Origin of the sequence: Blautia faecicola (assembly GCF_004123145.1) — a bacterium.
Lineage (GTDB): Bacteria > Bacillota > Clostridia > Lachnospirales > Lachnospiraceae > Oliverpabstia > Oliverpabstia faecicola.
The window spans coordinates 2,904,215-3,019,557 of sequence record NZ_SDKC01000001.1 but is presented as its reverse complement, the minus strand read 5'-3'; the positions used below and the strand labels follow the sequence as shown (position 1 = coordinate 3,019,557).

Below are 115,343 nucleotides of genomic sequence, written 5' to 3'. Positions count from 1 at the left end.
TGAGAAAAGATACTCCGAAAGGGAACGAGACGATGAAAAAACAGGGGCAGCAGAAAAAAGAATACAAGGAACGCGGTTCTGCAAGCATCAGCCGGAGAGTATCGAGCGGTGCGATGCTGGTGGCACTGGCGATGATCTTCAGCTATGTGGAAAGCCTGATCCCGATCAACCTCGGGGTACCGGGGATCAAATTAGGTGTTGCCAATCTGGTGACGGTTACCGGGCTGTATATCCTGGCACCGATGGAAGTATTTGTGGTAGTGATCCTCCGGGTGCTTCTGGTGGGATTTATGTTTGGAAACGGCATGTCGATCCTGTACAGTCTGGCGGGCGGCATCTTAAGTTTTCTGGTGATGCTGCTGTTGAAGCGAATCAAAGGATTTTCCATGATCGGCGTGAGCATTGCCGGAGGCGTGTCCCATAACATCGGACAGATCGCCGTGGCGATGTGTGTGCTGGAAAATACGAAGCTGGTGTATTACCTGCCGGTGCTGATGATCGCGGGAACGATCACAGGTATCCTGATTGGTGTGGTGAGCCAGAAAATCCTCCCGGCAGTCAGCCAGGGCGCGGGAGCGGAAAGAAAGAACGGATAACCAGGCGGAATGTATCTGACAGGTACTTCTCTCGGAAAGGGATGGGAGAGGGGCAGCTGTCAGGTACATTCCTGAGAAAAAGGCAGAAGTGTCTATTTTTTTTGATTATAGGTTAGCTGCAACTAATGATAAATATTCTCAACTAAATGAAAATACAGATGGCTAACTTGATAATAAGCTACTATAACGTTTTATGGTAAAAAGGAGGAGTTTATGAACAACAAAAGAGTCAAGACCAAAGCAATGGCGATGGCGGTAGCCGCAGCAATGGCAGTCGATCTCTGCCCGGTAACAGCATTTGCAGTAACAGGCAGCAAGGTGGCAGAAGACGGAACGTATATGGCGACAGGACATGTTACTCAGACAGAGGATGATGATCCGGAAGACTGGAGAGAATATGATGTTACCGTAAGCCTTACCGTAAAAGACGGAAAATTCGAGGACATCAAGGTAACACCTGGTGATACTTATGATTCCAATGTCAATAAAACATATCTGAGCAAAGCTTATGATAAAGCAAACGGAAAAGGAATCAAGGTAAAATTGGTAGGTCAGGATGCAACTGAAGATACCATCGCAGGCTGGGATACCGTAAGTGGAGCTACCCGTACTTCCGCAGCGATCAAACAGGCAGCTCTGGCAGCTATCCAGTCCGCACCGGAAAAAACAGCAGCAGTAGAGATTGACACTACCGCACTGGAAGCAGCAATTGCCGCAGCAGAAGGAAAAACGGAAGCAGATTATACCGCAGACTCCTGGTCAGCAATGCAGGAAAAACTGACAGCAGCAAAAGCAGCTCTGACCGCAAAAATTTCTCAGGAAGAAGTAACAAAAGCAGCTACGGAACTGAACGCAGCTGTAGAAGCACTTGTAAAAGCAGAGACAAAAGAAGAATATAAATATGTTTACGCAGCACTGAGCTATCAGGAATACTGGAGCGCAGAGGGCGTACAGGCAGCAGGAAGCGGCGCATCTTCCGATACAAAAGATACCCATGGCGAGTATGACAAAGGTGCTTTTGATGCCGTTACCCGTGCGACCACAAACCACGGACTGCACAGAGGAAACTTCCAGCAGGATGTAACGATCTATGATACCGAAGGCAATGCCTATGAGATGTCCTACTGGGATGGAAAAGATAAGATCGTGCTGACAGACGGAACCTCTATCGGATTCAGCAGAGGAACGATCACACTGCCAAGCGGCGAAACCAAGACGATGGCAACCTACGAGATCAAGGGTATCAAATATGTACCGGTACAGGTTGCAGCAGAAGATTACGATGCGTTCAAAGCAAAATATACCGTAGTAGAAAACGGAGAAACCCTTGCAGGCGGATACAGTGAAGGTGTATTGAGCAGCTATTCAGGACTGGTAGCAGAAGTAGATGCGAATACCAATGGTCTGAAAAAAGCGACAAAGAATGCTGACGGAACTTTCAGTTTTGGAAAACGTCAGACAGGAACCGGATCCGGTATCCAGGGTGTGGCACTGCAGAGCACAAACCTTACACCGGTGGTACAGGAGACCAGCAGCTATGGTGACTTCATCCGTATGGATGTCAAAGAAAATTACGGAGAAGTAGGAGCCAAGATGCAGACGGTCGTTTGGACTTACTACGGAGATGGAGATACCCCGCTGGCAACTTATGGAACCAAATTTGCAGCTGATAACTGGATGCACAAATCCATGGGAATTCAGCTTGCTCTGACAGATTCCATGCGTTGTAACCTGCCGGCAGGAAAAGACGGAACCGGAAAATGGACAGTGACAATCTATGCTTTAGGTTATGCGGATACTACTATGACGATCAACGTAACCGCAGATGATATCCATGCAGCAACACCGGTCAGCGATACGAGCAAACTGGAAGCAGCAGTTGCAAAAGCGGAAGCACTGAACAAAGAAGAGTATACCGAAGACAGCTGGAGCTCTCTGGAGACAGAACTGAAAGAAGCAAAAGCTGATCTCACAGCAGCAGCGAAGGGAACGACCAGCCAGGAGAGTGTGGATGAATCTACCAGCCATCTGAACGCAGCAATAGAAGCACTGGTGAAAGTTCAGAAAGAGACGTATGTTCTGATGAATATTCCATACGATCAGTTCTACAAAGCAGATGTAAATAATGATGTAAAAGTAGATGCATTTACCTCTGCAACCAAGAACAAAGTAAGAACCGGTTCTCTTGCAGGCGGATCTTACCATGTGGATGCAAGTGGTGATGAGATCACCGGTGTAACCTTCCCGGTAAAAGTTCCGGCAGGTACAGATCTGAGCAAAAATACACAGATCACCGATGATTCAAAAGTAAGCATCACAGTTACCAACAGAGGACAGGAAAGCACAACGGATTATACAGGAAAAGACGCCCTGTTTGAGAGCGCAAGCTATTCCTACTATACACTGAGTGAGAAACCATCTTACTACAAAGAGCTGACCGTAAATGAAGATGGAACCTTCTCCTTCGGAGCAACCCAGGGAACGGCTACTGCCATCACAGAAGGTGTGGCAGCGGAACTGCTGACAAAGTCCAGATATGGCGATTATCAGCTGAATCTGGATGGTCTGACTGATACCATTCCGTCAGGAACAGCAATCTATGGTGTCATCGTAAGCACAAAAGAAGGCAGCGATTATGGTATGCGTCATCTGGAAAATATCTGGAGAGTTTCCGAACTGGCATGGGCTACCGGATTTACCTCAGCAGTACATAACTGCCCGACATCATCTGAACATTACAAAGCAATGATGGGACAGCATATCAACAAAGTGACTTATTACACAGCTAAAGGTATCTATGAGATCCCGGTAGGTGGCGATGAAGGTCTGTATGTACCTGTAAAATTCGATACCAGTGCAGTTGCTGTAGCAGATGCGGAACTGAAAGACGGAGAAACAAGTGTGGCAACCACAATTTCCGGTCTGACTCTCCCGGAAGGATTTGACGCAGAATACACGGTAGATGGTGCTACTGCAATCGTAAAAGGTGAAAAACTGATCCTGAAAGATGTGAAAAAAGGAGCATACACACTGACCATTACCGATAAGAGCGGAAAATACGCACCGATCAGCGTTGGATTTGAAGTATATGCAGAAACAATTCCTGCATCCTACAACGAAAATGCGGAAAAACCTGGTCTGACAAAAGCAGCAGGTTCTACAGATGCAGAATTTGCAGATTACATCAAAAATATTACTTCCGTATCTGTAAATGGAAAATCTTATGCAGCAAGCGGACGTGGTGCAGTGAAACTGTTTAATGATGACGGAACACTGATCACAGATGCAGCACCATTTGCAGAGGGTGACAGCTTCGAGATCGTAGTAAGCGCAACCGGATACAAAGATCTGAGCTTTACTTATAAGAAAGCATCCAGCGACGATCCGACACAGGAAGTAAATACCGCTTCTCTGGAAAAAGCAATCCAGACCGCAGAAGCACTGAAAGAAGCAGACTACACAGCAGACAGCTGGAAAGTTCTGCAGACAGCACTGAAGAATGCGAAGAGCGCACTGGAAGCAAAGAAAGACCAGACAAGCGTAGATAATGCAGCAGCTTCCCTGAACAAAGCCATCGAAGCTCTGGTGAAAGCGGACGGAACCACACCGACTCCAACTCCGACTACCACACCTGCATCATCCAAGAACAACACAACAACTTCCGGAACCGGTAATAAGACAACTTCTTCAGGAAGCACAAGCACCAGCAAAACAGCCAAGACCGGGGACCCGACCAACATCTTTGAGATGCTTGGACTGGCTGTTGCCTCTCTGGGAACTGGCGGATTTGCGCTGAAGAGAAGAAAAAGAAATAAAGAGTAATAGATAACGGGACGTAAGAACCGGAGGAATAGACGGGTATTGCACATGAGTTTATGTGCAGTCCCCGTTTTTTCTTGCATTGCATATCAATAATTGGTCCGGTGGACTAATTTTGATTTGGCGAGGGGACGAAACGGATTCCGGAAGCATGGGGAGGCAACCGCTGGTAACGCACAGCTGAGCTAAGTCCTAAGAAGAACTATCATGCCAGTTCGCGGAGAGCCGCTCACTGTCAAGTTCTTCTAAGGACTGGATCTCATCTGTGCTAAAAGCACCAGCAAAAGGCTGCCTCCCCATGCCTCCGGAATCCGTTTCTGGGTGGTTGGTAGAAACACTAAAATTGAGGAAGTAAAGACGTTTTTATGAAGATTAAATCTTGCAAAGATGGAAGGAGTCTGTTACAATGATAAAAATTTATAGTATCCGTGAGTATTTGGGGACGGATAAAAATATCTAATTCACATATCGGAAACACATATCTAATACTCAGAGTCCTGAGAAAATATCCGATGTATATACAAAAATGAATATAGGACAGAATATGGACATTTTCTTTAGGGATTTTGTAATAAAGTTATGTCGTCAATGAAATGCGTTCTCTTTGATGGAAGAGAGAAGTATGGTACTATAGAAAGAAAGTCTCCGTATTTTGTCCTGTAAGAAGGAAAGGGAGACGCAATGAACGAAGAGACAAAAACAATGACACAGGAAACGCAAAACAGAGAAGAGTTTATCATGCTTCCAACCGTAGATTTCTGCTTTAAAGAATTGATGCAAAATGCAAGGGTAAGGCAGGGAATGATCGCAGCATTATTGGGTGTAGAACCGGAAGAGATCGAAGAAACCATTTTGCTGCCGACAATCTTACATACAGAATATCCGGACGATAAATACAGATTTGCTTGAGATCCATGTGTTGGAACTGAAAAAGCTGCCGGAGAAAGAACAGAATGAGTCCGGAATTATCCGTTGGATGCGTTTCCTGGGAGCGAAAAGCAGGAAGGAGTTTGAGAAGATGGCAAAAGAAGACTCTTATATAGACGAAGCGTATGAGATGTTAAAACATATGAGCGCGGATGAGAAAAAACGCTTAGAATACGAGGCAAGGGAAAAAGCTATCCGGGATTATCATTCGCAGATGCAGGCTTCGAGGGAAGAAGGTAGAAAAGAAGGAAGGGAAGAAGGGAAAAAAGAAGGAGTTGCAAGCATTATAACAAATATGTTACGAAAGGGAAAAAGTCCGGAAGAAATTGCAGATATGACAGGTGAGGATCTGGAAGAAATACAGGAGATTCAGAAACAGTTGTTATAGGGGAATCATTGTTTCATGTTATATAAAAAAATTGAAAAAAGCTGCAACATTTTTGCAGGCTGAACTGTATAGAAAGTGAAACCGAAAAACAAAGAGAGACAGGAGCGGGAAACGATGATGGGTTATCAGACCGGAACGTTGACGGGTATCGAAACGTGGATGGTGGAAAGAGGGATTAGGGACAGGATCGCTGCGTGGTATCTGTTCGTGGAAAAGGAGAAACAAAAGATCGGGCAGATATTTGCCGTGATCCGAAAGGAGACAGAACAGAAAAAGGCGGTCAAAATTGCCGGGAAGCAGAAGGCAGAGGTGCTTGCGGAACGGATTCTGGATGTGTATGGAGATGCTGTGCTGCGGCTTGCGTATACCTACGTACATAATATGAGTGATGCGGAGGACATCCTGCAGGAAACACTGATCCGTTATCTGGAGAATCGTCCGGTGTTTGAAAATGAAAAGCACGAAAAGGCATGGCTATTCCGGGTGGCGGCGAATCTGAGTAAAAATAAGATTGCCTACAATAAGATCCGTCAGGCAGACCAGCTGGAGGATCAGCTGATCGCGCAGGAACGGGAAGATCTGACTTTTGTGTGGGATGCGGTAAAGAGACTTCCGGAAAGCTACCGGGAAGCGATTCATCTGTATTATTATGAAGGATTTCCAACAGCGCAGATTGCAGAGATTCTGGGAAAAAAGGAGAGCAGTGTGCGGTCTGATCTTCGAAGAGGAAGAGAAAAACTGCGGAAAGTTCTGAGAGAGGAGTATGATTTTGAGTAAGTTATATGATGAAATCATGGAAAACATCCACCTGACACCAGAAACGAGAGAACAGATCCTGCGCCATGTCTCGGAAAGAGAACGAAAGGCAAAGGTGCAAACCATGAAAAAATGGACAAAATATCTGTCGGTTGCAGCGTGTTGCGCACTGGTCGTGGGAGCTGCTTATGGAATTCATACGTTACATCCGGACAAAACAGTCAGTGAGGAAGAAGATATGACTACTACGGATGTGGCAGATGGTGGAGTGCAGATGCCAAATCCGATGCAGGAGTATGGTTCTGCGGAGGAACTTTCCGATGCGGTGGGATTTACCGTCAAAGAGATCGGAGAACTTCCATTTACCGTGAAGGAAACCCAGTATTTTATCTATGATGATACGCTGGCTGAGATCCGCTATACCGGGGATGATCAGGAAGTGTATTTCAGAAAATCACAGGGGGATGATGAAGATAACAGCGGCGTATACAACACATACAGCCAGGAGACTACGATCAACGTGGGAGAGGCAGAAGTCACCTGCAAGGGAGACAGCGATGCGTATGAACTGGCGATCTGGCAGCAGGGAGGATATTCGTATTCGATCAGTCTGCAAATCGGAATCAGCCTGGAAGAGTTGCAGGCGATGATAGAAACGGTGGAAGATTAGGCAGACAGGGGGACGGAAGCATGAAGAAAAGACTATATCGGTGGAGATTCTTTCTGGCAGTTGTTGTGGTGATCCTGGCAGGAGCCGGCATCTGGATCTTTCAAAAGAAATCCAGAACATTTGTACCGGCAACAGAGGTTTCACTGAAAGGTCCTTATGGAACACTCACATTGCAGCTGCCGGAGGAATGGAACTATGAGATTCAGACGGAAGAACAGGATACTGTGTATGGAATCAGTTTTTATCGAGGGGAAGATAAAGAAAATGAAGTTCTGGTGAAGTACGAAAAGGATTATCCAGGTGAAACATGTGGGACAGGGTTGGAAGAAAAGAAGATCCGGCTGGCAGGAGAAAAAGCCCTGGAAGAATCGAGAGACGGTTTTGCATCTGGCATATGGGAGGAGATTGTATTTCTGGGTGAAAAGAGCGATATCCATATCATCAATCCATGTGGCGAGAGTGCATGGTGGAAAGAAAATGAAAAACAGGTTATGCAGATCCTGGACACACTGCAATATGATCCGGAGACAACCGCAGATGAATGCCAGGTGGAGGTTCAGCAGCAGATAGAAGAAGGTTTTTTGCCGGAAGGTTCTGTTACCGGGATCACCATATCTACCCGCCCGGGAGAAACGAGGTATGAGCTGTCCGATGTAGAGAAAATCAAAACAGTCACAAACTATCTGAACCATCTGAAAATGGAAAAGAACAGTTCCGTGGATCCGGAAGATTATGATGGAATGATATCGGATATCCAGGTGAACTATGCTGGCGGAAAAGAATGTATGGTTCAGCATATGGCAAATCAGTTTGTCCGGAAAGACGGCGGTCCGTGGTATCAACTGGAGAAAGAAGAAGGACTCCGCTGGGATTCGATTCTGGAAGAAGTAAGCGGATAATGCGAGAGCCGGTTTTGAGACAGGCATTTTGGTTCGTGATTGTGAAGGGATTGAAATTGTCATAAATGAAAGAAAAAAGCGGATGTATCTGCCGGTCTGACAGATACATCCGCTTTTGGTATCTATAGTTATGATTATTTCAGATTTGCTCTCTTTCTCAGTCTGGAATCCAGAATCTTCTTACGGATACGCAGGCTGGTAGGAGTGATCTCCAGGAGCTCATCGTTATCGATGAATTCCAATGCCTGTTCCAGGCTCAGGACTTTCGGCGGGGTCAGTTTCAGGGCGTCATCTGCGGAAGAAGAACGGGTGTTGGTTAGATGTTTGGTCTTGCAGACATTCAGCTCGATATCTTCGGCTTTACCGTTCTGTCCGATAACCATACCGGCGTAAACTCTTTCGCCAGGTCCGATAAACAGTGTACCACGCTCCTGTGCAGCGAACAGACCGTAAGTTACGGACTCGCCGGCTTCAAAAGCGATCAGGGAACCCTGTTTTCTGTACTGGATATCTCCTTTGTACGGAGCGTAGTCGTCAAAACTTGTGTTCAGGATACCGGTACCTTTGGTGGAAGTCATGAACTCTCCACGGAAACCGATCAGACCACGGGCAGGAATCTCGAATTCCAGACGGGTGGAACCGTCGCTTCCGGTGCTCATACCCTGCAGGGAACCTTTACGTTCGCTCATTTTCTGGATGACTGTACCGGAGAACTCTTCCGGAACATCGATGTAAGCCAGTTCCATAGGCTCTAACAGTTTTCCACGTTCGTCTTCTTTATAAAGAACTTCCGCTTTACTTACTGCAAATTCATAACCCTCACGACGCATGTTCTCGATCAGGACAGACAGATGCAGCTCTCCACGACCGGATACTTTGAAGCAGTCCGGAGAATCGGTATCTTCCACACGCAGGCTGACATCGGTGTTCAGTTCGCGCATCAGACGTTCTCTCAGATGACGGGAAGTTACGAATTTACCTTCCTGACCTGCCAGCGGGCTGTCATTTACCATAAAATGCATGGCGATGGTCGGCTCGGAAATCTTCTGGAACGGGATTGGTTCCGGATTTTCCACGTCACACAGGGTATCTCCGATGTGGATCTCCGGGATACCGGAAATAGCAACGATAGAACCGATGCCTGCTTCCTGTACTTCTACTTTGTTCAGGCCTTCAAACTCATACAGTTTGCTGATCTTTACTTTTTTCTTCTTGGAAGGATCATGATGGTTCATCAGCATCACTTCCTGGTTGACAGCGATCTTACCGTTGTCTACTTTACCGACACCGATACGGCCTACATATTCGTTGTAGTCGATGGTGCTGATCAGAACCTGGGTACCTGCTTCCGGGTCACCTTCCGGAGCCGGGATGTATTTTAAGATCGTCTCAAACAGAGGTTCCATATTTTCCGGTGTATCGTTCAGATCCAGAACAGCGTGGCCTGCTTTTGCGGAAGCATACAGGAACGGACAGTCTAACTGTTCGTCGGAAGCATCCAGATCCATCAGAAGTTCCAGAACTTCATCGATGACTTCATCCGGACGGGCTTCCGGACGGTCGATCTTATTGATACATACGATCACGTGCAGATCCAGTTCCAGTGCTTTTTTCAGAACGAATTTGGTCTGCGGCATAGCACCTTCGAACGCATCTACGACCAGGATAACACCGTCTACCATCTTCAGGACACGTTCTACTTCGCCGCCGAAGTCCGCATGACCTGGAGTGTCGATGATGTTGATCTTGGTATCTTTGTAATAAACAGCTGTATTTTTGGAAAGAATCGTGATACCACGTTCCCGCTCGATATCGTTGGAGTCCATAACACGTTCCTGGACTTCCTGATTCGCACGGAATACGCCGCTCTGACGAAGTAACTGGTCTACCAGAGTGGTTTTACCATGGTCTACATGGGCGATGATCGCCACATTACGAATATCTTCTCTTTTGATTTTCATAAACAATTTCCTTTCTATGCATATAAAGAGCCCGTAAAACGGGCATTTCCAACGATACAAGTCTATCACATTTTTTTCAGATTACAAGGGATAAAAAAATTTTTTTCAAAATGTGGTTCTAAATATGGAAGAAACGGAATAGATATAAAATATACAAAATACAAAAAAGAGGAAGGGGAACTACAATCATGACAGATAAGATTATTGAAAACAATCAGGTGGAAATCATGGGAAAAATCGCATCCCAGTTTACATTCAGCCATCAGGTATTCGGCGAGGGCTTTTATATGGTAGATGTGCTGGTCAAACGACTCAGCGATTCCGAAGACCGGATCCCGGTCATGATCTCGGAGCGTCTGGTGGATGTGAACGAAGATTATGAAGGGGAGTATATCCATGTGATGGGGCAGTTTCGCTCCTACAACCGCCATGAGGAAAAGAAAAACCGGCTGGTGCTCTCGGTGTTTGCCAGAGAGGTGGAATTTGTGGAAGATGACGATGAAAATATGAAGAGCAACGCCATTTTCCTGGATGGATACATATGTAAACCGCCGGTCTACCGGAAAACACCGCTTGGCAGAGAAATCGCGGATCTTCTGATCGCTGTCAACCGGCCGTATGGAAAATCGGACTATATCCCGTGCATCTGCTGGGGCAGAAATGCCAGATATGCATCCGCTTTTCAGGTGGGCGGCCATGTCCTGATCTGGGGCAGGATCCAGAGCCGGGAATACGTGAAAAAAATCAGCGAGGAAGAGACACAGAAGCGGACCGCATACGAGATTTCTGTGAGCAAACTGGAATATGCGGATTGACAATAAAAATGAATAATGATATGATTGAAAAAATAAAATGTTTTTACAAATTTAGGTAGAGGTTGCATTTTTTATCAGTAATTTGTCGGATGTTTCAGGAGCAGAAGAAGGCAAAGGAAAGGAAAAAGTGCCGAAAGGGCGAAGAAACCTGAAACTTGGTTCTTGGGCGTGTCTGTGAAGAACGGCATGACTGTCATCGAAAGATGGAGTGCTATCCAAAGAAAACATGTGATGATTTCATAGCGAATTCTTAAAAGGTGGACCTCCGGATGGTGGTGCACCTTTAGTATTTATGCAAAAGAAAGGAGTAAAAATAGATATGGCTATTTTTGAAGGAGCAGGTGTTGCGATTGTCACACCTATGAAAGAAAACCTGGAAGTAAACTATGACAAGCTGGAAGAATTACTGGAGGAGCAGATTGCAGGCGGCACAGACGCTATCGTTATCTGCGGAACAACAGGAGAATCTGCAACACTGACCGAAGAAGAGCATATGAGAACGATCAAATTTGCCATTGATAAGGTAAATCATCGTATCCCGGTTGTTGCAGGAACCGGATCCAATTCTACCGCAACCGCAACACAGATGTCCAAAGAGGCAGCAGAGGCAGGCGCAGACGGTATCCTTCTGGTAACTCCTTACTATAATAAAGCAACACAGAACGGACTGATCAAACACTATACAACGATCACAGACGAAGCAAAAGTACCGGCGATCCTGTACAACGTACCGAGCCGTACCGGATGTTCTCTGGCAGCATCCACCGTTGCTTATCTGGCAAAAAATGCAGAATATGTAACCGCTATCAAAGAGGCATCCGGAGATATCAGCCATGTGGCAGACATCATGCATGCCTGCGACGGAGCGATCGATCTGTATTCCGGAAATGATGATCAGATCGTACCGATCCTGTCATTGGGTGGAAAAGGTGTTATCTCCGTACTGTCCAACGTGGCACCGAAGGAGACACATGACATCGTTGCTCTGTTCATGGAAGGCAAAGTAAAAGAAAGCTGCGAACTGCAGTTAAAGGCTCTGCCGTTAGTCCATGCGCTGTTCAGCGAGGTAAATCCGATCCCGGTAAAAGCAGCCCTGAACCTGATGGGCAAAGAAGTAGGACCGCTTCGTCTGCCACTGACCGAGATGGAAGCAGCACACCAGGCAGTTCTGGCAGAAGAAATGAGAAAATTCGGTATCAAACTGGCATAAAGACAGCAGGAAGAAACAGGAGAGAACGCAAATGGTAAAAGTAATCATGCATGGCTGCAACGGCCATATGGGTCAGGTGATCACCCAGTTAGTGGAGAAAGATCCTGAAATTGAAATCGTAGCAGGGATTGATTTAAATGACTGCAGAGACAACGGATATCCGGTATTTACCGATATCTGGACCTGCGATGTGGAGGCAGATGCCGTGATCGACTTCTGTACGGCAAAAGCGACCGACACACTGTTAGAGTACTGTGAAAAGCGACAGATCCCGGTTGTACTGTGTACCACCGGTCTGACCGATGAGCAGATCAAAAAAGTGGAAGAGACCAGCAAACATGTGGCAGTCCTGAAATCCGCAAACATGTCTCTTGGTATCAATCTGCTGATGAAACTGGTAAAAGAAGCAGCTCAGACCCTGGCAGCAGCCGGATTTGACATGGAGATCGTGGAAAAACACCATCGCCTGAAAGTGGACGCTCCGAGCGGAACCGCCCTGGCACTGGCAGACAGCCTGAACGAAGGACTGGACAACGCTTATCATTATACCTTTGACAGAAGCCAGAGAAGAGAACAGAGAGATGACAAAGAAATCGGTATCTCTGCTGTCCGTGGCGGAACGATCGTCGGAGAACATGATGTGATCTTCGCCGGTGACGATGAAGTGATCACATTCCAGCACACCGCTTACTCCAAAACCCTGTTTGCAAAAGGTGCGATCCAGGCAGCCAAGTTCCTGAAAGGAAAAGGACCGGGCTGGTATCAGATGAGCGATGTCATCGGATAAGTTTAAAAAATTGTTTTAAATATTAAAAACAGAATACAGAGAACATGAATACGGTCGTTTTTTCAAAAAGCGGCCGTATATTTTTGCATTTTCCGACACATTCTACAACTGTACAGGTGGATATTTTATATGCCTGAAAAATGAAGGAAAGGGATGCTGTGGAAAGCTACAGACACAGCAGAAAAGGAGATGCAGAATATGAAACATGTATGGAAGAGATATCTGATCGTAACCGCAATGACCGTTGTGCTCGGACTGGCAACAGGATGTGGCAATGTTGCGGACGATACGAACAACAACCGGAACAACACACAGGATGAAAATACGACGGATGGCAATGAAAATAAAAACAACACCGACGGTTTCCAGGTACCCGCGGGCGACAACAACGGAACCGCTCCGGATACCAACACGGATATGAACAACAACGGAACCGACGGCAACAGCAATATGAACGGCGCCACTTCCGGGGAAGGTACGGTAGATGAGAATGGAAATATCATCGAAGACCTCGGCGAGGATGTCGGTGAGGGAATCAAAGATGTGGGAGACGGTATCGGAGAAGGTGTGGAGGATCTGACCGGCGGCGGAAGCAGGGATGCAAATCAGCAGAATGCACGGTAAATTTCCGGTAATAGAAGAATCGAATCCTATGGGTGGCTGCTGTTCGCACGGTATACTCTGGCGATAAGGAGAACGTGACGAACAGTGCCTCTCTTTTTCTGAGACTGTGTTTACAATATCTTACAAGGTGTGTTGCCGGACACGGAGTGCGCAGTAATTTTGAAAATGTATGGCGGGGTAATTATTAAGAGAATAGTTGCCGTATATTTGGAAAAATGATATGATGTAGAAAATTTACCACGTTACAACGTGACAGCATACAGAAAGAACAGAAGAAGAGAGGGAAATACTATGAGATTTCGTCCATGTATCGATATTCACAACGGAAAAGTAAAACAGATCGTAGGTGGCAGCCTGCGGGATCAGGGAGATCAGGCTCAGGAAAACTTTGTGGCTGAGCAGGATGCTCCCTTTTTTGCGCGCCTCTATCAGTCCCGTGGGATCCGCGGCGGTCATATTATCCTATTAAATCCTGCAACTTCGCCTTATTATGAAGCGACGAGACAGCAGGCAATAGAAGCGCTGAAAGCCTATCCGGGCGGGATGCAGATCGGCGGCGGGATCCGGGAAGACAATGCGGAGAGTTTTCTGGATGCCGGTGCCAGTCATGTGATCGTCACCTCGTATGTGTTTAAGGACGGGCAGATCAACTGGGAGAATCTGGAGAAACTGGAGCGTGCCGTAGGAAAGGAACACCTGGTTCTGGACCTGAGCTGCCGGAAAAAAGACGGACAGTATTATATCGTGACAGACCGCTGGCAGAATTTTACCCAGGTGCCCGTATCGGAACAGACGATTGCGGAATTTTCTTCCCACTGTGATGAGTTTCTGGTGCATGCAGTAGATGTGGAAGGAAAAGCTTCCGGGATCGAGGTGGAGCTGGTGAAGCTTCTGGCGAAGAAACATCCGCTTCCGGTCACCTATGCCGGCGGCGTGGGAAGTTTTCAGGATCTGGAGACGCTGCGCGTGGCAGGGGAAAACCGGGTGGATGTGACGGTCGGCAGTGCGCTCGATCTCTTCGGCGGCAGTATGAAGTGGGAGGATGTCCTGGATATTTGTCAGAAGAGTGAAAATTATTCCGAAAAATAACAGATTCTGAACACTTAAAAAACTGTCTCTGAATTTGACAGAAAAAGATGCGTAAAAATTATGAATTTTCACGAAATAGTTGCAAAATTCAAGCATTATTGGTATAATAAAGACACTTACAAGGGAGCCGGAAGGAATCGCTGACCGTGGTATTTATCGATTCTGACTCCATAACTGTAAAGGTAGAGACAGTTACTTGTAAAATAAAGTGCGAAGGGGTTGGACAGCATGAAATTTATTATCATTGGAAGAAATATTGACGTTACAGAGGGACTGAAATCAGCCGTACAGGAAAAGCTTGGTAAGCTGGAACGGTATTTTACTCCGGAGACAGAGATTCATGTAACCTTGAGTGTGGAAAAAGACAGACAGAAGATTGAAGTTACCATCCCGGTAAAAGGAAACATTATTCGTTCCGAGCAGGTGAGCAGCGATATGTATGTATCCATCGACCTGGTAGAGGAAGTCATCGAGCGTCAGCTTCGCAAATATAAAACCAAGATCGTCAATCAGCAGCAGGCAGGAGGAAACTTCCAGAAAGAGTTTGTGGAGGATGAATTCCTGGAGGACGAAGAGGTTAAGATTATCCGTACCAAGAAGTTTGGTATTAAACCGATGTATCCGGAAGATGCATGTGTGCAGATGGAATTGCTGGGACATAATTTTTATGTGTTCAGGAATGCGGAGACGGATGAGGTGAATGTGGTTTATAAGAGAAAGGGAAATACTTATGGCTTGATTGAGCCGGAGTGTTAATTGCTTTGAAAATGTAAATGGAGAGGGTCACTGGTTGGTGGCTCTCTCTTTTTTTGGGGTGGTTTAAGACGGACGCCCGTGGGAGTTGGCTCGTGGGGCGAGGACAGCGGGCAGGGCAACTTTGAACTAATCCCTAACTGCGACTAAGACGCTCGCGAGAGCGCTCGCGCCTAAGTCTCCGTAAGGGCTGGATTTCAAAGCCTGCCCTAAGCGCCCGCAAAATGCCCCCGCCCCAGGATCCAACTCCCACGGGCTGACAATGGAAAAAACTGACTTAGAAAGGAAAGGTTTTGGTGGATTTTTTGGGATTTGCCAGTGGGGCAGATGCAGGTGAGTGATACGGGGCAAGAATGCACAATTTACTTGTGCATTCTTCGGTAAAGTGTTAGAATATAATATGGTGCACTAGACTGGAAATGGTATCGGTTGGGTGTGCCGGGAAATTGAGATTGACAGTGTATTTAGTAACAAAAAATAAATTGGATTTTATAGGAGTGGATTGATGAAATTATCTGAAAAGATCTTTGGAACGCACAGTTCCAGGGAGTTGAAAAGAATTATGCCGCTGGTGGATCAGATTGAAGCGCTGCGGCCGACGATGCAGGCGATGACGGACGAGGAGCTGAAGGATCAGACCAGAAAGTTCAAGGAGAGACTGGCAGAGGGAGAGACGCTGGATGATCTGCTTCCGGAGGCATTTGCTACAGTGCGTGAGGCGGCTAAGCGTGTGCTGAATATGGAGCATTACCGGGTACAGCTGATCGGTGGTATTATTCTGCATCAGGGACGTATCGCTGAGATGAGAACCGGTGAAGGTAAGACGCTGGTTTCTACCTGTCCGGCCTATCTGAATGCGCTGGAAGGAAAAGGCGTGCATATCGTAACCGTCAATGATTACCTGGCAAAACGAGATGCTGAGTGGATGGGTAAAGTCCATGAGTTCCTGGGTCTGAAGGTCGGTGTGATCTTAAACTCCATGAAGAATGACGAGAGACGGGAACAGTATGCATGTGATATCACATATGTAACCAACAACGAGGATGGTTTCGACTATCTGCGTGACAACATGGTTATTTATAAAGAACAGCTGGTGCAGAGAGAGCTGCATTATGCGATCATCGATGAGGTCGACTCCGTATTGATCGATGAGGCGCGTACTCCTCTGATCATTTCCGGACAGAGCGGAAAGTCCACCAAACTGTATGAAGTCTGCGATATTCTGGCAAGACAGCTGGAACGTGGAGAAGCCAGCGGTGAGATGACCAAGATGACAGCGATCATGGGCGAGGAAATTGTCGAGACCGGTGATTTTATCGTCAATGAAAAAGATAAAGTAGTAAACCTGACAGAAGAAGGTGTGAAGAAGGTAGAGAAGTTCTTCCACATCGAAAATCTGGCAGATCCGGAGAATCTGGAGATCCAGCACAATGTGATCCTTGCACTGCGTGCGCATAACCTGATGTTCCGTGACCAGGATTATGTTGTAAAAGATGATCAGGTACTGATCGTTGATGAATTTACCGGACGTATCATGCCGGGAAGAAGATATTCCGATGGTCTGCATCAGGCGATCGAGGCAAAAGAGCATGTAAAGGTACGCCGTGAGAGTAAGACTCTGGCAACTATTACTTTCCAGAACTTCTTTAACAAATATGCGAAAAAAGCAGGTATGACCGGTACGGCTCTGACCGAGGAACAGGAGTTCCGTGAGATCTACGGTATGGACGTTATCGAGATCCCGACAAACCGTCCGGTACAGCGTATCGACCTGGATGACGCGGTATATATGACAAAGAAAGAAAAATTTCGCGCTGTTGTGGAAGAGATCAAGAAAGCACATGCGAAGAACCAGCCGGTACTGGTAGGTACGATCACGATCGAGACTTCCGAACTCTTAAGCAACATGCTTCGGAGAGAGGGTATCGCTCACCAGGTACTGAATGCGAAGTTCCATGAGCTGGAGGCAGAGATCGTTGCACAGGCCGGTGTGGCAGGTGCAGTTACCATTGCGACCAACATGGCAGGTCGTGGTACCGATATCAAGCTGGACGATGAAGCGAGAGCAGCCGGTGGATTGAAGATCATCGGTACCGAGCGTCATGAGTCCCGTCGTATCGATAACCAGCTGCGTGGTCGTGCCGGACGTCAGGGAGATCCGGGTGAGTCCCGTTTCTATATTTCTCTGGAAGATGATCTGATGCGTCTGTTCGGTTCCGAGAAGCTGATGTCTGTATTCAGCAGCCTCGGTGTTGCAGAGAACGAGCAGATCGAGCATAAGATGCTTTCCAGCGCGATCGAGAAGGCACAGAGAAAGATCGAGAGCAACAACTACGGTATCCGTAAGAACCTGCTCGAATATGACCAGGTAAACAACGAACAGAGAGAGATCATTTACAAAGAGAGACGCCGCGTACTTGACGGAGACAACATGCGTGATGCGATCTGCAAGATGATCACCGATACCGTGGAAAATACCGTGGATATGTGTATCAGCGATGAGGTGGATTCTGATGAGTGGGATCTGGTGGAACTGAATACGATCCTGCAGCCGATCATTCCGGTGAAGACGATCACCAAGGAAGATGTCAAGGGTGTTCGTAAGAACCAGTTAAAACAGAACCTGAAAGAAGAAGCGATCAAACTGTACGAAGTAAAAGAAGCAGAGTTCCCGGAACCGGAACAGATCCGTGAACTGGAACGTGTGGTACTGCTGAAAGTTATCGACAGAAAATGGATGGATCATATCGATGATATGGAACAGCTGCGTCAGGGTATCGGTCTGCAGGCTTACGGACAGAGAGATCCGAAAGTTGAATACAAGATGAGTGCTTTCGAGATGTTTGACGAGATGATCGCAGGCATCCAGCAGGATACCGTTCGTCTGCTGTATCACGTAAGAATCGAGCAGAAAGTAGAACGTGAGCAGGTAGCGGAAGTAACCGGAACCAACAAAGACGAATCCGTCAAAGGACCGGTACGTCGTGCGGAACAGAAAGTATATCCGAACGATCCATGCCCGTGCGGAAGCGGCAAGAAATACAAACAGTGCTGCGGAAGAAAACTGGTATAAAGAAAAAGAAAAACGGCTGTTGATGCGATAGCGTAGTCAACAGCCGGAAATGTATAAAATATTGTATAAGGAAAGAGGGTAAAACCTTTGGTAGAATTAGATCAGTTTAAAGCAACATTGAATTCCTATGCGAAACCATTGGAAGAAATGAGAGATTCCCTTGATCTTGAGAACAAGGAAAAGCGAATCGAAGAATTGGAAAGAAAGATGGAAGAACCGGATTTCTGGGACAATCCGGAGCGCTCCCAGGAGATGATGAAAGAACTCAAAAGTCTCAAGGACGATAAAGAGATCTATGAAAATCTGGAGAGCCAGAGAGACGATATGGAAACTCTGATCGAGATGGGATACGAAGAAAATGATGCTTCGGTCATCTCTGAGATTCAAGAGATCATGGATCAGTTCGAGGCTGATTTCGAGACGATTCGTATGAAAACCCTGTTATCCGGGGAATACGACAGCAAGGATGCCATCATCAAGTTAAATGCCGGAGCCGGCGGAACCGAGTCCTGCGACTGGGCGGGTATGCTCTACCGGATGTACACCAGATGGGCAGAAAAGAAAGGATTTGCCCTGGAAGTTCTGGATTATCTGGATGGCGATGAAGCTGGTATCAAATCAGTAACCTTTGAGGTACACGGGGAAAATGCCTACGGCTACCTGAAATCAGAAAAAGGGGTACACCGTCTGGTGCGTATTTCACCGTTCAATGCGGCAGGAAAGAGACAGACTTCTTTCGTATCCTGCGATGTTATGCCGGATATTGATGAAGATCTGGATGTGGAGATCAAAGAGGACGATCTGCGTATCGATACCTATCGATCCAGTGGTGCCGGTGGTCAGCACATCAACAAGACTTCTTCTGCCATCCGTATCACACATATTCCGACCGGAATCGTGGTACAGTGCCAGAATGAACGTTCTCAGTTCCAGAACAAAGACAAGGCGATGCAGATGTTGAAAGCAAAGCTGTATCTGTTAAAACAGCAGGAAAATATGGAAAAACTTTCCGGTATCCGTGGCGAAGTGACAGACATCGGCTGGGGTAACCAGATCCGTTCCTATGTATTGCAGCCATATACAATGGTAAAAGACCACAGAACCGGAACCGAGAGCGGTAACGTGGACAGCGTTCTCGACGGCAATCTGGATCCGTTTATCAACGGTTATCTCAAGTGGATCGCCCTTGGCGGAAAACAGCCGGAGAACGCAGACGAAGAAATGTAAAAAGGAGGCAGGCATATGGGCATTATCAGAGCAATCAAACAGACCGTCGGCGGTACACTCGCCGATCAGTGGCTGGAAGTGATCGAACCGGAAAATATGGGAGGTCAGACCGTACTGACCGCAGGTGTCCACACAGGAAAAGGAGCAAACCGAAAAGGTGGGAAAGATACCATCTCCAACGGATCGGTGATTCATGTATATGAGGGACAGTTCATGATGTTGTTAGACGGCGGACGGATTGTGGATTACAGTGCAGAACCGGGGTATTTTACTGTGGATAATTCCTCTATGCCGTCGATGTTCAGCGGAAGTCTGGACGATGTGGTAAAGAATTCTTTTGACCGGTTCCGTTTTGGCGGGGCAACACCGACTTCACAGAAAGTGTTATACCTGAATCTTCAGGAGATCAAGGGAATCCGTTTCGGCACCAGAAATCCGATCAGCTATTTCGATAATTTTTACAATGCAGAACTGTTTTTAAGAGCGCATGGAACGTATTCCATCCGGATCACAGATCCGATCAAGTTCTATGTGGAAGCCATTCCGAAAAACAAAGACCAGGTAGAGATTACAGATATCAACGAGCAGTATCTGTATGAATTCCTGGATGCGCTGCAGTCCTCCATCAATCAGATGTCAGCAGACGGCATGCGGATTTCCTATGTACCGTCCAAGAGCCGGGAACTGTCAAAATATATGGCAGATACCCTGGATGAGGACTGGAGACAGACCAGAGGTATGGAGATCCAGGCGGTAGCAATCGCGAGCCTGTCCTACGATGAAAAATCACAGGAACTGCTGAATCTGAGAAATCAGGGAGCGATGCTGCAGGATCCATCCATTCGGGAAGGATATATGCAGGGCGCTTTTGCGAGAGGAATGGAAGCGGCAGGAAGCAATGCAAACGGCAGTACCATGGGATTCATGGGAATGCAGATGGGAGCACAGATGGGCGGCAATATGGCAGCTTCCATGTCGGCAGCGAACCAGCAGCAGATGATCCGGAATCAGCAGATGCAGCAGGAGGCAGCTGCGGCAGCACATCATGCAGCAAACGAGCCGGATATCTGGATATGCAGTTGTGGACAGCAAAATACCGGAAAATTCTGCAGTGAGTGTGGACGTCCCCGTCAGATGGGACCGTGGACATGCAGCTGCGGACAGAAGAATACCGGAAAGTTCTGCAGTGAGTGCGGAAAACCAAGACCATAAGGCAAAAAGACGAAGCAGATATATCCATATAGGAAGATGAGGAGGAAATCATGGCGGTAGTCAGTTTCAAATGCCCCAATTGCGGCGGCGAACTGGTATTTGATCCGAATACCCAGAGCTACTCCTGTCCTTATTGTAATTCTGAGTTCTCTCAGGAACAGATTGATACGATGCAGAAAGAAAACCAGCCGTCTCAGGAAACTTCTGAGGCGGCTGATTCTGCAAAAGGGCAGGAACAGGAAGAGGCGGCAGTGTATGTCTGCCCAAGCTGTGGCGCCGAGATCGTGACAGATCCGACGACGGCAGCTACAGAATGTTATTATTGTCACACCCCGGTAGTATTATCGGGGAGAGTTTCCGGGGAATACCTTCCGCAGCAGATCATTCCGTTTGCAATCGACCGGAAAAAAGCGGAAGAGATTTTCTTGGAGAATATGAAAAAGAAGAAATTTGTTCCGCACGGATTCTTCAGTGCGAAACAGATTGAGAAGATGAACGGTGTGTATTTTCCATACTGGATGGTGGACTGGCGGGGAGATGCCTCGATGGAGGCAGAGGCTACGAAAGTCCGCACCTGGAGAACGGGTGATACGGAATACAGGGAAACACAGTTTTACCGGGTGTACCGGGAAGGAAATGTGGAATTTGATGATATGCCGAAGATCGCACTGCAAAAAGCGAACCGGAAGCTGGTAGAGGGTGTGCAGCCGTATGACCAGAAGGCGGTAAAACCATTTTCCATGGGATATCTCTCCGGTTTCCAGGCAGAACGGCGGGATCTAGAAAAAGAAGCGTTTGGAGCGGAGATCGCGCGGGATACCGAGCAGTATGCAAAAAGAGTGCTTGAAAATGATATGCGCGGTTACACGACGGTACGGCCGGTTCATCAGCAGGTGGGTAACCGACAGGAGCGATGGCGTTATGCGCTGGTTCCTGTGTGGACGGTGACTTATAAAGGAAGAAACGGAAAGATTTATTATTATACCATCAACGGACAAAACGGCAAGGTGTGCGGAGAACTTCCGGTTGATTATAAGAAACTGAGCCTGGTATCATCACTGATCACCGGTGTGGTATTTCTTTTGGGACTGGCAGGAGGATTTTTGTTATGAGGATGAGAAAAAAGACGGGATACCTTCTGTTGACACTTCTGCTTCTGCTGGTTCCGGTATCTGCATGGGCGGATGGCACCGCGGTAGACGATCAGGCAGGACTTTTTTCACAGGAGGAAGAACAGGAACTTACCGACCGGATCGAAGAACTTACGGCGGACTGGAACATGGATTTTGTGGTAGTGACGACGGAAGATGCGGAAGGTAAGACCTCTGAGGAATATGCGGATGATTATTATGATTATAACGGATATGCGGATGACGGCGCGCTGTATCTGATCGATCTGGACAACGGTTCGGTGTGGATCTCAACGGCGGGAAAGATGATTCGGTATCTTACCGATGCGAGAATTGATGCAGTGATCGATGCGGGATATGATAATCTGAAAGCAAAGAATTATGCGGACGGTATTCTTGAGATGCTGAATGAGACAGAGAGTTATCTGGAAGACGGAATTCCTTCGGATCAGTATAACTATGACACGGAGACGGGAAAAATATCAAGATACCGCAGTATTACGGTCTATGAAGCCATCGGAGCGGCTGTGATCGCACTGCTTTGCGGCGGCGGATTTGCAGCAGCTGTGCTGGGATCTTACCGGTTAAAAAAGAAAACGTATCGGTATCCGTATGAGAGCCAGGCAAAGGTACATTTTACGAGAAGGGATGACCAGTTCCTTCATCGAAGCATCACACAGCGGAGAATCCCGAGAGATCCGCCGTCGGGCGGTGGTGGTGGCGGTGGAAGCCGGAGTTCCACACATACTTCCAGCAGCGGTACCTCACATGGCGGCGGCGGTCGGAGCCTGTAATATTTTATGCGAGCCTGACTTGAAAAACATGTTTTGCCGCATTTGCGAAAAAATTCTTGCACCGGATGGCAATGTATGGTAATATCTTTTGGACGACTACAAATGTGTTTCTGATGCGAACATGCAGAGCCACAGGAAAGAAAGAGAAGACATGGAGAAAAAGACAAAATATTATGTGGTAAGAGAGAAGGCTGTCTCGGAAGTGCTCTTAAAAGTAGTGGAAGCGAAACGGATCCTGGATTCGGAGCAGGTAACTACCGTGCAGGAAGCGACCGAGCAGGTGGGCATCAGCCGCAGTTCATTTTACAAATACAAAGACGATATTTTTCCTTTTCACGATCAGGCAAAAGGAAGAACGGTTACCTTTATTTTACAGATGGATGATAAACCGGGGATTCTTTCGGATATTCTGCGCACCATCGCTGAATTTCGCGGAAATATCCTGACCATTCATCAGAGTATTCCGATTAACGGAATCGCAACGCTGACGCTGAGTGTGGAGATCCTGCCGGAAGCGGGAGACGCGGAAGACATGATCGGCCAGATGGAACAGCAGACAGGCGTACATTATTTGAAAATATTAGGCAGGGAGTAGAAAACAGATGATACAGATTGCAGTATTAGGCTACGGCACAGTGGGATCCGGTGTGGTGGAAGTGATCAACCGGAACCAGGAAAGCATCAATAAAAAAGCAGGGGAAGAGATCAACATCAAGTATGTATTGGACCTGAGAGATTTCCCGGGAGATCCGGTACAGGAAAAGATCGTACATGATTACGAAGTGATCGCCAACGATCCGGAGATCAAGATCGTGGTAGAAGTAATGGGAGGAACCAATCCGGCATATACATTCGTTAAAAGAGCGCTGGAGAGCGGTAAATCCGTATGTACCTCCAACAAAGAACTGGTTGCAAAACACGGTGTGGAACTGATCCAGATCGCAAAGGAGAAAAACTGCAACTTCTTATTTGAAGCAAGCTGCGGTGGCGGTATTCCGATCATCCGTCCGCTGAATTCTTCTCTGACAGCAGATGAGATCGACGAGATCAGTGGTATCTTAAACGGAACAACCAACTATATTTTAAGCAAGATGACAAGTGACGGTTCCGAGTTTGAGGATGTGCTGAAGAATGCGCAGGAACTCGGCTATGCGGAGCGAAACCCGGCAGCAGATGTCGAGGGCTGGGATGCCTGCAGAAAGATCGCGATTCTTTCTTCTCTGGCATTCGGTCATCATGTGGATTTTGAGGAAATCTATACCGAGGGAATCACAAAGATCACTTCTGCGGATATCCGGTATGCGAAAGCATTTGGCGCGACCATCAAACTGCTGGCAACCAGCAAGCGGATCGGCGACAAATACTATGCGATGGTATGCCCGGTGATGATCAACGGTGACAGCCCGCTGTTCAGTGTCAACGATGTATTTAATGCGATCGTGATCCACGGCAATATGCTGGGGGATGCGATGTTCTACGGAAGCGGTGCAGGAAAACTGCCGACAGCCAGTGCGGTTGTAGCTGACGTGGTAGATGCAGCCAAACACCTGAACCGTTTTATTATGACGGGATGGAGCAGCGAGAAACTGGAAATGATCGATATCAGCCAGGTAGAGAGCAGATTCTTCGTCCGTATGAAAGGCAGCTACACCGAGAGTCTTGCAAAAGTGGAAGAAGTGTTCGGAACCATCGATGCGAAGGTTGTCGCAGAGGTTGGCAAAGAGTTTGGATTTATTACCTCTAAGATGAAAGAGGAAGAATACAGAGCGAAAGCGGCACAGTTCGATAACATTATCGGCATGATCCGGGTTCGGTTCTAAAGAAAAAAACAGAGAAATGGCATGTCTGTGTCGTTCTGAAAAAGGACGGCGGACATGTCATTTTTTTTAGGAAAATTCGTGTGGAAAAAACATGTGACCGTGCAGGAAAGAATGGGAAAAAACTTTGAAAATAATCGCCATGGAAGCGGTTGACGCATGGAAAAAAAGGGTTTATCATTTAGTGCATATCCATGTGAGGGCGCCCGGAACGGGGGTATCACGAATGGAAATACAGCAGAGGCAGGAAGCGGATTACGCCACAGCAGGCTGATCCGCTTCTGTTTGCGTAGAAACACAGGAGGAGAAACATGTTAATCGTGAAAAAGTTCGGCGGCACTTCGGTGGCGGACAAAGAACGCATTTTCAATGTGGCAAAGCGATGCATCCGTGATTATCAGAACGGGAACGATGTGGTAGTGGTTTTATCTGCCATGGGAAAATACACGGACGAGCTGATTGCCAAAGCAAAAGAAATCAATCCGAATCCATCCAAGAGAGAGATGGACATGCTGTTTACCATCGGGGAACAGATGTCGGTGTCTCTGATGGCCATGGCGATGGATGCACTGGGTGTACGTGCCATTTCCCTGAATGCATTCCAGGTAACCATGCACACGACAAGCAATTACAGCAATGCAAGACTTAAAAAGATCGATACCGAGCGGATCCGCCGGGAGCTTGATGACCGTAAGATCGTGATCGTCACAGGTTTCCAGGGGATCAACAAGTACAACGATTACACAACCCTTGGAAGGGGTGGTTCCGACACGACGGCAGTAGCTCTGGCAGCAGCGCTTCATGCGGATGCCTGCGAGATCTATACGGACGTAGATGGTGTCTACACCGCTGACCCGAGACTGGTGCCGACAGCGAGAAAGTTAAATGCGATCACCTATGATGAGATGCTGGATCTGGCGACTCTCGGAGCAGGTGTGTTACATAACCGATCGGTGGAGATGGCGAAAAAATACGGCGTACCGCTGGTGGTACGTTCCAGTCTGAATGAATCTGAAGGTACTGTTGTCAAGGAGGTTGTAAAGAAAATGGAAAGAATGTTGATCAGCGGCGTTGCCCTGGACAGAGATGCAGACCGTATCTCCGTGATCGGAATCAAGGATGCACCGGGTAGTGCGTTTAAATTATTTAATACACTGGCAAAGAAGAATATTAATGTGGATATTATCATCCAGTCTGTCGGACGTGAGGGAACGAAGGATATTTCCTTTACGGTTGCACATGATAATCTGAAAGAGGCGATTGAACTGCTCAAAGAGTATCAGGAAGTGCTTGGTTTTGAGAGAGTGGATTATAACTGTGAAGTTGCGAAACTTTCGATTGTAGGCGCCGGCATGATGTCCAATCCGGGTGTGGCTGCAAAGATGTTTGAGTGTCTGTATAATGAGAACGTGAATATCAATATGATTGCGACTTCTGAGATCCGGATCACGGTGCTGGTGAACAGTGAGGATGCGGTTCGGGCGATGAATGCGGTGCATGGTGCGTTTGGGTTGGCTGAGGCGTAAAATAATTAGTTTGATATAGGTTTGTTGCTAAAGAGGACGTGGCGAGCCCCGGAGGGATCCAGGGTGAGACAACGAGGGCAGGGCAACTTTGAACTAGCCACTAACTACGACTATATTCACTTGGGTCAGCTGACCCAAGCGAAAGTCTCCGTAAGTGTCGGATTTCAAAGCTTGCCCTAAGCGCCCACAAAGTGTTGTCTCACCCTGGATCCCTCCGGGGCTCGCCACTGGTTTTGGCAGGAACTAATGTGGTGAAAGTTGCTGTTTTTGGTAGTATATTTTGGGAAAATCAGAAGAGAGAATAGAATGTAAAAAACATGCGATTTTTTTACTTAGAGGTAATGGATACCCAGCAAGAAGGCGGGCAAGGTTCCCCTGGAGGAGACACTTTGTTGCATTGCATCCGGAAGGAGCTGCCAGTGGCAGGTCCTGTAGGTGTGCGGTTAGAGTGAGCTTTAAGATCCTCTGCTTACGGAGACTTAGGCTCGAGCGCTCTCGCGAGAGTCTTAGTCGCAGTTAGCAGATAGCTTAAAGTCACTCTGCACACGTCTCCCCAGGGGAACCTTGCCCGCCTTCTTGCGTCCGGGGAACGATTATACCTCCCCGGTGATCTTCCGGTAGAAGTTTGCCATTGTCACCTGCAGATAAGGGATCACCCACAAAAGTCCGATCCCGCATGCAATCGCGCCCAGCAGATAGATTCCGATGAAGCTGAGCTGCAGATAAAAGAGTTTTCCCTTTTTGCCTCTCATGATCCGCACACTTTCTTTGAGTGCCTGCATGGCTTCGATGTCGATGTAGTCGGTCAGGAAGAACATGGTCTGGCTGAACATCAGGGAGAGGATCAGGTAGATCACGAGTCCCACGCACAGGACGGCGGTGCCGGCAAGGAGGAGAGTTACGGACTTCTGGCGGTAGCCGTAGATGCAAAGTCCGCTGCCAGGGAGGATGCACAGGTAGGTCAGAAGAAGGATCACACCCTGCGCCAGGATCACGCGGTCCGGATGATGCTTGAAACCGTAGAAGAGGTCCTGAAAGCGGATGTCATAGCCTCTGGCGGTGTCAAGAGCGATCTTTAACAGACCGATATTCAATACCGAGAGGATCAGTGAGAGAATAAAGGTCGACAGATAATAAACCACGGTGTGACTGATACCAAGCGTTTCCACGGTGGCGGAAGTAGCAGTCAGCGGGTTCAGGATGGATGAGGTTCCGAGTACCAGATCCATCAGATTCGAAGCGACCAGTGTGATCAGGATGTAGAGCACATTGGTTCCGATAAACGTTCCGTATTTTCCCGAAAGCTGGTTTCGGGCCATTTTTTTCAGTTCTTTTGATGAAATATTCATAAGTCAAAAACCTCCATAAACAATCACATACCGCCCTGGTACATCTCATAAAGCTGCTGATACTGCTGAAGGAGTTCCGGGAAATTCTGGTAGACGGTGACTGCGGCGTAAATAAAAATAGCAATGCCAAGGCAAAGACCGATGCTGGAAAGAATACATCCCAGTCTTGCCTGCGAATCCATCTTATCCCCTTTGCGGGAGAGCAGAGCGAATAAAATGCCGAGCGCTCCTACCGGGAAAGAAAGTCCGCTGACCAGAAAGAACAGAGAAAGCGTTCCGGCGGTCATGGAAGCGGTACTGAATCCATTCCCACGCTTCGGCGGCGGAGTTATCCGCTGTTCCGCCTCCTGCCAGGAGCCGGGATTTGGCTGTTGATCGTTGTACATGATGATAACCTCCTATTTAAAAATCGGTAACATTTATGAAAAACAGATTTGTTTTAATTTTTCAGTTGTCTTTCAGTATACCACAGAAGTAACGCGGTCGAAAGCAGGAAAATCAGAATTTGACGGAATCTGGCAGTGATCACAGGGGGACAGGAAAAATCGGCATTGACAAGGAAACCCGCCTTTTGGTAAGGTAGTACAGGACACAATGAAAGAAAAACATAACTGTGAAGTAGTGGACAGTTACAAAAGGAGACTATACATGGATATTATTCAGGCATTAACACAGGAATTACAGGTGGAAAAGTGGCAGGTAGAAGCCGCTGTCAAACTGATAGATGAAGGAAATACGATTCCGTTTATTTCCCGATATAGAAAAGAAGCAACCGGTTCCCTGAACGATGAGGTACTACGTAACTTGCATGAGAGACTGCTGTATCTGAGAAACCTCGAAGATAAGAAAAAACAGGTACTCTCAAGCATTGAAGAACAGGGCAAACTGACCGAAGAACTGAAAAAATCGATTCTGGAAGCACAGACGCTGGTAGTCGTAGAAGATCTGTACCGCCCGTATCGTCCGAAGAGAAGAACCAGAGCAACGATCGCCAAAGAAAAAGGTCTGGAACCGCTGGCGAATCTGATCCTGCTTCAGATGACAGACAAGTCTATTGAAGAAGAGGCGGAAAGCTATGTATCCGAGGAAAAAGAAGTAAAAAATGTAAAAGAAGCGATTGCAGGTGCATCGGATATTCTGGCAGAATCTGTGGCGGATGAGGCAGACTACCGCATCCGTATCCGTAAGATGACCGTAAAATCAGGCTCCATCGTATCCAGCGCAAAGAAAGAAAGCGAAAGCTCTGTATATGAGATGTACTATGATTTCGAAGAGCCGATTTCCAAACTGGCAGGCCACCGCGTACTGGCACTGAACCGTGGAGAAAAAGAGAAGATCCTGACCGTTAAGATCAACGCACCGGAAGAAGAGATTCTGTCCTGGTTAAAACGCCAGGTGATCCGTAACGACAATCCGAACACCACTCCGATCCTGGAAACCGTTGTGGAAGACAGCTACAAACGTCTGATCGCACCGGCGATCGAGCGTGAGATCCGAAGCGACCTGACCGAGAGAGCCGAAGACAGTTCCATCAAAGTATTCGGAAAGAACCTGGAACAGCTGCTGATGCAGCCGCCAATCGTGGGAAAAGTTGTTCTCGGATGGGATCCTGCATTCCGCACCGGCTGTAAGCTGGCAGTTGTTGACGAGACCGGTAAAGTGCTCGATACAACGGTTGTATATCCGACCGCACCGACCACAGAAGCCAAGATCAAAGCAGCCAAAGAAACAGTTAAGAAAATGATTGAAAAGTATCATATCGATCTGATCTCTGTAGGAAATGGTACTGCATGCCGGGAATCTGAGCAGGTGATCGTGGATATGTTAAAAGAAGTACCGACAAAGGTACAGTATGTGATCACCAACGAGGCAGGAGCATCTGTATATTCTGCAAGTAAACTGGCGACCGAAGAGTTCCCGAACTTCGATGTGGGACAAAGAAGTGCCACTTCCATCGCCAGACGTCTGCAGGATCCGCTGGCAGAACTGGTAAAGATCGACCCGAAAGCCATCGGTGTCGGACAGTATCAGCACGATATGAACCAGAAGAAACTGGGCGAAGCACTGAACGGTGTGGTAGAAGACTGTGTCAATAAAGTCGGTGTGGATCTGAATACCGCTTCCGCGTCTCTGCTTGAGTATATTTCCGGTATCAGCAAAGCGATTGCAAAAAATATCGTAGCTTACCGTGAGGAAAACGGCCGTTTCACCGACCGAAGAGAACTGTTAAAAGTAGCCAAACTGGGACCGAAAGCCTTTGAACAGTGTGCAGGCTTCATGCGTATCCAGGGTGGAAAGAATCCGCTGGATGCGACCAGTGTACATCCGGAGAGCTACGAAGCTGTGGAAAAACTCTTTGCAAAACAGGGATTTACGAAAGAACAGTATTTCGGTGACGGACCGACTGCCATCTATATCAAAGATTACAAGAAACTGGCAGAGGAACTGGGAATCGGTGAGATCACGCTCCGTGATATCATCAAAGAACTCGGTCGTCCGGGACGTGACCCGCGTGAAGATATGCCAAAACCGATCCTTCGCTCCGATGTTCTGGATATGAAAGATCTGAAAGAAGGTATGATCTTAAAAGGAACTGTAAGAAACGTGATCGATTTTGGTGCATTCGTAGATATCGGCGTACACCAGGATGGTCTGGTACACATTTCCCAGATCAGTGACAAATATATCAAACATCCGCTGGAAGTTGTCAGCGTAGGAGATGTTGTGGATGTAAAAGTCATCAGCGTGGATCTGAACAAAAAGCGGATCGGCCTGTCTATGCGTGGAATTCGGTAGACGAAGGTGATAAAATCGCAAAAGCGAGTATAAGATAAGAAAAATAAAAGATGCTAACTGTGGAAGAGAATCCACAGCTGGCATCTTTTTTGTTTGGATTTGAATGAATATGATTATATAATACATACATAGAAAAGAACTGAGAAAAGCAGGAGGAAAAAATAAGTAATTGAATATATTGTCAAATGTGATTAAATGTGTTTAAATATACTCAAAGGAGTAAATTATTATGAATACATCAAATATCACAAATTATAAGCCAAAAGATTTTGCTGAACTGTTAGGTGTGTCTGTTAAGACATTGCAACGCTGGGACAGAGAAGGAACTTTAAAGGCAAATCGAACTCCAACTGATAGGCGTTATTATACTTATGACCAGTACCTTCAATTCAAAGGCATAAATATTGAAAATGATAAACGTCAGGTAGTTATTTATGCCAGAGTGTCTACAAGAAATCAAAAAGATAATTTACAGAATCAAGTTGCATTTTTGCGACAGTTTTGTAATGCTAAAGGTATTATTATCGATCAGTGTATTGAGGATTATGGAAGTGGTCTTAATTACAATCGTAAAAAGTGGAATGAATTATTAAATGAAGTAATGGAACAGAAAATAAAAACCATAATAGTAACTCATAAAGACAGATTTATCAGATTTGGTTACGATTGGTTTGAAAAATTCTGTATGAAGTTTAATACAAGCATTGTGGTAGTGAACAACGAAGAACTATCACCACAGGAAGAACTCGTACAGGATATTGTTTCTATACTTCATGTGTTCTCTTGCAGGTTGTATGGACTTCGTAAGTATAAAAAACAAATAGAAAGGGATGAGGAAATTGCTAAAGAGCTTCAAGACGGAAATAAATCCGACGGTCGAGCAAAAAATCAAGATTAACAAGACTATTGGCACTTGTAGGTATGTCTACAACTTCTATCTCGATCACAACAAAACTTTGCACGATAACGGTGAAAAGTTTATGACTGGCAAGAGTTTCAACGTATGGCTTAATAATGAGTATATTCCTAATAATCCTGATAAAATATGGATTAAAGAAGCATATTCAAAAGCTGTAAAAAAGTCTATTGAAGATGGATGTACTGCATTTACAAGATTTTTTAAACATCAAAGTGCTTTTCCTAATTTCAAAAAGAAAGGTAAATCTGATGTAAAAATGTATTTCGTAAAGAACAATACTAAAGACTGTAGATGTGAGAGACATAGGTTGAACATACCCACTTTAGGTTGGGTACGCATTAAAGAAAAAGGTTATATACCAACAACTAAAGACGGATGGAAAATCAAAAGCGGTACAGTATCCATCAAAGCAGGCAGATACTATGTGTCAGCTCTTGTAGAAATTCCCGACGCTAAGATTGCCAATAATAGCAATGGTGGTATAGGAATTGACTTGGGCTTAAAAGACTTGGCGATTGTTTCCAATGGTAAAACTTATAAAAATATCAATAAGTCAGCAAGAATTAAAAAATTGGAAAAGAAACTGCGTAGAGAACAAAGATGTCTCTCACGAAAATATGAGAACTTAAAGAAAGGAGAGTCCACTCAAAAGAATATACAAAAGCAAAAGCTCAAAGTACAAAGACTTCATCATAAAATAGATAATATTCGTACTGATTATATCAATAAATCAATAGCCGAGATAGTGAAAACCAAACCATCTTATATAACTATTGAAAATTTGAATGTATCAGGAATGATGAAGAACAGACATCTTTCAAAAGCTGTTGCGTCACAGAAGTTTTATGAATTTAGAACCAAGCTTAAAGCAAAATGTGATGAAAACGGTATTGAATTAAGAGTCGTAGACAGATGGTATCCATCATCCAAAATATGTCATTGCTGTGGTGCTATCAAGAAAGATTTGAAGCTTTCAGATAGAATATACCGTTGTAATTGTGGCTATGTCGAGGATAGGGATTTCAATGCTGCTCTTAATCTAAGAGATGCTTTAACTTACGAAGTTGCATAATAAACGCAAACGTAAGTATGTACTGCGGGCTATCGCAGGAATTTACGACTGTGGAGTGTACACGAACTTGTGAGTAGCGTATTGTTTACAATCGCCAAAGCATACACATCGAAGCAGTAAGAAGTATCCGCAAGGACTTTAATTTCTCGATGTGTTTGAGTATATTTGAACACATTTTGAGTGGCAGGGAAGAACATGATTTATACAGTAACGTTTAATCCGTCATTGGACTACATCGTTTCCGTCAATAACTTTCAGCTGGGTATGACCAACCGAACAGCCACAGAGATGATGCTTCCGGGAGGAAAGGGAATCAACGTTTCTATCGTATTGAAGAATCTGGGACTGGAAAATACCGCACTGGGATTTGCGGCAGGATTTACCGGAGATGAGATTCAAAGACAGGTGGAAGAGATCGGAGTGACCGCGAGATTCATTCCGGTGGACGAAGGGATTTCCCGGATCAACTTGAAGTTGCAGAACATTGAAGGAACAGAGATCAACGGACAGGGACCGGCGATCAGCAGGGAAAAGACACAGCAGTTATTTGAGATGCTGGATCAGTTACAGGAAGGCGATGTTCTGGTACTGGCAGGAAGCATTCCGGCATCGATGCCGGATGACATTTACAGAAATATCCTGAAACGTCTGGATGGAAAAGGAATACTGATCGCAGTGGATGCCACGGGGAATCTGCTGGTGAACGTACTGGAATATCATCCATTCTTGGTAAAACCGAACAATCACGAACTGGGAGAAATCTTCGGTGTGGAATTAAAGGACAGAGAATCTGTGATTCCTTATGCGAAGAAGATGCAGGAGATGGGAGCCACCAACGTTCTGGTATCTATGGCAGGAGAAGGAGCGGTTCTGGCTGCAGCTGATGGAAAGGTCTACCTGGCACCGGCACCGAAAGGAAAACTGGTCAATGGTGTGGGAGCCGGAGATTCTATGGTGGCCGGATTCCTGACCGGATGGCTGAAACGTCAGGATTACCGTGAGGCTTTCCATATGGGAATTGCAACCGGCAGCGCCAGTGCATTTTCCGAATATCTGGCCGGTCGTGAACAGGTGGAAGATGTGTACAGACAGGTAAATTCAGAAGTACGGTAACAAAAAGAAAGAAAGTAAGAGAGAGAAACGTATGAGGATTACGGATATACCGGATGTAAGAAGTATATCACCGGACAGTGCTCCGAAGAGGAGGAGCGAAGCACCGGATCAGGCCGTGGAACTGATGGAAAGAAGCGGCAAGATTGATGATGTGGAGGCATACCGGATACAGGCAAATTCTGAGAGGGGAGCGCAGGATGCAGGTATATAGTGGAAAGAGTGTATTTGGCGGCATCGCCATCGGAAAGATCAGTGTATATAAGAAAAATGAGCAGCAGGTAAAGAGGGTGCGGACAGAAGATACCAAAGGAGAACTGGCTCGTTATGAGGCAGCCAAGGCAGCTGCCATAGAACAGCTTCAGGAACTGTATCAGAAAGCGTTAAAAGAAGTGGGCGAGGCAAATGCAGCGATCTTCGAGATCCACCAGATGATGCTGGATGACGGGGATTATAATGAATCCGTGGAAAATATCATCGAGACGCAGAAAGTAAATGCAGAGTACGCCGTGGCCGTGACCGGCGATAATTTTGCCCAGATGTTCCGGGCGATGGATGACGATTATATGAGAGAGCGCGCGGCGGATGTCAAAGATATCTCGGAGCGTGTGCTTTCCGTATTACATGGCGGTCAGAAGAGAAAAGTTGTGACGGATGAACCGGTGATCATCGTGGCAGATGATCTGGCTCCGTCAGAAACCGTGCAGCTGGAAAAAGATATGGTACTTTCTTTTGTCACGGTTCACGGTTCGGTCAATTCCCATACTGCGATCCTCGCAAGAACCATGGCGATCCCGGCACTGATCGGAACGGAGGAACTGCCGCTTGACGATACGGTAGACGGAAAACTGGCGGTGGTAGACGGACTGAACGGAAAGATCTACGTGGAGCCGGATGCACAGACACTCGAAGAGATGCAGAAACGTCAGCAGGCAGAGCAGGAGAAGAAAGAGCTGTTACAGCTTTTGAAGGGCAAAGAAAATGTTACGCTGGACGGAAAGAAGATCATGCTGTATGCTAATATAGGAAATATTAAAGATCTTGCAACTGTAATACAGAATGATGCCGGCGGAATCGGACTGTTCCGGAGTGAATTTATTTACCTGGAAAAGGACAATTATCCGACGGAGGAAGAGCAGTTCAGCATCTATAAGACAGCGGTGGAAACGATGGCGGGAAAACGGGTGATCATCCGTACGCTGGATATCGGCGCAGACAAGCAGTGTGAGTATTTCGGAATGGATAAAGAGGAAAATCCGGCGCTTGGTTATCGTGCGATCCGGATCTGCCTGACACGCCCGGAAATCTTCAAGACACAGCTTCGCGCGCTGTTTCGTGCGAGTGCCTACGGTAATCTGGCGATCATGTACCCGATGATCACGAGTCTGTGGGAAGTGAAAAAGATCAAGGAGATCGTGGAAGAAGTGAAGACGGAACTGACCGCGGAACAGCTGGAATTCGGCAATCCGCAGCAGGGTATCATGATCGAGACTCCGGCGGCTGTCATGATGAGCGGAGAACTGGCAAAAGAGGTGGATTTCTTCAGTATCGGAACGAACGATCTGACACAGTATACGCTGGCGATCGACCGGCAGAATCCGAAGCTGGATAAGTTTTACGATGCCCATCATCCGGCAGTGCTTTCCATGATCCGTATGACGGTGGAAAATGCACACAAAGCAGGTATCTGGGCAGGTATCTGCGGTGAACTGGGAGCGGACACCAGCCTGACAAAAGAATTTCTGGCAATGGGCGTGGACGAGCTGTCGGTATCACCGGGAAGTATTCTTCCGATCCGTAAGATCATTCTGGAGACAGATACAGAAAATAGGTAACTGTGAGGGTACTGAACAGTTACGAAAGTATCAGGAGAGAGTATGCTGACGGAAAAACGATATGAAGTTATTTTGAATCTTTTAAATGAAAAGAACAGTGTGACGGTAACAGAGATAAAGGAATTGCTGGGGATCTCGGAGTCTACGATACGAAGGGATCTGGCAGCTCTTGATAAAGCAGGGAAACTGATCAAGGTTTTCGGCGGTGCAGTGGTGGCTGACGGTGGATTTACCACAGCGGAGCCGTCGGTGGCGCAGAAAGCGGAGATCAACAAGGATGAAAAGACAGCCATCGCCCGGTATGCGGCGTCTTTGATCGAGAGGGATGATTTTGTGTATCTCGATGCGGGGACGACGACGGGGCAGATGATTGATTTCATTAAGGAGAAGAGTGCTACTTTTGTGACGAATGCGGTTTCTCACGCGCAGCGGCTGGCAGCGCAGGGCTATCGGGTGTATCTGATCGGCGGGGAGCTGAAAGGGACGACGGAGGCTGTTGTGGGGAATCAGGCGATTCTGAGTCTGCAAAAGCTGCATTTTTCGAAGGCGTTTCTGGGGACAAATGGTGTGGGGCTCAAGGCCGGGTTCAGCACGCCGGATTACAGTGAAGCGCTGGTCAAGCAGACGGCAGTGGAACAGGCCAGACAGGTTTTTATGCTGGCGGACTACTCGAAGTTCGGGAATGTGAGTTCGGTGACGTTTGCTTCGCTGGAACGTGGGGTGATTCTCACGGACCGGAGGCCGCCGGAGAGTTTTGGGGCGGTCAGGAATATTAAGGTTGTGGGGGAGTAAATGGGTGAGTGGAACGGACGAACCCTGGCTCCTCACATAGAAAAACAGACACCCGCTGGTAACGCACAGCTGAGCTAGTCATCAACTACGACTAAGTTCACGAGGGTCGGCGGACCTTCGCGAAAGTCTACGTAGGTGCCGGATCTCATCTGTGCTAAAGGCACCAGCAAAAGGGTGTCTGATTTTCTGTATGCCTATCCTGTTTTCTGTGTATTGGAAAAATGAGAGTAAGTAGAAAAGTATTGAAAAGTGGGGCCTGCAATCTATGCAGAGATGGTTTATAATCGTTGGCAGAAAAAGAAAATTCTTCGGGGCGGGGTGTGATTCCCCAGCTCAATATTCCTTGATTTTAAAAGGTTTGTTAAAGTATAGAAAAGGTGTTTACACCAAATTTACACCAAATTGCATAAGAAAATCATAAAACTCTCATAATCAGTTGATTATGGGAGTTTTTTTGTAGTGCGCCTTGCGGCGCACGTTTCGTTTGCGCGCCATGGGCGCGCTCTCGCAGGTGAAAGTCCTGAACATGCCCAGGTAGTGGGAAATGTATAGCTGAATGAGTCAGGATATTATTAATAATCGTTTTTTGGAAGAGTCGGTATTTGCTATTGCCGATGGATACTGCGTGATCAATCTCACAAAGAATATCGTACGTGGTTCCATGTATCAGGTAGTTAATGGAAAAAATATAATCTGAATGAACAATTAGGTTTGCCGGAAAATTCAAGCTTACAGAGTCTGGTAGATGCATGGGCATTGACCATACCTGAGGAAGGTCTTAAAGATTTTCTGCACGAGTTTGACAGAGAACGATTATTAAATCGGTTTGAAAATGGTGAACGGCATATATCGTTCCGATACTGGACCAGGACTGCTACTTTTGAGCCCATGCTTGCAGAAGATCACATGGCTCTGTACCGTGAAGAGGAAACTGGAGATGTCATTGCAGTTAATTATGTTCTTGACCGTACAGAACATTACCGCTTAGAGGAAAAAGAGCGGGCACTGGAAAAATCAAACAGAGAGTATGCGAAGCTTCTGGAAGAAGAGAAAAAGCATACAGCTATGATCGAGAAATTGACAAAAAAACTGCAAAGTCAGCTGGAGTTGTTTACCGTATCCATCCCCGGCGGCGTCAAAATCAGTAATGATGACCCGGAATACTCTTTCAAATATGTTTCAGAACAATTTGCAAATATGCTCGGTTACGCAACACCAAAGGAACTGTTGGATGCTTCTGGCGGTAATATTATCGGCCTTGCTCATCCAGATGACGTGGAGGTCGGACTTGCAGATGCATTAAATCAATATACTCATTTCGATCATTATGCTACTATTTACCGGATACGCTGTAAGGATGGTATATACAAATACATCGAAGATCGCGGACAGAAAGTGATAAAGGAAGACGGAACCATTGAACATTGGAATCTTATGCTGGATAAAAATGACTTCATGCACAAATCAATTGCCTTGGAAAGTGAAAAGAAAGCAAATAAAAGCAAGTCTGATTTTCTCTCCAGGATGTCTCACGATATGAGAACCCCGCTGAATGGAATTATCGGATTGCTGAAGATTGCTGAGCAACATTTTGATGACAGGGAATTGGTCCTGGAAAATTTCAGAAAAATACAGGTAGCTGCAGACTATCTATTGTCTCTTATTAACGATATCCTTCAGATGAGCAAAATTGAAGAGGGAAATGTACCTCTGACGCAGGAAATCATCAATTTTGAGGAATTAAGCCAGGATGTTCTGACTATCATAGAACAGCGGGCAAAAGACAGAGGAATCCAGATGCAGTTCTGTTCAAAAAAAGAAGGGCTTCGATATCCCTTTATTTATGGAAGTCCGTTGCATTTAAGACAGATATTTCTTAATATTTATGGAAATTGTATTAAGTATAACCGAATTGGCGGCAAGATAAGAACGGTGTCAGATTATACAGAAGCTGTTGACGGAATTACGACATATGAGTGGACCATAACTGATACCGGCATTGGTATGAGCAGGGAATACCAGGAGCATATATTTGAGCCGTTTTCGCAGGAAAGAGAGGATGCAAGAAGTACACAGCAGGGAATTGGACTGGGAATGGCGATTGTAAAAGGTCTGATTGAAAAGATGGGTGGAACTATTGAAGTTAAAAGCGAAGAAGGCATTGGCTCAACCTTTATCATCAGGATTCCGTTTAAACTTGCTCCCGCACCAGATACAGCAAAGAAAACAGCGGCACAGATGGATATCAGCGGATTAAACTTATTGCTGGTGGAGGATAATGAACTGAATGCAGAAATTGCAGAAACGCTGTTGTCTGATGAAGGTGCAAATCTGACAGTTGCAAGAGATGGATTGCAGGCGGTCAGAATGTTCCAGGAGAAACCGGAAGGTTATTTTGACGCAATTCTGATGGATATCATGATGCCTGTAATGGATGGGATTACTGCGACAAAAACAATCCGGTCACTGAAACATCCAGATGCTGAGACGATCCCGATTATTGCCATGACAGCAAATGCATTCAGAGAAGATAAAGAAAAGTGTCTGGCAGCAGGAATGAATGCTCACTTGGCAAAGCCTATAAAAATTGAAAACATAAAGAGAATTTTGTGTGAATATTGTGTGTAGTGGTTGCAACTTTTCAAATCTGTATACCCATTTTTCAGCAGAGGGGTATAATAATTTTACAGAAAGTATTGCACCTCAGAGTCTTCGTTAAGCTTTATGAAAACAGGTTAAAAAATCGGTAAACGGTTGTTTTTATGGGATTAAGGGCGAAAAAAGTATCATCATTCAGTAAGAAACAATGAGAATTGTGGAAGAAAATCCAGCACTGCGGATACTATCACCTTGCACTTGCAAGTACTAACATTTATAATGAAAAATATGAAATTTATAAGACAGAAAGTAATGCAAAAGGAAGGCGGTATAGTAAAGAATGAATGAAATTATAGAAAGTTTATACAACAGAAAATCAGTGAGAGTATATGAAGAAAAAGCAATCCCAAACGAGATGAAGAATGTGATTTTAGAGGCAGCTATGCAGGCTCCGACAGCAGGATGTCAGCAGTTGTATACAATTTTGGATATTACAGATCAAAATTTAAAAGAAGCACTTGCAGAAAGCTGCGACCACCAGCCATTTATTGCAAAGGCACCGATGGTTCTGGTGTTCTGTGCAGATTGTAAGAAGTGGTATGATGCTTATCTGGAAGCAGGGTGCAAACCAAGAAAACCGGATGTAGGAGATTTGATGCTTGCGGTAACAGATACAGCCATTGCGGCACAGAATGCAGTGGTAGCAGCAGAAAGCTTTGGCATTGGTTCCTGTTATATTGGTGACATTATGGAGAATTGCGAAGAGCAGAGAAAACTCTTACAATTGCCAGAATATGTATTTCCGGCAGTTATGATAGTATTTGGCTGGCCTACAAAGCAACAAATGAAGCGTAAAAAACCAGAACGGTGTGAACAGAAACATATTGTGCATGAGAATACATATCGTAATATGGAGGGGGATGAATTGCGAGAGATGTTTGCATATAAGTGTAAAAACAGCACCTACGAAGAGTGGTGCAGTGCATTTTGTAATCGAAAGTATAATTCAGACTTTTCGAAGGAAATGAGCAAATCAGTAACAGAATATTTGGAGCAGTTTAGATAAGGTGCCGTTTAGGATGCCATTTAGGGACGGGGTTTGCTGGCTTTTTTTGACCTCGCAGGATAAAAATTGGGAAGGTGAAAAGTTTCACTTTCCCAATTTTTTTAATATGTGCGCCTTGCGGCGCACGTTTCGTTTGCGCGCCATGGGCGCGCTCTCGCAGGTGAAAGTCGTGTGTTCTGCAAGCTGTTATCAGCTTGCTAGTGAAAGTCTGGTCAAGGTAATCGCCAGTGAGCCTTGTAGCGAGCCTCCAATGCTTTTGGGTGACTGATTGTGTTGAAGCGAGGTATGCCTGTGAGAAACAGGTGTAAAATAACAGTCCGTACACGATATCTTCTTGCAAACTCTGCAAAAGCACGAATACGGGGCTCATCGAGCATACATCCGGTGAAAGGAAATTCAGAACATTCCCAACAGCCGTTCAGCCCTTTTTCTTTACAACAGTTATAGTTTTTGCACCAGCCGTGGCTTTCACAGCCTCCGTCTTGGCAACCTACACAGCCTTTATTTTCGGAACAAACGCAACACGCAAGACCCCAAAATGCAATAGCTTTCATTATTGTGCCGCCTCCCATTCTGCTGTGAATTGTCTGATTGTTTGCTGACGGTTGGCACGATCATCACTTACTGCTCTCGTTGCGATCTCAAAGAGCTTGTCGCTGAGCTGCCACTTTTCCCGTGTGCGGTTATACTCTCCAAAGAGCGCAAAAGCGGTAGCACCAAGAGTATAGACGTTCGTAATTTCATCAATATCGGCTCCGAGCTGATGTTCTTCCGGGGATTGGAAGCGAGAGCTGCCCCACATATGTCCCATATCGTAGACACACGGTTGTTTGCGGAAAAGGTCAATATCGCAGATTGTAGTCTTTCCGTTCACAAAATCATACATAATGCTGCCGTCATAAAAATCTATGGCTACATAATTGCGCGAGACAACACATTCCAAGAAGCTCAATATGTCGCTGAACACAGCGAGCCTGTCATTGATGGGAAGCTGAATAAAGCGACGATATGCCGCGGGGTACATTCTGCCCATACAATCGCCAGCAACCCACTTGAATACCATAGCGAACCCGGCGCCAATTTCCTTGGCTTCAATAAGCTCAATCAGATTCTCGTGCTTCAGATCGCTGTAAATCGGGAGAGTAGCCTTCAATCTGGAGATAGCATCTGTAGGATCGCCGCCGTACTGCTCGGTAGGAGCACCGGCGAACTTTACAAAATAACGCTGACCGTTTTTTTCAGTACCAAAGCAGATGTTTCCGGAATCCTGGTCATCGTAAACCTTGAACACTGTTCCATACTCTTTCATAAAGCTGAAATCAAAAGTACTTTTCAGCTTGAAAGGAATCCCGTCGATGTACTGCAGATAATACCCTTTGAAATACCATGTCGGCACAGGATTACGCATATTATCGTACCAAGACAGAACCTCCTTGGCTTGGTTCAGCATGGTGTTCACTTCATCCTGTCCGAACGGAATCGCCCAATATACAGATGAGAGAGTATTGCTTGAAATGTAAAGAGCAAGCAATCTCCAAAACTCCATAGGTACGTTATTATCAAAGTATCCGTTTACCATACCGGAAGCAAAGAGAGGAGCTTTCTGAGCGCACCAAACAATGCGGTTAAATTCTTCCCATGGATCACCGTAATCGTTACGGTTAAAGTCGATAACGTGGAGCTGACCGCCTCTGTCGATCATCATATTGCCGATGTGGTAATCGCCGTGCTGATATACCTGCGGTCTGTTTTTCAGCAAATGACGGTTCTCGTTTATGTAGTCGATAAATGCCTGTCCGTTCTCATACTTGATGGGGCACTCAACGTACTTTTTGATCTTATAATCCATTTTGCGGTTAAAACGGATTTCCCAATCCTCCTGCGTTGCAGGAGCAGGAATGGAGTGGATCTTGTGAAGAATACGTCCTGCTTCCAAGCCATATACATATTGCTCGGTATCAGAATAGCCCGACATGACCTGTTCTGCATCTTCGCCGTCAATCCAACTTTGAATGGAATAAACGCCATCCTCACAAGTGCCAAATTCAATGGGCTGGCACATAGGCACTCCAAAAGAAGCGACCTGTTTCATCATATTAAACTCAGACTGCTTTGTGTCGTGCTGTGCAATATCGGAAACACGCAAAAGATACCGTGTGCCGTTTTCGTCGGTAACACAGTATTTTTTATCACTCGACCAGCCTTTGTTTATTGGTTCTTTCGTTACAAAATTCATATCTTTTCTCCGTAGCTCTATCTGCCAAACACCTTGACATCACCGAGCAGTTTAAGGTTTCCATTATCCACGAGAATTGCGCCAGCTCGCACAGCGGTTGCGTACACGGTTTTACCACGTTCAGCAAGTACCCGTTGTATCGACTCATCCTGTTCCGAAGTCCCCTCATAGTGAACTTCCAAATAAAACTCATTACACCTACGAATATGTACATCATTTTAGAACATGAAGAGAAAAATACAATGACTTTTCTATCCGACTAAAAATGGTTAATTCTAAGCGGCTTTAGGTGGTCAATTTTCCCCGCCCCTAACAAAAGTATTATTTTGTGTATATTCTATCTTGTTTTGTTTATGGTGCATACACATACTAAACGGTAAAATTAAAGCAAATTTAGATATCATTTGTGACAAAGCGCACTTCAAGTTTATCAGGGCGTGAATAACTTTCTGTATATTCAACTAAATTACCATTTTCATCGTATCCTATGAATTCAATATAGTTGACGATAGAGGTGGCACTTGGAAGATGAAGGTGTTTTTGAAGTTTTTCGCCAGCTTCTACCATCATCATTGTCTCATTAAATTTTACAGGCAAATGATTTTTGGATTTCATATAATCATAAAGCGATATGTGCTCAAAATTGTAATTATCGATATCTGAAAAAAAATGAATAGGAACATAGGTAAACTCAATTGCAAGAGGTTCCTTGTTTCCAAGACGAATTCGATGAATACCGTATATTTCATCTTCTTCAGAAAGTCCAAGTTTATCTGCAAAGTATTTTCTGTTTTTGATTATACCTGTGCCTAAGCATTTATTGGAAATTTCAATACCAAAGTTACGAACTAAAGAGGTAAAGCTGGCATTTTTTGATTCATTTAGTACTCCTAAAGCAACTCGATTTTGTTCGGGTTTGCGGACAAAAGTTCCCTTTCCGTGAACGCGAATTAAGTAATGTTGGCTAATTAATTCGTCAAAGATGTCATGAATCAAATATCGACTTACACTATACATTGTTGCAAAATCCCGTTCGCTGGGAAGCAACTCCCCAGGAAGATATTCCTGTGTTTTAATTTTTGTAATGATACTAGATTTTATTTGTGCGGCTAATACATCATCATTGCTCATAAAACTACCTCCCTGATAAAACCAAAACGATCAATTAGCATATTATTTTCAAAAAAGACTGCAAGATGTCCTTGTTTATCATACATGAGCCCTTTGTATTTCATTAAAGGGCTATCAACAGGAATATTTAAAATTTGAGCAGTCTTTGTGTCTGCGTAAAGTAAGGTGACTTTTTGATTCGATTTTGCCAAGGTTATTTGACGATTGTTTGTAATCAAATCAATTGCAGGAGCAGAAGCAGCAATTTGTTGGGTGAGATCTGGATAGATATATTCAGGAATATAAGTTGTATTGATACAAATTAGTTGAGTACCATCTGAATAAAGCCAAACAATTTTGTATATTTTCGATTTTTCAGGAAGTAACATTTCGCTTGCAAGATAGTTATCTGCTTCTATTTTTTTGAAATCATATAATTCGTAAGTTAATTGTCCGCTATATTCCTCTGAATGTAAGGAAAAATTACGAATGGATTGTAAAATGCGTTTAGGCGCTACGTAATAACCACTTCTTGGTTTTGAGATAATTGTTTTATCTTGAAGTAACAGATTCAAGGCTCCACGAACAGTTAAGCGTTGTACATGAAACAGCTCTGCCAGCTTTCGTTCCGAAGGCAGTTTGTCACCTGGAAGATAGTGTTCTTCCTTTAGCATGTATTTGATTTCTTTTGATAATGCAACATCTAAAGTTAATAAGTTTTTTTTCATAAGAACTCCTAATATTATAATTTACTTGTAAATTATAATCAAATTATACGTTGTCAGTTCTTAAAAAGCAAATGGAAAGGAAAAAAGAAATGAATAAATAAAAAATAAATATAAAAACTGGTATAGTAAATTTGAAATGTGTTTCATACCAGAATAAAAGAAATATATACATTGTGCATAAATAAATGCATTTGTATTTATAAAAATACAACAATATTCAATATTCTTTACATGAAGTATTGAAAAAAATAAAAAAAGTGGTATATTAAATTTAAAAATAGTCACCAATACAAAGGAAGGGAAAGGAGAAAACACTATGTTGAAATTTAATGAACAGAAACAGATTGAAAGTGTGAATGGAGCGCTTGCTCTGAGAAATCAAATTAATGAATTGATTGATGGAATTTGTAAAGAAGGATACAAGAATATTTGTTGGCTCGGTATCGGTGGAACATATGCATCTTGCCTCCAGGCAGAGGTCCATATGAAAGAAAAATCAGAACTTTCATTTTTTGTTGAAAACGCAGCAGAGTATTTGACAACTGGAAATAAAAAAGTTGGAGAAGGAACTATTGTAATTATTTCGTCTGTTACAGGAACAACTTCTGAAATCGTAGATGGAGTAAAAAAAGCACAGAAGAGTGGAGCAAGGGTGATTGGTTTTATTGATGTTGCTACTGCAGAACTTGCAAAACTTGTAGACTATGTGATTACATATCCTGCCAATGAACAATTGAAATTTTATATGGTAGCAGATAGATTTATGTACAATGCAGGAGAATTTCCAGAATATGAGGATTTATACAAGGAGTTGGATCAGTATTTGGCAACTGCACTTGTGGAAGTTGAAAAGGAAGCAGATGCTTTCGGAGAAGAATTTGCAAATCGTCATAAGGACGACAAAATTCATTATTTTGTTGGGGCTGGGAACCAGTATGGTGCCACATATTCTTATGCAATGTGTTATTGGGAAGAACAGCATTGGATTCGTACAAAATCTATCCACAGTGCAGAATTTTTCCATGGAATGTTAGAAATAATTGACAAAGACACACCAGTTACAGTATTTATTGGGGAAGATTCTCAGAGATCATTGAGCGAGCGCGTTGCAAACTTCTTGCCACGCATTTGTGGAAAATACAATATTATTGATACCAAGAAATTTGAATTAAAAGGAATTAGTCCAGAGTACAGAGGATATATATCACATTTAGTGATGCATGCGGTAACACAGAGAATTGATGCACATATGGAAAAAGTCAATTGTCATCCTATGGAAATCAGAAGATATTACAGACGTCTGGACTATTAAGGTGGCAAAATGGACAGAAAGATAAGAGTAGCAGCAATAGGAGATAATTGTATTGATTATTATGATTCATTGAATGAATCATATCCAGGGGGAAACCCAGTGAATGTTGCTGTATACATAAAACGATTAGGTGGAGAAAGTTCTTATACAGGTGCTGTTGGAAATGATTCATTCGGAAAAATCATGATAAGTGCAATTCAAAATAAAGGAGTCGATACTTCTCATATTCAAGTGCTGGATGGAAAAACCGCAGTTACACATGTTGACATTGTAGATGGAGATAGAGTGTTTGGAAAATATGAAGAAGGTGTTTTGGCAGACTTTAAGCTAAGAGAACAAGACATTTCCTTTATAAAGAAACATGATTTAGCGGTTACAGGAATTTGGGGAATGATTGAAGATGAGCTTCCACTTATTTCGAAAGAAATTCCAGTTGCATTTGATTTTGCAAATAAATTTGCAAATCCAATTGTTGAGAAAGCGATTCCATATGTGACATATGCATTCTTCTCTTTTGACGAGGAATCACGCAATGAGTTTAGACAGAAATATCATAGCATGGGCTTAAAAGAAAAAGAAAATTGTACGGAACAATTAAAGGAATTCATGAAAGCAATGCAACAAAAAGGACCTAAAGTCATTATTGCAACATTGGGGAAAAATGGAAGCATTGGGTATGATGGAAATTCTTGGTATCGATTTGGAATCATAGAGTGTAAAGTTGTTGATACAATGGGTGCAGGCGACAGTTTTATTGCCGGATTTTTATATGGGATTTTGAATGGATTGAATGTTCAAGATTCGATGGAAGCAGGAGCTCAGAATAGTGCGGTAACAATAGGGTATCAAGGGGCATGGTAGAGGGAGAATATAACAAATGAGAAAAAAATAGTGGCAATTTTATTGACAGCTGCGATGGTAATGGGTATTGCAGCATGCGGAAATCAAAGTGAAAGCAATAAAGAGGCAAAAAAAGACGATAATACAATTACAGTATGGTGTTGGGACAAAACATTTAATATTTTTGCAATGGAAGAAGCTGCAAAAATTTATCAAGAAGATCATCAAGGTGTGAAAATTGATATTGTCGAAGTTGGAGATGTATGGAATGCTTATGTTGGCAGTCTTAATATGTACATTGCCTACCGCCTTAGAGCGTGTCTGAAAAATCATTTCCGCAATCTGCAAACATATCAATGTATTGTGACGCAAAAGAAATAAGATTCCGTAATAGGGAGGAACTCACATTGAAATCAAAGGCAAAGACATTTTTAATTGATATTTTACTTGATATTGTAGGTGGTTGTTTCATTGCGATTGGAGTCTATAATTTTGCAGTGGCATCTGGATTTCCGGTAGCAGGTATATCAGGTATTGCAATCGTGTTTTATTATTTTTGGAAAATTCCAATTGGTACAATGACGACAATTTTGAATATTCCAATTATTTTAATTTGTTACAAGTTGTTGGGAAAACAATTTTTTTTAAGATCAATAAAGACAATGTTAATTTCTAATATACTGATGGACTGGGTTGTTCCATTGTTTCCAATTTACCAAGGTGATATGATGTTATCCTGTATTTGTATGAGTGTATTCTCAGGAATCGGATATGCATTAATTTACATGAGAGATACCTCTACAGGTGGAGCAGATTTTGTTTTGATGGCAATACACAAGGCAAAGCCACATATTTCTGTAGGAAAAATTATCATTGTTATGGATTTTATTATTGTAATTATTGGTGGAATTCTGATGCATGGAAACATTGATAAGATTATTTATGGATTAATTGGAACGTATATTCTATCATTTGTCGTAGATAAGCTAATGTATGGCGTTGATGCTGGAAAACTTGCTTTGATTGTAACAGAAAAGGGACCACAAATTGCGGCAAAAATTGATGAGCTATCACAACGAGGGGCAACTTTGATTAAGGCAGAAGGAAGTTATACAGGACGTGAAAAAGAAGTATTAATGTGTGCATGTAACAATAAAGAAATGCATACGATTCAAGAAGCTGTAAAGAAAGTAGATTCATCAGCGTTTCTTGTTACAATGGAATCGAATGAAGTGCGTGGAAAAGGATTCAAGCCAATATAATATAAAAATTAAGAAGTTCTAGAGACACTCTCTAGCATGGATCGGTATAAGATTGGATCCGGAACATTATCTTTGATTATGGAACGTTATCACGCGGGAGGAATTCCGATTGAAGAACTCCAGATGATGCCACCAAAAGAGGTGGAATTATGTAGATATGGAAAGAACAAAACGTGAGCTTGCGCGGGTTGAAAAATGGGAAAAAGATAATGCCGATGGTTACACCAAAATTTACACCAATTTGCAGTAATCATATAAAGAGTAGTGTGAATTTATGTGGATATTACACAAAATCATTGTGAAAAACAGCTAAAAAATATACTTGTATGCAGAGTTATAATGAGTTATAATGAACAAGAATTTAAGGATAATTCTTCGGGGCGGGGTGTGATTCCCCACCGGCGGTATAGTCCGCGACCCATGGAAACATGGCTGAACCGGTGTGATTCCGGTACCGACAGTATAGTCTGGATGAGAGAAGAGTGCAGCGTGTGTAAGCGTAAAATATAGATTTTCTGATTTTATATCAGGAAAGAAAAAGCACAGAGAGAACACCCCGGAAAGGATTTACTTTCCGGGATTTTTTTACGCGAGCAACGAGCCAAAGTCCGTGCCTGCACGAGACCTTGGCGACTGCCGCGATAACTTGAGAAACGCGCGAAGCGTGTTTCTCATAGTTTTGTGTCAGGCTGCAGAAACCGGGAATTTCCTTTTGAGAAAGAAAGGAGATTGAAGAAAATGAACAACACAACAACAAAAGCAGCAGAGACTGCGAAAAAGGCCGGAACTACGAGAAATACAGGTGTCAGAACCATGGTGCAGATTGCCATGCTGGCGGCTGTAGCTACTGTTTTGATGCTCTGGGAGGTACCGCTTCCGTTTATTGCACCGAGTTTTTATAAGATGGATCTGAGTGAAGTGCCGATTATGATCGGGGCGTTTGCGATGGGACCGCTGGCAGCGGCAGTGATCGAACTGATCAAGATTCTGCTGAACTTTGTCCTGAACGGAACAACGACCGCAGGTGTGGGAGAACTTGGTAACTTTATCATGGGATGCGCACTGGTTATGCCGGCCGGCTTTATTTATAAACAGGCAAAAACAAAGAAACATGCAATCATCGGTATGGTAACCGGAATCGTATGTATGGCAGTGGCCAGTGCTCTGGTGAATGGTCTGTTACTGCTTCCTGCTTACGGAAAAGCATTTGGTATGCCGGTGGATACCTTTGTGGAGATGGGAGCAGCCATCATTCCGGCGATCCACAGCCTGACTACGTTCTGCCTTTTCAGCGTTGCACCGTTTAATATTATAAAAGGTATTGTAGTTTCTCTGATAACTCTGGTATTATATAAACATATCAGCCGGTTGTTAAAAGGCTCTCAGGCATAATTGATCCGTCCTGTACAAGGAGCCTCCGACCGGGGTGGGAGGAATACCAGATGGGAAAAATCAATAAAGTAAACAAACAGACAACCAATCCATATCTGAATCTCTATGATCTGGATGTCGTGAATAAAGTAGGACGGGAAGGACACTATTATGTGGCATCCCGGGCGAAGACTGAGGATGACCTGAAACTGAGCCATGCAGAAAATAATGATCCGGACGGTGTGGCCATCTACAGTCTCTACGGAGAAAAGAAAGACAGGGTGGTACTGATCCGACAGTTCCGTTATCCGCTGGGTGGTTATGTGTATGAACTGCCGGCCGGACTGGTGGATCCGGGAGAGAATTATCACACCGCAGCGATCCGGGAACTGAAAGAAGAGACCGGACTGAAGCTGGAGCCGATCGTGGTGGATGACATATATCAGAAGCCTTATTATACATCCGTCGGTATGACAGATGAGTGCTGCGGAACGGTTTACGGATATGCTTCCGGTGAGATCAGTAAAAAATACATGGAAGACAGCGAGGAAATCGAAGTGGTTCTGGCAGACCGGAAAGAAGTGGCACGGATCCTGAAAGAAGAGCGGGTGGCGCTTTTGTGTGCCTATATGATGATGCATTTTCTTCACGATGAAGAACCATTTGCATTCTTACATACCACAAAATAAATCCGTGTATCTGACCGGGCAGGTCAGCGATATTCACGAAAACAAGACAGAGGAGAAATAGTTATTATGGAATACTGGGATATCTACGATGAAAAGAAACAGAGAACCGGTCGCACGATGAAAAGAAACGACTGGAACATGAAGCCGGATGAGTTTCACCTGACGGTGCTTGGCGTGCTGAAACGTCCGGACGGCCGCTACCTGATCACCCAGAGAAAGCTGGACAAAGAATGGGGCGCCGGCTGGTGGGAAGTACCGGGAGGCGGCGTCAACGCGGGAGAAGATTCCAGAGACGCAGTGATCCGAGAGATCCGCGAGGAGACCGGGATCGATGTGAGTCAGGCGGCAGGCGGCTATGCATTTTCCTACAAACGGGTCAATCCGGAGGAAAAAAACAACTATTTTGTGGATATCTACAAATTTATTCTGGACTTTGTGGATAACGATGTAAAAGTACAGCCGGAGGAAGTCGAAGGCTTTAAGATCGCGACACTCGAAGAGGTCCAGGCATTTGCAAAAGAAGGGATTTTCCTTCACTATGACAGTATGAAAGAAGCATTCGATTAAGGTGGGAAGCGTAATCGGGAAAATAAGAGAAGCAGTCGTTTCTGTGTAACGTGCACGGGAATGGCTGCTTTTTCAAGTGTATGCATTTTGTTAGTAAATACATACAAAAAATAAAGATGAAAATTATGCTTTTTAGCAATGGATTTTTCATGAAAAAAGATATAAACTCAACTTATGATTAAGATACAATTAAAAGTCAAGAAACGAGAGTCACTGTATCCACAGAAGAATCGTTGTCATTGTGGATAACAGATAAAAGCAAAAAGAAATAGGAGGATATTTACCATGAAATTAATATTGGATGGAATTAAAGATCGTCAGGCATGGGAAAAAGCAGGTATCAAACTGCCGGGATACGATGTGGAAGCAGTATCAGAGAAAGCGAAGGAAGCACCGGGATGGGTGCATTTTGGAATCGGAAACATTTTCCGTGTCTTTATCGGCGGAATCGCAGACGGACTTCTGGAAGAGGGCGTTCTGGATCGTGGCATTACCTGTGTGGAGACGTTCGATTATGATGTGGTGGATAAAATCTATGAGCCGTATGACAATCTGGGACTGAGCGTGATCCTCCATGGTGACGGAACCAGAGAATACAAAGTTCTGGGAGCATTGGCGGAAGCGGTAAAGGCACAGTCCTCTAATCCGGAACAGTGGAACCGCCTGAAAGAAATTTTTACAGCAAAATCCCTGCAGCTGGTTTCTTTCACGATCACGGAAAAAGGCTATGCCCTGCAGAAAGCAGATGGCAGCTGGTTCCCGTTTGTGGAAGCGGATATCAAAAACGGACCGGACAAAGCGACGGGAGCGATGGCAGTTCTGGTAGCAATGCTGTATGAGCGTTACAAAGCAGGAAAATACCCGATCGCCCTGGTTTCCATGGACAACTGTTCCAGAAATGGTGCAAAACTGCGGGAGTCTGTACTGACGATGACCGAAGAATGGAAGAAAAACGGTTTTGTAGATCAGGATTTTGTGGATTATGTGAGTGATGAGAACATCATTGCTTTTCCATGGACGATGATCGATAAGATCACCCCGCGTCCAAGCGAGCAGATCGCAGCGGATCTCGAAGCACTAGGTGTGGAAGAGATGCAGCCGGTCATCACCGGAAAGAAGACCTATATTGCACCGTTTGTCAATGCAGAGAAACCGCAGTATCTGGTCATTGAGGACAGCTTCCCGAACGGTCGTCCGGCGCTGGAGAAAGGATTTGGCGTTTACATGGCAGACAGAGAAACCGTCAATCTGTCTGAGCGTATGAAAGTAACCGTATGCCTGAACCCGGTACATTCCGCAACCGGTCCGCTGGGTGTGGTACAGGGATATGAGCTGTTTGCACATATGTTAAATACAAACGAAGACATGATGAAAATGGCACGGATGATCGCTTACGACGAGGGACTTCCGGTTGTTCCGAATCCGGGCATCCTGTCCCCGCAGGCATTTGTCGACGAACTATTCAATGACCGGTTCCCGAACGAATACCTGGGCGATACCAATATGCGTCTGTCTGTGGATGTATCTCAGATGTTGGGTATCCGTTTCGGTGAGACGATCAAGGCTTATGTGGAAAAATTCGGGGATGCGTCCCGCCTGACCGCCATTCCTCTCGGAATCGCCGGATGGCTGCGCTATATGCTGGGTGTAGACGATGAAGGAAATACCTACGAACTCGCTCCGGATCCAATGAACGAGGAGATCCAGAAACAGTTCAAAGACATCGTAGTCGGAAAACCGGAGACTTTCACCGACCAGCTGCGGCCGATTCTTTCCAATGAAAGACTGTTCTTCACGGATCTGTACAAAGACGGAGTCGGAGAGAAAATCGAGACCATGTTCCGCGAGATGCTCGCAGGACCGGGAGCTGTGAAGGCTGCGATCCATAAATATGTAAATCAGTAAAATAATGAAAAAGAGAAAAGGACTGCTGTTCGGTAGAAGTGTTATTTCTGTCGGCAGCAGTCTTTTTGATTTACGTGAGGGGAATCTGAAGGAAGGTGGATGAACTTCTGCCCTTCCTTAGAGAAAACCAGGAATGATTTTTCAAACACGCTCTAGTAGTCTATGAAAACTAAAGAACCGCCTTGGTACGGAACCGTATGCCAGGTGGTGTGGGAGGACGGTAAATAAAATAATTATTTACCTCCTACCCGATTGCATATCCATGAGAAATCTGGTAAAAGGTGAACATGAAAAAGCTGTTGAAATATATTGTAGTAGAATAAAAAATTATCAGGAATGAAACATGAATAGTCAGAAAGCAGGCAATACCTTAAATCTTGCTCTTGATGCCACATTCCGGGAGCGGGAAGCATCGATGAATCTGAATGTGGGATATGAAAAAGAAACGCAGAGATGGAATCTGATCATCCGCTATTTCGGAGAAGCATCGGAGCTGGAGACGGATGGGATTTTTATCACGCCGCTTCTTGGAAATTATGGGATCGCAGATATTCCGCAAAATCGAATCGAAAGATTTGCACAAAATCCTGCAGTAGAGTATATCGAAGCGCCGAAACGACTGTATTTTGCCGCGTATGAAGGGAGACAGGTTTCCTGTGTGAATCCGGTGCAGAATCAGTCACCCTACCTGTTTGGAAAGGGAATTCTGATCGCCTGTATTGATTCGGGTGTGGATTATACGCACCCGGATTTTCGGAATACGGATGGAACCACACGAATCCTGCGGTTGTGGGATCAGACGATCCCGGGCAATCCGCCCAAAGGATATCGGATTGGCAGTGAATATACGCAGGAGCAGATTGATCGGGCACTGGAAGCAGATACGGTGTCAGAGAGGGAGGCACTGGTTCCGAACAGAGATACGAGTGGTCACGGGACGGCTGTGCTAGGGATTGCAGCGGGAAATGGCAGAGAAAGTGAGGGGACGGAGCGCGGCGTAGCGCCGGAGAGCAGTTTGCTGGTGGTAAAACTGGGAATCCCGGATCCGGATGGATTTCCACGGACCACGGAGTTAATGCAGGGAGTGGATTATGCAATCCGTACCGCACAGGAACTTCAGATGCCGGTGGTGATCAATCTGAGTTTCGGGAACAGTTATGGATCTCATGATGGAAGATCTCTGGTGGAAACGTATTTGAATCAGGCAGTTGGATACGGTCGTGTGACGCTCTGTGTGGGAACTGGAAATGAAGGAAATCAGGCAGGGCATGCGGCGGGGCGCGTGCGGCAGGGAGAAAATTATGAGGTGGAACTGGGAATTGGACCATATGAACCGGCGATGAATCTGCAAATCTGGAAAAACTATCAGGATCAAATGGAACTTTCGCTGGTGCATCCGGACGGAACGGTTTTCGGACCACTGGAACAGATTTTGGGAACACAGAGATACCGGCATGCTGGAACGGAACTTCTGATTTATTATGGAAAACCGTCTCCTTACAGCACTTCGCAGGAGATTTATATTGATTTTCTTCCTATAGAAAGCTATATCGACAGCGGCATCTGGCGCATCCGTCTGATTCCGCGACGCATCCTGCAGGGTGAATTTTCCATGTGGCTTCCCGGCGGAAAAACGGTAGGGGAAGCCACCCGTTTCTACCGCCCAACCCCGGAAACTACGCTTACGATTCCTTCCACCGCACTGTCCGCAATCTCCGTAGCCGCCTACGATTCCCGCCGCCAGTCCTACGCCGATTTCTCCGGCCGCGGCTACACCCGCCTCCCCCTCCAGATCAAACCCGACCTCGCCGCCGCGGGTGTCGATATCCAAACCACGCGCGTCGGTGGCGGTTATCAGACGGTTACGGGAACTTCCTTTGCAACGCCGTTTGTCAGCGGCGCGGCGGCACTTCTGATGGAATGGGGGATTGTGCGGGGGAATGATCCGTATCTGTACGGGGAGAAAGTGAAGAGCTATCTGATCAATGGGGCAAGACAGCTGGAGGGGGAGAGGGAGTGGCCGAATGAGAGAGTGGGGTGGGGGGAGGACGTTATAATAAGGTTACATTGAAGAAAGTCAGTAAAATCAAGTGTTTCCGTTCATTTTCCCAACACAGAAACGAAGCACTTTTACCATGATTTTGAAGAAAATCTGCCCGGGTTGGATTCAAAATGATATGGAAAGAAAGATTTGTAGCAATGACGTAACATGAACAGTTGGTTCTGTTACAGATAAAAGTTTAAACGAAAGAGAGGTCATAGGGATATGAAACTGACTTATACAAATGTAAATGGATACCTGATTCCGAATCTCACCTATAAATCCGGTGAGCAGATGGAGCAACTTGGCAAATATGGATTTCTTCGCAGAGATTATCTGAAGAATCATCGAAATTCAACCTATCAGGTGATGCTTTTACAGGATATAATTGGAGAACACCTTCTGGAAGTAGATAAGGCAGCAAGAGAACGGGAAGAAGTGATCCTGAAGCAGCTGGAAGAAAAAGAACCACTGCCGGATAAAAAAGCAGATCAAATGGCATGGGTAAGAGCTGCTAATCAACACAGAGCGATTGCGGAAGAGATTATTCTCAAGGAATTGATTTATGTTTAAATGCAAGTTCTAAAAGGATACACAGTGCGTAGCGAATTGCAACTGTAAATCGGAACTTTTTTGCAGAGTTCACAGTAAAGTAAATAAGTGCAGAGAAAGGCGTGAGTCATAGAAATGTGGCTTGCGTCTTTTTCTTTGCCTGAAAGGAAGTGATAAGTTTGAACAAGAAGTTTTTGAAGCATTATATGGAAACCAATCCAGAAGGGACAGCACAGACCTATATCTTTCTGGTGGACAATCAGGATATCGCACTGAATATTGTGATGTCAGGTTATCAGGCACTTTGTCTGGTGCAGGAAGATGACGGATATTATTTCAGTGCAGATTCCTTTATAGAAGAAATGAGAGCTATTCAGTTTACAGGAAGCTGTCAGAGTGCCTATCATTATGTGACTGCCTGTACGGTGAAGTGGATGAATGATAAGTTACAGACATTTTTCAAAGACGCTGGTCTTGATGGAAAAGCAGGCTGGCAGTTGTTCAAAGAGAAAGAGTATCTTGGCAAATTGGATAATCAGAAAGAAGTTGAGAAACTACTGGAACAGTATATTCTTCGGTTTGAACGAGAACCGAAAGAACAACCGGAACTGAGCCGTTTTCATTTATTTGATGCAAAAGGGAATGTGAAAGGCGTCCGGGATATGGAGATTGTAGATTATCTGGTGGAGAATGTTCAGTTTTTTGTGGTAGGAATCACACCTTATTATTATGAACATGGTGCCTATTGGGAAGATCATAATGGGGTGAGAATGAAATACCGTATACAGAAGCTGATCTATCGAGATCAGATACAGAGTGGCGTAATTAAAAGAATTTATAATCTGCTGATTACACAGCCGAAAGTTCACCGGGAGGCATATGAACTAAATAAGCAGCCTGTGCGGTGGATTAATTTTAAAAATGGATATTATGATCCGATTACGGGTGAAATGCTGGAACACAATCCGGATTATCTGACAATCAATCAGATACCATTTCCCTATTATCCGGAAGACAGAGAGCAGGTGATGCAGGGTGGCGAAAATATCAAAAAATATCTTGCATCCTCTCTTCCAAATATAGAAGAACAGCAGACGTTCTGGGAGTATTTTGGATACTGCATGACACAGGATACGCAGTTTCAGAAATTCCTTACACTGAAAGGAAATGGTGGAACCGGAAAGTCTGTGGCAGTATCGCTGATTCAGCATGTAGTTGGAATCAACAATATGTCCAGCATTTCTTTACAGGATTTAAATAAACGATTCTATGCGACTGGAATGTATGGAAAGCTGTTAAATGCCTGTGCGGATATTCCCTGCAAAGCAATGGAGAACACAGATGTATTAAAGAAAGCAGTCGGTGAGGACACACTGATTTATGAGAAAAAAGGACAGGATGCAATTCATTTTCACTCTTATGCAAAGCTACTTTTTTCTACCAATGAAATGCCGCAAAATCTTGAGGACAAGTCAGATGCTTTTTACCGTAGACTACTGATTCTCGATATGAACCGGGTAGTAAAAAGTGGTGAAAAAGATCTGCACTTAAAGGAAAAGGTACAGGCAGAATCCGATTATGCAATTCATATGGCGATGATTGCATTGAAAAATCTGTACGAACAGGGAAAGTTCACGGAGAGCGAACACAGCAAAGAATGTGTAAGAGAAGTGCAACGGACGTCAGATAGTATCTGTGCTTTTATTGATGAGTCATTGGTGCGTGCTAAAGGAAAACGTCTGAAACGAAGTGAAGTGTTCCATATGTATGAGGAATACTGCAAAGAGAATGGCCGACAGGGGCATGGTAAATCCAACTTTTTCAGGAATATGACAGATAAAGGTTTCCTTCTGAAGCAGTACAATGGTGAGTTTTATTATCAGGATATTGCAGTTAAAGAAGAAGATTTTTGTCCTGTAGATCCAGAAGAAAGAATACCTTTTGAAGAAACAGATATAGATTATAAACAGTTACAATTAAATATGAATCAGGGAATTAAGGGCATTTAGGGCAAAATAAGCAAAAAGAAATGTTACCGGAGCAGGAGAAATAACAAAGATAGCTGCCAAAGTACATAATATTTTGCTTTTTTTACACTGACTGCCCTTTTTCATGTATCAACGAAATATAGGTTTTTCCCGAATTTGGGAATAAGTAAAAAATAAAAATTAAGAAAGTGTGAGGTATGATTATGCGAATGATGAAAAACAACAATAATGAAACAGTTATGGTGATCGGGATTGATCATGGGTATGGAAACATGAAAACTGCCACCAGATGCTTTCCATCCGGTGTAGCCAGATATGACAAGGAGCCAATCTTCCAGAATAATCTTCTTGTTTACAATGGTATGTATTACCAGATTGGAGAGGAACACAAAGAGTTCTGTGCAGAGAAAACGCAGGACGAGGACTATTATGTGCTGACACTGGCGGCTATCGCAAGAGAACTGGACGGGAAAGGAATGAACCGGGCAAAGGTGCATATCGCAGCCGGACTTCCTCTTACCTGGGTTGCTACACAGAAAGAAGATTTCCAGAAATATCTTCTACAGAATGAACGTGTGGATTTTACATTCCGCAATAAAGAATATCATGTGGAGTTTGCAGGAGCTGATATTTACCCACAGGGATTTGCAGCAGCCTTTTACCGCTTACAGGATTTCAAAGGCATCAATATGTTGGCAGATATTGGAAATGGAACTATGAATATCATGTATATCAATAATTCCCGTCCATTAGAGAAGAAATGCTTTACAGAGAAATATGGAACACACCAGTGTGTGCTTGCAGTCAGGGAATCCTTGCTGAAAGAACTGGGAACAGTGGTGGACGATTTGATGATTGAGCAGGTGATCCGTACCGGGACAGCAGATATTGGAGAGAAATATCTGACAGTCATTCGTAAAGCTGCCGGAGATTATACGAAAGAAATCTTCCATAAGCTGAGAGAACGGGAATATAATCCAGAACTGATGCGTCTGTATGTGGTCGGCGGTGGAGGTTGTATGATTCAGAATTTTGGAGAATACGACAAGAGCCGGGTGACAATTGTACGGGACATCTGTGCCACAGCGAAAGGCTATGAAGCAATGACCGTAAGGAAAATCCAGAGAAACGGAGGGATGCTTGTATGAGAAAAGAACGGAAAATCATCAACACAAATATCCGCTTAAATCTTTGTGATGAACAGGACCGGCAGGCATGGGAATATTTGCAGACGATGGACAGGGAAAAATATAAATCGTACACCAGAGCAGTTGTAGTTGCTTTAAACGATTATTTTTCCAGAGAGTACAGGAATGAAGCAGATCCGTATCTGGAAACCAGAGAAAAGGAAGATGCTTTTCTGGAAAGAGTGGAAACAGCTGTCCGGGATGGAGTGAAAGAATCTGCCCCGATGGCTATAGCGAAGAATCTGATGGAAATGCTTGTACCGTTTGTAAAAGAATCGGTAGGAGAAATTAATCTGCCGGACAGAACACTAACAATGGAGAAAACGGATGGAGAGATCGCAGAAGATAATCTGGACTGGGAGAAAGAAGCTGATATGGATGCAGCACTGGATTTTGCGGATAGTTTTTAGCTGTCTGTAAAAAGGAAAAGCAGTCCGGTTTGCATAAAATAAATCGGACTGCCTTAAGTGGAGCTATTCTTTTTTCTTGGGTAAGGACGTTTATCATCTGTCAGGTTTAGCAGATAGTCAACGCTGGTGTTATGAAATTCAGCCAGTTTAATCAGAATGTGAGTAGGGATATCGACATCACCACATTCATAATTACTGTAAATACGCTGACTGCAATTCAGAATTTCACCCATATTCTTCTGCGTAAGGTCACGATCTTCACGCAGATCCCGTATTCTCTGATACATGCGTTTCACCTCTAGCATAATAATAACTTAGCGAGATATTCACTATTGAAATATAGCGAGAAATTCGCTACACTGAATTTAAAAATGCAGGAGGGAGAAGTACAGAGTGAAAGAGAAAGTGAAAAAGGTGCTGGTGTGGATTTTTGAATTTGTTTTATTTTGTGGATATTTCTATGTTTTATTCGTGAATCTGGTATGTGGATTTGGATATGGAGGGATAAGCAGCAGAGGACAGGCAATAAAGATTTTATGTGCTTCGTTCTTCCTTGCAGTGGGACTTCCCGGATTGATCTGGTATCAGCATCGCAGACTTATGAAACTGGAGAATTTATTGCATGACCTGTTTGAAATTTGCGACAAAATAAAATAGCAGTAATAGAAAAATAGACTGACAGTAAGGAAAGCTTTACGGAAACAGAATAGCAGAAAAAGGTAATGGCAGTGATGGCATTTCTATTGGTAAAAATCAGTGAAATGTTCATGACTGCTATTTTTATGCTTTTCAGCAGAAATGGAAAGTGATTCAGAAAAAGAAAAGCAGAAATAACAACGAAATATGCCAGAGAGGCATTTGCAGATGGAAAACGTTGTATAAGCAAGGCAAAGAAGAAATATAGAGTGCCGGATACGGCACATGATTGTCCGATACTTCGCATCGGAGTGGTGCATGACTAGCCTGTTTCAGAAAGGAAAAATCTATGGAATGTGGAGATTTTCTCTTTCTTTTACAGTCAGTTCCTGCACCACAAAACCACTGTCATCTCAATTTTGGCTTGATAACGCAGAGGAGAATGTTGCTTACTTGGTACTGGTTCAGTGGTGGGGAGATGACAGGCAAGTTTCGCAAAGTGGCAAGCCACTCTGCACCGGAGTCAGCCTTTGGGCTGTTCCTAAACTTGCCAGAGGGCTCTGCCCCTTGGAACCCCGGCACGTCAATGGCGTAAGTATCCCTGCGAAATGTCCACCGGACATTCCTACGGAACACTTACTGATTGACTAGGACTTGTCTCCGCTGTCGCTCCGGTCGGCGCAAAGCTGACGTCCACTGGACGTCATGCGCCCTGCACCTGTATAAGGGAGCGTTGCACTCCCTTATATATCCCCTGCTAATCTACCAGCCGGAAAGGTTATGAATGATTTATAAAAAAGATAGAGTGGAGAAAGGAGACAAAGATTTATGCGAAAACGAAATTATACAGTAACGATACGAATGAATAAAGCAGAGTATAATCTGCTCCAAAATAAAGTAAAGGAGTCTGGACAGACTCAGCAGGCGGTTGTAATTCATGCAATAGCAGGTTTAAAAATTGCTTCTGCAGAGGAAGTGGAAGAACTGAAAACGCTGAATCAGATTCTTTCAGAGATACTTAGTCAGCTTCGTGGTGCAGCTACGAATTTGAATCAGATTGCAAGAAAAATGAATACGGATGGTTTTATGCCAAGGGAAGATATTCTGTATTATCTCAACAAAAATATTCTCAAATACAGGAAGGAGAGTGAAAAGATATGGCTATTAATAAGACGATTAATAAGCGGACAAATACACATGGAGCAATGAGAAATTGTATCGAATATGTTTTGCGACAGGACAAGACAAGTGAACTGCTTACTTATGTAACAGGTCCGTACTGCCATGATGAGATCAACTATGATCTGGTGTATAGAACCTTTTTAGAAGAAAAGAAGATGTGGGATAAAGATTCTGGGAGAATGTACGCTCACAACATTATTTCCTGGCATAAGGACGAGCAGATTACTCCGGAGCAGGCATTAGAATTTGGAAAAGAGTTTGCAGAAAATTGGTTCAGTGGATTCCAGACCTTAATGGCTGTGCATAAGGATAAAGATCATATCCACTGCCATCTGGTTACTAATTCAGTGAGTTATGAAGATGGAAGAAAACTGCATAACACCAAAAAGGATCTGGAACGTATGAAACAGCTTACCAATCAGATGTGCCGGGAACGTGGACTGACAGTTGTCGAGAAAGGAAAGCACTTTGATGGAAGCCAGATTGAAAAAGGGGAAGTCATTGCATGGAGTAAAGATAAATATAACCTGTTCCGTCAACAGGTAAAGGACAGTTTTGTAGCGGACTGTGCAATGGCGATATTAAAGGCACTGGAAAATTGTATCAGCAAAGAAAAGTTTATAGAAAAAATGAAACAGTTTGGATGGAGTGTGAACTGGATAGAAAAGCGGAAACACATCACATTTCAGAATCAGGATGGAAAGAAAGTGCGTGACAGCAATCTGTCAAAAACATTTCATCTGGACATCAGTAAGGAGGGCTTAGAGAATGAATTTGATAGAAATAGGCAAAAAGCCAGAGATTCAGTCAACAGAGACAGCAGATCAGACGAAGAACTTGCCGGATACTACCGACAAGTGGAAGCAGCTTGCGAAGGAGCGGACGGCGTCACTGGAGCTAGTGACGGAAGAGAGAGACGAGTTACAGGTGAGAAATCAGAAGATGAACGAGTTTATCCAGAAATTTCAGGAAAGGACACACAAGCTGAAAATGGAAAAACAGAAGTTATTCTTCGAGAATTACGAAATGCAAGACGAAATTCGGAAGTTAAACGACGAAATTCATCATTTGACAACCGAAATGTCCGAAACGCAGAAGTTGAATCAATCGCTTCAGCAGAGCAACGACGATTTGAGGAACAGAAACGGCTTGAAGAGCAGGAGCGAGCAAGAGCAGCTCGAAGAAGAAATAAAAGACGTTCGGGACCAGAACTCTAAATTGCAGATACAGGTGAATAAATCATCTGTTGAAGCGGTAGATGAAGCACAGAAGAGACAGAAAGAAGCAGAGAAAAAAGCTAGAACAATAGAATACCAGTTTAATAAGGTACAAGAAGAAGTAAAAACTGTGAAGAAAAAAACAGATCATGAAATAAAAAAGTTGAAAAATGAAGTGAAAGAAAAGGAAACATTCTGGATGATAGCTTACATGATTTTGGTTTTATTGGCAGTAATAAGAAATACAGTATTTCAAAAAGATTTATTTGCTTGCATAACTGTTCCACTGAAGTTTGGGTACAGGTATGTGGAGTGGGTGATCCGTCCATCAGAATTAAATATTTTAGGTGAGCGAGAGTATTTTTCTACAGAATGGTCGTGGTTTTTGAGAATTATGGCTATTCTTATTTTTCTTGGACTAGGAATAAGTGGTGAGATATTTGTGTTGAGGAAGATAGAGCAGTATCGAAAAGCATGGGATAAATATTCTATATGGATTCTGCTTATCAGCGTGACATCGATTGCTGTAACAGGTGATGTGGTGAGAAAGTATATTCCAATAAATCTTATATTACTCTTAGGAATTATAAATATTGTTACCATGGAAATAAGAATTTATTACCATGACACTAATGAATTATATTAAAACGCGTCATGGTTATTAAAAATCAAATTTGATTATTGACAATCAAATAAACAAATGCTATAGTGAACACAAGGAAATTGATTGTGAATAACCAAAGGAGGAAACAGGGTTGAATATTTCAGTTAAAGAGTTAAAAGAAAAAGAAGGCTCGAAAGTTGAAGAAATTAGTTGGAATATTTCAAACAGGATGAGAGAACTTGGACTAGGAAATACATCTACATCCATGTATGGAGGATTTTGCTTAGCGTATGTAGCGTATTTATCTTTAAAAAATAAGATAAACGATGTATATCAGTTAGTAAAATATATGGAACTGACTTTTTCACCGGAGAGAGTCAGTTTCATAAAAGGAAATATTGAAAATTTATGGAATGTGGCAATAGAAATCGGAGAAGCATATTCAGAAGAAACACTTTTAGCAGTAGTATTGTGGTGGCCATTGCAAGGAAATAAATTTATGGGAGAATGCGAAACCCCACAGAGTGTTGTAAAGTTGGCAAATGAGATACTTCAAATTTCAAATGATAAAACAGCAGATTTCTGTAGTGGAATTGGAATATTTCTAGTGAATGCTATAGAAAGAAACCCAGAATCACAGTTTTATGGCGTAGAGCTTGTAACCGAGGTCAAAGAAGTAGCAGAAATTAGAACGGAATTAATTTCTGATCGGGTGAAAATTGAGCAAAAATCAGTTCTGGACATAGATGACAATTTGATGTTTGATAAAATATTCTGTGATTATCCTTGGGGGATAAGGGTGAAAGAGAGCATTGGAAACAACGAGGAATTAGAAGCGATATATAATATTATACCGGAAGTACAGAAAGCAACTGCGGGAGACTGGGTATTTATTATAAATGTCATGAATCATCTCGACAAACATGGAAAAGCGGTTGTTTCGGTGAGTAATGGAGTGACTTGGAACGGAGGAATCAATACAGTAATCCGCGAAAAATTTGTAAAAAAAGGATTTGTCGAGGCGGTGATAGCACTTCCATCCAATTTGTATTCGAATACTGGAATTGCCTGTTCATTACTGGTATTAAGCAGAAATAATAAAAATATAAGAATGATAGATGCAACGGAGATGGTCTCAGTTGGACGAAGACAGAATGTTCTTAGTGATGAAAATATTTCTAAAATTATTGAATTGTTGAATACAGATGACGATAACTCAAAGCTAGTTTTGGGTGAAGAGGTGGCAAAAAATGAATACACTCTTAATCCGTCAAGATATCTTCAAAAAGAGATGCCCATAAAAAACGGTGTAGCATTTGAATCTGTGATAAAGAACATAACAAGAGGAGCACAGATTAAAGCAACGATTTTAGATGAAATTGTATCTGATGAACCAACGAACATGCAGTATTTGATGCTGGCAAATATAAAGGATGGTATTATTAGTGATGATCTTCCTTATTTGAAAGAAATGAATCCTAAATACGAGAAATATTGTATTAAAAATGGAAGTCTCGTAATTTCTAAAAATGTATCTCCGGTAAAAATGGCAATTGCATCCGTAAAAGAAGGAAATAAGATTTTAGCAAATGGTAATCTTTATGTTATTGAGTTAGATGAAGATAAGATAAATCCTTACTTTTTGAAAGCATATTTGGAAAGTGAAAATGGAAAAGCAGCCTTATCTAGAGTAGCAGTAGGGGCTACTTTATTAAATCTGCCGGTTGAAGGATTGAAAAAAATAACAATTCCATTGCCTGACTTAAAAAGTCAGAAGATAATTGCAGATAAATATTACGCCAAGATAAATGAAATAAAAGAATTGAAATACAAATTAGAAAAGGCAACAGCAGAATTAGAACATATTTATACGGAGGAAAAATAAATGGATGAAAATAATAAATTTGATGTAGTTGGAACTAATATAGCAGAGAAAGCGACAATGATCTGGAATGTAGCAGATATGCTCCGTGGTCCATTTAAACCGCATGAATATGGATTGGTAATTTTGCCAATGACAGTAGTAAAAAGATTTCATGATTGTTTATTACCGACACACAAAGCAGTATTGGAACAGTATGAAAAGGTGAAGAATTTTGCTGTAATTGATGGATTTCTGACGAAGGCTTCCGGTTATCAATTTTATAACATCAGCAAATATACATTTGAATCTTTATTAGCTGATCCGGAAAATATCGAAGCAAATTTTCGAGATTATCTGAATGGATTTTCTGCAAATGTTCAGGATGTGCTGGCAAAGTTTGATTTTGATAACATTATCCGCAGAATGGTAGAAAGTAATACCTTGTATCTTGTCATAAAAGAATTTAATTCACAAAAAGGATATCTGGGACCAGATAAAATCAGTGCAGTAGACTGTGGATATATTTTTGAAGATTTAGTAAAACGATTCTCCGAATCTTTTGGTGAAGAGGCCGGGGCACATTTTACCAGTAGAGATATTATCTATTTAATGACGGATTTACTTTTATCAGATGCAGATCTGAGTAAGGGTGGAAATGTAACAGTGTATGATATGGCGATGGGAACATCTCAGATGCTTAGCTGCATGGAAGAAAGAATTCAGGAACTAAACACGGAGATTGGAGTTACCTGCTTTGGTCAGGAGTTTAATCCCTCTACATTTGCGATTGCAAAAGCGGATATGATGATTCGTGGGGGTGATCCAAATAATATGAGATTTGGAGATACCCTATCTGAAGATCAGTTTAGCGGATATCAGTTTCAGTATATTATTTCAAATCCACCATTCGGAATTGACTGGAAAAGAGAAAAAGCAGCAGTAGAAGCAGAAGCGAAAAAAGGTGAATTGGGAAGATTTGCACCCGGACTTCCGAAGATATCAGATGGACAGCAGTTGTTTGTATTGAACGGACTTTCTAAGCTAGCTCCAAATGGGAAAATGGCTATTATTCAGAATGGATCACCATTATTTTCAGGAGATGCAGGAAGTGGACCGTCAGAGATTAGAAGATATATTCTGGAAAATGACTGGTTGGATGCGATTGTGCAGTTAGGTACAGATATGTTTATGAATACTGGTATCAGCACGTATATTTGGATTTGTTCTAAAGACAAACCAATACACAGAGCTGGAAAAGTACAGTTGATTGATGCTTCGCATTGTTTTGAAGCAAGAAGAAAAAGTATCGGAACAAAAAGAAATGACATTACTGATAAATGCCGTGATCTGATTGTAAAGGCATATGGTGCATTTGAAAATGGAACTATATATGGCGAGAAAGATGGTATTTACTGTCAGAGTAAGATTTTTGATACAGAGGAATTTGGATATCAGAAGATTGTAGTAGAACAGCCACAGAAAGATGAAAATGGCGAAATCATATTAAAGAAGGGAAAACCAGTGGCAGATGTGTCCCTGCGTGATACGGAAAAGGTACCGCTGACAGAAGAGATTGAGGAATATTTCAAGAGAGAAGTATTACCATATGCACCAGAAGCATGGATAGATGAAAAGAAAACGAAAAAAGGATACGAGATTCCAATGACAAGGTACTTTTATGAATATCAGGCACCGGAACCAGTAGAAGAAATTGCGGTACGCTTACATGAATTGGAGTTGGATATTCAGAGCAGTTTGGATGCTTTGTTTGGGGAGAAATGATATGAGTAGAAAGATGAAAGAGTCAGGTATTGATTGGATAGGAAGTATTCCTATGCCGTGGAATACTATTAAATTTAAGTATTTGCATGGTGGTATGAATACAGGAGAAGGAATTGATAAAAATTTTTGGTCTAATGAACCAACTGACAGATTATTCTATACCGCTGGAATAAATCCTATTAGGACAAACTATGAGGATTTCCCAGAATGGAAATATACAAGTGAAAATGATTTATTATTAGCTAGAAATGGTACACCCTATATTTATATACCGTATCCAAATGCTTGCTATACAGACCATATTATAAGGGTGACTATGAATGCAAGTGTAAATAAGCGATTTGTACAATACGGATTACAATGTAGTATAGCGTCAGTAGTAGTGGATTCAGTAAGTCTTGCAACATGGTCAGCGTCGTTGTGGAATAAACAGGTTATAGCATGGCCGTCTGCTGAAGAGCAGGAACGTATAGTTTCGTTTCTTGATGAAAAATGTGCTCATATTGATGCTGTCCTTGAAAAGACTCGCAATAGCATTGAAGAATATAAGAAGTTGAAGCAGGCAGTTATTACCCAAGCTGTTACAAAAGGTGTTCGCCAAGAGCGGCTCATGAAAGATAGTGGCATTAGTTGGCTCACACATATCCCGGATGACTGGCGTGTAGAGAGGGGAAAGAACATTTTTATAGAGACAAAGGAGATTTCAAATACCGGAGCAGAAGAACTGCTGACGGTTTCTCATATTACAGGCATTACACCGAGGAGTGAGAAAAACGTAAATATGTTCATGTCTGAATCTTTAGTAGGTTACAAAATCTGTCACAAAGGGGATCTTGCAGCAAATACAATGTGGATGTGGCAAGGTGCAATTGGCGTTTCAAAGTATGAAGGAGTGATAAGTCCTTCATACAATACTTATCGCCAACGGAATAATGAATATGTATCGGATTATTTAGAGTATCTTCTGAGAATTCCACCGTTGATTGCAACTTATGCGTCCTATTCAACAGGTATTACAGCATCTAGATTGAGACTATATCCTGAACAGTTTTTCTCTATATTATTCCCTATTCCGCCATGGGATGAACAGATAGAAATTGCTTCTTATCTTAACAGGAAAATTTTTGAAATGGATAAGATTATCCAGAAAAAAGAACAGTTTTTAGTTGAACTTGAAAATTACAAAAAATCCTTGATTTATGAGTATGTCACAGGAAAAAAGGAGGTGCCAGAGTTTTGAGTATAGATGTTACAACAGAGAAACGTTTCGAAGCAGATATTGAAGAATTTTTTCTATCACCGGCAGGTGGATACACACATAATAACGATATGTATGATCCACAGCTTGGCGTTTATAAAGATACTCTATTGAGATTTGTACAAAGAACACAGCCGAAAGAGTGGAAACGCTTTTTATTGCAGAATAAAGTGGATCCAGAACGAAAATTCTGCCTTGCTTTCAACAATGCATGTGATATGGATGGGCTCATTTCTGTACTGCGGCACGGATTTAAACATAGAGGTATTCCGTTCAAAGTATGTTATTTTAAACCAGAATCAGGCCTGAATCAAACAGCGGAGGCACTGTACGAAAAGAATGAGATTACTTGCAACAGACAATGGTTTTATTCCAGTGATATACATAATTCTGTTGATATGGTTCTGTCGGTAAATGGGATTCCGGTATTTGCCCTTGAATTAAAGAATCAGTATACAGGACAAAACGTTGATAATGCTAAGCGTCAGTGGATGTATGATCGTGACCCAAGAGAAATATGTTTTCAGTTCAATAAGAGAATCTTAGGATATTTTTGTATTGATCAGTTGGAAGTTTGGATGACAACACGGTTGGAAGGAAAAAATACATATTTTCTTCCGTTCAATCAGGGATCGAACGGTGCAGGAAATGATGGCGGTAAGGGAAATCCTGCGAATCCAGACGGATATCCGACATCATATTTCTGGGAGTATGTATTCCAGAAAGATAGTATGATGGATATTATCCAAAAGTTTATTCATCTGCAGGTAAAGGAAGAAAAGAAACAAATGCCTGACGGATCAGAGCAGGTCACGAAGAAGAAAAGATTGATTTTCCCAAGATATCATCAATTGGATGTTGTACGTAAATTAATTGCAGATGTGAAAAAAGAAGGTGCAGGTCGTAATTATCTGATTCAACATAGTGCAGGTTCTGGAAAATCCAATTCTATTGCCTGGACAGCGTATAGACTGGCTTCCTTACATGATTCGAATGATGAATCTGTTTTCAGCAGTGTGGTTGTAGTTACAGACCGAACCGTGTTAGATGAACAGTTACAGGAAACCATTTCAGGGTTTGATCACACGATAGGGTCGGTAGAGACAATTGATGATAAAAAGAACTCAAAAGATTTAAGAGACGCCATCAATAACGGTGCAAGAATTATTGTAACAACATTACAGAAATTCCCGGTGATTTATCAGGAAGTAGATAAGGTTGCCGGAAGAAACTTTGCGATTATTGTAGATGAAGCTCATTCTTCACAGACGGGAAGTTCTGCAATGAAACTGAAAGCGGCGTTGGCTGATACAGAAGCAGCATTGCGAGAATATGCAGAAATAGAAGGAAAAGCAGAAGATGAAATAGACAGAAATGATAAACTTGTGCAGGAGATGCTGACACATGGGAAACATCCAAATTTATCCTTTTTTGCATTTACTGCAACTCCGAAACCAGCAACATTGGAGATGTTTGGAAGTCAATGGACAGATGGAAGTTTCCATCCATTTCATATTTATAGCATGAGACAGGCGATAGAAGAAGGGTTCATACTGGATGTTTTGCAGAATTATATGACTTACAGTACCTGTTTCAAAATTGCAAAAGACACGCCGGAAAATCCAGAGCTTCCAGAAAGCAGAGCAACAAAAATTATAAAGAAATATGAAAAATTACATCCATATAATATCAGCCAGAAATCACAGATTATCGTAGAAACATTCAGAGAGACTACGAAACAAAAAATCGGTGGAAAAGGAAAAATGATGGTTGTCACAGATTCGAGATTGGCAGCAGTTCGATATTTCCATGAAATCAAAAGATATATAAGAGAACAACATTATGTAGATATGGATATTTTGGCTGCATTTTCCGGAACGGTGCAGGATGGAGATGAAGAGTATACAGAAGCCGGGCTGAACGTAAGGAAAGATGGAAGCCATATATCAGAAAGTCAGACAAAGGAAGAATTCCACGATAATTTTAATGTTCTGGTAGTAGCGGAAAAATATCAGACTGGTTTTGATGAACCATTGTTACATACAATGATTGTTGACAAAAAATTGAAAAATGTGAAAGCAGTGCAGACATTATCGCGTTTGAATCGAACATGCCCTGGAAAGGTGGACACATTTGTGTTGGATTTTGCAAACAAAAAAGAGGATATTCTGGAAGCATTTCAGCCATTTTATCAGGAGACAAGCCTTGAGCAGGAAGTAAATGTAGATTTGATTTATCAGACAGAAAAAGAACTTTTGGATTATGCAATTTATAATGAGAATGATATCAAGGCATTTATTGATATATGGAATCATCCTGGTAAGCAGGATACAACTGCAATGGGAAAAATGACAAGTGTATTAAAACCGGTAGCGGACAGATATAATTTGAAAAACCCAGAAGAACGGTATCAATTCAGAAGACAGGTAAGAAAATTATTACGATGGTATAGTTATATAACACAAGTAGTTCGTATGTTTGACGCTGATATGCATAAGGAATATCTCTTCCTTAGCTATTTAATTGGACTCTTGCCAGAAGAAAAGGAAGAACCGATTGATTTAGATGGAAAGCTGAAATTGGAATACTATAAATTGCAGAAGACTTTTGAGGGTGCAATAAAACTGGAAAAAGTTGACGGGCAGTATGTTCCATCTAAAAAGCAGGGGGCACAGGGGATCCGACAGAAAAGCACATTGGATGAAATCTTGGATAAGATTAACGAGAAGTATAAAGGGCAGTTCACGGATGGAGATCGGGTGATGCTTGGTGCGTTACACGATAAGCTGATTGCTGATGATAGACTGGCAAGTTCTGCACGTACTTCAGATCCAAGAATTTTTACGGAAAGCATTTTTCCTTCTGCTTTTGGAAATGCAGCAATGGAAAGTTATATGGAAGCGCAGGACAGCTATGGTTCTCTATTTGAGGACAAAAGTAAGTATGATGCTGTAATGAGTGCACTGGCGGGAGTGATTTACAGGGAAATGCGTTCTAAAAAGACTGTGGATTACCGGAAAATTGAGAGAGATGAGCAAGTGCAAATGGTAGCGGAAGAACCAGTTAAATATGGAAAATAGTGAAGAAAATATGATGTTATAAAATTGTGTCAAAACAAGGGAGGGTTTTTATGTGGCTAGATAATGCGTCAGATATTGATATTCTATTTTATGAACCATATGCAAGAATAATTGCAGATATTGCTAAAAATAAAGAATATAACCCATTGACAATTGGAGTGTTTGGACTATGGGGTGCTGGAAAATCCACTTTATTGAAGTTAATAGATAAAAAACTTGAAAATCAAGAAGGTATTATTTGTGTGACCATTAATGCATGGATGTTTGAATCATATGATGATGCGAAAACTGCAATTATGGAGGCCTTATTGCAGGAACTAAAAGAAGAAGTTCCTGCAGAGGTAAAAAAGAAATTTGGAAAATTAATTAAAAGAGTAAATTGGTTTAAATTAGGAACGAAAGCCGTATCTACACTTGCACCGGTAGTTGCAAGTGTAGCAACAGGAAATCCATTACCTATGTTATTAAACGTAACTGGAAGTGCAGAAGAAATAGGGAATACTGTCAAAAATGCAGCAGATTCAATTCAATCGTTGAAAGATGAATATTGGAAAGATGAAGATGACTCGACCGATGAAAGTACAATAAATAATATAAGAAAATTTAGAGAAGAGTTTTCAGATGCGCTGAAAAATGACAATATCGAAAATATAGTTGTAATGGTAGATGATTTGGACAGATGCCGCCCAGAACGAATAATTGAAATATTGGAAGTGATTAAGTTGTTTTTAGCTGTTGATAGGACAACATTTATTATTGCTGCGGATGAAAATGTTATAAAGTATTCCATTCGTGAAAAGTATCCACCGATGAATGGTTTTGATGTAGAACTAGACAAAGAATATATTGAAAAAATTATTCAATTGCCGATATATATTCCAGAGTTATCTGCAAAGGACATACAAAATTATCTATTATTACTGGTTGCACAAAGTTATTTGGAACAGGAAAGTTTTAGTCGCCTAATAGCTAAAATATTTGAAGAAAAAATGATAGTTTCTGGCGATGTAATTACATTAGAAGAAATTAATAATTTGATTGATGAATTAAACCTGAGTTGGAGGGACGGGGATAAGTCAGCTTTTAATGAAACGGCAAAGATTATTGATGAAATAAGAGAAATTGTTGCTTCTACGCTGAAAGGGAATCCACGTCAGGCAAAACGCTTTCTGAATACATTTATTACTAAACGCCAGTTGGCAAAAATTTATTATGGTGATGAAATTGATATTTCTATTTTGGCGAAGTTGTTAGTGTTACAAAAATTGGATAATGACTTGTTTATACAGCTAAATGAATGGAGTAAAGAATTTGATACTGAAAATAAAAAATTCAAGCAAATTCGTACAGAATTCCAGGAAGGAAATATGGATAGTCAAAATCCGTGGAATACGGCACAAATGAAAAAGTGGATAGAATGTAAACCTGTTGACTTGGAAAAATATCGTTTAGAAAAATATTTTTATTTAACAAGAGAAAATCTGAAAAGTTCTAGCATTGATGAATCTGGATTCAGTAAAAATACGAAAGAAATTTTGGAAAGAATTGGACGATCTAAAGCTGGCCAAATGGCGGCTATTATAAAAGATATGAAAGAATTAAATGCAGAAGAAGTTGCAGATACATTTAAGATTATTATACCTAAGATCGAAAAAGGCGAAATGAAATTTTTTATTATAAGAGATTTATTTTTGAATTTTGATACGTATAAAGGAAAAATAGTGGAGGCAATTGGAAAATCAACAGTCACAATAAAAGCGGGTGATATGGCTGCATTAAGAACAATGTATAATAGTGATACAGGAAGTATGAATACTGTATTAGAAATAATGGTAAAAAAAGGAACGTTAACAGATGAGCAGATTACAGAAATAAAAGAACAGAGGAAAAGCTAATATGGGTACATCGAAAGGATATATAGCACCAACAACACTGCATTGGTCAAAAGCGAAAAGAGCAGTGACGTCATTTATAAATAATAGAGATTATGATTCGAAAGCAAAAGCTGCTAGTAAATATGCTACAGCAATGAAAACAGACATGTCGACAGGTGGTAGTTTCCAATCAGCAGCTGCAAGAACTTTAGGTTTTGCACAAAAAGTTGCATCGGGTGGACTGGACAATGCATTGCGTGAATATAATAGGGAAGACCTTGTAGGAAAGCCGTCAGAAGTTGTTTGGACAGAATTACTGCATGAATTTACAAATTCTGGAGCATCGGTAGAAGATAATATGGCAGCAGATGCATTGTCACAGGCTATGGATAATTTGGAAATTGAAGATATTGCAGATATAGGGAATGTTTCAGTTGATGTACTGTTAAAAGAAATGTTGAAGGAATACATAAAAGAAAATTTTGACTTTCGATATGAAGAAAAAATATCAAAAGGAAAAACACCGGCACAAACATCCGAAATTTTAAATGACATGCATGAATATATAGAAAATAGCATTGATGGTGATTTAAACTTGGATAATTTGAGAACAGTTGATTTTTCTAATATGGGAACAGCACAAGTAGTAGAAGATGCATTAAGAGATGCGTTATCTGTGTTTGAAAAGTATTATGGGGAGGATTAGGAATGCGGTTTTGGGTTGATAAGGAACAAGAGAAAAAGCCAGATGACGAATGGAAAGACGCATATGTTTTTTCGATTAATCGAAAAAAATATAGTACGATATTTACAAATATAACAGACAGCTGGTACCGGATGGATCAAATGCAGATTCCTGCAATATATGAGGATTTATTTATAATAGGTTTGAGTATTTTTGCTTTAGACAAAAGAGTATCCAGAAGAAGGTTTAAAGATTGTTGGACTAGAGATATAAATGTATCTATTCCGGTATTGGAATATGATAAATGGAAGGATACGAGCTTACAATGGGAAAAAATACTTGGATTTTTAACGGGAGATCATTGGCATATTATATTTAGGAAAAGTGAAGTAATATATAGCTATAGAGAGCATGCAAATAGGATTCATTTGAATGTTCAGGATTGTGATTGTGTATGTTTGTTTTCGGGAGGTTTGGATTCTTTTTGTGGTGCAATTAGACTATTAGAAGAAGGGGGCTCTCCTTGCCTGGTTGGACATAATGAATATCCTAAACTTGCCAAAAGACAGAGGTTATTTACAAGTACTTTTCAGAACTTTTATCCAGAACAATCTGTTAAATTTATTAGTTTTACGGCGAATTCCAGGGCTCCTATTAGCGAAAAAGAAGGCGGTTTAAAGGGAAACGAAAATACCTCTCGAGGAAGATCACTATTATTTTTATGTGCAGCACTTAGTATAGCTGGTATTTTAGGAAGAAATGTTCCGGTATATATTCCTGAAAATGGATTTATAGGACTTAATATTCCGTTGACGGGAGGAAGAAAAGGAACATGTAGTACACGTACCACTCATCCGTACTTTTTGCGACAATTTAACGACGTTTTAAAGCAAGTAGGAATACAAAATACTATTATAAATTTTTTTGCTTATAATACTAAAAGAGAGATTGTACAGCAGGTTAAAGATACCAATGCATTTAAAAGTTGTTATGCAGATACGATTTCATGTTCACATCCTTGTTTAGCACGGTACAATAAAAATGGTTCAAAAGAATATCCTATAAATTGTGGATATTGTTATCCTTGTTTGATTCGTAAGAGTTCACTTTTGGATATAGACGAGATAAAAAAATATTCCTATAAGGGAGAAGCTTATGAGTTCCTTATGGCATATGAAGAAAGTGAAAAAAGTGCTGATTTAAGAGCAGTACTTGGAAGTATTTATCGTTGCAAACATTCTTCAGATAAAGAATTAAAAAGAGATATTAGGTGTGTCGGAGAATTAACAGAAGAGGAAGTTGGAAAATTTTTAGTTTTATATAAGAAAAGTATAGATGATTTGGTACAATTATTTTCTGGAGATCAGAGGATGAAGGAGTATCTTGGGTTATGATTCAACATCTTATTGATACACACTTCCATTTGGATCATTACAAGGATCATCAGAAAATATATGCTGGAATTAATGAAAAAAAACAATATACATTGTGTATGACGAACTCACCTGGGGTCTATATGTCTTGCAAACGCATGTATCCAGAAACAAAATACTTGAAATTTGCACTTGGTTTCCATCCACAGGAGACATCATTAAATGATACAGATTTTTATAGTTTTATACAATTAATCAATGAAACCAATTATGTAGGAGAAGTTGGACTTGATTTCTCAAAAAAAAGTTATATTTCGTGTAATAAACAATGTATATATTTTGAGAAAATTGCAAAAGTGTGTGCAGAAAAGAATAAATTGATGTCAGTGCATCTTAGAAGAGCGGAAAAAGAAGCAATATCTATTTTAAAAGAATATCGTCTTCGTAGGTGTATTATTCATTGGTTTAATGGGAGCAGAGAGCAATTGCAACAATTACTGGATATAGGCTGCTATTTTTCGCTCAATTCCAATATGGTAACAAATGAAAAAAGCAAAGAAAAATTGTATTTGATACCAAAAACAAGAGTACTGATTGAAAGTGATGGGCCGTTCACGAAGATTGATGGGAAAAAGTACACATTTAATAATTTGATAAAAATATATGAGTTAGTTGCACGGTATTATAATGAACCAGACATTATTAAGATTGTTCATGATAATTTTCGAGATGTTCTTTCAAAATGATGTTTAATTGCAAAGTTAGAGGGTGATTTTATGGCAATACGATCAGTAGAATATCTGCAAAGTCTTGTCCGAGAGCTTGCAAAGCTTCCAGATGAGACTGAATGGGTAGAATTTAAATGTAATAACAAGCAGCCACAGATGATTGGCGAATATATTTCTGCTCTCAGTAATTCAGCTGCGTTGTGCGAACGACCAAAAGCATATTTGGTTTGGGGGGTAGATGATGCAACGCATAAAATTGTAGGAACTGAATTTCAGTATCGTAAAATGAAAAAAGGGAATGAGGAATTGGAAGCATGGCTTTCCAGAATGCTTTCACCAAGAATTAATTTCCGATTTTTTGAGGTTCCGATGGATGAAGGAATGGTTGTGCTGATGGAGATTCCTTGTGCGGAAAAACAGCCGGTACAGTTCGCCGGTGGGGAATTTATAAGAATTGGAACGAACAAAAAGAATTTAAAAGAGTATCCTGACAAAGAAAGAGAATTATGGAGAACATTCGATTCTACACCATATGAACTCCGAATTGCGATGGGAAATTTAGATGAAGATGAAATGGTGTTATTATTGGATTACTCAAAGTATTATGATAAACTGGAAATGCCAATTCCGAGAAATAGGGATAAAGTATTGGAAGATTTACAGCATGAAAAGTTCATAAAGAGAAATGATGCCGGTACATGGGATATCACGAATATGGGAGCATTGATGATCGCAAAGGATTTGAAGAAATTTGAATCTTTGCATAGAAGAACTGTGAGGGTGATATGGTATAAGGAGAATTCCAGACTGGATGCTATCAGAGAAAAAGAGTTCTGTGCGGGCTATGCATTTTCGCATGAAGAAATCGTGCAGTATATTATGACAATTATTCCGCAGGAAGAGGTTATTGTAGAGGCAACAAGGAAATCTGTTGTCAGTTTCCCGGAAATTGCTATCCGTGAGTTGTTGGCAAATGCTATGATACATCAGGATCTGCAGCAAAGAGGTACAAATCCGATGGTAGAAGTATTTAAAAATCGAATTGAATTTTCAAATGCTGGCGCACCACTGGTAGCAATTGAAAGAATTGTAGATTCGGTGCCGGTGTCCAGAAATGAAAATATTGCCGGATTTATGCATAAATGTGGTATTTGTGAGGAACGTGGCAGTGGATATGATAAGATTGTTGAAGCAACCGGTAAAAATGAATTACTTGCACCGAGGATTGAAAATCAAAACAATCAATTTACAAAAGCAATATTGTTTGCGAAAGTACCGTTTGAATTAACCACGAAAGAAGATCGGATGCGTACTTGTTATATGCAGGCATGTCTGGCATATGTCAATTTTGAGGGGATTTCTAACTCAGATATTCGAAAAATATTTGGATTGGGAGAAAAAGAGAAAGCGAAAGCATCTCGACTTCTTACCAGTGCTGTTGACGGAGGCTATATTAAAGTAATGGATCCGGATACTGCACCAAGATATAAAAAGTATATTCCATATTGGGCATAATTTAAGTTTCGCTAAGTTTCACTTATATAGGCGGGATGAGGAAAATTCAATAGAGCAATATGAAAAAGGGCACTGAAAACCACTGAATTATTGGTTTTACAGTGCCTTCTCTTTGACTAACGAGAAAAAACATAATAAATTTAAGTTTTGCTAAGTTTCACTAAGTTCAGCATTAACAGATCGCCACTGCCTTTTCGGCTCAAATTTCTCACACCCATCACAGGTCTGCGGCCAGTTGATTTTCCATTCAAAATATTCATTTCTGGTAATTTCGCCAGATTTTAATTCTTTCTTTCTGAGAACCCATTCTTTCATAAAATCATTGAGAACTCCATAATTGAACCACATACCAACAGGTGGATGAGCAGGCCAGTTATCTGAATCATGGTAACGGACAGAGGTATCTTCGCTGGAATTGCATTTCTCTCCGGGATAAGTTTCTAACTGAAAGAGATTGATAGCTGCCGGATTAAATTCGTCAATCCAGAACAGGATTTCCATAAGTTCAGAAGCATCCATAGTAGTAGGCTCATGCAGTGCCAGTGGATTCACATCCAGAATTTTAGCCATTTCAGTTACCAGATCTTTGCGGGGAACCCGGTAATTCGTTTCATATTGGGCAAGGCGGTTTGCACCTTTATCGCCCCAGCCGAGGGCAGCACCAAGTTCTGCCTGTGTCATATTCCGGAATGTCCGGATTTTTTTTATTTTATCACCGATTGTCATATCAGATTTCCCACTTTCTTTTTGATAAATCCATTTTACTACCAAAAACAGTGAATGTAAACAGAAAGATTCGCATTGAAGCGAATAAAACACTTGACATTCGCATGAATGCGAATTAAAATGACAGTACGATAAAGGTTCGCATGAAAGCGAATGTACAGATGAGGATAAATACTATTTGCAAATTATTGCAAAATGAGGTTGTAAAATCCTTCTGTCAGGCTTTATTAGTGAGAGGATTTTTTTGAAGAGAACAACATTTTGGTGTTTCTAGGCTGTAATAAGTGAAAGGATATTCAAAAAACTCTCTTTTGTACCTTGAAAATTACATGAGCTGTATAATCTGATTCCACAGATGCCATAACCCTGTAAAGGATTTTACGGGCGAGCGTCAAAGATACTCCGGAAACGGCTGGTAAGTTTGCGAAGAAGCTACCAGCATTCAGAAATATTCTGATAGAGGTTGGCAGTAACGCTGACAGCAGATTATACGAATGGAAGCCAACACGCCGAACGGAATATGCAATGCTATAACAATAGATAAACTGTGAGAACAAAATACGAAAAGGTAAGGTGATGCAATTGAGAAAATTGCAGGTATAGGACAACTGATACAAAGAATATGTTGGAAAAGAGGTGAGCATCATGGTGAATCAGTCAGTAATAGACTCCAGTGTTGATCTGGAGCAGTTAAAGGACATTGAAGATTTAATTCCTGATATGGATAAAGCTATTTCTGAGAAAGTGGAAACTTTTCTGGATAAATCCGGCGATCAGCCGTATGCCCACATGAATGAAGGATATGTAGTGGTTGTGGAGATGACAGGAGAAATGGATGCCACAGATGCCATTAGCGATTATCTTAGAAAAAGAACGGAGTTGATGTATTAGATGCAAGTCTTGAAAAAAACATCTTGCGAAGCTACAGATGTTATGTTAATGTGAGGTCAGGGAAAATGAACGTGATACATGGTTTCTGACTTCTATTCAATGGAATAAGTAAGTTGGGAGCGATGTAAAATGGAACAGATGCAAATGAATATGCCAGATATATACGATGCTGCATTGTATCTTCGATTATCGAAAGATGATATGGAAGAGGGCGATGCGAAGTCAGAGAGCAACAGCATTGCAAATCAGAGAGAGTTACTTCGGAGCTTTGTAAAAAGCCAGCCGGATATTCAGATTTTTGATATATATGTGGATGACGGATACTCAGGAGGAAATTTTGACCGACCTGAGTTTAAACGAATGACAACTGATATAGAAGCTGGAAAAGTAAACTGCGTGATTGTAAAAGACTTATCCAGATTCGGAAGAGAGTATATAGAAGCCGGGCGATGGATCGAAAAGACCTACCCGGCTTTAAATGTGCGTTTTATTTCAGTTACAGACCAGTTTGACAGTAAAACAGCAGATTTTCAGAAAAGTCATTTGTTGTTCCAATCAAAAATTTTGTAAATGAAAGCTATTGCCGGGACATTTCCGGTAAAGTGCGAAGCCACCAGAAAATCAAACGTGAAAAAGGTGAATTTATTGGAGCATTTGCCCCGTATGGTTACTGCAAAGATCCGGAGAATAAGAATTGTCTGGTGATTGATTCTTATGCAGCGGATATTGTAAGAAAAATATTTTCATGGAAAATTGATGGGTTCAGTCTTGGAGCAATCGCAGAAAAATTGAATGTACGTCATGTGCAGTCACCAAAAGAATATAAAAAGGCAAATGGTGAAAATTACAATTCCGGATTCCATAGTTCAGACACACCGAAATGGTCAGCAGTGCAGATAAAAAGGATTCTGACCAACGAGGTCTACATTGGAAACATGGTACAGGGTAAGCAGGAACGAATCAGCTATAAGGTAAAGCAACGTCTGGATAAGCCAGAATCAGAATGGGTGAAAGTAGAAAATACGCATCCGGCAATAATCAGGCAGAATGATTTTGATGTGGTGCAGAAGCTACTTCAGTATGATGGCAGGGCATCGAAAACATCGGACAGTGCAAACTTTTTTTCAGGTTTTGTATTTTGCGGAGATTGTCATACACCGATGATACGCAGGGTAAATCAGTATAAGGGAAAGAAAAAAGCCTTTTATATTTGCCAGACAAAAAATAAAGGTGGAGATTGCACCAGACACAGTATTCCGGAAGAGGTGCTGAAAAGGATTGTATTGAAAGAGATTCAGGCATATACGGCACTTTTCGTAGACTATCAGATGATTATGGAAGAACTTTGTGAAATGAAAGTCAGTTACGATCAGGTAATCGGTTATGATACGCAGATTAGTAAGTTGCAGGAAGAATATAACCGTTATTACAGCCTGAAAGCATCTTTGGGTGATGACTTGAAAGAGGGATTGATCAGCAAAGAGGAGTTCGATGATTTTCGGGAAAGTTACGGAAGAAAATGTGAAGAACTGGAGCAGATGATTGAAAACCAGAAAAAACTGGTAAAGCAAATGTTTGAGGGTGGAGTGTCTGCAACTGTTCAGTTGGAGGACTGGAAGAAATCACTGGAAATCAAAGAACTGGATCGCACATTGCTGGCACTGACTGTAGATAAAATCTATATTTATGAGAACAAGCAAATTAAAATTCACATCCGCTATCAGGATATGATTGAGAAGATGAAAGTCATAAGACGGTTTTATGCGGAACACAGGACAGAGTACAGGAAAGAGGTGGGATAAATGGCAAGAACAGCAAAAAGATATAAGAAAAACACAGAGAAGAAAGTTTCTGGTATTCCGGTATGTATGGCTGCAATTTATGCCAGATTATCCGTAGATAGTGATGAAAAAAAGTCAGAATCTATTGAAACACAGGTTACGCTGATAAAAGAATTCATTCAGAAGCACAATGAAAATCCAGACAGAGAGTATGAGATTGCTGTATATGATATTTATTCTGATTTGGGAAAAACCGGAACAAATTTTGACAGACCGGGATTTGAACGGATGATGAATGATGTCAGGGCAGGTAAAATAAATGGTATTCTGGTAAAGGATTTCTCACGATTTGGAAGAAATTATATCGAAACCGGAAATTATTTGGAAAAGATTCTCCCTTTTATGAAAGTGCGGTTTGTTTCTGTATGTGACAACTATGACTCCTATGCACTGGGTGCTAAGAATCAGGAGTTATCCATGAATATCAAGAATCTGGTGAATGATGCTTACGCAAAAGATATTTCTGCAAAGGAACGGGCAGCAAAACGTATTGCACAGAAGAACGGTGAGTATGTGGGATCTACAGCTCCATACGGATATTGTGTGGAAAAGGTAAATGGGATTTATAAGCTGATTGTGGAACCGGAATCTGCAAAGATTGTTCGTAGGATTTTTGAAGAATATGCTTCTGGAGATGGTATACAGAGTATTATTGACAGGCTGTTTGAAGATGGGGTACATCGGATTTCGGACTATAACCAATATCATCATGTGTACTGTCAGGATGGAGAGAATCTTCATCAGTGGGGAAATTCTTCGATACGTGCGGTTTTAAATCGAAATAATTATTATGGTGATCTGGTTCAGAGAAAATATGAATCCAGATTTCAAAGAGGTGAAAAATGGTGTGACATATTGGACGAAAGTCAGTGGATTATTACGCCAAATGCTCATGAGCCGATTATCAGCAGAGAACTGTTTGACAAAGCACAGATCAGGTTAAAAGCAGCACAACAGAAAGCAACAAAAACTACAGAAGGATGGGAGGATGATGAAAGAGCATTTTACAATGTATTCTATTGTGGTGATTGTAAGCGGAAAATGTGTACACGTAGATGCAAAGGCAATGTGTATTACTTTTGCAATGCTGCCTGGTATCGGGATGAAAGAAAATGTAGTCATAAATCTATTTCCGAGGAGAAGCTGCAGAAAATTGTCCGTTCGGAGCTGACCAGACAGTTTCAGTTATCTGGATTGCGGAAAAAGGATATGTCTGCTATAAGCAGTGCGGTATTTCTTTCCAAAATCAATGAGATTCAAACTGAGATCAGAAAACTGGATGCAGATATGGAAAGACGTTCAGAAAAACTGGCACAGGCATTTATGAAATATAAAGAGGGTGAACTTTCCAAAGAAGCTTATATAGAAATGAAAGATGACCGTAATAACTGGAAAGAGTTTTGTGAAGAGAGAAAGAAGTCTCTGGAGCAGACCATACGAAAACTGGAAAAACAGCAGAAAGAAGAAGCCAGATTTTTACGAAGTCTGTTGGAACTGGATGGGACAACCAGAATCAATGCGGAACTTGCAGAGGGCTTGATTGAAAGTATGTATCTGTATGGTGATGGCAGACTGGAAATCAACTTCGGGTTTAAGGGGGCGGTAGAACATGAGTGATCAGAAACTGATTATTGGATATTACCGTCTTTCCATGGAAGATGATTCAGAGGGAGAAAGTAACAGCATTATCAATCAGAGAAAACTGGTAAAAGATTATATTTCCAATATTCCGGAGCTTGCTGCTATGCCATTTCAGGAGTTTTACGATGACGGATATTCTGGTTCCAGTATGGAGCGCCCGGCAATTAAGCAGGTTCTGGAACTTGCCAGAGAGAATAAAGTTCAGTGTATTGTGGTAAAAGATTTTTCCCGTTTTGCCAGAAACTATATTGAGATGGGAACTTATCTGGAACAGATTTTTCCATTCCTGGGAGTACGATTCATTTCTATCTCAGACCGATATGATTCTAAAGATTATAAGGGAAAGAGTTCGGATATTGAAGTACAGTTTAAAGGACTGATAGCAGACTTTTATGTGAAAGACCAGTCCGTAAAGGTAAAAGCGGCAGTCAGTACCAGACGAGGAAAAGGTGAGTATTGCTGTGGTTCTGCACCGTATGGGTATCGAATCAATCCTGAAAATAAGAAAGAACTGGTGATTGTAGAGGACGAAGCGGAAGTAATCCGCAGAGTATTTGAACTGACCAATCAGCGGTATTCCAAGATAGAGATTTGTAAGTTATTCAATGAAGAGGGTGTATTGACTCCCTTGCAGTCTATGAGCAGACGACAGAAATCAGACAGCAAGAAAGCTGCATCAAGAGGATTGCAGTGGACGAGTGATATGATACGGAAGATTGTGGATGATAAGACTTATATAGGCTGTATGGTCTATGGAAAGACAAAGATTCCAGATCCCGGAACAGGGAAAGAAGTACCAGTGCCGAGAAATCAGTGGAAAGTGATGGAAAATCACCATGAGCCGATCGTATCAAAAGAAGTTTTTGAAAAAGCACAGTCCCTGCAGATCAGATACACAAAGAAAAGTAAATTTGACAGGGAAACAACACTGTTAGGTGGCTATGTGAAGTGTGGAAATTGTCGCAGAAGTCTGACTTCAAGCAGTCCGGTTCATGGTCATATCCTTTATAGCTGCGCTTACAGTAAAGGAAAAGAAGATACAGGTTGTTTTGCCGGGAAAGCGGATAACAAAATGCTGGAGCATATCGTGCTGGCAGAAATAAAGGCTTACTTACGTCAGAATATCAGCCAAGTACAGATGCAGCAATCCATGAGAAAACAGCATGAGGATAGTATAGAAGCCTATAAGACGGAAAGTGCAGATTGTGAAAAGTGTCAAGAACAAATAAAAATCCAGAACCGCCAGAACTATGAGAAGTATCACGAGGGACAGATGAACCAGAACCAGTTTATGGAAGCAAAGAAGCAGTTGGAAGAAGAAAGAGAACGACTGCAGAAACGTGTACAGGAACTGGAAGAACTGATAAATGGTGAGAAAGAAATCCTGATGAAAAAGAATGTTCCAGTGGAGCAGATGTTGAAGTATTTAGGCTATGAAAAGATGACACGAGAGATGCTGGAAGAATATGTGCAGGGAATATATGTGTATGATGACGGGAGAGTGGAGGTGGAGTGGAAAAATAGTTATTAAATATAGAAGGATTTGATTGCTCTTTAAAGTTATATAAGATAAAATATTGTGTATAAAATTGGAAATATGCCATACATTATAGAATTTGATGGTTGAATGAGGGCGAGTAAATGGAAGATACTACACTTAAAAAAAAGGATATTGAAGAATTAGAAAAGTTAGTAAAAATAGCTGAAGAACAAGGGAATAATATTAATCTGAATCTAGTATATATGATAATAGATTCGGAAAAAATAAATTTTGCAGAAGTAATGAAATATTTTGAAAATAGAGGAATTACAATGATAGAAGGGGATGTTGAACCAGATATTACGGCATATTCATGTGAAGGTGAACGGATTAGACCTTTTGATCCTTCTAAAATAAGCATTACCATGAAACCTATGACGTTGGATGCATTAATAAAGAGAATACAAAATGAAGAAATTGAATTTGATACATCGTTTCAAAGAAAAGCTGGATTGTGGAGTAAAAGACAAAAAAGCCAATTGCTGGAGTCGATTTTTTTGCGAATTCCTTTGCCGGCATTTTATTTTGATGCTACTGATGAGGATGAGTGGTTAATTATTGATGGTTTACAGCGAGTATCAACTTTAAAAGAATTTGTTGTAGATAAAAGCTTAAAGTTACAAGAATTAGAATTTTTCCCGGAATTGAATGGTTGTAATTATGATAAATTACCAAGAATGTTTCAAAGGAGAATAGATGAAACGGTCATCAATGTTTATCTAGTTAATCCATCTACACCAGAAAATGTGAAATTTAATATTTTTAAGAGAATTAACACAGGAGGGTTGACACTTGAACCGCAGGAAATAAGAAATGCTTTATTTCAAGGTCAAGCAACAAAATTTTTACAAGAGTGTTCCAAATTAGAGTGTTTTATTAAGGCAACCGCAGGAAGCATAAAAAGCGAAAGAATGTTGGACAGAGAATTTGTCCTTAGATATGTTTCATTTTGTTATTTGGATTTACAATTATATAATGGAAATATAGATGAGTTCTTAAATGAAGGAATGAAATTTCTTAATCATGCTGACGAAATGTATATTAGAGAAATTAAGAATGAGTTTACCTTTGTTATGAAGGCTATGTTTGCAGTAATGGGAAATAACAGTTTTAGAAAAATATGTGAGGATGGAAGGCGAAGACCAATTAATAAGGTGATCTTTGAGTCATGGTGTTATGTATTTAAAACACTGACACCAGAGGCAGTAGGACTATTAGAAAAGAAAAAAGAAAAAGTGCAAAAAGAATATATGCAGTTATGTGCCTCTCAAGAGTATTTATATTTATTAAAAGTTCCAGATAAAAAAGCATTATACGCACGTATCAGAGCAGTTGATGAATTAATCCATAAATTTATTTAAAGAGGAATTAGAATGATTGAAAAAATTTCATTAAAAAACTTTAAATGTTTTGAAAAAATTGATGTTACATGTCGGGAATTGAATTTATTTACAGGTATTAATGGCATGGGAAAATCGACATTGATTCAGGCATTATTATTATTGCGGCAAACATATGAAAAAAATAATTGTTTGGAAAATCAGCGTTTAATTCTTAATGGATCATATGTCGAACTGGGTACTCAGACTGATATTATGTATTGGTTTAGAAAAGATGATGTGCTTTCTATAGAAGTAGAGGAAAATGATCATAAATGGATGTGTCAGTATGATAAAGTTGGAAATTTGATTTCAGAAAGTCAGGGACCTTTATCTGAAAGAGATTCATTTCTTACAAAAAAATTTGAGTATATATCGGCAGAAAGATTAGGACCTCGCCGTTATTATGACACGATAGAAAATGAAAACTCTTTGCATTCGGAAATTGGAGTGAAAGGTGAAAAAACCGCAGTATGCTTGTATGAGAAAGGGAGTGATGTAAAAGTTTATCCAAATATGAAGCATAGTTCAGAAACAAGTGAACGACTTGAATTGCAGATAAATGCGTGGTTATCAGAAATCTCGCCAAACATAAAGGTAAATGTAATTCCTTATTTAGATGTGAATTTAATGGGAGTGAGATATTCGACAAGTAACAGTTTAGGAGAAGAGTCTACAAATGCATTAAACATGGGATTTGGAGTTTCATATTCGTTACCTATTATTGTTGCATTATTAAGTGCAAGGGAGGGAGACATACTTGTGCTTGAGAATCCAGAAGCACATTTACATCCACGTGGTCAGAGAAAAATTGGTGAATTAGTTGCTTTAGCTGCTGCTAATGGTGTCCAAATTTTTATGGAAACACATAGCGATCATGTTTTAAATGGAATTCGATTAAGTGTTCGCAATAAAAAAATATCATCTGATAAGGTAAAAATAAACTATTTTTATGAATATTTATCAGAAGAAGGAATTCAAAAACATGAAAAAACATCTCCGGAGATTTTAGAAGATGGCAGTTTATCGAATTGGCCGGAGGGATTTTTTGATGAGTGGGATAAAGCAATTGATGAATTATTTTAAGAGGAATACAAATGGTATTTAATGAGATTTCTTTGAAACAACAGGTTGCAAAATTACCATTAACTGAGCAATTTTCGGGCTTTTTAAAAGTGTGTCAAGAATTGAAACATAGGAATAAGGACAATGACTTCTATTATACGGATGAATTAATGACAGAAGAAATTGCTAATGAATATACGATACATGATTGGTTGAAAGATCGAAATGTGCCTCAAAAAGATAAGCAGTTTTTTAGATCTCTGATTCAGAGAGGACATAGAATAGAAACAGGAGATTTCCTTGAGAGTGAACTGATTGTAGAACTAGAAAATGAAGGTTCTATTTCTGCTAAGGGTGCTTTAATGGCATATGAATGGGATAGCTACATAGTTAGTTTGTTATCATCTGAATTATGGGAAAAGGAATGGATGGAGGGAAAATATGTATCCATTAATGACGAAGAAGATGAAGCAGTCAAAGTAAGAAATTGTGGGATTTTGGATCATGTAGATCAATTGATTACAAATGAAAGGGAACGACAGTCATTAATTATTTCTTCAGGAGCTGAGCTATGGGAAAAAAGAGAACAATTATATCCACATTTAATTTTTTGCAAAGAGGTGAAAAGGCAATTAGAAGAAGCTCGTGTTTCAATACAAATTCAAACTATCATGAAAAGAATTCAGATTTTAGAGGATTATTTCGCAACATATGAAGGAGTGTTTGATAAAAATGAAGTTGGTTTTGGATGCAGGACAGAATCCGAGTCGGTGAAGAAAGATAAAGAATTAAATGAGTATAGAAAATTTGTAACACCATATGGAAAAGAAGAATATTTTTATTGGCATATAAGTTTTCCGGGAAATTATCCAGGCAGAATACATTTTTTACCAGACCCGGAACATAGAGTGGGGATTGTTGGATACATAGGAAAGCATTTGCCAACCTCCAAATTTTCGACCATTTAATGTAGCAATTATGTTACATCCTCCCCACCTATTTTGTGACAATTATATAACGTCCTCTATACAGAAATATGCGGTTTTAAGCCATTTTCGTGGCAAAAAAGCCGCATATTTTTTGTAGCAATGACTTGACATCCTCGGGGGTGTTATGCCTTTCAGAGAGCATACCAAAGTAACTGCCTTTTTGTGAAAAAAATAGTTGAATTAAAGTGCCTTTTATGTATATGCTGATATGGGTAGGGAAAAGTTATATTGCAGATACAGGACTTTTGGTGGCACATTATTTTATGGATGATAAATTTACAGATAACGAGTTATACAGAGATATTTATATATGGCAATGTTTTTGTGAAGAAAATTGTGAGTATAAATAACAGCAAAAGATGAAGTATTTTGGAGAGGGAGATTAAATGGCAAACTTAAGATTAAAGAAACTGATATTGGAAGTTGTAGATAATCAGTTAAGAGAAAATAATCCGCCTGTAACAAAGGAATCTTATGACAAACTGATCGATGCAGGATATTCTGCGAGAGAGGCGAAAGAAAAAATAGGTGCGGTTGTAAAAGAGAAGAAAGTGTATCCAAATGATCCCTGTCCATGTGGCAGTGGAAAAAAATATAAGAAATGCTGTGGAAGAAAAAAGTAAGTGGAGAATATTTCAGCTGGGAAAGGTTTTTTGCAGCAGTTTTAATAGAAGAGACAAAAGACAGTTATATGGCATATACAAAACGAAAAATAAATCCGGCCTATTTAGACAAAACAATGAGTGGAGCTATTTTAAAACAGATGGGTAAAATTAAGCGAGAAGAAATGATAAATGATAGGAAAATCATATTAAAAGAACTTGGTATTCTTGTCCGACATGGTTCTCCTAAAAATGGACATTGGGAAGTTGCAGATTGTGGGGAAAAGAACAATGAAGATACCGAATGATTTTATAAAAAACAAACTGTTTTTTTATCCCCTTTTTTCTTTGCGGTTCAGTTCTCGTGCATAAGCCAGGATCCTGTCTTTTATGTCGTGATTTTGCTGAAGAGTTTCTACCAGAGAATATAACTCCGGAGATTCGGAACGTGAAATAACGATATAATCACAATTCATGACATCTGAAGTTCCATATAAAAAGTCAATATTGCAATGAAAAATCTGAGCAATATAAGATACTGACGGATAAGAGGGTTAGCGTTCTCCTTTTTCATAGCGGCCGTAGGTCATGGCGGAAATATTAAGTTGGCGGGCGGCCTCGGCTTTGCTGATATTCATAGATGTTCTTAATCGAATTAAACGATTAGGACGAAATTTCACTGTGATCACCTCTTGATCATAACCAATGGTTACGATATTGTAAAGTATAAGTGTAACCTATGGTTATTATAAGAATTATGTGCAAATAAAGCAAGAAAAATAAAGAGTATAACAGTTAATCAGGGGAATTGTTTATAGTGATGATTATACAGAAATAAGGAGTGGAAAACAATGAAGAAAATCTTATTTGTTGCAACCGGTGGTACGATTGCATCGAAAAAAACAGAAAATGGTCTGACTCCGCAGATCACGCCGGAAGAATTGATATCTTATATCCCGGAGGTGGAGAAGATTTGTGAGATTACAGCCGTGCAACCCTTTAATCTGGACAGCTCCAATGTAGTGCCGGAAAACTGGAGCATGCTGGTAAAGGTTATACGGGAACATTATGATGCATTTGATGGATTTATCATAGCGCATGGCACCGATACGATGGCCTATACGGCGGCTGCACTTTCCTATATGATTCAGAATTCGCCGAAGCCCATTGTCATCACCGGTGCACAGCGTCCGATCAATCTGGATATTACCGATGCCAAAACAAATCTTTCGGACAGCTTTTACTATGCCTGTGACGATGCTTCCCAGGGGGTACAGATCGTGTTTGACGGAAAGGTGATCGCGGGAACACGAGCAAAAAAAGTGCGGACCAAGAGCTATAACGCGTTTTCCAGTATTGATTTTCCGTATCTGGCTGTGATACAGGATCGCCGGATTCTGCGGTATCTGCCGATGCTGCCATATGAAAAACCGGTGCGGTTTTATGAGAAGTTAAGTGATAGTGTTTTCTTATTAAAATTAATCCCTGGTATTCAGCCGGTGCTTCTTCCGGTAATTTTCGAATATTACGATGCGATTATCGTGGAGAGTTTTGGCGTCGGTGGGATTCCGTCCAGTATCAAGGATATGTTTTATGAACTTTGTCAGAAATATCCGGAAAAAATGATCGTCCTGTGCACGCAGGTTGCCCATGAGGGAAGTGATATGACGGTTTATGAAGTTGGACATGAAATGAAAAAACTGTGCAATGTACTGGAGTCTTACGATATGACACCGGAGGCGGTTGCAGCGAAGACCATGTGGCTGCTGGGAAATCGGCCGATGGACCATGAAAGCAGAGAAAAAGCATTTTATAAGCCGGTGAATTATGATACGGTGTGGGGATGAGGGAAAACAGATATAGAGATAATAGGAGAGATAACGGCAGTGACGGATGGAACAAAAAGCAGGAAAAGTGCAGTAGTAAACGCCAGGAAACTATGAAAAGCACCCATCCGGGTGCTTTTTATGTGTGTGCGAGCATGGAATTAATAATTTTTAAGGTTGTCATCTAACAGTTTGTTTTTTTGCAGCCGGAGCATAAATCCTACACAGAGAATCAACTGTAATATAGAGGACATCGGTGTTGCCAGTCCGATATGGAACAGAGAAGTATTCGGCTGGATGCTCATAATGTAAGATACCGGTACTCTGACGCAGAAAGCACCGAGAATCCCCTGTATCATAACAAATCTTGTTCTGCCAATTCCATTATAGAATCCGGTGTAACAGAAGAAGATAGCGGTGAACAGACAGTCAATGGCATAGGCTTTCAGGTAATCTGCGGCTGCTGCGATTACTTCCTGATCAGAGGAGAAAATACCTGCCAGGATATCTCCATGGAAGAAGGTAATTGCGAACATTACAATACCGACGGTAAAAGAAACTGCGATGCCATAGTGCAATGCCTTTCTTGCTCTGGTAAGGCGTCCGGCACCATAATTTTGTGCTACGAAAGCAGACATGGACTGCATAAAAGCGGATGATATCAGCATAATAAAAGCACAGACTTTTTCCGCAACGCCAACACCGGCGGAAGCAATCACGCCCATACCATTTACGATTGCCAGAATGATCAGGAAAGAAATACTTACGAGAAGATCCTGCAGGGCAATCGGTGCGCCGAAAGCGGTCATTTTGCGCAGGTAAGTTTTGTGAATCCGGATATTTTCTTTTTTTATTGTAAATGGCAGATCTTTTTTACTGATAAGAATAAAAGATACGATTACACTGACGATCTGTGCAAATACAGTAGCAATAGCGGCACCTGCTGTACCCATACCGAAAACAGCACATAAAAGCAAGTCTCCGGCGACATTGAATACACATGCGATGGCAACTGTGATCAGTGGTGTTCTGGAGTCACCAAGCCCTCGGAAAATACAGCCGATCAGGTTATAAGCGACAATAACAAGCATACCGCCGCCACAGATCCGGATATAATCAACGGTCTTTTGAAAAGCTTCTTCCGGAGCGTTCATGAGACTGCTGACCTGAGGAGCAAAGACTACAAGAATGACTGACATGATCACAGCAATTCCGGCAAATAGCAGAATGGATGTTCCTACGGTGCGGCCACCTTCTTCTTTCTTACCACTTCCGATCTGTTGTCCAAGCAGAATCGTTGTTCCCATTGCGAAGCTGCTGACCAGATTTGTCAGTGTGGTCATGATCTGTGAACCGGTAGATACCGCAGATACATCAGCTGAAGAAGCAAACTTACCAACAATAAGTAAATCTACTGCACCGTACATAGCCTGTAGGAACAGTGCCAGCAATACAGGAACTGCAAACAGAAGTAACGGCTGCATGATTTTTCCTTCGGTAAATGATGTGTTTTTTTCCATGTGCTGTGATTCCTCCTTGTGTAATTGATTTTATTGAAAATTCCGTCGAATCAGGCAGATAACAAAAAAGCTGAATAAGAAAGCGGACATTTCAGCCCGCCATCTTATCCAGCTATTGTTTCTGATCGAACAAATCACCCTCCGATGAACAAAACGATTATATACTACAGATTTTTGAATGTCAATTATGATTTTTATATGATCATCTGATGTTCATAAAATTATCCCCTGCATCTCTGTAAAATTAACTTGGTTGGCTGACTTTCTTTGCACTTTTCCGGTTCAGCCAGAGGAAGAAACCGATGTTCAGGCAGATACCGACTGCTGTGGACACCGGAGCTGCAAGACCGATTTTGGTCAGGCTGGCATTCGGCTGGATACTCATATAATAGGACAGGGGAAGTCGGATCAGAAGAGTCTGGATCAGTCCCTGGCACATCACCCAGAAGGTTTTGTCATTTCCGTTAAAATATCCGATCATACTGAACAGCACGGCAGTAAGCAGTGTTTCCGGGGCAAAACCTTTCAGGTAGGCGTAGGCGTTCCGGATAACGGCACTTTCGGTAGTGAAGAAACCGGAGAGAACATCGCCCTTTAACAGCACGAGAGCGAAGACAAAACAACCGAAAAACAACCCGATACCGATACCGGTAAACATGGATTGTCTGGCGCGCTTCTGATTGCCGGCACCCACATTCTGAGAAACGAAAGATGCCATGGACTGCATCAGAGAGCTTGGGATCAGCATGGCAAAGTTCACGATCTTACAGGCGACCCCGTAACCGGAGGAAGCTTCGAGTCCCAGACGGTTCACAAAGGCACACAGAGCCAGAAAAGAAAGCTGCGTCAGGCACTCCTGCAAAGCCAGAGGAAGACCGATGGTAAAGAACTTTCCACACTGATCGTTCAGACGGAAATCAGACCTGCAGATCTTAAATGGCAGTTTCTTCTTTATCAGAAGAATAACCGCACACACCACACTGACAGCCTGTGCAAAAACGGTGGCGAGGGCTGCTCCGGCAGCATCCAGATGGAGTCCGGCAACGAGGATCAGATCACCGACGATATTGACGATACAGGCAACAAGAACAAAGAGCAGCGGTGACTTACTGTCTCCCAGACCACGGAAGATCGCAGCCATCAGGTTATAGGCAACGATGAAGAAAATACCGCTTCCGCAGATGCGGACATAACTGGTGGTCAGATCCACCGCTTCCGCAGGTGCCTGCATAAGTACGGCGATGGGATGCGCAAAAACAACCATCAGGAAAAATAAAACAATGGAAATTGCCGCAAAAACGATAACCCCGCCACCGATAACAGAACCGATCTGTTCCGGCCTTTTTTCACCCAGATAGCGGGCGATGAGAATAGTGATTGCAGTAGCAAACTGAATCACGACAAAAGTAACAAGATTTAATACCTGGCTTCCTGTCGAAACCGCGGAAAGTCCGGAGGTGGAACCGAATCTTCCCACCACCAGTAAGTCAACGGCTCCATACGCAGCCTGTAACACGAGTGCACCCAGGATCGGAAGCATAAAAAGGGCAAGCTTTTTCAGAATACTGCCCTGTGTAAAATCATTTTTTGCACTTGTCAAGGTCAGGTCTCCTTTCACACATAATCTGATGTACCGCATCAATGGTGCGGATCATACACTTTATATCTTCTTCCGGGATATCTTCCATAAAAGAGGCGAGAGTGGTGAAAAACTGTTCGTTGTAGATACGGGACAGTTCCCTCCCGGCTTCTGTGAGAGAAAGATAGGTGACACGACCGTCTTCGGAAGAGGAAACCTTTTTCAGATATCCTTTGGCCTCCATCGCTTTCAACGTCCGTGTCACACCGGGTCTCGGCAGATCCAGCGCATCACTGATATCCGATATCTTCGCCCGGACACCCTGCTTCTCCAGCATCTCAATAATATCCAGATAATGAATATACGCAGGAGTCACCCCCGCCGGCAGAGTCGGAAGCATCCCCCGGACCCGCTGCGCCAGATAACAGGCATCCATCATACGTTTCATAAGTGCAACGTCCATTGTGATACTCCTTTGATAATTACTATTAATAGTTACTGTTGATAGTTGCTGTTGATAATTACTATTGATAATTACCAATGATAATTATATAGAGACAGTAAAGAAATGTCAAGAGAGTATTCCGGGGGTACTGTTCACATTGCAGTTTCCGGTAAAATCAGGTAGAATAGAACACAGGAATATGAATCATACATGGGGTAAGCACGGATGAAGAAAAGAGAAAAACGAATAGCATATATCCTTCGGGCAGGAATGACGGTACTCACAATCATACTGATTTTCCTGTTTTTCGGTATCATGTCGCTGGTCAGTGACCTTCAGGGGACGGCAAGGGTTGTAAACTATGCCGGACTGGTTCGCGGAGAAACCCAGCGGGTGATCAAACTGGAAGTGTCAGAGAATCCGGATGACGAAATGATAGCAACCGTGGAAGCGATCATCAACGGACTTCGCTACGGAAGCGACGAACTGGATCTGGTGCGGCTGGAGGATACAGAATTCCAGGAGAAAATGGATGAACTTGCAGCTGACTTTACGGAACTAAAAAAAGAAATCACGAAAGTACGGCAAAAAGGCTATGCACAGACAGAAATCATCAGTATGAGCGAGAAGTTTTTCCGAATGTGTGATGAGGTAACCGGCGTTGCGGAACGATATTCACAGAAGAGAGCGACCGCATTGGATCATCTTGAAAAGATTGTAGTTGCAGATATTGTCGGCCTGGTACTTCTGATTGGTGCGGAACTGCTTCGGGCACTCCGCTATGCGGCACAAAACAGGATCCTGCGAAAGAAAGTCTATCTGGATGAATCCACAGGGCTGCCGAACAAAAACAAATGCGAAGAGATCCTGAGCGATCCCACACCTCTCGGAGAAGAAGAGAGTACAGCCATCTGTGTGTTTGATCTGAACAACCTGCGAATCATCAATAACAATCTGGGACATGACAAAGGAGATGAATATATCCGTTCCTTTGCCGAACAGCTTCGCCTTGCGGTAGATCCGGAAAACTTTGTCGGCAGGGACGGGGGAGATGAATTCATCGCGATATTTCAAAAGACTGACCATTCGAAGATGCGGGAAACCTTAAAAAAGATCCGCGGACAGATGGAAACCTACTCTGCAAAACACCCGGAGATGCCGATCAGCTATGCGGCAGGGTACGCAATCTCTCTGGACTTTGCCGGTGCCACCCTCCGGGAACTGTTCCGGCTGGCAGATAAAAACATGTACGTGGACAAAAACAGGGCAAAGATCGAGGAAGCGACACGAAAACAGCAGAAAACCTATGAACTGCTGGAATGGATCCAAAAAGAAAAATACCATTTTTCGGACTGTCTGTACTGTGATGCCCTGATGGATCAGTATGAGATCCTGCGGTCAAGCACCGGATACTTCCTCGCGGAAGACGGTAATTATTCCGGGGCGGTGGAACAGATCGTGGAAGAACTGGCAACCGACCGGGTGAGAAAAGAATTCTGGGAGACCTTACAGCTGACCTCCCTGGAACAGCAGCTGACAAAGGACAACCCTCAGCTGGAGATTCCCTATCGTTACAAAAAAGAGAATGTGGTTCACCGGGGAAGAGTGATCCTGAGATTTCTGGATGCCACAGAAGATGGAAGACTACACCATTTTATACTGGGGCAGGAGAACTTCCGGGACAGCAGACAGAACCAGAGGGATGAAAAACAGGAACTGATCCGCTACTACGAGCAGATGAAACAGTCTATTCTGGAAAACAGCAATTATGTAGACGCATTAATGGAAACAGCGGAAGCGGCGTATACAGTAGATCTGACAAATGACTGCCTGGAAAATGCATTCTACCATATGAAACGGGAAAGCATAGTGATCGACCGGGAGATGCCATGCTCTTACGATGCCTACTGCAGAGAACGGAGTCAGAAGGTGACAGACGATACGCTGGAAAGCTACCGGATCATGGATTCCTCAGAAAAACTGCTGAAACGCTTCCGGGAAGGCGATAAGCAGATCACCGTAGAGTACCGGGAAGAAAAACAGGATGGCGGGATGATCTGGCTGCAGAAGACGATCCTGATGTCTCAGGAACTGCTGTATGACCGGGAGACCAGAAAAGAACGCAGTGCTGTACATGGAATTATCCTGTTTAAGAATACTTCGGAATTCCATAAAAAAGAAGAACAGGAAAAAGAACGGCTGCAAAAAGCGGTGCAGGAGGCCGACGCAGAAAGCAAAGCCAAGACAGACTTCATGAACCGCATAAGCCATGATATCCGTACACCGATCAACGGTATCATGGGGATGCTGGAGATCCTTCGGAAAAATAAACATAACCCGGAGAAGCTGGAAGAATGTATGGATAAGATGCAGGTATCTGCCGATCATCTGCTGGCGCTGGTCAACGACGTACTGGATATGAACAAACTGGAAACCAATCAGATCCGGGCGGAGAATGAACCATTTGACATGGAAGTGCTGATGCGGGAAGTGGCAGTACTGATGAATCCGCTTCTGGAAAAGAATCAGATCACACACCGGGCACACCGGAAAAATATACAGCATACAGCACTGAAAGGAAGCCCGTTGCAGCTGCGCCAGATCATGCTGAACCTGTTCAGCAATGCGGTCAAATACAACAAACCGCAGGGATCCGTGGATACCTGCGCGGAAGAATTATCCTGTGACGGAAAAACAGCCTGGTACGAATTCAGAATCACAGATACCGGTATCGGCATGAGCAGGGACTTTGTAAAGAATCAGCTGTTTGAGCCATTCACCCAGGAACAGTACGGAGCCAGAACACGCTATCAGGGAACCGGACTTGGAATGTCGATCGTCAAAGGGCTGGTGGAGAAGATGGGCGGAACCATTCAGGTGGAGAGTGTCCGTGGAGAGGGAACTACATTTACCTTCCGTCTGCCGTTCACCGTCAATGAGACAGCTGCTTCAGAAACAAACACAGTGGGAGAAGATATATCGGAGCTCCTCCGTGACCGCAGGATCCTGCTGGCAGAGGATAATGAGATCAATATGGAGATCGCACAGTTCTATCTGGAGGAAGCAGGGGCAAAAGTGGAAAAAGCATGGAACGGGCAGGAGGCAGTAGCTCTGTTTTCCCAGAAACCTGCCGGCAGCTTCGACGCGATCCTGATGGATGTGATGATGCCCGTGATGGACGGAATGGAAGCCACACAGCATATCCGCGATCTGAAACGGGAGGATGCGGCGTCGATTCCGATCATTGCGATGACTGCACAGACGACAGCAGACATCCGGGAAACCTGCCGGAAAGCAGGAATGGATGCCTATATCGCAAAACCGATCCGTGAGGAAGAACTGGCGAAGGTAATCAGAAAATCATGGAAAGTAAAAAAGTGTAATGCTTTGCGTTGACAAAGAAGAAATTACTGACTAAAATAAAATCAGCGAGAAGTCGCTTCCGGGAGATACCATACCGGAGGCGATTTACTTTTCTATGATAAAAAAGAAGAGTAGATGAGGGGAGGGAACCATATGGACAAACAGTTACCGGAACTCAAAGTGAATATGTTGGGAAGGTTCTCCATAACCTATGGAGATCAGCCAATCACGTTCAAAAGAAACTCGGCAACCAAGGCAGTAAAATTGCTGCAGATCCTGTTGCATTCCAGCCTGACAGAGAATCAGGGAAACGGTGGAATCTCCAGAGCACAGCTGCTGGATGATCTGTTTGGAAGAGAGGAACTGGCAAATGTGGGAAATAACCTGCGTGTCACCGTGTTCCGTCTGCGCAAGATGCTGATCGAGGCAGGGCTGCCGGAGTACGATTATATCGTAAAAGAAAAAGGTGTTTTTTACTGGCGCAGTCCGATGAAAACAGATCTGGATGTGGTTCGTTTCGTGGAACTGATCCGGGAAGGGGAACAGGCGGAAGAGAAAGCGAAGAAGATGGAACTGTGGGAGCAGGCGTGCCGGCTGTATAAGGGAGAACTTCTTCCGATGCAGTCCGGCGAAGACTGGGTGATTATGAATAGTGTCCATTACAAAGAAAAATATTCGAAAGCCCTCCGCAGTCTGTGTGAATATAAGAAAGAACAACAGGAATACGATACGATTCTGGAACTGACGGATACGGCGATGGAGATTTATCCGTTTGACGAGTGGCAGTCCGTAAAGATTGATGCACTGATGGGAATGAACCGTTATAAAGAAGCGTATCAGCTGTATGACGCTACATCCAGGATGTTCTTTGAAGAGTTGGGAATCACACCTTCGGAGCGTATGATGAACCAGTTCCAGGAGATGAGCGAACGGATGGGAAGAACGTACCATGCGGCAGGGGAGATCAAAGAAGATCTGAAAGAACCGGAGTATGAGGATGGCGCTTTTTACTGCAGCCTTCCGAGTTTCCGTGACAATTACCGTCTGGTGCGCAGACTGATCGAACGAAACGGACAGTCCGCATTTTTAATGGTATGTTCGCTGACAGACGGCAACGGGCATCCGATGGAAAACCGGGAAAAACTGGATGTGATGTCCATGGAACTTCACCGGGCGGTAAAAGGAAGCCTTCGCCGCGGAGATTCCTTTTCCAAATACAGTCCGTCACAGTTTCTGATTCTTCTGGTGGGAGTCAATCAGGAAAACTGTGATATGATTTTCCGCAGGATCGCCGGTCGTTTTACCGACAGACACGGATCCTGGAACCGATACCTGGAATACTATGTTTCTTCCATCGCAGAGGTGGAAAACCCTAATGCAAGATTAAGTTTTCAGAAAAATGAATTTCACTGGAAATAACTACCTAGGAACAGGAGTGTGAAACATGAGTCAATATTGGAATGGAGAAATACTGGCAGCGCCAAACCTCATTACCGTGTGCGTGGACGAGAGTAGGGCCAGCGAGATATCCGGTCGACTATATCACTGTTATTCCCGGGAACCACAGTCCTTTGAAAATATCGTACAGCTGATCCGATATATGGAAGAGTTTTATGACAACATCCGTTTTCCGGAGTCCTCCGTGGTTCTTCGTGAGTTCCGATCGGAAAAACAGAAAATCAGAGAAAAACAGGAAAAAAGTATGGAGTACCGTCAGCTGATGGAGCAGAGCGGCACCTGTGCAACGTTTCATATCTATGTAAAATACCGCCAGAGCGCTACCTGGCAGGGAATTCTGGCATGGAAAGAAGGAAAGCGGGAGATGGAATTTCGCAGTGTGCTGGAACTGATCATAGAGATGGATGCGATACTGGGAAGAAAATAAAAGACAGAAGAGAACTATCGTTTGAGAAGGCGATAGTTCTTTTTTTTACGCGGGCAACGAGTCAAAGTCCGTGATTGCACGAGATCTTGACGATTGCAGCGATAATCAAAATTGATCCACTGGATCAATTTTGATTGTCCCAAGGAGATAAATTTTCAGAAAAAGCAGTCATAAATCCAAAAACATAATATATAGATAGAAGAAATGAGGAAAAATCCGCTATTTTCGATAATAGTTTGGATGAAACGTTACAAAAATAAGAAAAAATAAAAAAAAGTAAAAGATAATAATGAGTGTAATGCTTTTCGTAACGGTGCATTTTATATAATACTACTATAGAGAACGGGATCATATAAGGAGGTGGAACAGCTGTGAGCGATTCTACGAAAAAGACGGAGACCTTTATCTTAAATATTTACAACAGACAGAATGCCACCTGGCAGGGTTCGGTGACCTGGGTGGAAAAAAAAGAAAAGCAGCAGTTCCGCAGCGCTTTAGAATTATTAAAACTGATAGAGAGTGCTTTGGATGAAGAGGAAGGAGGAAGCCATGAAAAGTAAAGGAAAGAAAAGACTGCTGGCATTAGTGCTTTGCATGGTCGTTGCGTTGAGCAACAGCAGCTTCATATTCGCATCCGAGACCGGACAGACCGAATACCCACAGGAAGCGGAAGTACAGACTCAGGACGAAGCCGTTGCCAATGACATGGACGTGGCTGCCTACGCAGCAGATGAAGGCCAGGCAGTAGCCGAGGAGCAAACCGCACCGGTGGAGCAAGTCACCGCAGAACCGGTCGCAGAACCGGAAACAACCGTCGCAGCTCCGGCAGAACAGCCGACAGCGGAAACACCTGCAGCAGAACAGCCGACAACAGAAGCACCTGCAGCAGAGACACCTGCAGCCCAAGAACCTGCAACTGTTTCAGAAGGGACAACAACAACTTCTGAAAATACGAATGCAGCAGTTGGGGAAGCGCAGACTCCGCAGGAAGAAGAAAACGGTGAAACCGTAACTTATAATCAGAAGATGGATCTGAAGCAGGACTTCACAGACGAGCTTGGAAATGTAATTGCAACAGTAAGTGCAGAAATTCCGGAGGGAGCTTTTCAGGTAGGAGAAAGTTCCCAGATCACAATGGAAGTCAACACACTGACAGATGCTGAAAAAGCTCAGCTGGAAAATCTGATGAAAGAAAAGATTCCGGCTGAAAAAGAACTTGGTCAGTATGTAGCATACAACATCAGATTCAAAGTAGACGGTACAGAAACAGATTCTCTGCAGCCGATCAAGATCACCATGGCAGGTGACAAAACACAGATTGACGATGTAGAGAACGCAACAGTCTTCTATCAGGATCCGGCAGATCCGACAGTGACCGGAGATAAAGAAGAACTGGAAGAGATTGTTCAGAGAGCAGCACTGGTAAAACAACTTCAGGAAGCTGGTCAGAGTATTGAAAATATTGATGAAGACTATGATCTGTCAGATATTGAATTGAATGAAGACGGAACTGCTTCCAAGATTCAGATGGAAGGAAGACAATCTACAATCTATGGATGCTATGTAGAAAATACACCGGAACAGGAAGATCCTGGAGAGGATAGGGAGGATGATTCAACAGTTCAGGATCCGTCAGAAGAGACTCCTGATCCAACAACTTACGCAGCAGATACGACAAATAACTCGGTGACCCTGACTGATGATAACGGGAAACTGACGGCATCCTATACAGCAGACAATACCGAAGAGTATGGTTATGTGTGGTACAGAAGCATTAATGGTGGTGCATTCGAAGCACAGGAACCGACTACATACACAAGCAGTGCTGGAAAAAGACTTGGTTCCGATATCAAAGCTGACGGAACAGAACTTTATATCGCATTGAATGGAGGAGCTCTAGAGCGTGTTTGAAAAACATTTTAAGTTGTTCATTTTAACCAAATTAATATTGAAACGATACATAAGAAGCCTAAGTAGGTGAATGCTAATTTATCATAACGTGTTGCGGGAGTATCCCAAAGTTTGTGTAAACCTCCAAACTGATGTAAGATAGAATTACTCAGTTTGGAGGTTTATTTTATGGCAAGAAAAAAGGATTCACCACAAAAAGCAGCACTTAGAGAACTCATGGGAAACTACCTGAAAGAAAACAATGTAAAAGTAAAAGATGGAACAGATGTTAATTCCATTATGCGGGATATGATGTCTATCATTTTGGAAGGTGCCCTTGATCAGGAACTGGATGAAGAACTGGGATATTCCAAGTATGATTATCGAAATAAAGAAACCGATAATTCCAGGAATGGATATTCCCAGAAAACGTTACATACCAGTTACGGAGATATGGAGATTGATATTCCAAGGGATCGAAAAGGTGACTTCGAACCACAGGTTGTAAAGAAGTATCAGAATTCGATTACGCAGGACATGGAAGAAAAGATCATTTCCATGTACGCAAAAGGAATGACTACTGCCGATATAGAAAGCCACATGCGTGAATTATACGATCTTGAGATCTCCGACAGTACTGTCAGCCGGATTACTGATAAGATCCTGCCAATAGTAAAAGAATGGCAGGAAAGGCCATTAGAAAGTGTGTATGCTGTTGTATTTATGGATGCGATCCATTTCCATGCCCGTAATGAGGGGCGGATTGTAAAACGTGCTGTTTACATTGCGATTGGGATCGATATGGAAGGACGTAAGGATGTCCTCGGGATGTATGTGGGTCAAAATGAAAGTGCCAAGTTCTGGCTCTCCATCCTGAATGGTCTGAAAAACCGGGGCGTAGAAGATATATTGATTGCGTGTGTGGATGGACTGACCGGTTTTCCACAGGCAATTGAAGCAGTATTTCCCCAGACCGAGATCCAGCAGTGCATCATCCATCAGATCAGGAACACCACGAAATTTGTTTCTTACAAAGAGATCAAACCACTTATGGCAGATCTGAAGCGTGTATATGCAGCTCCTACAGAAGAAGTTGCATTGGCAGAACTGGACAGCTTTGACGAAAAATGGAGCGGGAAATACCCTAAGATTGCAAAGTCATGGAAAGATAACTGGGCAAATCTTTCAACGTATTTTAAGTATCCGGAAGCTGTCAGACGTCTGATCTATACCACGAACACGATTGAAGGATTTAACCGCCAGCTCCGGAAAGTCACCAAATCCAAGACGGTATTTCCATCCGATGACAGTCTCTTGAAAATGCTGTATCTGGCCATGATAGATATCACCAAGAAATGGACGGGACACCGTCAGGATTGGGGACAGATCCATTCTCAGCTGGAAATTTTCTTCGAAGAAAGATTGGAAAGGTTATAAGCAGAATGCATGCTAGGCAGGGCTGGCACAGCCAGTCCTGCTTGACATGCCTTAAAACTGCATTATAATACAAACAAGGACAGAACCCTGAAAAACAGGTTCTGTCCTCGATAACTAATGACATATCTTATATCAGTTTTTCTGTTTACACAAAACTTGAAACGCTCTCCGTGTTGCTATTCGGCGAAATGCTTTCAATTTCAAAAAATAATTTTCGACCAGATGTCTTTCCTTGTAAAGCCACCAATCGCAACAACGGTCAAATTTAGCTCCTCGACGGGATGGAATGGTCGGCTCTCCTCCGTGGTCGTAAATGTAATCCATCAGTTGATTACTATCGTATCCACGGTCCGCCAGAACCTTGCTGCCATCTATTCGGATATGATCCAACAAAGGGATTGCGTAATTGATATCATTACGCTGCCCTTCACTGATCATAAAATACACCGGATACCCATAGGCATCTACTACTGCATGGATTTTGGTACTGGCTCCTCCACGGCTATGTCCGACTTCATTTGGGAGCCCCCCTTTTTAGCACCTGCACTATGCTGGTGAGCCTGAACAATAGAAGCATCTATAGATAGTTCTTCCAATTCAGCTTCCAGACTTAGAACGCGAAAAATATTATCCAGAATCCCATCATCAATCCATTTGCGAAAACGACTATATACGGTTTGCCAGGATCCATAACGTTCTGGGAGATCTCGCCAGGGTGCACCACTGCGTGCCAACCAGACCATCCCATTAAGAATGATGCGGTTATCTTTTCGTGGACGTCCCTGTTTCCCTGTATTTTCAGGCGGGAGTAACGGTGCAATGCGGTTCCATTCTTCATCTGTTAACTCATATCGTCTCAACATAGTGAACACCCCTTTTTCTTTATTTTATCATGAAAAAGGGAAATGAAACATGCGTTTTGTGCAATTTTTATTTTTCAAACACGCTCTAGGATACACAGAAAACAATGTGACGAATACAAGCGTACAATATAAAGTTGCAGTTTTCAATAAGAGTGATATCGAGAACAGTGGTCTGCCAAAGAACGGAACTACTGCGATAGCAGAAAGCAGAACCTACAGTGTTACTTCTTATTATGAGGTGCGAAACGGTGGATTCGAAACTCCGAATGTTCGGGATAAATACAAAGACTATAATCATTACCAGTATTCAAATGCAGATTATGCTTCAAGCGGTGGCGTATGGCAGACAACTGGAATTGGAACCGGAGGCAAGGCTGGTTGTGATATTGAAATTATCAATACCAAAGATGATTCTTATAAGAGTCCATACAGTTGGTACGGTTCGGACGGAGCAGCCGAGGGAAATCAGTTTGCAGAACTAAACTGTGAAGCAGCAGGTGCATTATATCAGGATATTCTGACAACACCAGGTGAGACATTAAACTATCAGCTGTCCCATCGTGCCAGAGGATCTAGGGCTGATAACACATCGGAATATGATACGATGTACGTTTTGATCATGTCTACGGCATTGGCAAAACAGTATGATGTAACAACAGAAGCAAAAGCACAGGATATTGTTAATCATCCGGAAAACTATTCCGGCGCGACAGTTGTAAGTTACAGAGATGACGATCAGAAGTGGACCACTCACCAGGGTGTGTATAATGTACCGGAAGGTTCAGAACAGTACTCCACCAGATTTTTCTTTGTAGCAGGTACAACAGCATCTGGAAACAAAACGGTTGGAAACTTCCTGGATAATATCAAGTTGACAAGAGATAGACTGACACCGGTAGAAGGCACAGCGACCGTCACACTGACAAAAACAATCACAGGTTTAACGTATACAAATGCCCGTGCATTGGCAAACAAACTGACATTTACGGTTGGATCTCATACGCTTGGCTATAGTGATCTGTCATGGAGCTGGTCTGGTGATGCGGATTCTGTAGGAACTTATATCGGAACCTATGTATTGTCGATACCACAAAGTGAGTTCGATACTTTGAATGTCAGCGAACAGGCAACAGACGGTAATCTGGATGTAGATGGATATACAAGAAATACTTCCTTATTTATCGACGGAACAAACAGCGATCAGGAAACACAGGGAAGTATCACTGTAGGAAATAAAGATGCTCGTTCCGTTGAATTTAAAAACAATTACGTGGTAAACGACGGCGGCACAACGGATGATCCGGAAACAAATATATACCATGAAAAATACATCAAACGAAATAGTGATGGAACATATGATATTACGTTAGATGTATCCGGAACCGTAGGAACAGAGACCAAAAAAGCAAATGTGGATGTTGTTTTGATTGTTGATACCTCCGGAAGTATGGGGGACAAAGTAACTATAAACAATCAGAACAAAACAAAATTGAAAGTTACTAAGGAAGCAATCAAAGGACTGGTTAAAACATTCAATAGCAATAACACTGTAGATGTTCGTTATAAACTGGTTACATTTGCAAAAAAGGCAAATCTGAAAACTAAAAACTGGGTTAATGGAAATAAGTTGGTGGATTATGTTGACTCCTTGTCGGCAGATGGTGGAACCAATTATGATAAAGGACTATCGTTGGGAGCAGATGCGATTAGTACAAGTAGCAGTACACAAGCCCGACCAAATCCACAGAAAATTGTAATTTTCTTAACGGATGGTGAACCAACGTATTATGGTGATGGACCATCGGGAGGCGGAAGTTATACAGATACCACAACATATAATAATGCGTTATCATCAGCAGCCAAAGTTTCTTGTGATAAGTTTTATGCGATTGGCATAGGTTTGCCTGATAATGTAGATATATATACATATGATTGGTATGGATACCCGGAGAAAGATAGAACAACAACTGGAATACAGATTTTAACTGATGTGGCAAGTAAAACAACAGCATCTACAAAAGAGTCAAGTAATCTGACAAACGTAGCAGACTTGGGAAATAAATTCCAGAGTATAGTCGGAGAGGTATTGACATATGAATGTGAAAATGTAGTAATCACCGATACTTTAAGCCAATATGTAGATCCGACAGATGGGAGCCGATTGGTAATTAAAGAAGCTGTAAAAGATGCAAATGGAACGTTTACTCCGACTGGTGCGACTCATACAGTTAGTTTAAGTCAAGGCGGCACCGTTACATTCGCAAATGGAAAAAAAGCAGAGGCAAGTTATGATGCAGCTACGAAAACTGCGACACTGACATTTGCACCTAATCATAAGTTGGAAAAAGATCATTACTATTATCTGACAATCACTAACGTCGTACCAAATGAAGCAGCATTCCAGGAATACCAGACAGGAAACAGTTATAACGCAGTGGGAGATACTCCTTCCGATGCAAGCGATGATGGTTATCAGGCGGTCAGCACAGGAACTTCTTCTGGAAAGAAAGGATTTAAGTCCAATGCTTCTGCAAGTATAAGCTATACGTATAAAGACGTTAACCATACGGAATCTTATAATGATCCGGTTGTTCAGGTCGAAAAAATCACGGTCGAAAAGAAATGGGTTGGCATGGATGCCAGCGATATTAAAAAACAGGTAGTGCTTGTACAGCTGATTGACAAAAATGGCGATCCGGTTGAAGACAAAGTGTTAAAACTGAGCAGCCAGAATAATTTCCAGGGCTCTTTCATAGTAGAAGAAACCGATAATTATGGTGGCGTTCGAGAATTGAAACCGGATAAAAAGGGTTCCATTACATACGAAAACAGGAAATACTCGATGATTCAGGATAATGGAAGCACTACTATCGATGATAATACCTACAAGGTAACCTACTCAAAAGATTCCAAGGATGCCAATAAGCAGATCATTACCAACACAAAGAATTCTGAAAAAATTAAAATCATTAAAACCGGAACCAACACAGAGTTGAAACTGGAAGGTGCAGAATTCACGTTAAAAGACAGCGAAGGTAATCCGGTGAAACTTGGATCTAATACAACTGGTACGTATATCTCTGATGAAGAAGGTCTTGTACTGGAAGAACCATTAGAACATGGTACTTACACACTGACAGAAGTAAAAGCTCCGGACGGCTATGTAGTATTACCGGGAGTGATTACGATTAATGTTTTAGCTGAAGGTGATACAAGAGTAACAGTATCCGGACCGTCGGAGGATATCGCATCCTGTGAGAAGAAAGAAGATGTGTATGTAATCACTGTAAAAAATGAAGTGTTATACAACCTTCCATCCACCGGTCACACCGGAATCTTCCAAATCATGATGAGTGGAATGCTGCTAATCTTTGCAGGCGTTCTGATCATATTTAAATTAAGAGACAAGGGGGTGCTGAAAAAATAAGGAAACTTAATATTTCAGTGGCCTCCGAGCCACAACAATGATTTCCGGTGCAAATAAAAGGAGAAAAGGCACTGAAAATAAAAGAGAGGAAATAAAAAAGAAAAGGAGAAAATCATATGAGTAAAGTGAAAAGAATCTTATCAGTGATTATGGCGATGGTAATGGTACTGGCTATGAGCGTACCGACATTCGCAGCAACAACACCGACAGCAAATGATACAGCAAAAGGAACCGTACAGAATGTAGAAAAAGCAGCAACCGTAACCGCATACCAGATCACAAAAGCACAGTATGACGGTGGATTTATCGGATATGTGAAAACCGATAATAAGCTTGCGATCGCAGATGTTCTGGCTCCGACTTCCGATGAAGTAACCGCAATTGCAAAACAGATTGCAAGCGGTGCTGTAACTCTTAAAAGCAAAACCATGACAGGCGCAGCAGTTGCAGATGATGTAAAATACACAGATTTCACAGCTGACCTGAATGCAGGTTACTGGCTGGTAATCGTATCCGGTACGGTTGACGAAGTATATAACCCAATGTTAGTTGGTGTATACTATTCCGCAAACGGAAGCGACAACACCATGACATCCAACCCGGTCAATGCAGATTCCAACTGGACTCTGGAAACCAGCAATGCATATGCAAAATCCACCACTCCTTCTATTAAAAAAGAGATCGTAGGTGGTGAAACCGCAAAAGGAAACGATGTGGCAATTGGCGATACAGTTAATTTCAAAATCACAACTGCTATTCCTTCCTACAGCAAACAGTATGATACCGTAACCGTAGCCATTTCCGATACCATGAGTGCTGGTCTGACATTAGACAAAAACAGCATCAAGATCAACGGTGCAGATATTTCCGCTGATATGATCGAGAAGGTGGAGACAACCGATCATGGATTTACTCTTACAGTTAAGAGTGATTATGCAAAAGAAAATGGCGGCATGGAACTGGTAGTAACCTATTCCGCAACTGTAAATGATCAGGCAACGGTAAACTTTGATCCGAATACCAACAAAGCAACATTATCCTACACCACCAACCCGAAGGGTGATGTAAAAACCACAGACAGCAAAACTTATACTTATACCTTCAGCATCGGTGCAGCTTTAAGCGCAGCTACTCAGGGATACACAGAAAAAGTAAACCAGATCATCAAAGTAGATGAAAAAGGTAATGTGATCAGTAAAGTAGAAGAAAAGAGCCAGGAACCGGATGAAAAAGTAGTAGAAGTATTAAAAGGTGCAACCTTTACATTAACCAATACCAAGACCAGAAAAGTTTATACAGCAGAATCCGGTGAAGATGGTGGACTTACCTTTAACGGACTGGATCAAGGAACCTACACCTTAGTAGAGACAGCAGCTCCGGAAGGATTTACCATTGACAAAACAGAACATACCGTTGTGATCGCAGCAACTTACAACGAAGACGGTACGCTGAATACTTATACCATTACAATCGATGGAAAGAATACTTCCACCTATACCGCTACTTATGACAAAGAAGGAAAAGTTACAACAATTGCAACCACTACAACAGTTACAGAAATTAAAAATACGAAACTGAGTGCACTGCCATCTACCGGTGGTATCGGTACAACAATCTTCACCATCGGCGGTTGCGCAATCATGATCGTAGCAGCTGGTCTGTTCTTCGCAACAAGAAGAAAAACTCAGAAATAATAAGGAAGCCCGTACACTCGTTGGAGATAACGGAAGAACCCATGAAAACGGGGCGGCTCGCCCGCCCCGTTTTTGATAAAAAGGATAAAAGAACAAAGAACTGACACTTGAGTATACAACAGTAAGGAGAGCCCGGATGAAGAAAAAAATGTCAATTATCATAGCAGGAATTTTATTTTTAGCCGGTTTGTCCTTGTTGCTGTATCCGCTGGTGGCAAATCAGTGGAATACTTACCGGCAGAGCCGTCTGATCTCAGAGTATGAAACGACAGTCAGCACGGAGAACAGTGAGGGAGCCATTGATTATGAGAAAGAATGGGAGAAAGCAAATGCATATAATGCATCACTTCTTCCGAGTATTCTTCCTGATTCCTTCGCAATCGCAGCAGCATCAGATGAGCCAGGAGACGAATATATGTCCTGTCTGAACATCCTGAATGACGGAATGATGGGATATGTGGAAGTACCGAAAATCAACATTAAAATTCCGATTTTCCATACCACTTCCGAGGAAGTCCTGAACAAAGGCGCAGGACATCTGGAAGGAAGTTCTCTTCCGGTAGGCGGGGAAAATACCCACGCAGTAATCTCTGCACACAGAGGTCTTCCCAGTGCAAGCCTGTTTACGGATCTGGATCAGTTAGAAAAAGGAGATCATTTCCTGATTTCCGTATTGGATCAGAAACTCTGTTACGAAGTGGATCAGATCCGCACCGTAGAACCGGAAGATACCGGAGATCTGGCGGTGGAGCCGGGAGAAGATCTCGTGACACTGCTTACCTGTACACCTTACGGAGTAAATACTCAGAGACTTCTGGTAAGAGGACACCGGGTACCGTATGAAGAAGAGGTTGTGGAAAAAGAAGAAAAGGAATCACCGATGAGCCTGTATACCAACTATCTGCTCTGGGTAGTGATCGGACTTGCGGTAACAGCAGTATTGATCTTTGGCTTATGGAAATATGATAAACACTACAAAAGAAAAAGGAAAGAAAAACAGGAACAGGTTTCCGAACGGAAAGAGGAATAAAGATGAAAAGAAAATTATCAGGAATTCTCTTCGGGCTGCTGTTTCTGACAGGATTTGGAATCCTTGTTTATCCGACCGTATCCAACCAGTGGAATACTTACCGGCAGAGCCGCCTGATCAGCGACTACGAGAAAGTGGTAAGTGATATGAAACCGGAGGATTACACAGAAGAATGGGAGGCAGCAAGAGAATTCGACAGTACCTTGGTTCAGAATAATATTTACGGGGATGTGTTTGGCAGTGACGATACACAGATAGAAGATACCGATTACTGGAAAGTGCTGAATGTGGCAGAAGACGGAGTCATGGGTTATCTCTCTATCCCGAAAATCAATGTCAGACTTGCCATATATCATGGAACTGCGGAAGATGTTTTACAGACGGGAATCGGTCATATGAATGGCACATCGCTTCCCATCGGCGGTGAGAGTACCCACAGTGTACTGGCAGCCCACAGAGGTCTTCCGGCAGCCCGGTTATTTACCGATATCGATCAGATGCAGCAGGGAGATATGTTTTACATCCATGTGCTGGATGAGACACTTGCCTATCAGGTGGATCAGATTCTCGATATGGTAGAAAAGGATGATCATGAGACACTCGAGGACGCATTGCAGATTCAGGAAGGAAAAGATCAGGTAACATTGTTTACCTGCACACCGTACGGTGTCAATTCCCACCGGCTTCTGGTCCGTGGAACGAGAGTTCCGTATAACGGGGAAGAAGAAACAGAAAATACGCCGGTTGACAGCATGTTGCGTGCTATTCAGAATTATTATATGTTATACTTAATCTTAGGATTGGCAGTTACACTGCTTGTGATACTGATCATGAAGTTCCTGTTTGACCGGAAGAACAAAAAACATTCCGGTAAGACGGATGATATGTCGAAGGAGGGATAGAGGTGACTATGAAAAAGAGAATAAGAACCGCAGGGGCGCTGACCCTTGCAGCAATCACTGTTTTATCAGCAGCCGGTTTATCCAGTGTATACGGTGCTCTGGGAGTGGATACCGAACAGAAGTGTTCACTTACCTTTACACTGGACGGCACAGAATTTGCTGAACTGAATGAGGTGGAGATTCCGGTCGATGTATATCAGATCGCGGATATCACAGAGGAAGCACAGTACACGGCACACACCGGTTATGAAGGACTTGGGCTGGATCAGATCAGCAGCACAACCACCGCAGAAGCGTGGATGCAGATGGCAGAAGATGCCATGAAGATCGTGGAAGATACCAAAGCGGAACCGACAGCTGTGACAACGGTGGAAAAGAAAGCAGGAGAAAGCACAGCGACAGGAAAAATTGAAAATCTGAAAACAGGAATGTATCTGGTAGCAGCAGAGACGGTACAGACCAGTGAATACACCTACGATTTTTCCCCATATCTGGTATCGCTGCCGAACAACTATTATTCCGGCGAACATCCGGATGACACCTGGGTCTACGATGTGACAACAGGCATGAAACCACAGCAGACACAGCGGTACGGCGATCTGGAGATCGTAAAAGACCTGACCGCTTATAATACTTCTCTCCAGGATGCACTGTTTGTCTTCCAGGTAGAGGGAACAAGAAACGGTGAAAATGTTTACAGTGATGTGGTTACAATCAAATTTAATGAGGCAGGAAAGAAAACAACACTGGTAAAACACCTTCCGGCAGGAACGGAAGTGACAGTAACAGAAATCTATGCAGGCGGAAGCTACAAAAATACATCCGGTGACACCCAGACAGCAACGATCATTGCCGAGGGAGAAGACAACAGTCCGGTAAGCGTAAGCTTTACCAATACATATGATGGTCGCCTGGTTCCGGGAAGCGGTATCGTAAACCATTTTGAAAATAAAGATGGCGAGTGGAGCTGGGAACAGCAGGACGATAACACCGTCAGTGCAAATTAGGGAAAGGGGTGCAGGATATGAGAAAAATAAATAAAAAAAGTCTTTGCCTTGCAGCCGCAGCTCTGACACTGACAGCTGGGATCAGCGCAGGAACAGCGATGGCGTATTTCACCACTTATACGGAAGCCTCCGGAGGGGTAACGTTGAACATGGGATTCAGTGAGACGATACCGAAAGAAGATTTCAGCAACTGGACGAAACATGTATCGGTGGAAAATACCGGTGATTATGACTGTTATGTCCGTGTGAAAGCACTGGCAGGAAGCAAATATCAGGATGGATTGCAGTACAGCGATTCCGATGGAAAATGGACACCGGGAGAGGACGGATACTATTATTACAGCGATCCGATCGCACCGGGAGAAAGCACATCGGTCCTGGATATCCGGATCGACAGCAAAGAGTCGGATGCCAGCTTCAATGTAGTAGTTGTTCAGGAATCCACAAAAGTCCTGTACAATGAAAACAACGAACCGTATGCAGACTGGACACAGATCGCAGATACCAGCGAGACAACCGGAGAATAGGAGGGTGAGAGATGAGTAAGAAAAAGAAAATGCCCCTTGGGGGACTGACTGTGGCTCTTCTTTCCGCTTCTGTTGTATTACTGGCAGGAAGCACGATAGGAAGTGCCCGGGCAGCACTGACATATTACAGCGAGAACTACGGCGCACAGGTAGAGGTTTCCAATATCGGTGTCAGCCTGGTGGAAAATGACAAAGTAGTCAGCAAAAGAGATTATGCATCCAATGGAACATGGGATGAGACGACAGGAGATCTGCTGACCGCTCTGAAAGAAGAAAAAATCGTACCGGGAAAACAGTACGAGGAAGCAATCAAGGTAACAAACAGCGGCTCCATTGACAGTTATGTCCGTGTGATCCTGAAAAAGAGCTGGACGAATAAAGAAGGCGTAAAAGATACCAGTCTTTCCCCGGATCTGATCGATCTGAACCTGACAGATGGAAATGGCTGGGTGGTTGATGAAGATGCATCTACCACAGAGCGGACGATCCTCTATTACACCAGCATCCTTCCGGCAGGAAGCAGTACACTGGCGCTCAGCGATACCCTGACGATTGACGGCAGCATCGCTACGAAAGTAAAACAGGATGTCACAGAGAAGGACGGTTACCAGACAATCACCACGACTTATGCATATGATGGTTATAATTTCCAGATTGAAGCAGAAGCAGACGCAGTACAGACACATAACGCACAGGATGCCATCAAGAGTGCCTGGGGTGTGGATGTAGATGTGGATGGAAATGGCAATATCAGCTTACGATAGGAGGGTGCAGAATATGAAAAAAAGAATTTTGTGCCTTGCCATGGCAGCAATCATGGCCGTAGGCATACATACAACAGCATTTGCAGAGACGCTGCAGGGCGGTTCTGAGTGGAAGGTAGAGTTTGACGGTTCTAAGATGAGCAGTAATTTTACTTCCGCAGACATGAAGAAAGATATCTTCCGGTTACAGCCGGGAGATACCATGGAACTTCAGGTAGGACTGAAGAACACCAGTGAGAAAGATGCAGACTGGTATATGACCAATGAAGTATTAAAATCTCTGGAAGACAGCCAGAGCATCGCAGAAGGCGGTGCCTATGGTTACAGGCTGACTTATGTGGGACCGGACAAGAAGGAAACCGTATTATATGACAGCGAAACCGTAGGTGGCGAGGATGCCAAGAAGGGTGAAGGTCTTCACCAGGCCACCGATGCACTGAATCAGTATCTGTATCTGGATCGTCTCTCCAAGGGAGATGTAGCTTCTGTGCATCTGACAGTAAAGCTGGACGGTGAGACACAGGGAAATGATTATCAGGATACACTGGCAAGCCTTCAGATGAGCTTCGCAGCCGATCCGGTGACGGTGACAACCGTGACGAAGAAGGGCGAAGACAAAGTTGTCAACAAGACAGTAACCAGGACGGTTACAGCACCTTCAAAGAATGTTGTCAGATCCCCAAAGACCGGTGATACCACACAGATTCTTGCTGTATGTGCAGTAGCGCTGGCAAGTGGTGTGATTCTTCTGATTCTGGCAGTGATACTGATCAAGAAGCGAAAAGAGGAGAAAGGAGAGGGTCAGCGATGAAAAAAATGTATAAGATAGCCACATATCTTCTGGCCTTTTGTTTTCTGCTTGGATCGATTCCTGTGAGTGTTAAGGCGGAGGATTATAAGTATCAGGTAACGATTTTCAGCGGTAAGCAGGGAGCTTTTTCCGGAACTGCCGGACTGGTAGTAAAGGGAGCAGATTATAGCGTTTCCAATACTGCAGATGCTATCGTGATCAAGAATCTGAATCCAGGAGATACCGTAAGTTTTGAAGCAAGATCCGGTGCAGTAGCGCTGGATAAGGACAGCAAGTATTATGTGCAGGGCATCCGTATCAGTGGACGTGATAATAATGCCGCAGTAGAGAATTCTTCTTTTGAAGTGACCGGAGACCAGGAATACGTAGTAGCATACGGAATCAAAGGCAATCAGGTAGCCTACACCATCAATTATCAGGATGCCAACGGCAACAAGCTGGCAGACAGCCAGACCTTCTATGGCAATGTAGGTGATAAACCGGTGGTTGCATATACCTATATCGACGGATACACACCGGAATACAGAAACCTGACCAAAACCTTATCTGCCAATGCAGCAGAGAATGTATTTACCTTCAATTATCTGCCATATGAGACCGTAACCGTGACAACACCGGGACAGACCATCACCAACACCACCGAGCAGACAGTTACCGTACCTGGAGGTACAACAACTATAACTGGTGGTACTACCGGAACAACCGGTGGAACTACAGGCACAACCGGTGGCACAGGAACCAATGCCAATGGCGGTAACGCAGCAGGCACAACCACCGGAAACGGTGATGCACAGGGCACAGATGCCACAGGTGGAACCGGCAATGGCGGACCTGGCAATGTAACAGATAATCAGGGAACAGAAGGCACAGAAAACGGCGGAACCACCCAGGATGCACAGGGTAACGAAGACACCACTACCATCGGTGATGAAGAGACACCAAGAGCAGACCAGGATCTGAAAGATCTGGACGATGAGGATGTACCGAAAAGTAACAAAGACCTGGATGGCAATAAGAAAGTAAAGAAGAGCCTTCCGCTGGTAGCCGGCGTTGGTATCGGCGTAGCAGCACTTGCAGCACTGGCAGCAGGTATCGTGATCGTCAGAAAACGTGTACACAGATAATCAGACAGTGGAAAGAACAGTGAAACTGCTGTATGGAGTAAAACAAAACTCCATACGGCAGTTTTTTTATTACACGGAGTGAACAGTAACGCGAAGGGTATTTTGTATACAATAACATATAAAGAAGACTTGCTTTCTTTTGCGTAATGTATTAGAATATGCATGTATATTTCGCGGAAGGAACGAAAATCATATTTTCCGTGAAAGTGTAAGATAAGTCAGGAAAGCGGTTGTCTCAGGAGGATGCAGACCCAAATATGCAAACATGTGGAACGTGTATGAAGAACAAAAAATTAAAGAAACAACAGGTTTTGTATGTAAAAATGTTCGGTGATTTTTCCCTGGAATATCAGGGGATATCTTTGATCGCAAAGAAGAAAAAAGAGACACAGTTTGCACGGGTGTTGCAGTTGATTTTCCATAGCGGAGAAAAGGGGATCAGCCGGGAACATCTGGAGAAGGTTTTGTTTGGTGAACGGACATTGGACGATGCGAATCATGCGATCCACAGTCTGATCTATAATATCAGAAAAAAACTGGAACAGACAGGTCTTCCGAAAGGAAAATATATTATTTCCAGAAGAGGAAGATTTTACTGGAACAAAGAGATTCCGTTTGAAGAGGATGCGCAGGTGTTTGAAGAGTATTGCAGCAGAGCACGCAGGGCAGGGGACTGGGAGGAACAGCTTGAGCTGTGCTGGAAGGCTGTTTTGATGTATAAAGGTGCCTTTCTTAAGGGTTCCGCGCAGGAAGGCTGGGTAAAAGCGGAACGGGAGCGTTATCAAACCATGTTCCGGAAGTTGGTGAAATATATGGCGGAACTTCTGCGGACAAAGAAGGCGTATATCCAGCTGGAGAAGCTGGGTCGGCATGTATCGAAAGCAGCGCCATATGAGGAAGGGGAACTGCTGGTGCTCGAGGCACTGACCGGTATGGGAAGAACGGAACAGGTAGAGATTCTGTATGGGGAAACCATGGAAAAGTATCGTCAGGTCTATATGGAAGAAGAACTGGTCAAATTAAAGGATTTCCGGAGAAAAATGCAAGAACAGCTTGACCATCCGTATGATATACTGGATAATATACAGGAGAATATGACAGAACGGCTGGAAAAGGTGAAGGAGCCGTATCAGTGTAACTGGGTGGTGTTCCGGGAGATTTATCATATGGTTGCACGTATGATAGAGCGAAGCGGACAACAGGTGCAGCTGATGTTATGTACTTTAACGGATATGGAGGAACATCCCATCAGATCCGATGAATATGCAGAGGTACTGTCACGGTATATATGGGAAAGTATCTGCAGAAGTATTCGTGCGGGGGACGTAGTTACCCGTTACGGGAGGGGACAATATCTGGTACTTCTGATCAATACAAAACCGGAGGATTGTCAGGAGATCCAGAAACGCATCGATGCACAGTTCCGGAAGAAAAATACCGTGTATGAGATCCGGTACAACGTGAAGTCTGTCAGAAGTCTGAATAATGCAAAGGATGATCAGAACCTGTCATAAGGTGATTTTCGGGCAGGTATCGGTTCTGGTACAGGATATGGGAAAAAAGAAGAAAGAAAAAAGAGGGGCACTGGCAGGATGTGCCCGGATCTGTAAGATATTCGGAACGGTCTGTCTGGTGGCGGTGATTCTTGTATGTCTGCCATTAACTCTTCCGCGGGTCTTCGGGTATGAGATCTATACAGTCATCAGTGGAAGTATGGAGCCGGCGATACCGGTGGGAAGTCTGGTTTATGTACAGCCGGGAGCACCGGAGGATGCCGGGACAGATGATGTGATCGCATTCTACAGTTCTATGGATACGGGAGCGATCATCACACACCGGGTTATCAAAAATGATATTGTAACCGGTCAGATCCACACCAAGGGTGATGCAAATGAAAAAGAAGATCTGTATCCGGTGGGTTATGATTATTATATCGGAAAGGTAGTATATTCTGTTCCGGTGCTGGGACGGGTACTTGCATTTTTTGTGACTTTCCATGGTAAGATTGCAGCGGGAAGTCTGATCGGACTCGCGATTCTGTTACAGATCATCGGAGGAGTGCTGGACTCGGCGGATGAGAAGAAACAGGCAAAAATATCGCAGAAATAGCTTTGCGATGCCGGCAGAAAATAGTATAATAACAGTAGCTGTGAAAAATGAGGCAGTTACTGAAAAAAGAAGGTAACAGGGGCAGCAGCTTGCGGTTACCTTCTGTGTTATAGAAAGAAGGACAGATGCGATGGGATTTAAAAAAGTGGATGTGAAAACACTGGAGATGAAACCTTTTGAGAAGATCGGTTCCGAATGGATGCTGATCTCCGCAGCAAAAGACGGCAAAGCCAATACAATGACCGCTTCCTGGGGCGGCATCGGCGTTCTGTGGGGTAAGAATGTGGCAACAGTATATATCCGCCCACAGCGTCATACCAAAGAGTTCGTAGATGCAGGTGATACATTTACCATCAGCTTCTTCGGTGGCGGGCACATGAAAGAGCTGGGTTACCTCGGCAAAGTCTCCGGCAAAGATGTCCCGGACAAGATCGAACAGTCCGGCTTGCATCTGACAGAAGTGGACGGTCAGCCGGGATTCGAAGAGGCTACACAGGTGCTGGTATGCAGAAAGCTTTACCAGGATGACATCAAACCGGAAAACTTTTATGAACCGGAAGAAGATGAAAGATGGTATCCGGAAAAAGATTATCATACCATGTACATCGCTGAGATCCGGGAGTGCTGGGTGAGAGAGTAAAGCAGAAAGTACAAAAGAAGAGTCGGAATCCGGGAAGGTAAGACCGGTTTCCGGCTTTTTTGCATGACAGGCGAGGCAGGATTGGGTGTTTCTGGTTGCAGAAGTAAGGAAAAGAGACATATAATAGATGTTGCAGGGGAACTATTCAGTTGCCACTGTCCCGCGAGGTGTTTTGACATGAATATGTCAAAATCCCGAGACATACAAGCCAAAATGCCAT

At 42.7% G+C, this 115,343-nt stretch carries 97 protein-coding genes, 3 pseudogenes and 2 riboswitches; of the genes and pseudogenes, 86 read left to right on the top strand and 14 right to left on the bottom strand.

From position 1 onward, the window contains the following. Positions 1 to 32 precede the first annotated feature (32 nt). The 7 genes from ETP43_RS13635 (at position 33) to ETP43_RS13610 (ending at position 8,055) form a co-directional block, all read left to right on the top strand. Positions 33 to 596 (top strand): Gx transporter family protein, encoded by a 564-nt coding sequence (locus ETP43_RS13635; RefSeq protein WP_129259622.1) that lies wholly within the window; start codon positions 33 to 35, stop codon positions 594 to 596. 213 nt (positions 597 to 809) lie between these two features. Beyond that, positions 810 to 4,418: a penicillin-binding Tp47 domain A-containing protein gene (locus ETP43_RS17380; RefSeq protein WP_129258659.1), complete on the top strand. Its 3,609-nt coding sequence runs from the start codon at positions 810 to 812 to the stop codon at positions 4,416 to 4,418. Between the two features lie 678 nt (positions 4,419 to 5,096). Next, positions 5,097 to 5,324, top strand: a complete 228-nt coding sequence (locus ETP43_RS17760; protein ID WP_243114296.1) for a hypothetical protein — start codon at positions 5,097 to 5,099, stop codon at positions 5,322 to 5,324. A 10-nt stretch (positions 5,325 to 5,334) separates the two neighbouring features. Then, a complete protein-coding gene (locus ETP43_RS17755; RefSeq protein ID WP_243114295.1) occupies positions 5,335 to 5,730 on the top strand; it encodes an Rpn family recombination-promoting nuclease/putative transposase in 396 nt (131 codons plus the stop codon). A 75-nt stretch (positions 5,731 to 5,805) separates the two neighbouring features. After that, positions 5,806 to 6,507: an RNA polymerase sigma factor gene (locus ETP43_RS13620; RefSeq protein WP_243114294.1), complete on the top strand. Its 702-nt coding sequence runs from the start codon at positions 5,806 to 5,808 to the stop codon at positions 6,505 to 6,507. Further along, positions 6,500 to 7,156 carry a hypothetical protein gene (locus ETP43_RS13615; RefSeq protein WP_129258657.1) on the top strand — a complete coding sequence of 219 codons (657 nt, stop codon included), beginning with the start codon at positions 6,500 to 6,502 and terminating at the stop codon, positions 7,154 to 7,156. The genes ETP43_RS13620 and ETP43_RS13615 overlap by 8 nt, the downstream gene beginning before the upstream one ends. 20 nt (positions 7,157 to 7,176) lie before the next feature. After that, positions 7,177 to 8,055 carry a hypothetical protein gene (locus ETP43_RS13610; protein WP_129258655.1) on the top strand — a complete coding sequence of 293 codons (879 nt, stop codon included), beginning with the start codon at positions 7,177 to 7,179 and terminating at the stop codon, positions 8,053 to 8,055. Positions 8,056 to 8,189: 134 nt separating this feature from the next. On the opposite strand, the gene typA is transcribed toward ETP43_RS13610, so the two are convergent. Beyond that, entirely contained in the window at positions 8,190 to 10,016 is a 1,827-nt protein-coding gene (gene typA / locus ETP43_RS13605) for a translational GTPase TypA (protein ID WP_022399737.1), read from the bottom strand. Positions 10,017 to 10,204: 188 nt separating this feature from the next. On the opposite strand from typA, the gene ETP43_RS13600 reads away from it, so the two are divergent. The 14 genes from ETP43_RS13600 (at position 10,205) to ETP43_RS13535 (ending at position 26,073) form a co-directional block, all read left to right on the top strand. After that, entirely contained in the window at positions 10,205 to 10,831 is a 627-nt protein-coding gene (locus ETP43_RS13600) for a single-stranded DNA-binding protein (RefSeq protein ID WP_022399736.1), read from the top strand. A gap of 48 nt (positions 10,832 to 10,879) precedes the next feature. Next, a riboswitch (Lysine riboswitch) is annotated at positions 10,880 to 11,053 on the top strand. A gap of 97 nt (positions 11,054 to 11,150) precedes the next feature. Continuing rightward, on the top strand, positions 11,151 to 12,041 hold the full coding sequence (dapA, locus tag ETP43_RS13595; protein ID WP_022399735.1) for a 4-hydroxy-tetrahydrodipicolinate synthase: 891 nt from the start codon (positions 11,151 to 11,153) through the stop codon (positions 12,039 to 12,041). 31 nt (positions 12,042 to 12,072) lie between these two features. After that, complete coding sequence (gene dapB / locus ETP43_RS13590) at positions 12,073 to 12,828, top strand: 4-hydroxy-tetrahydrodipicolinate reductase (protein WP_022399734.1); 756 nt, start codon at positions 12,073 to 12,075, stop codon at positions 12,826 to 12,828. A 198-nt stretch (positions 12,829 to 13,026) separates the two neighbouring features. Continuing rightward, positions 13,027 to 13,452 (top strand): hypothetical protein, encoded by a 426-nt coding sequence (locus ETP43_RS13585; RefSeq protein ID WP_129258652.1) that lies wholly within the window; start codon positions 13,027 to 13,029, stop codon positions 13,450 to 13,452. A gap of 291 nt (positions 13,453 to 13,743) precedes the next feature. Then, on the top strand, positions 13,744 to 14,541 hold the full coding sequence (hisA, locus tag ETP43_RS13580; RefSeq protein ID WP_129258650.1) for a phosphoribosylformimino-5-aminoimidazole carboxamide ribotide isomerase: 798 nt from the start codon (positions 13,744 to 13,746) through the stop codon (positions 14,539 to 14,541). Between the two features lie 228 nt (positions 14,542 to 14,769). Further along, positions 14,770 to 15,297, top strand: a complete 528-nt coding sequence (gene hpf / locus ETP43_RS13575; RefSeq protein ID WP_022399731.1) for a ribosome hibernation-promoting factor, HPF/YfiA family — start codon at positions 14,770 to 14,772, stop codon at positions 15,295 to 15,297. Positions 15,298 to 15,799: 502 nt separating this feature from the next. After that, positions 15,800 to 18,367, top strand: coding sequence for a preprotein translocase subunit SecA (secA, locus tag ETP43_RS13570; RefSeq protein ID WP_022399730.1), 2,568 nt, complete (start codon positions 15,800 to 15,802; stop codon positions 18,365 to 18,367). 87 nt (positions 18,368 to 18,454) lie between these two features. Next, the gene (prfB, locus tag ETP43_RS13565; RefSeq protein WP_129258648.1) at positions 18,455 to 19,594 is read left to right on the top strand and encodes a peptide chain release factor 2; all 1,140 of its coding nucleotides are present in this window, start codon (positions 18,455 to 18,457) and stop codon (positions 19,592 to 19,594) included. Positions 19,595 to 19,609: 15 nt separating this feature from the next. Then, positions 19,610 to 20,806 carry an SPFH domain-containing protein gene (locus ETP43_RS13560; protein ID WP_129258646.1) on the top strand — a complete coding sequence of 399 codons (1,197 nt, stop codon included), beginning with the start codon at positions 19,610 to 19,612 and terminating at the stop codon, positions 20,804 to 20,806. Between the two features lie 50 nt (positions 20,807 to 20,856). Continuing rightward, positions 20,857 to 21,918, top strand: a complete 1,062-nt coding sequence (locus ETP43_RS13555; protein WP_129258644.1) for a TFIIB-type zinc ribbon-containing protein — start codon at positions 20,857 to 20,859, stop codon at positions 21,916 to 21,918. After that, the gene (locus ETP43_RS13550) at positions 21,915 to 22,730 is read left to right on the top strand and encodes a TPM domain-containing protein (protein WP_129258642.1); all 816 of its coding nucleotides are present in this window, start codon (positions 21,915 to 21,917) and stop codon (positions 22,728 to 22,730) included. Before ETP43_RS13555 ends, ETP43_RS13550 begins: the two co-directional genes overlap by 4 nt. Positions 22,731 to 22,881: 151 nt before the next feature. Beyond that, complete coding sequence (locus tag ETP43_RS13545) at positions 22,882 to 23,325, top strand: ACT domain-containing protein (protein ID WP_022399725.1); 444 nt, start codon at positions 22,882 to 22,884, stop codon at positions 23,323 to 23,325. 7 nt (positions 23,326 to 23,332) lie between these two features. Then, the gene (locus tag ETP43_RS13540) at positions 23,333 to 24,550 is read left to right on the top strand and encodes a homoserine dehydrogenase (RefSeq protein WP_129258640.1); all 1,218 of its coding nucleotides are present in this window, start codon (positions 23,333 to 23,335) and stop codon (positions 24,548 to 24,550) included. A 308-nt stretch (positions 24,551 to 24,858) separates the two neighbouring features. After that, complete coding sequence (locus tag ETP43_RS13535) at positions 24,859 to 26,073, top strand: aspartate kinase (protein ID WP_129258638.1); 1,215 nt, start codon at positions 24,859 to 24,861, stop codon at positions 26,071 to 26,073. A 593-nt stretch (positions 26,074 to 26,666) separates the two neighbouring features. On the opposite strand, the gene ETP43_RS13530 is transcribed toward ETP43_RS13535, so the two are convergent. Then, positions 26,667 to 27,422: a DUF975 family protein gene (locus tag ETP43_RS13530; protein ID WP_129258636.1), complete on the bottom strand. Its 756-nt coding sequence runs from the start codon at positions 27,420 to 27,422 to the stop codon at positions 26,667 to 26,669. 23 nt (positions 27,423 to 27,445) lie between these two features. After that, positions 27,446 to 27,808: a hypothetical protein gene (locus ETP43_RS13525; protein WP_129258634.1), complete on the bottom strand. Its 363-nt coding sequence runs from the start codon at positions 27,806 to 27,808 to the stop codon at positions 27,446 to 27,448. Between ETP43_RS13525 and ETP43_RS17135 the strand changes: the two genes are divergently transcribed. The 11 genes from ETP43_RS17135 (at position 27,807) to ETP43_RS13475 (ending at position 39,610) form a co-directional block, all read left to right on the top strand. Next, complete coding sequence (locus ETP43_RS17135; RefSeq protein ID WP_164979721.1) at positions 27,807 to 27,947, top strand: hypothetical protein; 141 nt, start codon at positions 27,807 to 27,809, stop codon at positions 27,945 to 27,947. The genes ETP43_RS13525 and ETP43_RS17135 overlap by 2 nt on opposite strands. A gap of 123 nt (positions 27,948 to 28,070) precedes the next feature. Continuing rightward, the gene (locus tag ETP43_RS13520; protein ID WP_129258632.1) at positions 28,071 to 30,218 is read left to right on the top strand and encodes a Tex family protein; all 2,148 of its coding nucleotides are present in this window, start codon (positions 28,071 to 28,073) and stop codon (positions 30,216 to 30,218) included. 244 nt (positions 30,219 to 30,462) lie between these two features. Beyond that, positions 30,463 to 31,116 (top strand): IS607 family transposase, encoded by a 654-nt coding sequence (locus ETP43_RS13515; protein WP_164979771.1) that lies wholly within the window; start codon positions 30,463 to 30,465, stop codon positions 31,114 to 31,116. Continuing rightward, positions 31,049 to 32,209: an RNA-guided endonuclease InsQ/TnpB family protein gene (locus ETP43_RS13510; RefSeq protein WP_129258627.1), complete on the top strand. Its 1,161-nt coding sequence runs from the start codon at positions 31,049 to 31,051 to the stop codon at positions 32,207 to 32,209. Before ETP43_RS13515 ends, ETP43_RS13510 begins: the two co-directional genes overlap by 68 nt. 195 nt (positions 32,210 to 32,404) lie before the next feature. Continuing rightward, positions 32,405 to 33,322 carry a 1-phosphofructokinase gene (pfkB, locus tag ETP43_RS13505; protein WP_129258625.1) on the top strand — a complete coding sequence of 306 codons (918 nt, stop codon included), beginning with the start codon at positions 32,405 to 32,407 and terminating at the stop codon, positions 33,320 to 33,322. A gap of 31 nt (positions 33,323 to 33,353) precedes the next feature. Continuing rightward, entirely contained in the window at positions 33,354 to 33,533 is a 180-nt protein-coding gene (locus tag ETP43_RS13500; protein ID WP_129258623.1) for a hypothetical protein, read from the top strand. Further along, positions 33,520 to 35,154 (top strand): phosphoenolpyruvate--protein phosphotransferase, encoded by a 1,635-nt coding sequence (gene ptsP, locus ETP43_RS13495; protein ID WP_129258621.1) that lies wholly within the window; start codon positions 33,520 to 33,522, stop codon positions 35,152 to 35,154. Before ETP43_RS13500 ends, ptsP begins: the two co-directional genes overlap by 14 nt. A 42-nt stretch (positions 35,155 to 35,196) precedes the next feature. After that, on the top strand, positions 35,197 to 35,946 hold the full coding sequence (locus ETP43_RS13490) for a DeoR/GlpR family DNA-binding transcription regulator (RefSeq protein WP_129258619.1): 750 nt from the start codon (positions 35,197 to 35,199) through the stop codon (positions 35,944 to 35,946). 556 nt (positions 35,947 to 36,502) lie between these two features. Beyond that, positions 36,503 to 36,643, top strand: coding sequence for a hypothetical protein (locus ETP43_RS17130; RefSeq protein ID WP_164979719.1), 141 nt, complete (start codon positions 36,503 to 36,505; stop codon positions 36,641 to 36,643). Between the two features lie 14 nt (positions 36,644 to 36,657). After that, complete coding sequence (locus ETP43_RS13480) at positions 36,658 to 38,574, top strand: PAS domain-containing hybrid sensor histidine kinase/response regulator (RefSeq protein ID WP_129258617.1); 1,917 nt, start codon at positions 36,658 to 36,660, stop codon at positions 38,572 to 38,574. 310 nt (positions 38,575 to 38,884) lie between these two features. After that, positions 38,885 to 39,610 (top strand): nitroreductase family protein, encoded by a 726-nt coding sequence (locus ETP43_RS13475; protein WP_022399191.1) that lies wholly within the window; start codon positions 38,885 to 38,887, stop codon positions 39,608 to 39,610. A gap of 212 nt (positions 39,611 to 39,822) precedes the next feature. Here ETP43_RS13475 and ETP43_RS13470 read toward each other — a convergent pair whose 3' ends face one another. The 4 genes from ETP43_RS13470 to ETP43_RS13455 form a co-directional block, all read right to left on the bottom strand. Continuing rightward, the gene (locus ETP43_RS13470; RefSeq protein ID WP_129258615.1) at positions 39,823 to 40,164 is read right to left on the bottom strand and encodes a DUF3795 domain-containing protein; all 342 of its coding nucleotides are present in this window, start codon (positions 40,162 to 40,164) and stop codon (positions 39,823 to 39,825) included. Further along, entirely contained in the window at positions 40,164 to 41,846 is a 1,683-nt protein-coding gene (locus tag ETP43_RS17750) for an aminoglycoside phosphotransferase family protein (RefSeq protein ID WP_243114293.1), read from the bottom strand. The genes ETP43_RS13470 and ETP43_RS17750 overlap by 1 nt, the downstream gene beginning before the upstream one ends. A gap of 393 nt (positions 41,847 to 42,239) precedes the next feature. Beyond that, on the bottom strand, positions 42,240 to 42,977 hold the full coding sequence (locus ETP43_RS13460) for a GntR family transcriptional regulator (RefSeq protein ID WP_004074337.1): 738 nt from the start codon (positions 42,975 to 42,977) through the stop codon (positions 42,240 to 42,242). Next, a complete protein-coding gene (locus tag ETP43_RS13455; protein ID WP_022399188.1) occupies positions 42,974 to 43,684 on the bottom strand; it encodes a GntR family transcriptional regulator in 711 nt (236 codons plus the stop codon). The genes ETP43_RS13460 and ETP43_RS13455 overlap by 4 nt, the downstream gene beginning before the upstream one ends. A gap of 316 nt (positions 43,685 to 44,000) precedes the next feature. On the opposite strand from ETP43_RS13455, the gene ETP43_RS13450 reads away from it, so the two are divergent. The 13 genes from ETP43_RS13450 (at position 44,001) to ETP43_RS13390 (ending at position 57,808) form a co-directional block, all read left to right on the top strand. Further along, on the top strand, positions 44,001 to 44,996 hold the full coding sequence (locus ETP43_RS13450) for an SIS domain-containing protein (protein WP_022399187.1): 996 nt from the start codon (positions 44,001 to 44,003) through the stop codon (positions 44,994 to 44,996). Positions 44,997 to 45,005: 9 nt separating this feature from the next. Beyond that, positions 45,006 to 45,857 (top strand): PfkB family carbohydrate kinase, encoded by an 852-nt coding sequence (locus ETP43_RS13445; RefSeq protein WP_022399186.1) that lies wholly within the window; start codon positions 45,006 to 45,008, stop codon positions 45,855 to 45,857. A 30-nt stretch (positions 45,858 to 45,887) separates the two neighbouring features. After that, positions 45,888 to 46,217, top strand: coding sequence for a hypothetical protein (locus ETP43_RS17745; RefSeq protein ID WP_243114292.1), 330 nt, complete (start codon positions 45,888 to 45,890; stop codon positions 46,215 to 46,217). Further along, the gene (locus tag ETP43_RS13435) at positions 46,193 to 47,098 is read left to right on the top strand and encodes a YitT family protein (protein ID WP_106491667.1); all 906 of its coding nucleotides are present in this window, start codon (positions 46,193 to 46,195) and stop codon (positions 47,096 to 47,098) included. Before ETP43_RS17745 ends, ETP43_RS13435 begins: the two co-directional genes overlap by 25 nt. 367 nt (positions 47,099 to 47,465) lie before the next feature. Continuing rightward, positions 47,466 to 47,585: riboswitch (FMN riboswitch) on the top strand. 251 nt (positions 47,586 to 47,836) lie between these two features. Then, entirely contained in the window at positions 47,837 to 48,490 is a 654-nt protein-coding gene (locus ETP43_RS13430; RefSeq protein WP_117524873.1) for an ECF transporter S component, read from the top strand. 50 nt (positions 48,491 to 48,540) lie between these two features. Beyond that, entirely contained in the window at positions 48,541 to 49,158 is a 618-nt protein-coding gene (locus tag ETP43_RS13425) for an NUDIX hydrolase (RefSeq protein WP_129258613.1), read from the top strand. Between the two features lie 66 nt (positions 49,159 to 49,224). Then, positions 49,225 to 49,725 carry an NUDIX hydrolase gene (locus ETP43_RS13420; protein ID WP_181951948.1) on the top strand — a complete coding sequence of 167 codons (501 nt, stop codon included), beginning with the start codon at positions 49,225 to 49,227 and terminating at the stop codon, positions 49,723 to 49,725. Between the two features lie 285 nt (positions 49,726 to 50,010). Next, entirely contained in the window at positions 50,011 to 51,630 is a 1,620-nt protein-coding gene (locus ETP43_RS13415; RefSeq protein ID WP_129258609.1) for a mannitol dehydrogenase family protein, read from the top strand. A 343-nt stretch (positions 51,631 to 51,973) separates the two neighbouring features. After that, positions 51,974 to 53,701: a S8 family peptidase gene (locus tag ETP43_RS13410; RefSeq protein WP_129258607.1), complete on the top strand. Its 1,728-nt coding sequence runs from the start codon at positions 51,974 to 51,976 to the stop codon at positions 53,699 to 53,701. Between the two features lie 195 nt (positions 53,702 to 53,896). Further along, complete coding sequence (locus ETP43_RS13405) at positions 53,897 to 54,244, top strand: TnpV protein (RefSeq protein WP_129258605.1); 348 nt, start codon at positions 53,897 to 53,899, stop codon at positions 54,242 to 54,244. A gap of 149 nt (positions 54,245 to 54,393) precedes the next feature. Next, entirely contained in the window at positions 54,394 to 56,232 is a 1,839-nt protein-coding gene (locus tag ETP43_RS13400; protein ID WP_243040587.1) for a DNA primase family protein, read from the top strand. Positions 56,233 to 56,414: 182 nt separating this feature from the next. After that, on the top strand, positions 56,415 to 57,359 hold the full coding sequence (locus ETP43_RS13395; RefSeq protein ID WP_181951968.1) for a ParM/StbA family protein: 945 nt from the start codon (positions 56,415 to 56,417) through the stop codon (positions 57,357 to 57,359). Then, entirely contained in the window at positions 57,356 to 57,808 is a 453-nt protein-coding gene (locus ETP43_RS13390) for a hypothetical protein (protein WP_026649311.1), read from the top strand. The genes ETP43_RS13395 and ETP43_RS13390 overlap by 4 nt, the downstream gene beginning before the upstream one ends. 53 nt (positions 57,809 to 57,861) lie before the next feature. On the opposite strand, the gene ETP43_RS13385 is transcribed toward ETP43_RS13390, so the two are convergent. After that, entirely contained in the window at positions 57,862 to 58,095 is a 234-nt protein-coding gene (locus ETP43_RS13385) for a helix-turn-helix domain-containing protein (RefSeq protein ID WP_015540886.1), read from the bottom strand. Positions 58,096 to 58,201: 106 nt separating this feature from the next. On the opposite strand from ETP43_RS13385, the gene ETP43_RS13380 reads away from it, so the two are divergent. From ETP43_RS13380 to ETP43_RS13315, 13 genes are all read left to right on the top strand, one after another. Then, positions 58,202 to 58,465, top strand: coding sequence for a hypothetical protein (locus tag ETP43_RS13380; RefSeq protein ID WP_055158244.1), 264 nt, complete (start codon positions 58,202 to 58,204; stop codon positions 58,463 to 58,465). Between the two features lie 807 nt (positions 58,466 to 59,272). After that, positions 59,273 to 59,653: a plasmid mobilization protein gene (locus ETP43_RS13370; protein ID WP_129258601.1), complete on the top strand. Its 381-nt coding sequence runs from the start codon at positions 59,273 to 59,275 to the stop codon at positions 59,651 to 59,653. Next, the gene (locus ETP43_RS13365) at positions 59,602 to 60,843 is read left to right on the top strand and encodes a relaxase/mobilization nuclease domain-containing protein (RefSeq protein ID WP_243114291.1); all 1,242 of its coding nucleotides are present in this window, start codon (positions 59,602 to 59,604) and stop codon (positions 60,841 to 60,843) included. Before ETP43_RS13370 ends, ETP43_RS13365 begins: the two co-directional genes overlap by 52 nt. A 1-nt stretch (position 60,844) precedes the next feature. Continuing rightward, a complete protein-coding gene (locus ETP43_RS13360) occupies positions 60,845 to 61,489 on the top strand; it encodes a DUF6040 family protein (protein ID WP_207668926.1) in 645 nt (214 codons plus the stop codon). A gap of 109 nt (positions 61,490 to 61,598) precedes the next feature. After that, positions 61,599 to 63,332 (top strand): N-6 DNA methylase, encoded by a 1,734-nt coding sequence (locus tag ETP43_RS13355; RefSeq protein ID WP_243114290.1) that lies wholly within the window; start codon positions 61,599 to 61,601, stop codon positions 63,330 to 63,332. After that, positions 63,333 to 65,093, top strand: coding sequence for a type I restriction-modification system subunit M (locus tag ETP43_RS13350; RefSeq protein ID WP_055282394.1), 1,761 nt, complete (start codon positions 63,333 to 63,335; stop codon positions 65,091 to 65,093). It abuts the gene before it with no gap. 1 nt (position 65,094) lies between these two features. Then, positions 65,095 to 66,333 (top strand): restriction endonuclease subunit S, encoded by a 1,239-nt coding sequence (locus tag ETP43_RS13345; protein ID WP_055282396.1) that lies wholly within the window; start codon positions 65,095 to 65,097, stop codon positions 66,331 to 66,333. A gap of 89 nt (positions 66,334 to 66,422) precedes the next feature. Beyond that, positions 66,423 to 69,431: a type I restriction endonuclease subunit R gene (locus ETP43_RS13340; RefSeq protein ID WP_129259618.1), complete on the top strand. Its 3,009-nt coding sequence runs from the start codon at positions 66,423 to 66,425 to the stop codon at positions 69,429 to 69,431. Between the two features lie 50 nt (positions 69,432 to 69,481). After that, positions 69,482 to 71,326, top strand: a complete 1,845-nt coding sequence (locus ETP43_RS13335; protein WP_055282397.1) for a KAP family P-loop NTPase fold protein — start codon at positions 69,482 to 69,484, stop codon at positions 71,324 to 71,326. A gap of 1 nt (position 71,327) precedes the next feature. After that, complete coding sequence (locus ETP43_RS13330; RefSeq protein ID WP_055282399.1) at positions 71,328 to 72,011, top strand: hypothetical protein; 684 nt, start codon at positions 71,328 to 71,330, stop codon at positions 72,009 to 72,011. A 2-nt stretch (positions 72,012 to 72,013) separates the two neighbouring features. Beyond that, complete coding sequence (qatC, locus tag ETP43_RS13325; protein WP_055282402.1) at positions 72,014 to 73,384, top strand: Qat anti-phage system QueC-like protein QatC; 1,371 nt, start codon at positions 72,014 to 72,016, stop codon at positions 73,382 to 73,384. Next, positions 73,381 to 74,109, top strand: a complete 729-nt coding sequence (locus ETP43_RS13320) for a TatD family hydrolase (protein WP_129258597.1) — start codon at positions 73,381 to 73,383, stop codon at positions 74,107 to 74,109. The genes qatC and ETP43_RS13320 overlap by 4 nt, the downstream gene beginning before the upstream one ends. A gap of 30 nt (positions 74,110 to 74,139) precedes the next feature. Continuing rightward, positions 74,140 to 75,606 carry an RNA-binding domain-containing protein gene (locus ETP43_RS13315; protein ID WP_055282405.1) on the top strand — a complete coding sequence of 489 codons (1,467 nt, stop codon included), beginning with the start codon at positions 74,140 to 74,142 and terminating at the stop codon, positions 75,604 to 75,606. A gap of 150 nt (positions 75,607 to 75,756) precedes the next feature. On the opposite strand, the gene ETP43_RS13310 is transcribed toward ETP43_RS13315, so the two are convergent. After that, a complete protein-coding gene (locus tag ETP43_RS13310) occupies positions 75,757 to 76,332 on the bottom strand; it encodes a helix-turn-helix domain-containing protein (protein WP_055282406.1) in 576 nt (191 codons plus the stop codon). Positions 76,333 to 76,977: 645 nt separating this feature from the next. On the opposite strand from ETP43_RS13310, the gene ETP43_RS13305 reads away from it, so the two are divergent. The 9 genes and pseudogenes from ETP43_RS13305 to ETP43_RS13265 all read left to right on the top strand — a co-directional run bounded on the left by ETP43_RS13305 (position 76,978) and on the right by ETP43_RS13265 (position 86,588). Beyond that, entirely contained in the window at positions 76,978 to 77,223 is a 246-nt protein-coding gene (locus tag ETP43_RS13305; protein WP_008369874.1) for a DUF6870 family protein, read from the top strand. 129 nt (positions 77,224 to 77,352) lie between these two features. Then, positions 77,353 to 79,025, top strand: a pseudogene (locus ETP43_RS13300) (recombinase family protein). Next, on the top strand, positions 79,026 to 80,681 hold the full coding sequence (locus ETP43_RS13295) for a recombinase family protein (protein WP_055282411.1): 1,656 nt from the start codon (positions 79,026 to 79,028) through the stop codon (positions 80,679 to 80,681). It begins immediately after the preceding pseudogene. Beyond that, the gene (locus ETP43_RS13290; RefSeq protein WP_129258595.1) at positions 80,674 to 82,236 is read left to right on the top strand and encodes a recombinase family protein; all 1,563 of its coding nucleotides are present in this window, start codon (positions 80,674 to 80,676) and stop codon (positions 82,234 to 82,236) included. Before ETP43_RS13295 ends, ETP43_RS13290 begins: the two co-directional genes overlap by 8 nt. A 110-nt stretch (positions 82,237 to 82,346) precedes the next feature. Then, positions 82,347 to 83,606, top strand: coding sequence for a DUF262 domain-containing protein (locus ETP43_RS13285; protein WP_118655923.1), 1,260 nt, complete (start codon positions 82,347 to 82,349; stop codon positions 83,604 to 83,606). A gap of 12 nt (positions 83,607 to 83,618) precedes the next feature. Then, positions 83,619 to 84,710 (top strand): AAA family ATPase, encoded by a 1,092-nt coding sequence (locus ETP43_RS13280; RefSeq protein WP_118655925.1) that lies wholly within the window; start codon positions 83,619 to 83,621, stop codon positions 84,708 to 84,710. 11 nt (positions 84,711 to 84,721) lie between these two features. Continuing rightward, complete coding sequence (locus ETP43_RS13275) at positions 84,722 to 85,657, top strand: hypothetical protein (protein WP_118655927.1); 936 nt, start codon at positions 84,722 to 84,724, stop codon at positions 85,655 to 85,657. 560 nt (positions 85,658 to 86,217) lie between these two features. Then, positions 86,218 to 86,301 (top strand): annotated as a pseudogene (locus ETP43_RS18590) (SEC-C metal-binding domain-containing protein); the annotation flags it as partial. After that, positions 86,280 to 86,588, top strand: coding sequence for a hypothetical protein (locus ETP43_RS13265; protein ID WP_129258593.1), 309 nt, complete (start codon positions 86,280 to 86,282; stop codon positions 86,586 to 86,588). The pseudogene ETP43_RS18590 and the gene ETP43_RS13265, both read left to right, overlap by 22 nt. 246 nt (positions 86,589 to 86,834) lie before the next feature. Here ETP43_RS13265 and ETP43_RS18585 read toward each other — a convergent pair whose 3' ends face one another. Continuing rightward, positions 86,835 to 86,960 (bottom strand): helix-turn-helix domain-containing protein, encoded by a 126-nt coding sequence (locus ETP43_RS18585; RefSeq protein WP_279222204.1) that lies wholly within the window; start codon positions 86,958 to 86,960, stop codon positions 86,835 to 86,837. A 171-nt stretch (positions 86,961 to 87,131) separates the two neighbouring features. Here ETP43_RS18585 and ETP43_RS13255 point away from each other — a divergent pair, with 171 nt between their 5' ends. Then, positions 87,132 to 88,127, top strand: a complete 996-nt coding sequence (locus tag ETP43_RS13255) for an asparaginase (RefSeq protein ID WP_129258591.1) — start codon at positions 87,132 to 87,134, stop codon at positions 88,125 to 88,127. Positions 88,128 to 88,267: 140 nt separating this feature from the next. Here ETP43_RS13255 and ETP43_RS13250 read toward each other — a convergent pair whose 3' ends face one another. From ETP43_RS13250 to ETP43_RS13240, 3 genes are all read right to left on the bottom strand, one after another. After that, the gene (locus tag ETP43_RS13250; protein WP_129258589.1) at positions 88,268 to 89,626 is read right to left on the bottom strand and encodes an MATE family efflux transporter; all 1,359 of its coding nucleotides are present in this window, start codon (positions 89,624 to 89,626) and stop codon (positions 88,268 to 88,270) included. Positions 89,627 to 89,870: 244 nt separating this feature from the next. Continuing rightward, positions 89,871 to 91,226 (bottom strand): MATE family efflux transporter, encoded by a 1,356-nt coding sequence (locus ETP43_RS13245; RefSeq protein ID WP_129258587.1) that lies wholly within the window; start codon positions 91,224 to 91,226, stop codon positions 89,871 to 89,873. Beyond that, positions 91,207 to 91,668, bottom strand: coding sequence for a MarR family winged helix-turn-helix transcriptional regulator (locus ETP43_RS13240; protein WP_129258585.1), 462 nt, complete (start codon positions 91,666 to 91,668; stop codon positions 91,207 to 91,209). Before ETP43_RS13240 ends, ETP43_RS13245 begins: the two co-directional genes overlap by 20 nt. A gap of 207 nt (positions 91,669 to 91,875) precedes the next feature. Between ETP43_RS13240 and ETP43_RS13235 the strand changes: the two genes are divergently transcribed. The 6 genes from ETP43_RS13235 (at position 91,876) to ETP43_RS13210 (ending at position 100,225) form a co-directional block, all read left to right on the top strand. Next, positions 91,876 to 95,046 carry an ATP-binding protein gene (locus tag ETP43_RS13235; RefSeq protein ID WP_129258583.1) on the top strand — a complete coding sequence of 1,057 codons (3,171 nt, stop codon included), beginning with the start codon at positions 91,876 to 91,878 and terminating at the stop codon, positions 95,044 to 95,046. Between the two features lie 120 nt (positions 95,047 to 95,166). Continuing rightward, on the top strand, positions 95,167 to 96,432 hold the full coding sequence (locus tag ETP43_RS13230) for an AfsR/SARP family transcriptional regulator (protein ID WP_129258581.1): 1,266 nt from the start codon (positions 95,167 to 95,169) through the stop codon (positions 96,430 to 96,432). Between the two features lie 25 nt (positions 96,433 to 96,457). Continuing rightward, positions 96,458 to 96,898, top strand: a complete 441-nt coding sequence (locus ETP43_RS13225) for a hypothetical protein (protein ID WP_129258578.1) — start codon at positions 96,458 to 96,460, stop codon at positions 96,896 to 96,898. A 371-nt stretch (positions 96,899 to 97,269) separates the two neighbouring features. Further along, entirely contained in the window at positions 97,270 to 97,458 is a 189-nt protein-coding gene (locus tag ETP43_RS13220; RefSeq protein WP_129258576.1) for a hypothetical protein, read from the top strand. Beyond that, the gene (locus tag ETP43_RS13215; protein ID WP_129258574.1) at positions 97,448 to 98,809 is read left to right on the top strand and encodes a hypothetical protein; all 1,362 of its coding nucleotides are present in this window, start codon (positions 97,448 to 97,450) and stop codon (positions 98,807 to 98,809) included. Before ETP43_RS13220 ends, ETP43_RS13215 begins: the two co-directional genes overlap by 11 nt. Positions 98,810 to 98,977: 168 nt before the next feature. Continuing rightward, positions 98,978 to 100,225: an IS256 family transposase gene (locus ETP43_RS13210; protein ID WP_055282856.1), complete on the top strand. Its 1,248-nt coding sequence runs from the start codon at positions 98,978 to 98,980 to the stop codon at positions 100,223 to 100,225. A gap of 132 nt (positions 100,226 to 100,357) precedes the next feature. On the opposite strand, the pseudogene ETP43_RS18110 reads toward ETP43_RS13210, so the two are convergent. Beyond that, positions 100,358 to 101,088 (bottom strand): annotated as a pseudogene (locus ETP43_RS18110) (IS5 family transposase). Positions 101,089 to 101,194: 106 nt separating this feature from the next. Here ETP43_RS18110 and ETP43_RS13200 point away from each other — a divergent pair. From ETP43_RS13200 to ETP43_RS13145, 12 genes are all read left to right on the top strand, one after another. After that, positions 101,195 to 104,515: a DUF7604 domain-containing protein gene (locus ETP43_RS13200; RefSeq protein WP_164979718.1), complete on the top strand. Its 3,321-nt coding sequence runs from the start codon at positions 101,195 to 101,197 to the stop codon at positions 104,513 to 104,515. A 116-nt stretch (positions 104,516 to 104,631) separates the two neighbouring features. Beyond that, positions 104,632 to 106,209, top strand: a complete 1,578-nt coding sequence (locus ETP43_RS13195) for an isopeptide-forming domain-containing fimbrial protein (RefSeq protein ID WP_129258570.1) — start codon at positions 104,632 to 104,634, stop codon at positions 106,207 to 106,209. Positions 106,210 to 106,345: 136 nt separating this feature from the next. Then, positions 106,346 to 107,239 (top strand): class C sortase, encoded by an 894-nt coding sequence (locus ETP43_RS13190; protein ID WP_129258568.1) that lies wholly within the window; start codon positions 106,346 to 106,348, stop codon positions 107,237 to 107,239. A gap of 2 nt (positions 107,240 to 107,241) precedes the next feature. After that, positions 107,242 to 108,141: a class C sortase gene (locus ETP43_RS13185; RefSeq protein ID WP_129258566.1), complete on the top strand. Its 900-nt coding sequence runs from the start codon at positions 107,242 to 107,244 to the stop codon at positions 108,139 to 108,141. 8 nt (positions 108,142 to 108,149) lie between these two features. After that, positions 108,150 to 109,148, top strand: a complete 999-nt coding sequence (locus ETP43_RS13180) for a DUF5979 domain-containing protein (protein ID WP_129258563.1) — start codon at positions 108,150 to 108,152, stop codon at positions 109,146 to 109,148. A gap of 17 nt (positions 109,149 to 109,165) precedes the next feature. Then, complete coding sequence (locus ETP43_RS13175; RefSeq protein ID WP_022399227.1) at positions 109,166 to 109,675, top strand: hypothetical protein; 510 nt, start codon at positions 109,166 to 109,168, stop codon at positions 109,673 to 109,675. A gap of 11 nt (positions 109,676 to 109,686) precedes the next feature. Then, a complete protein-coding gene (locus ETP43_RS13170; protein ID WP_022399228.1) occupies positions 109,687 to 110,439 on the top strand; it encodes a hypothetical protein in 753 nt (250 codons plus the stop codon). A 13-nt stretch (positions 110,440 to 110,452) separates the two neighbouring features. Continuing rightward, positions 110,453 to 111,250, top strand: a complete 798-nt coding sequence (locus ETP43_RS13165) for a hypothetical protein (RefSeq protein ID WP_129258561.1) — start codon at positions 110,453 to 110,455, stop codon at positions 111,248 to 111,250. Next, positions 111,247 to 112,374 carry a MucBP domain-containing protein gene (locus ETP43_RS13160; RefSeq protein ID WP_129258559.1) on the top strand — a complete coding sequence of 376 codons (1,128 nt, stop codon included), beginning with the start codon at positions 111,247 to 111,249 and terminating at the stop codon, positions 112,372 to 112,374. Before ETP43_RS13165 ends, ETP43_RS13160 begins: the two co-directional genes overlap by 4 nt. A 278-nt stretch (positions 112,375 to 112,652) precedes the next feature. Further along, on the top strand, positions 112,653 to 113,888 hold the full coding sequence (locus tag ETP43_RS13155) for a BTAD domain-containing putative transcriptional regulator (RefSeq protein WP_164979716.1): 1,236 nt from the start codon (positions 112,653 to 112,655) through the stop codon (positions 113,886 to 113,888). Then, on the top strand, positions 113,869 to 114,483 hold the full coding sequence (locus ETP43_RS13150) for a signal peptidase I (RefSeq protein ID WP_243114285.1): 615 nt from the start codon (positions 113,869 to 113,871) through the stop codon (positions 114,481 to 114,483). Before ETP43_RS13155 ends, ETP43_RS13150 begins: the two co-directional genes overlap by 20 nt. Positions 114,484 to 114,613: 130 nt before the next feature. After that, positions 114,614 to 115,123 (top strand): flavin reductase family protein, encoded by a 510-nt coding sequence (locus ETP43_RS13145; RefSeq protein WP_129258555.1) that lies wholly within the window; start codon positions 114,614 to 114,616, stop codon positions 115,121 to 115,123. The last annotated feature ends 220 nt before the right edge of the window (positions 115,124 to 115,343 follow it).

Coding starts and splice junctions, on each gene's coding strand:
- ETP43_RS13635 (WP_129259622.1), top strand. CDS start 33: ATGAAAAAACAGGGGCAGCAGAAAAAAGAATACAAGGAACGCGGTTCT.
- ETP43_RS17380 (WP_129258659.1), top strand. CDS start 810: ATGAACAACAAAAGAGTCAAGACCAAAGCAATGGCGATGGCGGTAGCC.
- ETP43_RS17760 (WP_243114296.1), top strand. CDS start 5,097: ATGAACGAAGAGACAAAAACAATGACACAGGAAACGCAAAACAGAGAA.
- ETP43_RS13610 (WP_129258655.1), top strand. CDS start 7,177: ATGAAGAAAAGACTATATCGGTGGAGATTCTTTCTGGCAGTTGTTGTG.
- typA (WP_022399737.1), bottom strand. CDS start 10,016: ATGAAAATCAAAAGAGAAGATATTCGTAATGTGGCGATCATCGCCCAT.
- ETP43_RS13600 (WP_022399736.1), top strand. CDS start 10,205: ATGACAGATAAGATTATTGAAAACAATCAGGTGGAAATCATGGGAAAA.
- dapA (WP_022399735.1), top strand. CDS start 11,151: ATGGCTATTTTTGAAGGAGCAGGTGTTGCGATTGTCACACCTATGAAA.
- dapB (WP_022399734.1), top strand. CDS start 12,073: ATGGTAAAAGTAATCATGCATGGCTGCAACGGCCATATGGGTCAGGTG.
- ETP43_RS13585 (WP_129258652.1), top strand. CDS start 13,027: ATGAAACATGTATGGAAGAGATATCTGATCGTAACCGCAATGACCGTT.
- hisA (WP_129258650.1), top strand. CDS start 13,744: ATGAGATTTCGTCCATGTATCGATATTCACAACGGAAAAGTAAAACAG.
- hpf (WP_022399731.1), top strand. CDS start 14,770: ATGAAATTTATTATCATTGGAAGAAATATTGACGTTACAGAGGGACTG.
- secA (WP_022399730.1), top strand. CDS start 15,800: ATGAAATTATCTGAAAAGATCTTTGGAACGCACAGTTCCAGGGAGTTG.
- ETP43_RS13560 (WP_129258646.1), top strand. CDS start 19,610: ATGGGCATTATCAGAGCAATCAAACAGACCGTCGGCGGTACACTCGCC.
- ETP43_RS13555 (WP_129258644.1), top strand. CDS start 20,857: ATGGCGGTAGTCAGTTTCAAATGCCCCAATTGCGGCGGCGAACTGGTA.
- ETP43_RS13550 (WP_129258642.1), top strand. CDS start 21,915: ATGAGGATGAGAAAAAAGACGGGATACCTTCTGTTGACACTTCTGCTT.
- ETP43_RS13545 (WP_022399725.1), top strand. CDS start 22,882: ATGGAGAAAAAGACAAAATATTATGTGGTAAGAGAGAAGGCTGTCTCG.
- ETP43_RS13540 (WP_129258640.1), top strand. CDS start 23,333: ATGATACAGATTGCAGTATTAGGCTACGGCACAGTGGGATCCGGTGTG.
- ETP43_RS13535 (WP_129258638.1), top strand. CDS start 24,859: ATGTTAATCGTGAAAAAGTTCGGCGGCACTTCGGTGGCGGACAAAGAA.
- ETP43_RS13530 (WP_129258636.1), bottom strand. CDS start 27,422: ATGAATATTTCATCAAAAGAACTGAAAAAAATGGCCCGAAACCAGCTT.
- ETP43_RS17135 (WP_164979721.1), top strand. CDS start 27,807: ATGATGATAACCTCCTATTTAAAAATCGGTAACATTTATGAAAAACAG.
- ETP43_RS13525 (WP_129258634.1), bottom strand. CDS start 27,808: ATGTACAACGATCAACAGCCAAATCCCGGCTCCTGGCAGGAGGCGGAA.
- ETP43_RS13520 (WP_129258632.1), top strand. CDS start 28,071: ATGGATATTATTCAGGCATTAACACAGGAATTACAGGTGGAAAAGTGG.
- ETP43_RS13510 (WP_129258627.1), top strand. CDS start 31,049: ATGAGGAAATTGCTAAAGAGCTTCAAGACGGAAATAAATCCGACGGTC.
- pfkB (WP_129258625.1), top strand. CDS start 32,405: ATGATTTATACAGTAACGTTTAATCCGTCATTGGACTACATCGTTTCC.
- ETP43_RS13500 (WP_129258623.1), top strand. CDS start 33,354: ATGAGGATTACGGATATACCGGATGTAAGAAGTATATCACCGGACAGT.
- ptsP (WP_129258621.1), top strand. CDS start 33,520: ATGCAGGTATATAGTGGAAAGAGTGTATTTGGCGGCATCGCCATCGGA.
- ETP43_RS13490 (WP_129258619.1), top strand. CDS start 35,197: ATGCTGACGGAAAAACGATATGAAGTTATTTTGAATCTTTTAAATGAA.
- ETP43_RS17130 (WP_164979719.1), top strand. CDS start 36,503: ATGAGTCAGGATATTATTAATAATCGTTTTTTGGAAGAGTCGGTATTT.
- ETP43_RS13475 (WP_022399191.1), top strand. CDS start 38,885: ATGAATGAAATTATAGAAAGTTTATACAACAGAAAATCAGTGAGAGTA.
- ETP43_RS13470 (WP_129258615.1), bottom strand. CDS start 40,164: ATGAAAGCTATTGCATTTTGGGGTCTTGCGTGTTGCGTTTGTTCCGAA.
- ETP43_RS17750 (WP_243114293.1), bottom strand. CDS start 41,846: ATGAATTTTGTAACGAAAGAACCAATAAACAAAGGCTGGTCGAGTGAT.
- ETP43_RS13460 (WP_004074337.1), bottom strand. CDS start 42,977: ATGAGCAATGATGATGTATTAGCCGCACAAATAAAATCTAGTATCATT.
- ETP43_RS13455 (WP_022399188.1), bottom strand. CDS start 43,684: ATGAAAAAAAACTTATTAACTTTAGATGTTGCATTATCAAAAGAAATC.
- ETP43_RS13450 (WP_022399187.1), top strand. CDS start 44,001: ATGTTGAAATTTAATGAACAGAAACAGATTGAAAGTGTGAATGGAGCG.
- ETP43_RS13445 (WP_022399186.1), top strand. CDS start 45,006: ATGGACAGAAAGATAAGAGTAGCAGCAATAGGAGATAATTGTATTGAT.
- ETP43_RS13435 (WP_106491667.1), top strand. CDS start 46,193: ATGTATTGTGACGCAAAAGAAATAAGATTCCGTAATAGGGAGGAACTC.
- ETP43_RS13430 (WP_117524873.1), top strand. CDS start 47,837: ATGAACAACACAACAACAAAAGCAGCAGAGACTGCGAAAAAGGCCGGA.
- ETP43_RS13425 (WP_129258613.1), top strand. CDS start 48,541: ATGGGAAAAATCAATAAAGTAAACAAACAGACAACCAATCCATATCTG.
- ETP43_RS13420 (WP_181951948.1), top strand. CDS start 49,225: ATGGAATACTGGGATATCTACGATGAAAAGAAACAGAGAACCGGTCGC.
- ETP43_RS13415 (WP_129258609.1), top strand. CDS start 50,011: ATGAAATTAATATTGGATGGAATTAAAGATCGTCAGGCATGGGAAAAA.
- ETP43_RS13410 (WP_129258607.1), top strand. CDS start 51,974: ATGAATAGTCAGAAAGCAGGCAATACCTTAAATCTTGCTCTTGATGCC.
- ETP43_RS13405 (WP_129258605.1), top strand. CDS start 53,897: ATGAAACTGACTTATACAAATGTAAATGGATACCTGATTCCGAATCTC.
- ETP43_RS13395 (WP_181951968.1), top strand. CDS start 56,415: ATGCGAATGATGAAAAACAACAATAATGAAACAGTTATGGTGATCGGG.
- ETP43_RS13390 (WP_026649311.1), top strand. CDS start 57,356: ATGAGAAAAGAACGGAAAATCATCAACACAAATATCCGCTTAAATCTT.
- ETP43_RS13385 (WP_015540886.1), bottom strand. CDS start 58,095: ATGTATCAGAGAATACGGGATCTGCGTGAAGATCGTGACCTTACGCAG.
- ETP43_RS13370 (WP_129258601.1), top strand. CDS start 59,273: ATGCGAAAACGAAATTATACAGTAACGATACGAATGAATAAAGCAGAG.
- ETP43_RS13365 (WP_243114291.1), top strand. CDS start 59,602: ATGGCTATTAATAAGACGATTAATAAGCGGACAAATACACATGGAGCA.
- ETP43_RS13350 (WP_055282394.1), top strand. CDS start 63,333: ATGGATGAAAATAATAAATTTGATGTAGTTGGAACTAATATAGCAGAG.
- ETP43_RS13345 (WP_055282396.1), top strand. CDS start 65,095: ATGAGTAGAAAGATGAAAGAGTCAGGTATTGATTGGATAGGAAGTATT.
- ETP43_RS13340 (WP_129259618.1), top strand. CDS start 66,423: ATGTATGATCCACAGCTTGGCGTTTATAAAGATACTCTATTGAGATTT.
- ETP43_RS13335 (WP_055282397.1), top strand. CDS start 69,482: ATGTGGCTAGATAATGCGTCAGATATTGATATTCTATTTTATGAACCA.
- ETP43_RS13330 (WP_055282399.1), top strand. CDS start 71,328: ATGGGTACATCGAAAGGATATATAGCACCAACAACACTGCATTGGTCA.
- qatC (WP_055282402.1), top strand. CDS start 72,014: ATGCGGTTTTGGGTTGATAAGGAACAAGAGAAAAAGCCAGATGACGAA.
- ETP43_RS13320 (WP_129258597.1), top strand. CDS start 73,381: ATGATTCAACATCTTATTGATACACACTTCCATTTGGATCATTACAAG.
- ETP43_RS13315 (WP_055282405.1), top strand. CDS start 74,140: ATGGCAATACGATCAGTAGAATATCTGCAAAGTCTTGTCCGAGAGCTT.
- ETP43_RS13310 (WP_055282406.1), bottom strand. CDS start 76,332: ATGACAATCGGTGATAAAATAAAAAAAATCCGGACATTCCGGAATATG.
- ETP43_RS13305 (WP_008369874.1), top strand. CDS start 76,978: ATGGTGAATCAGTCAGTAATAGACTCCAGTGTTGATCTGGAGCAGTTA.
- ETP43_RS13295 (WP_055282411.1), top strand. CDS start 79,026: ATGGCAAGAACAGCAAAAAGATATAAGAAAAACACAGAGAAGAAAGTT.
- ETP43_RS13290 (WP_129258595.1), top strand. CDS start 80,674: ATGAGTGATCAGAAACTGATTATTGGATATTACCGTCTTTCCATGGAA.
- ETP43_RS13285 (WP_118655923.1), top strand. CDS start 82,347: ATGGAAGATACTACACTTAAAAAAAAGGATATTGAAGAATTAGAAAAG.
- ETP43_RS13280 (WP_118655925.1), top strand. CDS start 83,619: ATGATTGAAAAAATTTCATTAAAAAACTTTAAATGTTTTGAAAAAATT.
- ETP43_RS13275 (WP_118655927.1), top strand. CDS start 84,722: ATGGTATTTAATGAGATTTCTTTGAAACAACAGGTTGCAAAATTACCA.
- ETP43_RS13265 (WP_129258593.1), top strand. CDS start 86,280: ATGCTGTGGAAGAAAAAAGTAAGTGGAGAATATTTCAGCTGGGAAAGG.
- ETP43_RS13255 (WP_129258591.1), top strand. CDS start 87,132: ATGAAGAAAATCTTATTTGTTGCAACCGGTGGTACGATTGCATCGAAA.
- ETP43_RS13250 (WP_129258589.1), bottom strand. CDS start 89,626: ATGGAAAAAAACACATCATTTACCGAAGGAAAAATCATGCAGCCGTTA.
- ETP43_RS13240 (WP_129258585.1), bottom strand. CDS start 91,668: ATGGACGTTGCACTTATGAAACGTATGATGGATGCCTGTTATCTGGCG.
- ETP43_RS13235 (WP_129258583.1), top strand. CDS start 91,876: ATGAAGAAAAGAGAAAAACGAATAGCATATATCCTTCGGGCAGGAATG.
- ETP43_RS13230 (WP_129258581.1), top strand. CDS start 95,167: ATGGACAAACAGTTACCGGAACTCAAAGTGAATATGTTGGGAAGGTTC.
- ETP43_RS13225 (WP_129258578.1), top strand. CDS start 96,458: ATGAGTCAATATTGGAATGGAGAAATACTGGCAGCGCCAAACCTCATT.
- ETP43_RS13215 (WP_129258574.1), top strand. CDS start 97,448: ATGAAAAGTAAAGGAAAGAAAAGACTGCTGGCATTAGTGCTTTGCATG.
- ETP43_RS13210 (WP_055282856.1), top strand. CDS start 98,978: ATGGCAAGAAAAAAGGATTCACCACAAAAAGCAGCACTTAGAGAACTC.
- ETP43_RS13195 (WP_129258570.1), top strand. CDS start 104,632: ATGAGTAAAGTGAAAAGAATCTTATCAGTGATTATGGCGATGGTAATG.
- ETP43_RS13190 (WP_129258568.1), top strand. CDS start 106,346: ATGAAGAAAAAAATGTCAATTATCATAGCAGGAATTTTATTTTTAGCC.
- ETP43_RS13185 (WP_129258566.1), top strand. CDS start 107,242: ATGAAAAGAAAATTATCAGGAATTCTCTTCGGGCTGCTGTTTCTGACA.
- ETP43_RS13180 (WP_129258563.1), top strand. CDS start 108,150: ATGAAAAAGAGAATAAGAACCGCAGGGGCGCTGACCCTTGCAGCAATC.
- ETP43_RS13175 (WP_022399227.1), top strand. CDS start 109,166: ATGAGAAAAATAAATAAAAAAAGTCTTTGCCTTGCAGCCGCAGCTCTG.
- ETP43_RS13170 (WP_022399228.1), top strand. CDS start 109,687: ATGAGTAAGAAAAAGAAAATGCCCCTTGGGGGACTGACTGTGGCTCTT.
- ETP43_RS13165 (WP_129258561.1), top strand. CDS start 110,453: ATGAAAAAAAGAATTTTGTGCCTTGCCATGGCAGCAATCATGGCCGTA.
- ETP43_RS13160 (WP_129258559.1), top strand. CDS start 111,247: ATGAAAAAAATGTATAAGATAGCCACATATCTTCTGGCCTTTTGTTTT.
- ETP43_RS13155 (WP_164979716.1), top strand. CDS start 112,653: ATGAAGAACAAAAAATTAAAGAAACAACAGGTTTTGTATGTAAAAATG.
- ETP43_RS13150 (WP_243114285.1), top strand. CDS start 113,869: ATGATCAGAACCTGTCATAAGGTGATTTTCGGGCAGGTATCGGTTCTG.
- ETP43_RS13145 (WP_129258555.1), top strand. CDS start 114,614: ATGGGATTTAAAAAAGTGGATGTGAAAACACTGGAGATGAAACCTTTT.